The 115343-nt window shown below is 50.1% G+C and carries 72 protein-coding genes, 28 tRNA genes and 1 pseudogene (1 of these 101 running past the window's edge); 35 read left to right on the forward strand and 66 right to left on the reverse strand.

What is annotated here, in order from left to right; all coding sequences use genetic code 11:
• From AC2215_RS15155 to AC2215_RS15170, 4 genes are all read left to right on the forward strand, one after another.
• Positions 1–2154 (forward strand): CHAT domain-containing protein (locus AC2215_RS15155; protein WP_486810855.1); only part of this gene is annotated, 2154 nt, incomplete at its 5' end.
• 93 nt (positions 2155–2247) lie between these two features.
• A complete protein-coding gene (locus tag AC2215_RS15160) occupies positions 2248–2703 on the forward strand; it encodes a DUF3122 domain-containing protein (protein WP_486810856.1) in 456 nt (151 codons plus the stop codon).
• A 1032-nt stretch (positions 2704–3735) separates the two neighbouring features.
• Positions 3736–5919, forward strand: a complete 2184-nt coding sequence (locus tag AC2215_RS15165) for a hypothetical protein (RefSeq protein WP_486810857.1) — start codon at positions 3736–3738, stop codon at positions 5917–5919.
• A 555-nt stretch (positions 5920–6474) separates the two neighbouring features.
• A complete protein-coding gene (locus AC2215_RS15170) occupies positions 6475–8643 on the forward strand; it encodes a hypothetical protein (protein WP_486810858.1) in 2169 nt (722 codons plus the stop codon).
• Between the two features lie 172 nt (positions 8644–8815).
• Here the strand turns inward: AC2215_RS15170 and AC2215_RS15175 are convergent, their stop codons facing one another.
• A complete protein-coding gene (locus tag AC2215_RS15175) occupies positions 8816–10096 on the reverse strand; it encodes a calcium-binding protein (RefSeq protein WP_486810859.1) in 1281 nt (426 codons plus the stop codon).
• A 474-nt stretch (positions 10097–10570) separates the two neighbouring features.
• Positions 10571–11491, reverse strand: coding sequence for a tetratricopeptide repeat protein (locus tag AC2215_RS15180; protein WP_486810860.1), 921 nt, complete (start codon positions 11489–11491; stop codon positions 10571–10573).
• Between the two features lie 164 nt (positions 11492–11655).
• On the opposite strand from AC2215_RS15180, the gene AC2215_RS15185 reads away from it, so the two are divergent.
• Positions 11656–12303 carry a pentapeptide repeat-containing protein gene (locus tag AC2215_RS15185; RefSeq protein WP_486810861.1) on the forward strand — a complete coding sequence of 216 codons (648 nt, stop codon included), beginning with the start codon at positions 11656–11658 and terminating at the stop codon, positions 12301–12303.
• 191 nt (positions 12304–12494) lie between these two features.
• Here AC2215_RS15185 and AC2215_RS15190 read toward each other — a convergent pair whose 3' ends face one another.
• Together AC2215_RS15190 and AC2215_RS15195 are read right to left on the reverse strand one after the other, a co-directional pair.
• Positions 12495–13352 carry a DUF72 domain-containing protein gene (locus AC2215_RS15190; RefSeq protein ID WP_486810862.1) on the reverse strand — a complete coding sequence of 286 codons (858 nt, stop codon included), beginning with the start codon at positions 13350–13352 and terminating at the stop codon, positions 12495–12497.
• Positions 13336–14136 (reverse strand): tryptophan-rich sensory protein, encoded by an 801-nt coding sequence (locus AC2215_RS15195; protein ID WP_486810863.1) that lies wholly within the window; start codon positions 14134–14136, stop codon positions 13336–13338. Before AC2215_RS15195 ends, AC2215_RS15190 begins: the two co-directional genes overlap by 17 nt.
• A 554-nt stretch (positions 14137–14690) precedes the next feature.
• Between AC2215_RS15195 and rpsF the strand changes: the two genes are divergently transcribed.
• From rpsF to AC2215_RS15210, 3 genes are all read left to right on the forward strand, one after another.
• Entirely contained in the window at positions 14691–15032 is a 342-nt protein-coding gene (gene rpsF, locus AC2215_RS15200) for a 30S ribosomal protein S6 (RefSeq protein ID WP_486810864.1), read from the forward strand.
• A gap of 659 nt (positions 15033–15691) precedes the next feature.
• Complete coding sequence (locus AC2215_RS15205; protein ID WP_486810865.1) at positions 15692–17005, forward strand: type IV pilus twitching motility protein PilT; 1314 nt, start codon at positions 15692–15694, stop codon at positions 17003–17005.
• Between the two features lie 146 nt (positions 17006–17151).
• Positions 17152–17910 carry a circadian clock KaiB family protein gene (locus AC2215_RS15210; RefSeq protein WP_486810866.1) on the forward strand — a complete coding sequence of 253 codons (759 nt, stop codon included), beginning with the start codon at positions 17152–17154 and terminating at the stop codon, positions 17908–17910.
• 62 nt (positions 17911–17972) lie between these two features.
• Here the strand turns inward: AC2215_RS15210 and ribH are convergent, their stop codons facing one another.
• From ribH to AC2215_RS15225, 3 genes are all read right to left on the reverse strand, one after another.
• On the reverse strand, positions 17973–18569 hold the full coding sequence (gene ribH, locus AC2215_RS15215; RefSeq protein WP_486810867.1) for a 6,7-dimethyl-8-ribityllumazine synthase: 597 nt from the start codon (positions 18567–18569) through the stop codon (positions 17973–17975).
• A 391-nt stretch (positions 18570–18960) separates the two neighbouring features.
• Positions 18961–19152: a photosystem II reaction center protein PsbZ gene (gene psbZ / locus AC2215_RS15220; protein ID WP_486810868.1), complete on the reverse strand. Its 192-nt coding sequence runs from the start codon at positions 19150–19152 to the stop codon at positions 18961–18963.
• A gap of 208 nt (positions 19153–19360) precedes the next feature.
• Positions 19361–19594 (reverse strand): 2Fe-2S iron-sulfur cluster-binding protein, encoded by a 234-nt coding sequence (locus AC2215_RS15225; protein ID WP_486810869.1) that lies wholly within the window; start codon positions 19592–19594, stop codon positions 19361–19363.
• A 557-nt stretch (positions 19595–20151) separates the two neighbouring features.
• Between AC2215_RS15225 and mfd the strand changes: the two genes are divergently transcribed.
• A complete protein-coding gene (mfd, locus tag AC2215_RS15230; protein WP_486810931.1) occupies positions 20152–23610 on the forward strand; it encodes a transcription-repair coupling factor in 3459 nt (1152 codons plus the stop codon).
• Between the two features lie 664 nt (positions 23611–24274).
• On the opposite strand, the gene AC2215_RS15235 is transcribed toward mfd, so the two are convergent.
• Together AC2215_RS15235 and AC2215_RS15240 are read right to left on the reverse strand one after the other, a co-directional pair.
• Positions 24275–24700: an ankyrin repeat domain-containing protein gene (locus AC2215_RS15235; RefSeq protein ID WP_486810932.1), complete on the reverse strand. Its 426-nt coding sequence runs from the start codon at positions 24698–24700 to the stop codon at positions 24275–24277.
• A 72-nt stretch (positions 24701–24772) separates the two neighbouring features.
• Positions 24773–28090, reverse strand: a complete 3318-nt coding sequence (locus AC2215_RS15240) for a S41 family peptidase (protein WP_486810870.1) — start codon at positions 28088–28090, stop codon at positions 24773–24775.
• A gap of 6 nt (positions 28091–28096) precedes the next feature.
• On the opposite strand from AC2215_RS15240, the gene AC2215_RS15245 reads away from it, so the two are divergent.
• Positions 28097–28246 carry a hypothetical protein gene (locus tag AC2215_RS15245; protein WP_486810871.1) on the forward strand — a complete coding sequence of 50 codons (150 nt, stop codon included), beginning with the start codon at positions 28097–28099 and terminating at the stop codon, positions 28244–28246.
• Between the two features lie 23 nt (positions 28247–28269).
• Here AC2215_RS15245 and AC2215_RS15250 read toward each other — a convergent pair whose 3' ends face one another.
• From AC2215_RS15250 to AC2215_RS15260, 3 genes are all read right to left on the reverse strand, one after another.
• Positions 28270–30774 carry a two-partner secretion domain-containing protein gene (locus AC2215_RS15250; RefSeq protein ID WP_486810872.1) on the reverse strand — a complete coding sequence of 835 codons (2505 nt, stop codon included), beginning with the start codon at positions 30772–30774 and terminating at the stop codon, positions 28270–28272.
• Between the two features lie 108 nt (positions 30775–30882).
• The gene (locus AC2215_RS15255; RefSeq protein WP_486810873.1) at positions 30883–33381 is read right to left on the reverse strand and encodes a two-partner secretion domain-containing protein; all 2499 of its coding nucleotides are present in this window, start codon (positions 33379–33381) and stop codon (positions 30883–30885) included.
• A 135-nt stretch (positions 33382–33516) separates the two neighbouring features.
• A complete protein-coding gene (locus tag AC2215_RS15260) occupies positions 33517–36102 on the reverse strand; it encodes a two-partner secretion domain-containing protein (RefSeq protein WP_486810874.1) in 2586 nt (861 codons plus the stop codon).
• A 716-nt stretch (positions 36103–36818) separates the two neighbouring features.
• Between AC2215_RS15260 and AC2215_RS15265 the strand changes: the two genes are divergently transcribed.
• Together AC2215_RS15265 and AC2215_RS15270 are read left to right on the forward strand one after the other, a co-directional pair.
• On the forward strand, positions 36819–37712 hold the full coding sequence (locus AC2215_RS15265; protein ID WP_486810875.1) for a PhnD/SsuA/transferrin family substrate-binding protein: 894 nt from the start codon (positions 36819–36821) through the stop codon (positions 37710–37712).
• A gap of 201 nt (positions 37713–37913) precedes the next feature.
• A complete protein-coding gene (locus AC2215_RS15270; RefSeq protein WP_486810876.1) occupies positions 37914–39698 on the forward strand; it encodes a sensor histidine kinase in 1785 nt (594 codons plus the stop codon).
• 232 nt (positions 39699–39930) lie between these two features.
• Here AC2215_RS15270 and AC2215_RS15275 read toward each other — a convergent pair whose 3' ends face one another.
• The 5 genes and pseudogenes from AC2215_RS15275 to dnaK all read right to left on the reverse strand — a co-directional run bounded on the left by AC2215_RS15275 (position 39931) and on the right by dnaK (position 49806).
• Positions 39931–42516, reverse strand: coding sequence for a two-partner secretion domain-containing protein (locus AC2215_RS15275; protein ID WP_486810877.1), 2586 nt, complete (start codon positions 42514–42516; stop codon positions 39931–39933).
• A gap of 324 nt (positions 42517–42840) precedes the next feature.
• Positions 42841–43224: pseudogene (locus tag AC2215_RS15280) on the reverse strand (two-partner secretion domain-containing protein); the annotation flags it as partial.
• Between the two features lie 141 nt (positions 43225–43365).
• Positions 43366–45945 carry a two-partner secretion domain-containing protein gene (locus AC2215_RS15285; RefSeq protein WP_486810878.1) on the reverse strand — a complete coding sequence of 860 codons (2580 nt, stop codon included), beginning with the start codon at positions 45943–45945 and terminating at the stop codon, positions 43366–43368.
• 583 nt (positions 45946–46528) lie between these two features.
• Complete coding sequence (locus tag AC2215_RS15290) at positions 46529–47512, reverse strand: DnaJ C-terminal domain-containing protein (protein WP_486810879.1); 984 nt, start codon at positions 47510–47512, stop codon at positions 46529–46531.
• A gap of 308 nt (positions 47513–47820) precedes the next feature.
• Positions 47821–49806 carry a molecular chaperone DnaK gene (gene dnaK / locus AC2215_RS15295; protein WP_486810880.1) on the reverse strand — a complete coding sequence of 662 codons (1986 nt, stop codon included), beginning with the start codon at positions 49804–49806 and terminating at the stop codon, positions 47821–47823.
• Between the two features lie 1069 nt (positions 49807–50875).
• Between dnaK and AC2215_RS15300 the strand changes: the two genes are divergently transcribed.
• Together AC2215_RS15300 and AC2215_RS15305 are read left to right on the forward strand one after the other, a co-directional pair.
• Positions 50876–51910 (forward strand): GTPase domain-containing protein, encoded by a 1035-nt coding sequence (locus tag AC2215_RS15300; protein ID WP_486810881.1) that lies wholly within the window; start codon positions 50876–50878, stop codon positions 51908–51910.
• Positions 51911–52180: 270 nt separating this feature from the next.
• Positions 52181–53689, forward strand: a complete 1509-nt coding sequence (locus tag AC2215_RS15305) for a hypothetical protein (RefSeq protein WP_486810882.1) — start codon at positions 52181–52183, stop codon at positions 53687–53689.
• Between the two features lie 87 nt (positions 53690–53776).
• Here the strand turns inward: AC2215_RS15305 and AC2215_RS15310 are convergent, their stop codons facing one another.
• Positions 53777–54631, reverse strand: coding sequence for an HAD-IIB family hydrolase (locus tag AC2215_RS15310; protein ID WP_486810883.1), 855 nt, complete (start codon positions 54629–54631; stop codon positions 53777–53779).
• A gap of 651 nt (positions 54632–55282) precedes the next feature.
• Between AC2215_RS15310 and AC2215_RS15315 the strand changes: the two genes are divergently transcribed.
• The 7 genes from AC2215_RS15315 (at position 55283) to AC2215_RS15345 (ending at position 66056) form a co-directional block, all read left to right on the forward strand.
• A complete protein-coding gene (locus AC2215_RS15315; protein WP_486810884.1) occupies positions 55283–56455 on the forward strand; it encodes a LeuA family protein in 1173 nt (390 codons plus the stop codon).
• Between the two features lie 289 nt (positions 56456–56744).
• A complete protein-coding gene (locus tag AC2215_RS15320; protein ID WP_486810885.1) occupies positions 56745–58358 on the forward strand; it encodes an MFS transporter in 1614 nt (537 codons plus the stop codon).
• A 248-nt stretch (positions 58359–58606) separates the two neighbouring features.
• Positions 58607–60481: a threonine--tRNA ligase gene (thrS, locus tag AC2215_RS15325; RefSeq protein WP_486810886.1), complete on the forward strand. Its 1875-nt coding sequence runs from the start codon at positions 58607–58609 to the stop codon at positions 60479–60481.
• A gap of 522 nt (positions 60482–61003) precedes the next feature.
• Complete coding sequence (locus AC2215_RS15330; RefSeq protein ID WP_486810887.1) at positions 61004–61711, forward strand: hypothetical protein; 708 nt, start codon at positions 61004–61006, stop codon at positions 61709–61711.
• A 228-nt stretch (positions 61712–61939) separates the two neighbouring features.
• A complete protein-coding gene (locus tag AC2215_RS15335; protein ID WP_486810888.1) occupies positions 61940–62875 on the forward strand; it encodes a DUF1822 family protein in 936 nt (311 codons plus the stop codon).
• A 16-nt stretch (positions 62876–62891) separates the two neighbouring features.
• The gene (locus tag AC2215_RS15340; RefSeq protein WP_486810889.1) at positions 62892–64748 is read left to right on the forward strand and encodes a CHAT domain-containing tetratricopeptide repeat protein; all 1857 of its coding nucleotides are present in this window, start codon (positions 62892–62894) and stop codon (positions 64746–64748) included.
• A 216-nt stretch (positions 64749–64964) separates the two neighbouring features.
• A complete protein-coding gene (locus AC2215_RS15345; RefSeq protein ID WP_486810890.1) occupies positions 64965–66056 on the forward strand; it encodes a hypothetical protein in 1092 nt (363 codons plus the stop codon).
• Positions 66057–66075: 19 nt separating this feature from the next.
• Here the strand turns inward: AC2215_RS15345 and AC2215_RS15350 are convergent, their stop codons facing one another.
• The 7 genes from AC2215_RS15350 to AC2215_RS15380 all read right to left on the reverse strand — a co-directional run bounded on the left by AC2215_RS15350 (position 66076) and on the right by AC2215_RS15380 (position 82775).
• Positions 66076–69654 (reverse strand): two-partner secretion domain-containing protein, encoded by a 3579-nt coding sequence (locus AC2215_RS15350; protein WP_486810891.1) that lies wholly within the window; start codon positions 69652–69654, stop codon positions 66076–66078.
• Positions 69655–69956: 302 nt separating this feature from the next.
• The gene (locus AC2215_RS15355; protein WP_486810892.1) at positions 69957–70724 is read right to left on the reverse strand and encodes a hypothetical protein; all 768 of its coding nucleotides are present in this window, start codon (positions 70722–70724) and stop codon (positions 69957–69959) included.
• Positions 70725–70915: 191 nt separating this feature from the next.
• Positions 70916–72754 carry an FG-GAP-like repeat-containing protein gene (locus tag AC2215_RS15360; protein WP_486810893.1) on the reverse strand — a complete coding sequence of 613 codons (1839 nt, stop codon included), beginning with the start codon at positions 72752–72754 and terminating at the stop codon, positions 70916–70918.
• 273 nt (positions 72755–73027) lie between these two features.
• Positions 73028–74860 carry an FG-GAP-like repeat-containing protein gene (locus AC2215_RS15365; RefSeq protein WP_486810894.1) on the reverse strand — a complete coding sequence of 611 codons (1833 nt, stop codon included), beginning with the start codon at positions 74858–74860 and terminating at the stop codon, positions 73028–73030.
• A gap of 169 nt (positions 74861–75029) precedes the next feature.
• The gene (locus AC2215_RS15370) at positions 75030–75296 is read right to left on the reverse strand and encodes a hypothetical protein (RefSeq protein WP_486810895.1); all 267 of its coding nucleotides are present in this window, start codon (positions 75294–75296) and stop codon (positions 75030–75032) included.
• 140 nt (positions 75297–75436) lie between these two features.
• A complete protein-coding gene (locus tag AC2215_RS15375; RefSeq protein WP_486810896.1) occupies positions 75437–78949 on the reverse strand; it encodes a S8 family serine peptidase in 3513 nt (1170 codons plus the stop codon).
• Between the two features lie 445 nt (positions 78950–79394).
• Positions 79395–82775 carry a S8 family serine peptidase gene (locus tag AC2215_RS15380; RefSeq protein WP_486810897.1) on the reverse strand — a complete coding sequence of 1127 codons (3381 nt, stop codon included), beginning with the start codon at positions 82773–82775 and terminating at the stop codon, positions 79395–79397.
• A 500-nt stretch (positions 82776–83275) separates the two neighbouring features.
• Between AC2215_RS15380 and AC2215_RS15385 the strand changes: the two genes are divergently transcribed.
• The 6 genes from AC2215_RS15385 to AC2215_RS15410 all read left to right on the forward strand — a co-directional run bounded on the left by AC2215_RS15385 (position 83276) and on the right by AC2215_RS15410 (position 91236).
• Positions 83276–84586 carry a peptidylprolyl isomerase gene (locus AC2215_RS15385; RefSeq protein WP_486810898.1) on the forward strand — a complete coding sequence of 437 codons (1311 nt, stop codon included), beginning with the start codon at positions 83276–83278 and terminating at the stop codon, positions 84584–84586.
• A gap of 105 nt (positions 84587–84691) precedes the next feature.
• Positions 84692–84925 carry a hypothetical protein gene (locus tag AC2215_RS15390; RefSeq protein WP_486810899.1) on the forward strand — a complete coding sequence of 78 codons (234 nt, stop codon included), beginning with the start codon at positions 84692–84694 and terminating at the stop codon, positions 84923–84925.
• A 735-nt stretch (positions 84926–85660) separates the two neighbouring features.
• Positions 85661–88402 carry a hybrid sensor histidine kinase/response regulator gene (locus tag AC2215_RS15395; protein ID WP_486810900.1) on the forward strand — a complete coding sequence of 914 codons (2742 nt, stop codon included), beginning with the start codon at positions 85661–85663 and terminating at the stop codon, positions 88400–88402.
• A 183-nt stretch (positions 88403–88585) separates the two neighbouring features.
• Positions 88586–89767 (forward strand): chemotaxis-specific protein-glutamate methyltransferase CheB, encoded by a 1182-nt coding sequence (gene cheB, locus AC2215_RS15400; RefSeq protein WP_486810933.1) that lies wholly within the window; start codon positions 88586–88588, stop codon positions 89765–89767.
• Positions 89768–89803: 36 nt separating this feature from the next.
• The gene (locus AC2215_RS15405) at positions 89804–90532 is read left to right on the forward strand and encodes a Bax inhibitor-1/YccA family protein (RefSeq protein WP_486810901.1); all 729 of its coding nucleotides are present in this window, start codon (positions 89804–89806) and stop codon (positions 90530–90532) included.
• Positions 90533–90816: 284 nt separating this feature from the next.
• Complete coding sequence (locus AC2215_RS15410; RefSeq protein WP_486810902.1) at positions 90817–91236, forward strand: hypothetical protein; 420 nt, start codon at positions 90817–90819, stop codon at positions 91234–91236.
• A gap of 192 nt (positions 91237–91428) precedes the next feature.
• Here AC2215_RS15410 and aroB read toward each other — a convergent pair whose 3' ends face one another.
• Entirely contained in the window at positions 91429–92511 is a 1083-nt protein-coding gene (aroB, locus tag AC2215_RS15415) for a 3-dehydroquinate synthase (protein WP_486810903.1), read from the reverse strand.
• Between the two features lie 96 nt (positions 92512–92607).
• Here aroB and petL point away from each other — a divergent pair, with 96 nt between their 5' ends.
• A complete protein-coding gene (gene petL / locus AC2215_RS15420) occupies positions 92608–92703 on the forward strand; it encodes a cytochrome b6-f complex subunit PetL (protein WP_264319644.1) in 96 nt (31 codons plus the stop codon).
• A 282-nt stretch (positions 92704–92985) separates the two neighbouring features.
• Entirely contained in the window at positions 92986–93240 is a 255-nt protein-coding gene (locus AC2215_RS15425) for a hypothetical protein (RefSeq protein ID WP_486810904.1), read from the forward strand.
• Positions 93241–93831: 591 nt separating this feature from the next.
• Here AC2215_RS15425 and AC2215_RS15430 read toward each other — a convergent pair.
• The 4 genes from AC2215_RS15430 to AC2215_RS15445 all read right to left on the reverse strand — a co-directional run bounded on the left by AC2215_RS15430 (position 93832) and on the right by AC2215_RS15445 (position 96026).
• Positions 93832–94455 (reverse strand): CP12 domain-containing protein, encoded by a 624-nt coding sequence (locus AC2215_RS15430; protein ID WP_486810934.1) that lies wholly within the window; start codon positions 94453–94455, stop codon positions 93832–93834.
• A 69-nt stretch (positions 94456–94524) separates the two neighbouring features.
• On the reverse strand, positions 94525–94761 hold the full coding sequence (locus AC2215_RS15435) for a ferredoxin-thioredoxin reductase variable chain (protein WP_486810905.1): 237 nt from the start codon (positions 94759–94761) through the stop codon (positions 94525–94527).
• 313 nt (positions 94762–95074) lie between these two features.
• Positions 95075–95395 (reverse strand): thioredoxin family protein, encoded by a 321-nt coding sequence (locus AC2215_RS15440; RefSeq protein ID WP_486810906.1) that lies wholly within the window; start codon positions 95393–95395, stop codon positions 95075–95077.
• 64 nt (positions 95396–95459) lie between these two features.
• Positions 95460–96026, reverse strand: a complete 567-nt coding sequence (locus AC2215_RS15445; RefSeq protein WP_486810935.1) for an adenylate kinase — start codon at positions 96024–96026, stop codon at positions 95460–95462.
• 179 nt (positions 96027–96205) lie between these two features.
• Between AC2215_RS15445 and AC2215_RS15450 the strand changes: the two genes are divergently transcribed.
• Positions 96206–96559: a recombinase family protein gene (locus tag AC2215_RS15450; protein WP_486810907.1), complete on the forward strand. Its 354-nt coding sequence runs from the start codon at positions 96206–96208 to the stop codon at positions 96557–96559.
• 204 nt (positions 96560–96763) lie between these two features.
• Entirely contained in the window at positions 96764–97960 is a 1197-nt protein-coding gene (locus tag AC2215_RS15455) for a CBS domain-containing protein (RefSeq protein WP_486810908.1), read from the forward strand.
• A gap of 14 nt (positions 97961–97974) precedes the next feature.
• On the opposite strand, the gene AC2215_RS15460 is transcribed toward AC2215_RS15455, so the two are convergent.
• A tRNA-Lys gene (locus tag AC2215_RS15460) sits at positions 97975–98046 on the reverse strand.
• Positions 98047–98183: 137 nt separating this feature from the next.
• Between AC2215_RS15460 and AC2215_RS15465 the strand changes: the two genes are divergently transcribed.
• Complete coding sequence (locus AC2215_RS15465) at positions 98184–98315, forward strand: hypothetical protein (protein WP_486810909.1); 132 nt, start codon at positions 98184–98186, stop codon at positions 98313–98315.
• 364 nt (positions 98316–98679) lie between these two features.
• Here AC2215_RS15465 and AC2215_RS15470 read toward each other — a convergent pair.
• The 33 genes from AC2215_RS15470 to AC2215_RS15630 all read right to left on the reverse strand — a co-directional run bounded on the left by AC2215_RS15470 (position 98680) and on the right by AC2215_RS15630 (position 107327).
• Positions 98680–98752, reverse strand: a tRNA-Lys gene (locus tag AC2215_RS15470).
• 109 nt (positions 98753–98861) lie between these two features.
• Positions 98862–98944: transfer RNA gene (locus tag AC2215_RS15475), tRNA-Ser, on the reverse strand.
• A 223-nt stretch (positions 98945–99167) separates the two neighbouring features.
• A complete protein-coding gene (locus tag AC2215_RS15480) occupies positions 99168–99758 on the reverse strand; it encodes a hypothetical protein (protein ID WP_486810910.1) in 591 nt (196 codons plus the stop codon).
• A 49-nt stretch (positions 99759–99807) separates the two neighbouring features.
• Positions 99808–99881 (reverse strand) — tRNA-Ala (locus AC2215_RS15485).
• Positions 99882–99902: 21 nt separating this feature from the next.
• Positions 99903–100349, reverse strand: a complete 447-nt coding sequence (gene ybiA, locus AC2215_RS15490) for a riboflavin biosynthesis intermediates N-glycosidase (protein ID WP_486810911.1) — start codon at positions 100347–100349, stop codon at positions 99903–99905.
• A gap of 41 nt (positions 100350–100390) precedes the next feature.
• Positions 100391–101479 (reverse strand): ribosome small subunit-dependent GTPase A, encoded by a 1089-nt coding sequence (rsgA, locus tag AC2215_RS15495; RefSeq protein WP_486810912.1) that lies wholly within the window; start codon positions 101477–101479, stop codon positions 100391–100393.
• 466 nt (positions 101480–101945) lie between these two features.
• A tRNA-Arg gene (locus tag AC2215_RS15500) sits at positions 101946–102040 on the reverse strand.
• A 5-nt stretch (positions 102041–102045) separates the two neighbouring features.
• Positions 102046–102118, reverse strand: a tRNA-Val gene (locus AC2215_RS15505).
• A gap of 133 nt (positions 102119–102251) precedes the next feature.
• Positions 102252–102322 (reverse strand) — tRNA-Gly (locus tag AC2215_RS15510).
• A gap of 338 nt (positions 102323–102660) precedes the next feature.
• The gene (locus AC2215_RS15515; RefSeq protein WP_486810913.1) at positions 102661–103290 is read right to left on the reverse strand and encodes a hypothetical protein; all 630 of its coding nucleotides are present in this window, start codon (positions 103288–103290) and stop codon (positions 102661–102663) included.
• Between the two features lie 31 nt (positions 103291–103321).
• Positions 103322–103393, reverse strand: a tRNA-Thr gene (locus AC2215_RS15520).
• Between the two features lie 110 nt (positions 103394–103503).
• Positions 103504–103575 (reverse strand) — tRNA-Thr (locus tag AC2215_RS15525).
• Positions 103576–103668: 93 nt separating this feature from the next.
• Entirely contained in the window at positions 103669–103947 is a 279-nt protein-coding gene (locus AC2215_RS15530) for an HNH endonuclease (RefSeq protein WP_486810914.1), read from the reverse strand.
• A gap of 105 nt (positions 103948–104052) precedes the next feature.
• Positions 104053–104129: transfer RNA gene (locus AC2215_RS15535), tRNA-Met, on the reverse strand.
• A 1-nt stretch (position 104130) separates the two neighbouring features.
• Positions 104131–104204 (reverse strand) — tRNA-Leu (locus tag AC2215_RS15540).
• A gap of 5 nt (positions 104205–104209) precedes the next feature.
• Positions 104210–104282: transfer RNA gene (locus tag AC2215_RS15545), tRNA-Pro, on the reverse strand.
• A 39-nt stretch (positions 104283–104321) separates the two neighbouring features.
• Positions 104322–105110: a hypothetical protein gene (locus AC2215_RS15550; RefSeq protein WP_486810915.1), complete on the reverse strand. Its 789-nt coding sequence runs from the start codon at positions 105108–105110 to the stop codon at positions 104322–104324.
• 177 nt (positions 105111–105287) lie between these two features.
• Positions 105288–105361 (reverse strand) — tRNA-Leu (locus AC2215_RS15555).
• 4 nt (positions 105362–105365) lie between these two features.
• A tRNA-Pro gene (locus AC2215_RS15560) sits at positions 105366–105438 on the reverse strand.
• Between the two features lie 4 nt (positions 105439–105442).
• Positions 105443–105516 (reverse strand) — tRNA-Leu (locus AC2215_RS15565).
• A gap of 4 nt (positions 105517–105520) precedes the next feature.
• Positions 105521–105594: transfer RNA gene (locus AC2215_RS15570), tRNA-Gln, on the reverse strand.
• Between the two features lies 1 nt (position 105595).
• Positions 105596–105670 (reverse strand) — tRNA-Gln (locus AC2215_RS15575).
• Between the two features lie 5 nt (positions 105671–105675).
• A tRNA-Asn gene (locus AC2215_RS15580) sits at positions 105676–105750 on the reverse strand.
• 7 nt (positions 105751–105757) lie between these two features.
• Positions 105758–105832, reverse strand: a tRNA-Phe gene (locus AC2215_RS15585).
• 5 nt (positions 105833–105837) lie between these two features.
• Positions 105838–105925: transfer RNA gene (locus AC2215_RS15590), tRNA-Ser, on the reverse strand.
• A gap of 5 nt (positions 105926–105930) precedes the next feature.
• Positions 105931–106005 (reverse strand) — tRNA-Arg (locus AC2215_RS15595).
• Positions 106006–106084: 79 nt separating this feature from the next.
• A tRNA-Ser gene (locus AC2215_RS15600) sits at positions 106085–106170 on the reverse strand.
• A 4-nt stretch (positions 106171–106174) separates the two neighbouring features.
• A tRNA-Tyr gene (locus AC2215_RS15605) sits at positions 106175–106257 on the reverse strand.
• Positions 106258–106319: 62 nt separating this feature from the next.
• Positions 106320–106394 (reverse strand) — tRNA-Glu (locus AC2215_RS15610).
• Positions 106395–106516: 122 nt separating this feature from the next.
• Positions 106517–106587: transfer RNA gene (locus tag AC2215_RS15615), tRNA-Trp, on the reverse strand.
• 6 nt (positions 106588–106593) lie between these two features.
• A tRNA-Ile gene (locus AC2215_RS15620) sits at positions 106594–106668 on the reverse strand.
• Between the two features lie 5 nt (positions 106669–106673).
• Positions 106674–106746: transfer RNA gene (locus tag AC2215_RS15625), tRNA-Cys, on the reverse strand.
• A 482-nt stretch (positions 106747–107228) separates the two neighbouring features.
• Positions 107229–107327: transfer RNA gene (locus tag AC2215_RS15630), tRNA-Asp, on the reverse strand.
• A gap of 817 nt (positions 107328–108144) precedes the next feature.
• On the opposite strand from AC2215_RS15630, the gene mnmG reads away from it, so the two are divergent.
• From mnmG to AC2215_RS15645, 3 genes are all read left to right on the forward strand, one after another.
• Complete coding sequence (mnmG, locus tag AC2215_RS15635; protein ID WP_486810916.1) at positions 108145–110055, forward strand: tRNA uridine-5-carboxymethylaminomethyl(34) synthesis enzyme MnmG; 1911 nt, start codon at positions 108145–108147, stop codon at positions 110053–110055.
• A gap of 431 nt (positions 110056–110486) precedes the next feature.
• Entirely contained in the window at positions 110487–112304 is a 1818-nt protein-coding gene (locus AC2215_RS15640; RefSeq protein ID WP_486810917.1) for an aspartate kinase, read from the forward strand.
• A 178-nt stretch (positions 112305–112482) separates the two neighbouring features.
• On the forward strand, positions 112483–113634 hold the full coding sequence (locus AC2215_RS15645; protein ID WP_486810918.1) for an endonuclease/exonuclease/phosphatase family protein: 1152 nt from the start codon (positions 112483–112485) through the stop codon (positions 113632–113634).
• 493 nt (positions 113635–114127) lie between these two features.
• Here the strand turns inward: AC2215_RS15645 and AC2215_RS15650 are convergent, their stop codons facing one another.
• Together AC2215_RS15650 and AC2215_RS15655 are read right to left on the reverse strand one after the other, a co-directional pair.
• Complete coding sequence (locus tag AC2215_RS15650; RefSeq protein WP_486810919.1) at positions 114128–114991, reverse strand: leucine-rich repeat domain-containing protein; 864 nt, start codon at positions 114989–114991, stop codon at positions 114128–114130.
• Between the two features lie 172 nt (positions 114992–115163).
• Positions 115164–115343: the final stretch of a response regulator gene (locus AC2215_RS15655; protein ID WP_486810920.1), read on the reverse strand. 1122 nt of this gene lie beyond the right edge of the window; the window shows 180 of its 1302 coding nt (coding positions 1123–1302); its start codon lies beyond the right edge, outside the window — the gene reads right to left on this strand; it ends in the stop codon at positions 115164–115166.

The raw sequence follows: 115343 nt of genomic DNA on the forward strand, positions 1-115343 counted from the left end.
GTTGCGATCTCGCTGAATAATTTGGGTAATGCTTATCGTAACCGAGGGGAATACGAGAGGGCGATCGAGTTTCACCAACAATCTTTAGCCATTAAACGGGAAATCGGCGATTTGGCGGGAGTTGCAGGGTCTCTCAATAATTTGGCGAATGTTTACTTCTCCCTCGGGCAATACGAAAGGGCGATCGAGTTTCACCAACAATCTTTAGCCATCCAACGGGAAATCGGTGATGTGGTGGGGGAAGCTCAATCTCTCATTAATTTGGCGAATGTTTACTTCTCCCTAGGACAATACGAGAAAGCGATTGAGGTTTACCAACAATCTTTAGCCATCCAACAGACAATTGGCGATCGGTTGGGTCAAGCTAAAATTCTCGGTAATTTGGCGAATGTTTACTTCTCCCTCGGGCAATACGAGAAAGCGATCGAGGTTTACCAACAATCTTTAACCATCCAACGGGACATAGGCAATGTAGTCGGTGAAGCCGTATCTCTCAACGGTTTAGGGATTGCTTACCGTAACCTAGGGGAATACGAAAGGGCGATCGAGTTTCACCAACAATCTTTAGCCATTAAACGGGAAATCGGCGATGTGGCGGGAATTGCCAACTCTCTTTTGAATTTAGGCAATACTTATCTAAACATTGGGGAGTACGAAAGGGCGATCGAGTTTCACCAACAATCTTTAGCTATCCAACAGGAAATCGGCAATGTGGCGGGAATTGCCAATTCTCTCAATAATCTCGCTTGGGCCTTCATGCAAACCCAAAACTTTGCTGCTGCCGAAGAAAACCTCTTCGCTACCATTGAACTCTGGGAAACCCTCCGTGCCGATTTAACGAACGATGAGGATAAGGTCTCCATTTTCGATACTCAAATTAATTCCTATCGTTCTCTGCAACGTGTCCTCATCGCCCAAAACAAAACCGAAATGGCTCTCGAAATTTCCGAACGGGGACGCGCCAGAGCATTTGTCGAACTGATGGCACAACGCTTGCAGGTCAACTCGGCCGAAGCATTCGTTCCCCCTGCACCACCCACCCTTGCCGATATCCAGCAAGTTGCCCGCACTCAAAACGCGACCCTGGTTGAATATTCGATTGTTTCTCTGCGAGATCTTTCAAAGACGCTTTACATTTGGGTGGTTCAACCCAATGGAGACATCGCCTTTCGCCAAGTCAACTTGGACGGCCTCAACATCTCTCTAGCGGAACTCGTAACTGAGTCTCGCCATGCCCTCGGCGTTCGCGATGCTGCCATCGTTGTTGAATATTTATCCCCAGAAGAAATTGCTGCCCGCCAAGCCAATCGCTTGCAACAACTCCACCAACTTCTCATCGAACCCATCGCCGACCTACTTCCGACGAACCCGGAAGCGCCGGTTATCTTCATCCCTCACCGCGAACTGTTCCTGGTTCCCTTCCCCGCTCTCCAGGATGCCAACGGCACTTACCTCATCGACAAACATACACCTCTGACTGCCCCGGCAATTCAGGTGTTGGAACTAACTCAAAGAAGGGGAAATGGTGAAACTCTTAGAGGGGAAGAAATATTAGTGGTCGGGAATCCAGAAATGCCGTCTCTATCGCTCATTCCCGGAGAACCGGTAGTACCACTCTCCAGTCTGCCCGGTGCCGAACGAGAAGCCACGATCGTTGCCGAACTCCTGGAGACTGAAGCCCTCATCGGTTCTGCAGCAACGGAGACGACCGTTCGAGAACGAATGGATACCGCTTCCATCATCCATCTGGCGACCCACGGTATTCTGGACGAATTTCGCGGCATCGGCAGTAGCATCACCCTCACACCGGATGGAGAAGCTGATGGTTTTCTGACGGCAGAGGAAATCTTGGAAATGAATCTGGATGCCGAACTCGTGGTGCTGAGTGCCTGCGATACCGGCAGGGGAAAACTGACTGGGGATGGAGTGGTGGGGTTATCCCGCTCCCTGGTGACGGCTGGGGTTAAGAGTGTTGTCGTCTCCCTCTGGCAAGTTCCCGATGTCCCAACAGCGGATCTGATGGCACAGTTTTACAAGAATTTACAACAAGGGCTTGACAAGGGGCAGGCACTACGGACTGCGATGTTATCGATTCGTGCCACTCATCCCGAACCCCGAAATTGGGCAGCGTTTACTTTAATGGGAAATCGATGAAAGGTGAAGAATGAAACAACAATGAAACAACGAAGTAGATATTTGTGGTTATACCAAGTTTTCGGATATGTTTTCCTGTCACTTATTCTATTTGTGAGTTTCAATCCCCCAGCAGCGATCGCCGAAATTAGAATGTCCGAACATATCCCCGGACAGCTTCTGATTCAGTCGCGGCACAATTTACGGGATGATGGGGGCAATTACTGGAATGCCATCCTCTTTAAGCAGATCCAAGCAGATAGTAGCGATCGAGTGATTTTGCGGTTGGTGGGTTTTCCAGGAGTGACAGAGTTCGAGCGATCGCAGCCTCTGGAAATTACCGCAAGTCGAGGTCAGTTCTGGGTGGCAAAAGATTTATTTTCCGATACCCCACCGGCTGCCAATGTCGCTCAGTACGATATGAAAGAGATTTTGCCGCAATTGCCTAAATTTGGCAAGGTTCGCTTAGATTTTCAGTTGAGTGGCGATCGCCGGATTGAGATAGAAGTGCCTAAATCGATCGTTCTGGAATGGAAAACCGTGATTGCCGATCGCGATTCGAGATGGTGAAGTGGGCGATCGGTTTTTTTTAGAAAAATTTTTGAACCCAAAATAATTGAAAACTGCGAGATTTTAGCGCTCGCAGTTGTTATTGATTATGCAAAAGTTAGCATTTTTTTACACTTAAAGATAGGTCTATCCCGGAAAAAGAATATAGAGCAATAATTTTCGCCATTTTACCGGATAATATTATCGAGCGAAAATAATGAATAAATCGATTGAGTATTCTCAATAAAATAAATACGATTTTTCTTGATTTTAATGAAACAAATTTAGCGTAAATCGAGTCATTAAATATATCAATCGAAATCAATCTGCGGTGGATCTAAATTGTCATTGTCAGGATTGAGGCAGAGGACGAGGATTCAAAAACCTCAATTCATCGATGGGGGTGCTAGCCATTGAGCCGTGTCAAGTATCCACTCTCTAAATCCTGACGTTCACCATCGCTCGTTTCAACTCTTAAACCCACGATAACTTCGCGATCTCCTGGTGAATCCCAATTTTTTGCTCGATCGAGAAGCCGAACGACCGAATCGATCGTAAGCATTCAGCTTCAATCGATTTCGATCCCCCCTAGCCCCCCTTCCACAAGGGAGGAATTGGAAAAGACTTTGACAAACAAACAGCGCCAGCTTCCTTTGGCTTCCCCCTTCTTAAGTGGAGGAACTGCCGTGGACGGGAGGGGTATCTCTCGAGGTAGCTGAATCCTTACAATCTATCTTAAATCGATTGGTTGTAGATACTCGATCTTGAGTGATTTTGCATCCAAATCATAAGTCGTCAGGTCTCAGTTAACAGTCATCAACTTCAAACTCAGATCTAGCTTGCAAAGTTGACATATTTCAAGCTCACTACCCCGATATTTTAGCTTGCTTGCGAGAGTAAAAAGCTAATATCTAATCGCGAAAATCTGAATCCTTAATTCAAATGAATGCTTTTTCTCTCCTCGTGCTAAAGCATCTAAATTCTTGAACTTCAACTCCTCCTCTCCTGACATCCCTTTCGATCGATTCATCCCCGAACCACAACGAACTAACCATGAATACCAATCTCCTAGATCTCGACTACTATCGCCGGGTCAATCCCGACTTGGCGAACTTCTCCGACGAGCAAGCCACCGAACACTTCTTCAACTTTGGCCTTCGCGAAGGACGAGATTTTTCCCCAGTTGTCGATCTCGATCTCTATCGGGCAGCAAACCCCGATTTAGCGGCGGTCGGCTTCACCGAAAATCGTCAATTCTTCGACCATCTTACGAATTTTGGCATAGCAGAAGGTCGGCTATTTTCCCATAGTTTCAATGCCGAATTTTACCGCGCATCTCATACCGATTTGATTGCCGTTGGTTTTAATAACGAGCAACTCTTCGACCATTTCCTACAATTCGGCATCAATGAAGGGCGGGTCGCCTCCAATACCTTCGATATCGGCTTTTATCTCAACTCCCATCCCGATTTAATCGCCGCTGGATTCAACAATCGCCAAGGCTTAGACCACTTCAGTCAGTTTGGCATCAACGAAGGACGCATCACCTCTACCCAGTTCGATGTGGGAACGTATCTGGGCATTCATCCCGACCTCATTCAGGCGGGACTGACGAATCCCCAAGCCTTCAATCACTATCAAGTCTTCGGCATCAACGAACGCCGCATCGCCGCGCCGTTGTTGTCCGTTCCCGCAAATGCTGGCAATGTGGATCTCGAGGTCATTGGCGGCAACCGTCGCTTTAGTAATTTTGTATCCCAGGGTGGGGACACCTACCAATTCACCCTGTTTCGTCCCAGTTTGGTGAGTGCGGGAATTTCTACGACGACCAATTTAGATATCAGCCTCTCATTATTTGCCGATTTGAATGGCAATGGTTTCCAGGATGGCAACGAACCGAGCACGACCGATACAGGATTATCTCCCAATATCTCTAGCGTTTTACCCGCAGGAACCTATGGCTTAAGCGTACCTCAAGCTTTAAGTTCTGTTGAGGTGATACCTGGAATCCTTCGCCCTCTCATTCTTCCCTTCGAGTACGATGGCAACCTACTGGCAAGTCCCGTCGCAGCGATACCGGCGGACAATGCTGGAAATTCGATCGCCACTGCCCGCGATTTAGGGACGCTCACCACCCCGCAAACCTTCAACGATTCCCTTGGACTGCTTGATGACACCGATATCTATCGCTTTACCCTCGATGCACCGACGAACGTAGAAGCCTTAGTGGATGGCACCAATACCGAGGTCACCGTCGAAATTGTCCGAGATTTCAATAACAACGGCGAAATCGACGCCCTTCAGACTGGAGGCTTCACGGAAATTATCGAAGCCTCCACCTCAACGAGCGACCTGGGAGTGGTTCTCGATGCTGGAACTTACTTCCTGCGCCTGCAAAACGAGCGTTCCGACACCGACTATACCCTCACCCTCGCCCCCCAAGCATCGCGGCTGTTTCCAGACCGCGCGGGCAATACCCTACCGTCTGCTTTTGATGTGGGGGTGTTGAACGAAGTGCGATCGTTTGTCGATACGGTGGGCATATCCGATAGCACCGATTACTATCAGTTCGAGATTGCCACACCCACTAATATCGGCATTACCTTCGATGCCCTCGCCGGAAGCCCAGCACTGACCCTCGGTCGGGATTTCGATGGCGGTTCGAGTGAGAGTCTCGTTCTCGAAACTCGCGATATCTTGCAAAGTCAGGGCCCCTTGACCGCCCCCCAGCAAACGGCGTGGAGTCTGCATTTAACCCCCGGCACTTACTTTGCCCGCGTCTCGGATGAATTTACAGAGTCTTCTGTCTACGATCTCGAAATCTCTCCAACTCCCCCACCAGGATTACCCGCAGACGCAGCCGGGAATAATCTTCAGACTGCCCGAAATGTGGATGTTTTGACCGGAATAGAAACATTTAGCGACAGTGTCGGACCAGCTGACGAACGGGATATTTATCGCTTCGTTCTCAATAGTCCCGCCACGGTAGATTTCTTACTCGATCCCACCCGCAATAGTACGGCTGTGGCACTGCAGGTGTTCAACGATCTCAACAATAACGGCATCATAGACGGTTTGAGTGGGGGAGAATTTTTCCAGGGTGCGTTTGTGAATCCGCTAACTCAGCAAGCGCAAGACTCGATTTTCCTGCAACCGGGTGTCTATTTTGCCGGAGTCGTTCCTCTGGGGGGGAATGTAGATACGATCGATTACGATTTGACTTTATCGGTCGTTTGATGAATTGACAAATGAGTTGTGGGTTGGGTTTGGCGACGGATTTCCCAACCCCTGGCTCGATCGATTTCTCGGGGTTTGTCGGATAGTCGGGGTATCGGGGTAGCGCACCTGTGCCTACCGCTGGAGTCGGGACGAAAAATTGAGTGGTGGTGACGACCTCGATGTCTTCTGCATTGCGATCGCCCATTTCCCCAAACTGGATATCTGCATTCTGCATAAATTGGCGACATCGAACCTATAGGTTCAATATTTCACTCCAGTGGGTTCGGTTGGGTTGCGCGACAGGTTTTCCAAGCGAATTGAGCAAGATTTATAAATCAATTCAATATATTTTAAAGCCGAAGATAAATGCTTCTAGAGTTTTTAAATTTAAAAAAAATTATTTTTTTGACGCTCACCAAAAATATCAATATTTAAGGTTCGATTTATTTTTTCAAGCTCAATAAGAAATAAGCGAAACAAATTCTCCTGAATCTAGTCAATCAATATACCAGGCAGTATCGATCGGCGGTGGCTCTACTATTTCTAAACCTAACTGACGATCCCTAACCCAAGATGACTGTCAATCTCCTCGACCTCGATTACTATCGCCAGGTTAATCCCGACTTGGCAAACTTTAACGACGAACAAGCCACCCAGCATTTCTTCGATTTCGGACTTCGCGAAGGACGGGATTTCTCCCCAGTTGTCGATCTCGATTTGTACAAAGCGGCAAATCCCGATTTAGCTGCCGTTGGCTTCACCGAAAATCGTCAATTTTTTGACCATCTTGCTAATTTTGGAGTCGCTGAAGGTCGGCTATTTTCCCATAGCTTTCATGCCGACTTTTACCGAGCATCTCATACCGATTTAGCGGCTGTTGGCTTTAATAACGAGCAACTGTTCGAGCATTTTTGGCAATTCGGTATCGATGAAGGACGGGTTGCCTCGAATCTGTTTGACATCGGCTTTTATCTCGATCGACATCCCGATTTAATCGCAGCTGGATTGACCAATCGCCAAGCTTTAACTCACTTCAAGCAGTTCGGTATTCACGAAGGACGTACGACATCAACCCAGTTCGATGTCAGCACTTATCTAAACCTCCATCGAGATCTCATCCAAGCGGGACTGATGAGTTCCCAAGCTTTCGACCACTATCAAGTCTTCGGCATCCACGAACGCCGCATCGCCGCCCCATTCTTACCCCCTCTGAGCGATCCGGGAGAGCGATTCTCGATCGCCAACAGTTTGGACTTGGGGGCGATCGCCGGGAACCGTCGCTTTGGCTATGTCCTAGACAGAAATAATTTCAGCGATCTCTATCAATTCACGCTTTTTCGCCCCAGTGCGGTGAGTATCGATGTCCGACAAATACAGCCAGGTGTCATTCCCTACGTCCAAGGGGAGTTATATCTCGATCGTAATAGTAACGGTCGACTCGACTTCGACGAACGCTTGGATTTAGCGAGATTTAACCAATCCATTTCCGGTTTTTTGTCTCCTGGAACCTACTGGATTGCTGCGGGTTTTGGTCCGGAAGGAGAAGAGATTTTCCCGCAGCCAACGCCGTACAATGGCGATTTACTCGTCAGTCCCATTGATGCCATACCCATTGATGGAGTCGGCAACTCGGCATCGACGGCTCGCGATTTGGGTGCGCTAACCACCGTGCAAACCGCCAACGATGCGATCGGACTGGTCGATCTGACGGATGTTTTCCGCTTTACCCTCGACGAACCCACCAATATCGAAGCTATACTCGACGGTAACAGTGGCAACGTCATTGTCGAAATTGCCCGAGATCTCAATAACAACGGCGAAATCGAGCGGGGTCGGTTCTCCCGGGATTACACGGAGATTCTCGAAACCGGTAACAACGAACTCGGAATCGCCCTCGATGCGGGAACCTATTTCCTGCAACTGCGACGCGATCGCGCCGATACGGACTACACCCTCACCCTCTCGCCACAACCATTGAGGCTGCCTCCCGACACTGCGGGGAATATCTTACCGATGGCGTTCGATTTGGGGGAATTGGATACGGGGCGATCGGTTAGCGATACGGTGAGTGAGGCAGATCGAACCGACTTCTATCAATTTGAGATCGAGACCCCCACCAACGTCGGTATCGTCCTCGATCGCCTCACGGGAAACTCCGCCCTGGCTATCGGTCGCGATCGCAACAGTGACGGCGAACTCGAATTCGTGCAAGGGGTAAACCCCACCCTCGGCTCGATCGCCCCCGAACAAACCGCATGGAGTCTGTATTTAACCCCCGATACCTACTTCCTACGAGTCTCAGCGAATCCTCGCAATTTCTCGCTGTCGCAATACAACCTGGACATCACCCCAACTCCCCCACCGGGATTACCCCCAGATGCGGTTGGGAACACTCCCGATGCTGCCCGAAATTTAGATGTACTGACGGGTATGGTGAGTGTGAGCGATAGCTTCGGCAAGGCCGATCGCATCGATTATTATCGTTTCGTTCTCGATCGCCCTTCAACGGTGGATTTTCTGCTCGAAGTTGCTGAAAGTATTCCCAGCCAAAATATCGGAGTCTCGATCTTTGCCGATGCGGATAATAATGGCACCCGGGATATCGGAGGATTTTCCCAAACGATTCCCTTTGACGATCGAACCGCCGAAGCATCGTTTTTACTCGATCCGGGGGTTTATTTTACTCAAGTCATTAATGGGGATAAAAACGTCAATTACGATCTGAGTTTATCGGCCACCTAAGAGTGGCAGTATCGTGCGTGCGCATCAAAATATTTTTTTCCCTTCGAGACCGTCACGCTCGTAATCATCTTTACCGCGTCACCGTATCCGTCAAATGCTGCGAACTAAAACCTATTCCCTCACAGATGTCGCGGTTGCGCTCTATTTATTGGTCTCAAAGTTGAATGGGGTTTTATGCGAAGTAAAAATCCGACCCACTCAAATCGTTAACGCTAATTCCCTCAAAGAGAACTTCACCGCCGTAATTCGAGAAAAATCGCGTTCCTTGAGACGTGTTCGCGAACCGCTCGTCTGCTACGGCATCGTTAAACCAAGTTTGCGGGTTCAAGCCACTCCAACCGCGAAATTCGATCGTATCGACCCCCGGCTCGAAATCGGTAATGACATCGACTTCGCCGGTTAGTAAGCTGCGATCGCGAACGAAGACAAAGGTATCGGAACCGTCTCCCCCAGTCATCTCGTCGCTCCCGCGACCTCCGGTCAGGGTATCGTCGTCCTCTCCACCGACGATTTCATCGTTTCCCCGATTCCCTAATAGCTCGTCGTTGCCGTGAGCGCCGTGAATCTTATCGTTTCCCGAACCACCAACGGCGCGATCGTCTCCTCGACCAGTTTCGAGGATGTCGTCACCCCCGTATCCAAACACGCGATCGTTGCCCAAACTGGCGTAAATTTTGTTGCTGCTATTATTTCCATGAAGGCGATCGTTCCGAATCGAACCGTAGGTCACCCCCGATCCCAAACCATCGATGAGGGCATCTTCCACGACCTTGACCGTACTGGCTTCGACTTGAATCAAAGCCAAGCGCGTATCTCGGTTAAACCGACGTTCGTACCGACCGGCAACGAGGGTCGACACCGAATCGGTGCCGTTGTTCCCATCCACATCTCGATCGATTTGGCGTTCGGTGACGGTAAAGTTACCGGTCGAACCCATGCGGACGCGACCCACTTTTTGGGAAGAAATCAAACGACCCGAAACGGCAGAATAATCGAGAATTTTGGGGTTGGCTTCATCGGTGACATCCATCAGCAGGAAAGACGCACCGGATCTGGCGCGGGAATATTCGGCGTCGGGATCTTCGATTTCTTTAGCATCGATGGATAAATCGGCGATCGCATCGAAGGAAAAGGTTTCGTTTGCCCCCACCTCAAACGCGGCTCTCACTTTGGCCTCACTTTCGGCCGTGCCGTCAAAACTCCCCGATTCAGCTTCAACGACGAGTCCGGTCTCCGAAAACAGGGCGGTAAAAGCATCATCCGCGGAAAAGGTGGATTGCGCTTCAGCAATCGCTTCGGCGATGCCGGCTTCGAGAACGATGTCGCCATTGTCGTCGAGGAGTTCTAAAGAGGGCGAATGGCTATAATTTTCCGTCACCAATCCACCTTGAGCAAAGGCAAAGTTATCGTTGGTCACCGAACCCGAGGGCGGTAAAAAGAGAGTCTCTTGCATTGTCTGTTTACCGAGTTTATATAGTTTAAAGGAGTTTGAAGCTAAATATATTCGGGTAATATACAGCAATTTTTATAAATTAGTCTTGCCATTATGGCAGGTATTTTAGTTTTATTTCTTAACCCGCTTCGAGATGTGATGCTCGATTTTTTGGCTGTAAAATTTTGTAAAAATGACCGCATTTCAGGAACTTTTTTGTAAAGACAGAAGCGTATGAGCCTTTTAAATGAAAAGACTCTAGACGTTTGTTAATTTATTTTCGTTATGCTTCTGTATCAGCCTAGAAAAACCTCAAAACTCATCTAGATTATGAAGAAAAAATCAAGTTGGTGTAAAGAAAATATATGGATAACTCTCTATTTTCTATTTCCGACAACTTTCTGATATACTACCTCCAATCTTGCGAAAATTCGATCGCCGATCGGTAAAAATGGGTAATCTTCCCATTTTTTGGCTGAATTGGCGAGCATCAATTTACTCTTGCAATCGCTCGATCTGATTCTGGGCGTGTCGTGCGGCTGGTGAATTGCCTTGCTGCTGGTACAACTCGGCTGCGACTTGAAAATCCGCCATTGCCCCGGCAATATCCCCAAGTTGGTTGTTGCGAACGGCCCCGCGATTGAAGTAGGCATTGGCGTAGTTGGCATCGATGTCAATGGCGGCGCTGAAGTTGGCGATCGCTTTTTGGTAGTTACCCAGTTGGGCGTGGAGGATACCGCGATTGTAGTAAGCTTCGGTATAATCGGGGTCGATCCCAATGGCTTGGGAATAGGCTTCGATCGCCCCAGCCACATCGCCGAACCCCGCCCGAGCCATCCCCAAACTCAGATAAGCCGGCGCAAAATAGGTATCGAGTTGAATGGCGCGATTTAAATCGGCGATCGCCCCTTGCCAATCCTCCAACTCTCCTCTGAGTTTGCCGCGATGGTAGTAGGCGAGGGTATATTCCACATCCAGTTCCAAGGCACGATCGAAATCTGCCATTATCCCAGCGATATCGTTCCTCCAACCATTCGATCGCCATTTCGCTATCCCCCGACGAAAATAAGCCTCGGCATTGCGATCGTCGAGGGTAATGGTGGCAGTATAGTCTTCGATGGCACCGGCAAAGTCCCCTAGTTGAGATCGCAAAAAGCCGCGATACAGGTAAGCTGCGGCGTAGTCTCGATCGAGGCGCACCGCTTGAGTCAAATCCGCGATTGCCCCCTCAATATCGCCGTTGTTGTAACGCTGAGTGCCTCGGATATAGTAGCTAGCCGGATCGGTGAGTTCGGGATTGGTGAGTTCTAGGTTAGCGGGTTTGGTGATTTGGGCCGTCGTGGGTAGCACCTGAACGACATTCCACCCGGAAATTGCCAGTATTAACACCCCCATTGGAATCGATCGCGGCCACATAAATTCTCACTCCCTGACGATGAGATTCGGTGAAACGCTCTCATCCTACTACGAGTGTCGGGCGATGAGTGTCGAGGTATAAGTGTCATGGCGATTAGGCAGCGATCGCGAATCTTGGGAGAAGATAGAAATAGCCCGATCGTGCAACGAGTAAGGAGAGGTTAATGAAGCGCACCCTAGCAACCTTAAGCGCACTGTTATTACTGGGATGGACGACAAGCGTTCGCGCAGACAATCCCGACGATTCTCGCAAACTCTTAGAAACTCGTCGCTGTTGCGGCTGTAACTTGCGCAGTGTGGATTGGACTGGCGCGAACCTCAGCGGTGTCGATCTGAAAAATTCCGATCTGTTCGGGGCAATTTTAACCGAAGCAGACTTAAGCCAGACGAACCTCGAAGGGGTAGACTTGCGCTACGCCAAGCTAGAGCAAACGAATTTACTCAGGGCTAATCTGCATAAAGCCGATCTGTCACTGACAAACTTAACGAATGCAAATTTGAGCCAGGTAGATTTGAGCGAGGCGACGTTAGAAATAGCCAAAATGAGAGGAGTCAACTTGAGCGGCGCAAACCTCGAAGAAACCGATCTGCGAAATGTCCGCTTGCAAGATGCGGATCTAACCGGGGCGAATCTTCAAAATGCCGATCTTCGAGATGCGGATTTAAGTGGGACGGACTTGCGAGGCGCGGATTTAACCGGAGCAAATTTGTGGGGAACGAACCTAGATGGAGTGAATTTAACGGAGGTAGATTTGTGCGGGGCGATTATGCCCGATGCCACTCGGATTCAAGCCACTTGTCCTGAATTGTAGTCATCTCTAGCACAGGGTTAAGGGGGAAAGGGGACAGGGACAAAAAAGGTACGACTGAACCCTAGAAATCGAGCTAATTTTGAATTTCCACGACATGTCCGCAAACGGGAATAGCCAGCCCGAAGTACTCATAGCGCGACCTCATTGTAGCTTCTCATACACGCTCGGGTTTTCTAAAAACCGCCCACCCCTCAAAACAAACTCAGTTGCAACGGGGGCTGTTCGACGCGATCCCAAGGCAGGGGAGGAAGGCTAATTCCTCTGGCTTCGAGTAAGTGCCAGAAGTCTCGCGCCGTACTTGGAGAGCGCTCTTCCAGGGGACAGTGAACGAAGAAATACACCCGCGTGCCTTGCTGCAACCATTCCTCCAATCGGCTGACCCATTCTCGCAAAAATCGCTCGTTCTGCGATGGTTCCGGGTGGCTGATGAAGCGGATGAGGGTAAAATCGGCGGTGACGATCGGCTGTACCGGTAAGTCCGGTTTGCGCCGGTTGGAGTTGGCTTGGGGGTCGTCATCGCCACTGTAAATCGGGCGAGTGTCGAGGATAACGCGCCCAACTCCTAACCCTTCAAGGATGGCGTTGAGTTGACGGGCGTACGGTTCGAGGAACCAGTCGGGATGTCGCACTTCCAGGGCGAAGGGCACATTTTCCGGCAAGGCTTCGAGAAAGGCTTCTAAATCCGCGAGATATTCCGGTCCGTAGGTGGGAGGTAACTGCGCGAACACCGGTCCGAGTTTATCCCCCAACCCTTCCATATGCTCTAAAAATCGCAACGAGTCCTCAATAGCGGGTTGCAACAAACCGCGATGGGTACACTCGCGCGGTAACTTCAAGCAAAATTCAAAGTCATCAGGAGTTTCGAGGTGCCAGCGCCGCACCGTTTGCCAGTCCGGGATGGCATAAAAGGTCGTGTTTCCTTCCACCGTGGTGAAGCGATGACTGTAGAGATTTAAAAAATCGTTCGTTCGACTGCCCGTTGGATAAAAGTCTCCCAGCCAACCGCGATAGGCCCAAACAGCACAGCCGAGTTTAAAGCGAACGTCCATAATTTTTCCATCCTTTTTGAGTGCGAAACACCCTGAATCCCACCCAGATCGATAATCCGATCGCGCTGCCGATGGCGGCAATGGCGATCGTCGGAATCTCAGTATGGCGAATGGCGATCGCCACCAACGCCCAAACCACCACCCCCGGAAACGCCAAATCTCGCCGTCGCCACACCACGATCGCGCCCAAAAACCCTGCAACGACAACCATCCCAGCCGTCCAGATTTCCGGTGGGATACCCCATCCAGACCAGCTCGTAGCGTACAGGGCGATCGCGACATTGACGATCGTCGCCACGCTAATCCAAGCCAAATAAATGCTAGTGGGAATGTGAACGAGCCATTTGAATTTGAGGGGAACGAGCTTTTTCCCGACTCCCAATGTCCGATATGCCGCAATTAAAGGTAGCAAGATGACGACCATTGCCCCGAGGGAGAGTCCGAAAAAGCGCCATTGAAATAGAAAGACCCAGAGAATCTGAGCCATACTACTGACGACTAAAAGATAGCCCAGCTTCCGAAAATCGCGGTGGGTTCGTTGAGATTTCTGAAGCTGGTAAATGCCTAATCCGATTAACCCCAAGTAAATGAGACCCCAAATGGCAAATGCGTAATTGGCTGGAGTCACGAGTACGCCACCGAGGAGAGTATTTGAAATTTCTCCAATGGTGAGACCGCCAATCGGATTGAGATTTGACCAGATATTAATAAAGAAGGCGGCTAAGATAGAAGCGAGTGTCGAAACTTGTCTGGCAAAATCTCGATCGAAGCGGCGTTTCATCATGTTTATCGAGTCGATCGTCGAACGGACTTCTCTGTATTTTAGATAAATTTTTCCAAGTTATCTCAAGGATTGGCAATTTTTGGGAAATTTCTGGCAAAATCTTCCAAATTGAATTTCGTTTTTTGTGGCAATTCAATCTACCAATGGAGTGCAGAATTTGAGGATTTTATCTTGAACTCTAGATGTAGTGTCGTTTGGAGAGACTCTTCGATCGGGTAAAAAGCTGTTGGTTGTGACGAAGGTGCAGCGATCTCTGTGAGGTTTTCCCCTCTGTAAACCGCGAGTCCACTCCATCGAACGGTCGATGCTCTCGAAAAAAGCGATCTGGCAATTCTCGCACCTTGTGAGGTACACCCAAATTCCATTTCCGATTCCCCGTTCCCCATTCCCTCAATCGAGAAACTCTGTACCTCATCAGTGTGAGAACCGCTAGAAAAAAGAGAATCTCCCTGGCATCGAGCTATCTGGTAGAATGAATAGTCCTTGCTTCAAGCGCCATCCAAACCTCTAAGCTCGCTCTGAAGCCAAATCGTCCACAAGGAAAAAATCTCCTCATGGGAAAACCAAAAGCTACTGTTTACGAAACGATGTACATCCTGCGTCCCGATCTTGGGGAAGAACGCACGGAACAAACCATCGAAAAATATCGCACCCTCCTCACCGATCTCGGTGCTGAAAAACTCGAGATTCAGCATCGTGGAAAGCGCCGCCTTGCTTATGAAATTAACAAGCATCGGGATGGCGTTTACATCCAAATGAATTACACCGGTCCCGGTACTTGCATTGCGGCGATGGAACGCTCGATGAAAATGAGCGAGGAAGTGATTCGCTATCTTACCCTTCTCCAGCCAGTTCCTGAGGAAGCCACCGAAACCGAAGAGTCCGCCGAAGAGTAAATCCATCGCGGTAAACTCGAAGCCATTTTTTTCAATTTCAAGGTCAACATCGCGATCGTATTTTACTTTTGGGGTAATGCGATCGCCATCTAAGTCACGAACGTCTGCATCGCTTTTTGAGTCGTTCGTGGCTCTTTTTTTGTGCCAGTCCTCTTGAGAGAAAAAGGGAAAGGATGTGGGGGGTCAGAATCTCGTGAAAACTGACTCATTGTCAATTGTCCATTGTCCATTGCCCCATACTTACGTAATCTCCGATACTGTTATCGTGTCGATCGGAGTTACATTAGTTTTGTAGAACCACAACCGCAAATCTTGTCGGTATTCGCAAGGTTCCAGGTTGGAATAGAATTGGTTAGGTCAATCGCAAGAGGAGCGAATTTTCTCCTCATCTTTCGAGGAGTATATCGAAGTCTATCTCGAAAAACGAGCCGATCGAGCTACAACTGCGTGTTGGCCAAGTTGGCGAATCATGCGACAACGTCTTTTTTGACAATTCTTTGAGTTGCTTTGGGTGACTTAACCCAAGCCCAGAACCGAGCTCGGTTAAATCTGGACTTTGAACGGTCACTGGCAACCAAGAATACGGCTATTGCTTCCGACTCGATCGCGCCCGTCAAACCATGCAAGCGCGACCACTGCTTTGCTCAGGAACATATATTATGACACAATCGCGTCCACCGATTCCCCCGCCACCGTCGGGTCGTCCCATGCCTCCCCGTCCTCCGGCCCCTCCGATGCCCGGACGACCTCCCGCACCACCGCCAGTGGCCGGACGACCTCCCGCACCGCCGCCTTCTGCTCCTCCAGCGGCCCCACCCCCAGCGGCTCCACCCCCAGCGGCTCCACCCCCAGCAGCAGCTGCGCCAAAAGCCGCCGCAACTCCCAGGCGAGGCGCGGGTCCGAGTCCGGGACACCCAACGTTGACGGAAATCGTCCGATATGCCGACAAAGAAGGAATTTCCGACGTTCACGTTGGTGTCGGGGAAGCCCCGCGCATGCGACAGCGCGGTGATATCGAAATCACGGACTGGCCTGTAACCGACTTAGATACCTTCATGAGTTGGTTGCGGGAAATCATGACCGATGATGAGATTCGTCAATTCCAAGAAAATCTCGATTTTGACGGTGCCGCAGATTTAGGCTTCGTTCGCATCCGGATTAACGTTTTCGATTCTACGAACGGTCCGGCGATGGTGTTGCGACTGATCGGGTGCGAAATTTTAACTTTAGAACAGCTCAAACTCCCGGAAGTCTTTAAGAATATCAGCCTCGATCACCACAAGGGTCTAATTTTGGTCACGGGACCGACGGGTTCGGGTAAATCAACGACCATGGCAGCGATGATCGATTATATCAATCGAAATAAGGCGCACCATATTATTACGATTGAAGACCCGGTCGAATTCGTTCATAAGAGTAAAAAGTCGCTCATCAAACACCGGGAAGTCGGTCGGAACACCCTGAAGTTTTTTAACGCTCTCAAGGCGGCCCTACGGGAAGATCCCGATTTGATTCTGGTGGGGGAAATTCGGGATAAAGAAACCATGAATATTGCTCTGAAGGCTGCCTCCACCGGTCACTTAGTGATGGGAACCCTGCACACCAACAGTGCGGTCAAAACCATCGAGCGGGTCATGGGGATGTTCCCCCCTGCCGAGCAACCGGCTTTCCGGGTGGCACTATCGGAATCGTTGGTCGCTATTGTCGCTCAAGGTTTGTGTAAAACCACCGATGGCAAACGAGCGGCTTTCCACGATATTCTCATTGCAACGGATGCGATTAAAGAATACGTCATTCAAGGGCAAATGGAAGAAATCACCCAAGTGATGCTGCGATCGGAATTCGATGGGATGACGACAATGAATAAGGCTTTGTTGGGACTCTATCAAGAAGGTCGCATCACGGAAGAAACGGCTCTCGATAAATCGCCGACCCCGAACGAAATGGCTCAGTTCCTACGCGGTCGCTTGTAAGCGCGAACATCGGAGTTGACGATCGTACCGGCGAGCAATAAAACCATAGAAGTCAGAAGTTAGAACTTCTAACACAATAGAGATGAGTTCTCATTGATTTCTTATTGATTTTTGTTCTCTCCTACTGCGATCGCTCTTTGCCACCCATGAATTCAGATCGTACTCCTCTCCCCCAGTTATTTAAGGGCATTGCTCTGTTTACCCCTGGGGGAGATTTGTTCTATTGCATCGATCCCAACAAACAAAATCGATGGCATTTACACTTATGTGCAGCGGTTCAAGAACGCTTGGGTTTGTCGGAACCTCCTCACTTTTTGCTGCCTTGCTACGGTGCGACGCTCGATCGATGGCTCGACCCCCAAACTCAGCAAGTCAAGGTGTTTGCCGAAGCCTATCCCCCTGCATTGCGATATCGTCCGTTGCTCAATGCGGTATTCGGGACCGATGACGAGATTTGGCAAGTCAGTACTGACACCTCTAAATTATGCGATCCCCTCGTCGTCTCTACCTATCGAACGGCCTGTCCCCAACTCTGGGAAAATCACGATCTGGTGGTACGGGTGCAATCGACACAGCCGGCTCGGGGAATGTTTCCAGAACCCGAACCCACAGATGACTTGGCTCTGGATGTAAGCGGATACGTCCTGCACTTATTTATCAGCGGCCGCAGCTTAGCGGTGGAACAAACCCTGTTAAATTTACACCAACTTTTAGATCGACATTTGGGTCAACCCTATACCCTAAAAGTGATCGATATCTTGAAGCATCCAGAACAAGCCGAAGCCGAGCGGGTTTCGGCTACACCGACATTGATTCGCGTCTGGCCTCACCCTATACGACGCATTGTCGGGGATTTGGATAGCGAGAGTAAACTGTTGAGTCTGCTCAACTCTCTCAAATCGTAAACGATCGCCGTTGATGACGATCCTTCGACTTTCGCACATAGATGTCTAATGGGAAAAGAGCCTCAAGTCGATGAGGTTTCCGACTCCACGAAAACTCCCGAGGCTTCGCCGTAAGTAGAAGCCGGTAAACTTTGGGACGGCTTATCCGAGGGAATCTCGCCATAGCCATCGGAGTTGGAAATCTGTTTGACTTCTTGCATCAAACTCGCCATCTCCAGAGCATTCATGGCGTAACTCCAGCCGAGATTACTCTTAATTCCAGCACGTTCTAAGGCTTGCTGCATCGTATCGGTGGTGACGATGCCGAAAATCACGGGCACTCCCGTCTGAAACCCAGCAGCAGCAACGCCTTTTGCTGCCTCGCCGGCAACGTAATCGAAGTGTGGCGTTTGTCCGCGAATCACCGCCCCCAAGCAAATAATGGCATCGTAGCGATTGCTTCGGGCGAGTTGGTTCGCCACCATGGACACTTCAAAACATCCAGGTACCCATACATAGTCGACCTGAGTGCCGTTGGGATCGACATCGACGCCGTGGCGTTTCAAACAATCTTGACATCCCGCCAAGAGTTTGCCGGTCACTAAGTCATTGAAGCGGGCAATGACGATCGCAAATCGAAATCGAGCGTTAGTGGCAAATGTGCCTTCAAAAACAGTCATGAGCGAGGGGAGGTTTGACTCCAAGTCAGGGGAATATTGGGAATCGAGAAGTTATTGAAAAGTCCTCAGAAAGACGTCGTCGGTGCTTTCACTACGTCAAAAGACCCGATTGCGTAGGGTCGAGCGTCTTTTGACGATGGAGCGCTTGCATGCGATCGTTACTCACCTCGATCGTAAGAATAACTCGATTCGTTTTTGGTGGAGTAACTTTTGGTTGAAGGTTCCGACGGAAAAAGCAGGTAAGTCTAAGACGAAGAGTGCCGTCGCGAACGAACTTCAAGATAAGGAATTGCCCGCGCGGTTCGACCGTGGGGCAAACATCGGGTGCAAGGGCGAATTTTGGGTTGTCAAATTTCGAGAGAGCGACCCGAGTTCTTGAGGGCAACCTTGCCTAAACAACCAGGTAATTTAAGATTCCCACCAGCAGGACGAGCACGATCCAAGCACCAGAACCGACGTAAAGCAGGGGCTTAGACTGGTCCCAGTTTTGGGGAGAAGCGTAGGCGACGGGAACGCCAACCACCATGATGAAGGACAATACGACTAAACCGGTAAGTGCAAATTGAAATAAGATTGTCAGCATTTCTCGAATTGAGTTTTAATACGGTTTCGACTCACTTCCATGGATACGATCGCCATCGCACGTGAATGTTGGAAGTATCGATCTATTCTACGTCAAATCGCGTCCCGCTCGGAGAATCTGCCTCGAATTCTTGGTGAAGGGATGGGGAATGGGGAATGGGAAATGCGCGCATTTTCTCCCCCTTTGTCCCCTTGTCCCCCCGCCTACCCTACCAGGTCGGATCGATATAAAGATTCACCGTTATCGTCTCTCGTCCGGCTGGAACGGCGGAAATACAGGCGCAAATGGCTTCTCCGTCATCGAGTTCGACTTCGCAGGCGTGACACGAACCCATCAAACATCCTGTCGGAATTGAAACACCCGCCCGCCGGGCAACTTCGAGTAGGGGTTCTCCCGCTTGGGCTTCAACGGTGACATCATCGGGTAAAAATTGAATTTTCACGATCGAGTTTGTGAATATTAGATGTTAAGTGTTAGATTTTATCTCTGTATTCAGGACGGTAATGACAACTGAATGACAAATTTCAACTCGCGATGTCCTCACACTTCTCAATCTCGCAATGAATGGGGCGAACGGATTTGGGTTGCGCGAATGGGTGTTATCGATCGCATTTTTTCACTCGTTCGCGAGCGTCTTGCTCTATACCTTTCACTTTAGATGGAATTAAGGGCATCGACAACGGCAACCCACTCCTCGAATCACGCCTCGGTGCAACTTAAAGGATTTAAAACCTGACAAAGCTTAGGAAAAGGGGAAATGCCTTCTATCCCCTCTTCGTCATCACGTGACTTGACATAAAGTTGCACGTGGCGTGAATAATAAAATCGAATCATAAAAGAGCAGCCTTTGCTCCAAGAGCCGATCGCTATTTCAGAATCGGCATGGTTTGTGCCTGTTGGCGATCGATACGCTACCTCAAAGATTTCGTCTATCCGATCGCCTCTGTTCCGTTTGCCCCCTGCAAATTCCCCGCTTCCGCATTCTCCCCAGACTCGAGTATGTCTTTCTCCTCCATCGTTCGCACTATTGCCCGCTCGCCCTTGACTGGCGAACTCCACAGTAAGCTCGATCGAAACCGCTATCTCCAGCTTGAAGGGGTGCCTCGATTGCCCAAGGGGTTAGTCGCCTCGGCACTCGCCCAGAAACAGCAGCATCACTTGTGTGCGATCGCCGCAACCCTTGAAGAAGCGGGACGTTGGGCGGCGCAACTCGAAGCCATGGGATGGCAAACGGTTCATTTCTACCCCACCAGCGAGGCTTCCCCCTACGAACCCTATACCTCCGATGAGATGACTTGGGGGCAAATGCAGGTGTTGGCGGATTTAGTCAATCGATCGAGTGAGGGCGAACATCGCCCCGTTGCTATTATCACCACCCAGCGAGCCTTGCAACCCCACCTCCCGCCGCCGGAGGTCTTTCGAGCGTCTTGTTTCGAGTTGAAAGCGGGGATTTCCCTAGACTCGAAAGCTGTCGATCTCCGCTTAGCCGAGTTGGGATACGATCGGGTAGCGTTGGTGGAAATGGAGGGACAGTGGAGTCGTCGCGGGGATATCGTCGATGTTTTCCCCGTCTCCTCGGAGTTTCCGGTTCGCTTGGAATGGTTTGGGGACGAGTTGGAGAAAATTCGGGAGTTCGATCCCACCACTCAGCGTTCGTTAGATAAAATTTCCCAGTTAGTTCTGACACCGACGCAATTTACAGCGATCGTGAAGGGGGTGTTGGGAGATGACATCGAAGAGTGGTTGCCCTCCGATGCTGAAGAGACTCACCCCATCTCTCCGATTGCCCTGTTGGGAGTGGCTTTTGACAAACCCGCCTCTATTCTCGATTATTTGCTCGAAAATACCCTAGTCGCGATCGACGAACCTCTCCAATGTCGCGCCCACAGCGATCGATGGATCGAACATGTCGAGGAACAGTGGCAGGAGTTGCAAACCCCCATTGAAGTGCCCAAACTCCATCGCCCCTTAGACGAATCCCTCACGGGGATTGAATTCCAACGTCTGGATTTGTCCGAGTTATCCGTAGCCGATGGCGGGGCGTTCGATCTCGCCAGCCGTCAGGTTCCCACCTTGCCCCATCAGTTTGCCAAAATTGCCGAGATTTTGCGGGCGGAACGCGATCGGGGCTTTACGGTATTCCTTGCCTCCGCCCAACCCAGTCGCGCCGTTGCCCTACTGCAAGAACACGACTGCCCCGCCCAGTACGTTCCCAACTCCCGCGACTATCAAGCCATCGATCGCAACCAACTGCACCATACCCCCGTCGCCCTCAAGTACTCCGGTTTGGCGGAGATGGAAGGATTTGTGTTACCGACGCTGCGGATGGTTTTGGTGAGCGATCGCGAATTTTTCGGGCAGCACACCCTCGCCACCCCCACCTACGTCCGCAAGCGCCGCCGCGCCGTTTCCAAACAGGTCGATCCCAACAAACTGCAACCGGGGGATTACGTGGTTCACAAAAGCCACGGTGTGGGGCAGTTCATCAAGTTAGAAAGCTTTAGCGTCAACAACAAAACCCGCGAGTATTTAGTCCTTAAATATACCGATGGTACGTTGCGGGTGGCGGCCGATCAACTGGGCTCTCTATCTCGATTTCGCCGCACGGGGGAAGGCAAACCCCAACTCAACAAACTTTCGGGAAAAGCTTGGGAAAATACCAAGAAGAAGGTTCAAAAATCTATCAAAAAGTTGGCCTTCGATTTGCTCGAACTCTATGCCAAACGCGCCCAGCAAACGGGATTTGCCTTTGGTACCGACCAGCCCTGGCAGCAGGAACTCGAAGATTCGTTTCCCTATCAAGCCACCCCCGATCAACTTAAAGCCACTCAAGATGTAAAGCGGGATATGGAGAGCGATCGTCCCATGGATCGGCTGGTGTGCGGGGATGTGGGATTTGGTAAAACCGAGGTGGCCGTACGGGCGATTTTCAAAGCGGTGACGGCGGGCAAACAAGTGGCGATGCTCGCACCGACGACGATTTTAACCCAACAGCACTATCACACCCTCAAGGAACGCTTTGCACCCTATCCAATTCAAGTGGGATTGTTGAATCGATTTCGGACGGGACGGGAAAAGAAGGATATTTTGCAGCGTTTGGAAACCGGGGAACTCGATGTGATTGTCGGCACCCACCAACTGCTGGGAAAAAGCGTCAAAATTGCCAATTTAGGGTTGCTCGTTATCGATGAAGAACAGCGATTTGGGGTGAATCAGAAGGAGAAAATTAAAACCCTGAAAACGCAAATTGATGTCCTCACCCTCACGGCAACGCCGATTCCTCGGACATTGTATATGTCGCTTTCGGGCATTCGAGAAATGAGTTTGATTGCTACCCCGCCTCCTTCCCGTCGCCCGATTAAAACCCATCTATCTGCCCAGGACTGGGAAACCATTCGCAGTGCCGTTTCCCAAGAACTCAATCGCGGCGGACAGGTGTTTTACGTGGTGCCCCGGATTGAGGGGATTGAAGAAACTTCGGCGAAAATCCGAGAAATGGTTCCCAGCGCCCGACTTGCCGTCGCCCACGGACAGATGGATGCGGCGGAATTAGAATCGATTATGCTCGCGTTTAGTTCCGGGGAAGCGGACGTTTTGGTGTGTACCACCATCATCGAATCGGGATTGGATATTCCCCGCGTGAACACGATTCTGATCGAAGATGCCCAAAAATTCGGCCTCTCCCAACTCTACCAACTCCGGGGGCGCGTCGGACGGGCGGGCATTCAAGCCCATGCCTGGTTATTTTATCCCCGCCAAAAGAGCCTGTCGGAGGTAGCCCAGAAGCGGCTGCGGGCGTTGCAGGAGTTCAGCCAACTGGGTTCGGGTTATCAACTCGCAGTCCGGGATATGGAAATTCGCGGCGTGGGGAACCTCCTGGGGGCGCAACAATCGGGGCAGATGAACGCCATCGGTTTCGATTTGTATATGGAAATGTTGGAGGAGGCGATTCGAGATATTCAGGGTCAAGAAATTCCCAAAGTGGACGATACTCAAATCGATTTAAGTTTGACGGCTTATATTCCCACGGATTACATTCTCGATCTCGACCAGAAGATGGCGGCTTACCGGGCAGTTGCGACGGCGCGTTCTCGGGAAGAATTGACGCAAATTGCCGCGGATTGGTGCGATCGCTACGGAACAATTCCCACGGGGGCGAATCAACTGTTACGGGTGATGGAACTCAAGCAAGTGGCAAAGAAACTGGCATTTTCGCGCATCAAACCGGAGGGAAAACAGCACGTTATCTTGGAAACGCCAATGGAAGAACCGGCGTGGAATTTACTCAAACCCCATTTACCGAAACATTTGCAATCTCGCTTCGTATATACGCCGAGTAAAGTGACGGTACGGGGATTGGGGGTTCTTGCCCCGGAGAAGCAGTTGGAGAGTCTAATTGAGTGGTTAGGTTGTATCGCTCGCGAACATTACCGTCAAGATGCAGAAGAAACGGCTTAGGCTCCCAGGGGTGTTTCGAGAGTATTGGGAAAAAATAGGGTGACTTGAAAGTGAGGAGTGGGTTTATTTTGCCAGACTCATAACCGGGGCAAACGATAACGTTTTGGGAGCGGGATCTCGATCTAAGTTGGGCATTTCTTGGTAGCAATGACAACAGAACCAATACACCTTATGCGCTCGAATATGACGAAGAAGAGTATCCGAACAGCACGGGCACTTTGGGCTTAACATGATGATTGAAATTTTGATGTTTTTTTATGTTATAGTTTAACTATATCAGAATATTGATAAATACTTATCAAACTTGACCTTTCTTAAAGATAGGCTTAAAAAGAGCAATCGCTCGATGCTTTAAGTTTTCTTCTGAGTAAAAGTTAAAAGTAATTCCTATCTTGCAAATTTTCTTGTGATTCGAGCGCATTTTGGAAAAGAGTTATAGCGTTACGCAAGTCCGTTAGGACATTCAGAAAAATTGCTCAACACCCCGAGGGGAATACAGAGATAGTCGTGTCAAACGCGCATTTGCGTAGTGCTATACCTCGCAATTTTTAGGAAAATAAACATTATAGTCATTCCGAGAGGGCGAGTTTTGAAGTAGGGGTCAACGGCTGTTGACCCCTAGGGTACTTTCCTAAAGTAACGAAGAGAAGAAGTACGATGAGAGCTATAGCAACTGCGATAACCGAGCAGAGTTTAGTAAGAATTCTAGCTTTCTCAAATGTTTCTCCGTGGCAAGTTGTAATGCCGTATTGCCTAATCGATCTTGATGCTCGATTTTTATCCCAGCAGAAATCAAAATTTTAGTAGTTTTGCAGAGTTGCTCGTATAAGGTCATATTTTTCGGTCTGAAATCGAAGCAGTTTTCATCAAAATAGTGAGGAAAGTGACTGATGGCAATCATGAGAGAATTTGCACCCTGAAAATCGCAAGAGTTAACATTGACACTCCCATTAATTAATGCTTCAACTGCTCGATATTGCGCGCCCGAAGCTCCTCTCATTAACGGCGTCCAACCATAACCGTATAACTCATCTCGAATCTCGCAATTGGCTCCTGCTTGAAGTAAAATCTCGATTGTTTTCCATACAATCCAGAAAAGCGAATTTTAATTTGTCTCACTTGATTCTTGAATTCGATCGCATCTTAATTTTTCACGATCGCCCTATTCCGGCAGCGTCAACCGAGGCCGATCGCCAAAATTCGGTAACTGCACCGGATTTGCCGTCAACTTCGCTAGAATTTGCTCGATCGCCACATCTAATTGTCGATCGTTGCCGCGAACCCAGTCCTGGGGCGCCATTTCCACCTCAATATCCGGGTCGGTACCATAGTTTTCCACCCCCCAACCCACATCGGTAAACCAGAACGAAAACTCCGGCTGCGTCACCACCGTTCCATCCACCATCGGATGGCGCGGCCAAATGCCAATCACTCCCCCCCAGGTGCGCTTGCCAATTAGGGTTCCCAGCTTCATCAACTTAAAGCAATGGCTGAAAATATCCCCATCGGAACCCGCATATTCGTTCGTCACGGCGACCATCGGTCCCATCGGTGCGTCATCGGGGTACGATCGCGGTTTGCCCCACCGAGGAACGTCATATCCCAATCGCTGCCGCGCCAATTTTTCCAAAATCAACTGGGAGACGTGGCCGCCGCCATTGAAGCGCACGTCGACAATTAACCCTTCCTTGGACACCTCGGCAAAATAATAGCGGTGAAACTCCGCATACCCGTGAGGGCCCATATCTGGAACGTGGACGTATCCCACCCGTCCTCCGGTGGCATCGGCAACGTACTGGCGATTGCGTTCCACCCATTCCCGATATCGGAGGGGAGTTTCGCCGGTGAGGGTTTTCACCGTCACGGTGCGCTTTTCCTCAGCATCCGTTCCGGCGAAGGTGAGGGTGACTTCACAGTCCGATTGGTGGACGAGTAGCGCTTGCGGGGGTAGATTCGCCTCTAAAGGCTGTCCGCCTACCGCTAATAAACGATCGCCCGGTTGGATGTTCAACCCGATGCCGTTGAGGGGAGAATCCATGCCATCCTGCCAGGAATCCCCGCGAACGATGCGATCGATTCGGTAGGCATTCGCATCGCCATCGTAGGAAAAATCCGCCCCCAGGAAGCCCAGGTAGTAGTTCGGCGGCCAGCGGTAGTCGCCCCCCATTTCGTAGGCGTGAGAGGTTCCCAGTTCGCCGTGCATCTCCCAAATCAAGTCGGAAAATTCCGATCGCGTCGAAACCCGATCGAGCAACGGGAGATAGCGATTTTTCACCTTCTCCCAATCCACCCCGGACATATCTTCCGTCCAGAAATGTTCTTTCTGCAATCGCCAGATTTCCCCAAACATCTGCCGCCATTCCCGAGGGGGAATTACCGCCACTCGCACGCGGTACAAGTCCAGCCAACCGCTTTGACGACCGGATTTTTTCTCCCCGGAATCGGAACCGGCCCCTTTTAGAGAACGCACCCGCAACCGGTATCGCGAGCGATAAATCAGGGTTTCGTTATCGCGGGCAACTTTAAAACTACTGATATCTGAGGCGATCGTTTCCTGCTTTTGTTCGTCAAAATCGTACTGTTCGATCGTCACTTTCCCTGCCGAATCGGAGTTAGCCCCCAGGTGACTCAAGCTGCCTTGAATGGGAACGGAACTGAAGAGGACTTTGCCCGGGATTCCCCAAATTTGCCGGTAGCGCCCTTCTGGAACGGGAAACCCGACGATGCGATGTTCGATGCCATCGAAGTTAATCTCGATCGGTTTGGGTTCGTCGCCGTCTTTGGATTTTTTCTCCGGGGCTTCACTGTCACTAGATTGGGATGCTTCCGATTTCTCTTCCTCCGATGGGGATTCTTGGGATTTCTCTTCCTCGGACTTCTCTATTTCGTCTGCGTCTTTCTTCTTCTTGGCGAGGGGTTTGGGGGCGAGAACGAAGGGATTGGGGGTCTCTTTTTGCAAAGAAATCAGGAACGGACGCATTCCCCCCGGAAATCCCAAATCGAAGTAAATACTGTCGTAAACCGGGTTAAATTCGCGCCAAGAGAGGAAATAGATAAATTTGCCATCCGGGTCGAAAGAGGGACGAATATCGCGAAATCTGGGGGGCGTCAGAGCACGAACTTCCCCGGTTTCCACCCGGACGATTTTAATCGAGGAGGTTTGCTGGTTTTGGGCGCAACTGTAGGCGATCCAGCGTCCGTCGGGAGACCAACAGAAGCCGCCAAGGCGATCGTCGTCGCTGCGATCGAGAACTCGGCTCTCGCGGGTTTCCAAATCCACTAAAATCAGTTCGTGGCGGTGGTTGGAGAGGGCGACGCAATCGGCAGTGGGAGAGACTTCCAGTTCAAGAGTACGGCCGAGATCTAAGCCTTCGAGACGATCGGGGGGTGTCTCGCCATCGCTGTGGTGAATTTCCAGGGCTTCGATGCCGCCGCGATCGGTAATCGTGACGAAGCGATCGCCGCTTTTGAGCCAGCGGGTGAGGCGGTAACGGATTTCCTCGGGTTGACCGATTTGGATCGCCGCCCCTTCCCAGTTACTGAAATAGAAGCTTTGTCCTCGGGTGGTAATTAGGGTGGAATGGCCTTCGGGGTGGATGTCGTAGTCTTCGAGGAAGTCGTCGGCATCGACAAACTTGCGCTGGCGTTGCACTTGGGGCGATCGAAACTCGATCTCAATTTGCGAGTTCGTCCCGGATTCCCCATCGAAATAGAATAAATCGCCCCCCATTTGATAGACGATGCGGCGACCGTCGGTGGTGGCGTTGCGAACGTAATAGTCTCGGGAATGGGTGTGTTGTTGCAAATCTTCTCCGGCGGGGGTGCAGGAGTAGAGATTGCCGATGCCTTGGTAATCGCAGATGAAGTAAATCCGATCGCCCACCCACATCGGCGAGGCGAAATTCCCCGGTAAATCGATAAGCTTGCGAAACTCTCCCGTCCCGTCGGCATCGATCCAGATCGCCCCAGCCGTACCGCCCCGATACCGCTTCCACCGGGCGATATCCAGGGTATTGCGCCCGAGAACTACGCCGCCGTTTTCCCCAAAGGAGATATTATGGGCGAGTCCCACCGGCAAACGTTCGGGCAATCCCCCATCTCCAGAGACGGTGTAGATATTGAAGATGTCGCGAAAGGGTTGGGCAGCATTACTCGCGACCAGAATCGATTCCGAATCTCGACTCCAGCCAGCCACCATCGTCCTTGCCCCCAAATAGGTCAGCCGCCGGGCCGCCCCCCCAACCGCCGGCATCCAGTAGACTTCCATGTTGCCTTCTTCGTGGCCGACAAAAGCCAATTGCGTCCCGTCGGGAGAAAGGAACGGGCGAGACACCGCCCCTAAATTGGCACTGAGTCGGCGAGGGATGCCCCCTTCGAGGGGAACGCTCCATAAATCGTCCTCACAGACAAAAACGACTCGATCGCCACTAATGGTGGGTTCGCGATAGTAACCGAGTTGAGGGGAAATCGTAGTTGGCATGGAGATTTGCTGTTTGATAGCAGCCGTCAGTGCCGCAATAAAAAACCCGTCGGCAATGGGGGAAGTTGGAAAAAAGGGCGATCGCCGATCGTTTCCTCATCTGCTTTCTTCGTCCGCACCTCGTGGGCTGCAGCGACAGGTTTGACCCCAAATTGACCGAGTTGGCGTACACTAGCTTATCATTTCTCTTCTGGGAGAGCGGGGTGGGAGGTGACCTGGGTTGTTGTATTGCATTCTGGGTGGGGTTGCCAGGATGAATGGGATGGACTCGGGGATGCGGCAACTAACTCAATGTGCCCGAGATCGTTCCATCTCCATCCCGTGGCTTCGACTAACGGTGCAGTAGGTATGGAAGATGTTTCGGATTCACCTTCTGTTGGATTTGGGGTTAAATGGCTTTGGATTTCCCCCAAACGGGTATCCCGCCACACCGTTCGTCCGAGGAAGTTTTGGGTGGGGTCTTCGGGAAGTCCTCCGCTTCCAGTAAAAGTGAACCGACTGCGAGTGGCGATCTCGCAACTATTTTGAATTTGGGTATTGGGATTGAGGGTGTCGCCATCTAATGCCACCAACCCCGATGCCGGATTGACGATCGGGTTGTTAATGACAACCGTACCATCGAGACCGAACTGGGAACTCGCGGTAATCCCGCTATTGGGGGAGACAAACAAACCGCTCGTGGTAATATCGATGTTTCCTCCTGCTCCAGCAAAGGCATTGGCATTAATGCGGCTGTTTTCGAGGAGAGCGATGGTCTTGGCATCGATAGCAATGTTGCCGCCGTTCCCCGTACGACTTGCTTCTGTATCGATCTGACTGCTGTCGAGCAATTGTAAGCCTTCTACTCGTACGAAAATATTACCGCCCTGACCTGAGAACGTCGTCGCGGTAATACCACTTGCTCGTTTGAGGACAAGCTCTTGTGCATTGATGGTGATATTTCCGGCATCCCCCAGACCTTCGTTGCGAACGCTAATTTGTCCTTCTCCAGAAAGCACAATTAAGGGGGTATTAATTTCGATCGTACCAGAGCTTCCCGTGGGAATCGGGGAAAGTCCAAACACTTGCTGAGCACTGAAGTCGGGAGCCAGGGTGCTCGATCGAATTTGACTCGGAGTCACGGTTCCCGGTACGTTACTGACTGTCACGGATTCGGTGGCATTAATAACGATACTGCTCGCATTTCCAGCGGCAATACTTGAGGTGGAGACAACAGCACCATCTCGAATCGATAGGATGCGAGTGTTGAAAATGGTGGGTTGGGCATTACCAGCTCCTGTTGCGATCGAACCAATATTGCCTTGTGCGGCAGAAGAATTATTGGGGTTGTCAGCGATTTCGATGGTGTCAGCGTCGATCTCCACCAGGCCGGTGGAACCTTGCCCTGAAGTTAACGAAGCAATAGAACCATCATTAAGCGATAGATTTCGGGTGGAAACCCGCAGGTTTCCAGCGGGTGCTGAGGAGGCAGACTGGGTTCCAATTCGGCTCATGGCAAAGTTGTTCGTTGGCAGCAAGCGACGAATTTGTAAGCGATCGCTGGCTTCAACCAGAATATGACCTCCCGCACCTCCGGCAAAGCTGCCACTGAGAATCTGACCGCCTCGATCGAGAATAACTTGTGGAGTACTCACCAGAATATCGCTACCGGCACCCAAATTCAGCGTTTCGCTCACCAATCCGCTAGCGAGGTTGGGATCGTGAAGTTCTGGGTTGCTATTGTCTAGACTCAAGAATTCTGAGGCAAAAACTTCAATGTTGCCGGCTGGCTGAGTTCCCACATTTTGTATCCATAACAGCGAACTATCGTTGAAGCTCACTCGATTGCCACGAACTCGAATTGACCCGGCGAGAAAGCCACCAGCATTGACCAGAGACCTTTGAGACAGAGAAATTTGACCGAAGCGAGCGGTATCAGCGTAGTTTAAAGCGATCTGTTGGGAGGCCACTTCGAGACTGACGGTGGTATCGCTCGTGCTTCCCAACTCAATATTTCCCCCGGCTGCGGTTAACACACCCCCTAAAAGCTCGATATTGCCTCCCACGAATGCGAGAGTTCGATCGCCTCCCACCTCTAATCCGGAAACCGACTCGCTGATTGAGGTCGGGGTAAGTCCCGGAATGGCAGTGGTTGCTTGATGTCCGGCTCCTCGGACTTGAATGCGACCCGGATGAGTCCCCATTTGCAAGCCGATAGGTACGCTGACAGTCAACAAAGGTGCGGTAGAGGGGTTTGTTGCGCTAAATTCCATACCATCGGCAAATTCAATGCTGCGTGCCGTTGTCCCCAAAAATGAACCCCCAATCTCCAATCTGGCATTAGGTCCAAATTGGATGCCGTTGGGATTCATCACAAACAAGTTCGCCGTCCCATTAGCACGAATCAACCCATCGATATCGGAAAGATTCCCTCCAGTGACGCGGGTAATGATATTGTCGATACTCAGGGCATTGTTGAAAAAGGCTTCGCTTCCCGTAGAGATGGAAAAGTCTTGAAAGCTGTGAAACAGATTCATCCCCGCTTGGGTTCCCCCTTCAATGGTGAGGACGTTGCCATTGGGAAGAACCACTGAATTGTTGGGTAAGGTGGCATCGGGGGTAATCTGCCCATTGGCAGGAGTTGCGATTGACAAAGCACAAATGGCAGCAGATAGTAGCCAAGAAGAGGAGTTGGCGGTCTTCATGAAGACTCCGAAAGTTGAATTGAGTTGACTCCGGTTAGGGATTGGGAGGGCGATCGAGCCTCACACCCAAAATAAAGCTCGATCTTTCAATTGTCTGCCAAATCCCATTCATCGAACAGAAGACTCGAGACCATCGGATTCTTGAGAAAGCGAATCGCATTCTGGGTGAGGCTTCCAGGGGGATTGGGATGGGTTGCCCGATGCGACGATTAACTCAACTTGTCCGCGATCGTTTCTTTTCCATCCCGTGGCTTCTACCAATGGCGCAGTGGGTGCAGAAGATACTTCGGGTTCGGCTTCCGTGGGAGTGGGAGTGAGATGACTTTGGATTTCTCCCAAACGAGTATCCCGCCACACCGTTGGCGATTGTATGGGTTGAGCGGGGTCTTCTGGTAGTCCGCCACTCCCCATGAGAACGAAGCGATTCCCCACTGCTGCCGCGCAGCTATCGCTGACTTGGGTATCGGGATCGAGGGTGTCGCCATCCAATGCCACCAATCCCGAAGCCGGATCGACAATGGGGTTATTCACCGCGACCGTACCATCCAAACCAAACTGAGAACTGGCGGTAATCCGGCTATCGGGAGACACGAACAAACCGCTGGTGGTAATTTGGATATTGCCTCCGCTTCCTTCAAAGGCATTGGCAGTGATGGTGCTATTTTCGAGTAGGGCGATGGTATCGGAGTCGATCGAGATGCTGCCTCCGTTCCCCGTCCCCGCAGCCGTGGCAGAAATCAGGCTATCGCCACGCATCAGCAGGCGTTCTCCCACGTTCAAGTCCAGATTGCCTCCATTTCCCGAAGCCGTCGATGCTGCGATCGCGCCCTCATTCTCTAGAACCAGCGAGTTGGCATTAACCTGCACGTCTCCGGCTCGACCCGGACCGTCATTTTTGACAGAAACCAAAGCCCCATCCGTAATCTGTAACGACGGCGTGTTAATCGTGAGAGAACCGGCATCTCCACTGGGAATCGGTGGAAAACCAAATGCGACTTGCGTGGCCCGATCGATGCGTTCGGCAGTTGAGGTAATGCGACTGGGAGCGATCGACCCGGCGGCTCGACCTGTAACCTCTATCGATTCCGAAGCCTGAATCGTCACGCTCCCTGCCGAACCCGTAAAAACGGTATTAGAGCCGAGTAAAGCACCGTCTCGAACAACGAGTCTGGACGTATTGATGAAGATAAGACTGGCATTTCCAGAACCAATAACTCCCCCATTGAGAGTACTCGGTATTAAGGTAATCGGGTTGTTGCCCGCGATTTCGATCTGGTCTTGGGCATCGACGCGGAGTGTACCCACCTGTCCGGAACCTAAGCCGAGCGTGGTAATCGAACCAGAACTCCGGATGCCGATCGTGCCAGCGGAGACGGTCATATTACCACCGTTACCCGAGCTCGATGAGGTCGTCGCGATCGAAGACGTAATCGTCGGATTTCCGGGGGCAGCACCATCGATCTCGATCGCGCCATCAACCGTCACGCTCACATTTCCCCCACGGCCTTCCGTAAAGGTTGAACTCCAGATTCGTCCTCCATCTCGTAGGGAAAGTTGGGCGGCGGAGATCGTAATATCCCCCGTCTGACCCCTCCCCAAGTTTTCGATTTGGATCGGATTCCCCAAACTCCTATCCGGGTTATTGCCCGTCAGATTCAGCGACTCCGTTGCCCGGACGGTTATCCCCCCAGAGGGTTGGACGCCCAGGTTTTGGATTACGGCTGCCGAGCCTTCCGTGAAGTGAATATTCCTCCCTTGTACCTGGATCGATCCCTCGCTGCCGCTCGCGTCCAAGAGGGATTGTTGCGCCAGATGAATATCGTTGAATTGCTGCACTGCGGAGTAATCGCCCAACCAACCCAACTCTGTGGGGTCGATCGCCACTCGACCCTGACTGACACTCCCCACTTCTAAGTGTCCTCCTCCGGAGGCGGCAACAATGCCGCCGGAGAAGTTGACCTCATTGCCCAACAAGGCTAAGGTATTGCCTGCCCTCACTTGCAAACCGATGGGATTGTTGCTGCGATCGAGCGGGATAAAGGCACTACCCATGAGGCGATGGCCGTTTCCGCCCACGGTTATTGCACTGGAATTTGACCCAAACTGCAAACCGATGGGAACGCTAATGGTCAATAAGGCCGGTGTCGCGGGGTCTGTGGCGCTAAATTCCGTCCCATCGGCAAAGTGAATCCTTTCCGCCGTCGTTCCGAAAAACGACCCGCCAATATCGAGTCGGGCATTTTCTCCAAATACGATGCCGTTGGGATTGATTAGAAACAAATTCGCCGTACCATTGGCGCGAATCAACCCATCGATATCGGAAATGTTGCCTCCGGTGATGCGGGTGATGATGTTATCGATAGTCAGGGCATTGTTGAAAAAAGCTTCGTTTCCCGTGGGGATGGAAAAGTCTTGGAAACTGTGAAAGAGATTCATTCCCGCTTCCGTTCCCCCTTCAATGGTGATGACGTTGCCATTGGGAAGAACCACTGAGTTATTGGGCAGGGTTGTATCGGGAGTAATCTGTGATGAGGCGGGTGTGGCGATCGATCCAAACGTGAGAACGGCAGCAGATAGTAGCCAAGAGTGAGAGTTAGCTTGCTTCATGAATGCTCCTGATGTGAGTAAACGGGGTTAGGAATTAAGGGGGTTAGAGTTGAGCAACTTGAAAATCGATACTAGCCCACTGAAGTCAAGAGGAGGAGAAGAGCGCATTTCACACCCAAAAAAACAGGTGATATTTCAATTATCTTCCAAATTTATCCCTCGACGAGAGGACTCGAGACTCGCGGATTCTTGGGAAACGGAGTCGCATTCTGGGTGCGGTTGCCAGGATGAATGGGATGGATTGCCCGATGCCACGATTAACTCGATTTGACCGCGACTGTTCGTTCTCCATCCCGTGGCTTCGACTAACGGCACAGGAGGGGTAGCGGATTCTTCGAGTAATACTTCTGTGGGATTGGGGGTTAAATTGCTTTGGATTTCGTCCAAACGAGTATCTCGCCATACCGTTCGTCCCCGAAAGAAGTCGGTGGGGTTTTCCGGAAGTCCCCCACTCCCCGCGATAACGAAGCGATTCCCCACTGCGGCCGCACAACTGTTTCGCACTTGGGTATCGCGATCGAGGGTGTCCCCGTCCAATGCTACAAACCCAGAAGCGCGATCGTCGATCGGGTTGTTAACGGTGACGATCCCATCGACTCCAAATTGGGAACTGGCGGTAATGGAGCTATCGGGGGCAACGAACAGTCCTCGGGTCGTAATTTGGATATTGCCTCCGGCTCCTTCAAAGGCGTTGGCATTAATGCTGCTATTTTCCAAAAGGGCGATCGTCTCGGTTTCGAAGGTAATGTTGCCGCCGTTCCCGAAGCTGCCGGCTTCTGCGGAAACCATGCTCCCATCGCGCAGTTGTACATCGGCTACCATCAAGGAGATATTCCCCCCTTCCCCCGATTGAGTGGAGGCGGTGATGCCACTGCGACGATCGAGTTGGATGGAATCTGCTTCCAGCCTCACAGTTCCAGCATTACCAGTACCATCGTTTCTGACAGTTACAGCAGCGCCTTCCGCGATCCTCAACCGGGGAGTCCGAACGGTCACATTACCAGAATCTCCACTGGGGATAGCAGGTAACCCTAGAAACTGCTGTAAAGAGTCATCGACAATATTGGCACTGGAGATAATCAAACTGGGATTGACCGCACCAGGAACTGTACCGGTGACCTCGATCGAATCTGAGGCATTGACTGTGACACTACCCGCACTTCCAGATGCCAGAGTCCCAGAATCCACCCGAGCGCCGTCTCGAATCCTTAAACGATCCGTATTGACCGTTAGGCTACCGGCATTCCCCGCGCCCACCGTTGATGCGCTCAAGGCACTGGGGGTAAACCGATCGAAATTAAAACCGCTCAGATCGATAGAGCGAGCATCGATCTCGACCTTACCCCCCTGCCCGAGTCCAAAGGTGACTGCCGAGATATTGCCGCCGTCAACGGCCATTAAATGTTGGGTCGATACGGAAATGTTCCCGCCATTGCCACTCCCAGAGGTGGTGGAGTTAATCGTTTGACCTCGAATTATTAATTGCCCGCTGGAGATATTGATATTTCCAGCAGTTCCCGAACGGAAACCGATGGTTTCAATATTACTCTGATTGCTCGGATCGATGGGCGATACTTCGCTCAAAACTAAGGACTCAGGTGCGTGAATGGTGATATCTCCTCCTCGTCCGGGAGTATAGGTTTTCGTCGTGATGCCTGCCCCCTGAGCAGCCCGAACTTGGGGAGCGGAAACGAAAATATTGGCGGTATTCCCCGCACCCACGGTTTCAGTTAAAATCAAGCTGCCTATATCGCCCGTGGCATTCGTTCCGACGATCTCGATCGATTCAGAGGCGATGACACTGAGGGTTCCGCCAGATGCCAATCCTTGGTTCTGAATCACGAATCTCGAACCATCGCGCAGGGTAATATTGTTTCCTTGGACTTGAATCGAACCACTCCCCTCACCACTGGCATCGACCAAGGAGAGGGAACGTAAGTCAATGGGGCCAAAGTTATTCACCTCTTGATAGCTCAAACTCCAACCTGTGGTGGTGGTATTAAGACCGACGATCCCTTCGCGGGGACTCCCCAATTCAACTCGTCCGGAATTAGCAGTCACGATCGCGCCATCTAAAGTGATATCACCACCGACTAAGGCTAGAGTATTTTCGGGATTGACTCGCAAGCCATCGAGACTGGTAACGATAAAGGGAGATTCTGTTGCAATCGTATAGCCTGTGCCTTGTAGGGCGATCGCTCCGGGAGCAACCCCCATTTGTAACCCGATGGGAACGTTAACCTTCAGTAAGGAGGGTGTGTTCGCTTCTACAGCCGAGTAAAAACTCCCATCTTCAAACAGCAAACTCTCGGCCGTACTCCCGAGAAACGAACCACCAATCTCTAAACTGGCATTGGGTCCAAATTGGATGCCGTTAGGATTAATCAGAAATAGGTTCGCCGTCCCATTGGCACGAAGGGTGCCATTGATGTCGGAAAGATTGCCTCCAGTGACGCGGGTGATAATGTTGTCGATGGTGAGGGCGTTGTTGAAGAAGGCTTCGCTCCCCGTGGGGATGGAAAATTCCTCGAAGCTGTGAAAAAGATTCATTCCCGCTTCCGTTCCCCCTTCAATGGTGAGGATGTTGCCGTTGGGCAGAACTACTGAATTATTCGGCAGAGTCTCATCGGGCGTAATCTGCGCGCTTATGGGTGTGGCGATCGATCCCAATGCACTAACGGCAGCAGAGATTAGCCAAAAGGGAGAGTTGGCCCAGTTCATGAATACTCCTAAGTGGAATTGAGTTAACGGGGTTAGGGATTTGGAGCGTTTGGGAAAGCGAACTGAGTACGGGATCTTCTCGCGCCGGAGTCAAGGAGAAGTCGCGATCGCCTTTACACCCAAACGAGTATCCCGCCAGGGAGATCGAGTCTCACACCCAAAAAAACTCGATATTTCAATTGTCTGCCAAATCCAACTCATCGTGAATGAAACCGATGGATAATACACGCAATTGAGGTTGAGGTGACTTGGATCGTAGATCGCGTCTTGTGCTGAGGATATACTGAATATCAGTGGAGATGTAACGGAGATTCAACTCTCAACCCGACTTAATTTCTCCACTATTCTGTTGGCTGTGTTGGCATTATGTTTGCATAGCAATGATGCGATCGCTTAAACCCAGAATCCTGAAGATACTCGCATCTTATTGGCACGAGTGTCTACAGTTTCTTGGGTCATATATTGTTGCTTCAGTTTTGACATGTTGGCTAATTTAACATGTCAGCTAAATGAAAAAGCGATCGCAGTACCGGATGCAAGTCAGAAGGAGTCGACTCCAGGTAAGCGTTCATACGCCCCCACCGATCGACAAAAAACTAGGGGTTTAACTCTTTAGTCAGGGTGAGAGTCAATAATTACGATTCCAGAGTCTCAGCGATCTCATTTCTCTCATACTGCTCGCTATCCACTCCTTATTGAAAACTTCGTCAATAAATATGAAGCGACGTCATTTCTTCTGGTATTCTCTGCTATTTTTATCGAGCTGTGCCACGACACAAATCCAAAGCGAAGGCACCTCCTCAGGTTTAGCAAATAATTGGCCAACAAAGTTGAGTTTGGCGATAACTGATGTCCAAGGAATCGAAAATTTACAACGCGATTTTGGAGAGTTTCGAGAAGTCTTAGAGAAAGTCTTAGAAACAAAGATTGAGTTTTTTCCAGTCGAAAATCATATCGCGGCTGCCCCAGCTTTGCTTTCCAATCAGATCGATTTAGCACTAGCCGGACCATCGGAATATGTCATTCTCCAAGCCAGAGCTAAGGTCATTCCTATTATCGCTCTGGAGCGACCCAGCTACTATACCGTAATCCGCGTCCGGGCTGACAGTGGAATTGAATCTCTAGCACAGTTGAAAGGTAAAACCATTGGGATGCGAACGGAAGGTGCAACCGCCTCTCATCTGGGTTCCACAAAACTTCTAATCGATGCTGGATTAGATCCTAAATCGGACTTTAAAACGCTCATGGTTCAAGATCGTGGTTTGCAAGCCTTAAAAAATGGAGAGATTGATGCTTGGGGAGATTCTAAGTCCCGCCATCAAAAGTTTTTCAAGGAGACCGGCTGGTCTGAACGTGAGTTTCCCATCGTTGCCCAAGGCTCTCCTTTACCGAATGATGTATTTGTGGCGAAGTTCAATCTCGAACCGGCGATTTTGGATGAAATTCGATCGCGAATGTTGCAAAACAAAGATGAGTTAGTCGCGGCGATTTTGGCTTCACCCTCTAATTTTAAATACCAAGAATCTGAATTCCTAGGTGCTAAAGATTCAGATTATGACATGATTCGCCAAGTTTATAAAGCGATCGGACAAGATAAAGCCATTCAATAAAATTTTTGAATTCAGCATTAGCTAAGATTTCTGTAATGTAATATGTAATAAGATTTTGACTATAGCTACTCTGTATTAAAATTTTTTGTATAACTATTTATATATAATTAATCGAGCTAAAGTTGAAGTAATTGCATTTTTTTAAATTTAAAATAACTCTAAAAAGGGTAAATCAACAAAAATAAAGAAGGTATATTTTTCGTGAAACCCCAACGACTTTTTTCAAAATGGGGAATAGACTTAAAAATTGGCAGTATCTCCCAAAAGATAGGCTACGGCTATTCTTTAGCAATTGGTGTGGCTGTCTTGGGAACAAGCATTGGACTAATCATTGGCGATCGCTACCAAGATAAAGCTCAAAAACAACTAAATTTTGCCGAGACTCAGAAACATATTTTACATCAATTAGATAATTCTATCTTAAAACTTCGCTCTCATCCTCAACAGCTATTTTCTGTAATCGATGATTCGATCTGGTTTCAGTATAAAGTTAGCAAATTCAAGATTGACTTAAATCAGATTGAAGAAATTTTATTAAAGCTAAAACATTTTGAATATAAACACAAAAAAAATTTAGATATTGATATTCTAGAAATTAATGAATTAGTGACGAACTATAATCAGATACTCGATCGATATGCTCTGTTTATTGAATCAATCTGGCAAAACATTGAGCCTCTACAATTAACACCCGATCGAATACCAAAAGCACAGCAACAGATTCTAGTCGCGATCGCTGGAGACGAGGCAATTGAAATTCGGGATCGGTTCGAGAAACTCTCAGAAGACTTAACTCGCACGATTCAGACTGCCGAACAACAACAAGCGCAAGCTAACCAACAACTGAGTCAAGCTCATGCGCTACGGCAGCAGATAATTCTGACGAGTATGGTTTTTTCTGTAACAATCGCCACGCTGTTAGCAATTTGGACGAGTCGAGCGATCGCAAATCCGATCGTCACAGTCACCAACGTGGCTCGGGAAGTCACTCAAGAATCTAACTTTAACCTGCAAGCACAGGTGACCACTCATGACGAAGTTGGCGTGTTAGCAACTTCCCTGAACCAGCTCATTCAATGGACAGGGAAGTATACTTGCGAACTAGAAGATGCTCGGCAACTATTAGAGCAGCGGGTCGAAGAACGAACTCAAGAACTACAAGCGACACTCCAAGACCTTAAACAAACCCAAACACAACTCATTCAAACTGAAAAAATGTCGGGTTTGGGTCAGATGGTAGCTGGTGTTGCCCATGAAATTAATAATCCCGTGAACTTTATTTATGGCAACCTAAGTCATTTAAATGAATACACTCAAGACATATTAGAATTATTAAATTTATATCAAAAAGAGTATCCAATAAAAACACATGAGATAGAAGAATTGACGGCGGACATCGATCTCGAATTCCTCCAAGAAGATTTAGTCAAAGTACTCTCGTCTATGAAATTTGGAACAGACCGAATCAAGGCGATTGTCTTGTCCTTGAGGAATTTTTCTCGATTAGATGAAGCTGAAATGAAAAAATCAGATCTCCATGAAGGATTGGATAATACTCTCGTAATTCTCAATCATCGTCTTAAGCTCGGTATTAAAATCATTAAAGAATATGGAAGTCTTCCCTTAGTAGACTGTTATCCCGCTCAGCTCAATCAAGTTTTTATGAATATTCTGAGCAATGCCATTGATGCTCTACTCGAAAGAACGAATGCAACCCACCAGATTATCATTCAAACGAAGACGATCGCATCTCACCAAGTTCAGGTCAAAATTAGAGACAATGGAATTGGCATCCCGCCGGACATTCAACGTAAGTTATTCGACCCTTTTTTTACAACCAAGCCCGTGGGCAAAGGAACGGGCTTGGGTTTATCCATTAGTTATCAGATTATCGTTGAAAAACATAAAGGAAAGATAGACGTTTCCTCAGAACTTGGACGAGGAACCGAATTTACGATCGAGATTCCCATTGAGCAAACCCACTAATATTAAGTGCGGATAATTCATTACAATTAAGCGACTCTTCCTCTCACGCCAAAATTCTATCCCTTGTGCGATCTCAAGTGCGGATAATTCGTTATAGTTAAGCCCGATCTTCTGAAACTTCTGGAAATTCTCTCCCCCAGCGATTGCCTGCTCACCTCACGAGGAATTATAAGTGTTTAACCGAACTTGATATAACTTAGAAGACTGACTGCCCGATGGGATTCTGTGTCGATTACAATCGCCCGTTGTGAGGGGACGAATCACATTCTAGATGAGGTTGCCAGGGAGATTGGGATAGGTTGCCCGATGCGACGATTAACTCAATTTGACCGCGACTATTTGTTCTCCATCCCGTGGCTTCCACTAAGGGGGTCGGGGGTGTAGTCGATGCCTCGGGTGTGGTTTGTGCAGGATTGGGAGTCAGGTTGCTTTGGATTTCCCCCAAACGAGTATCCCGCCACACCGTTCGTCCGAGGAAGTTTTGGGTGGGGTCTTCGGGAAGTCCGCCACTGCCAGTGATAGCAAACCGACTACGGACCGCAATCTCGCAGCTATCTTGAATCTGGGTGTTGGGATTGAGAGTATCTCCATCCAATGCAACCAGTCCCGAAGCCGGATCGATGATGGGGTTGTTAATACTGACGCTTCCATCTACACCCAGCTCAGAACTGGCAGTAATCCGGCTATTGGGGGTAACGAAAAGCCCGAGGGTGGTAATTTGGATGTTGCCTCCGGCCCCTTCAAAAGCATTCGCTGTAATGCTGCTATTTTCGAGCAGAGCGATCGTGTCAGTGTCGAGAGTCACGTTACCCCCACTTCCGGTTCCTCCAGCTTCCGTGGAGATGAAGCTACCGTTGCCCAATTGCAAATCGGGGACTTGTAACTCGATGTTGCCCCCCTCGCCCGATTGAGTCGAAGCATTAATTTGTCCCCCGTTGCGAGCGTTCAAGGTTTGGGTTTCTAAGACGATATCGCCTCCTCCCCCATCCCTAGCAAAAGCCGTCAAACTACCTCGATCTTCGAGGAGGACGGAATCGGCCTGAATCTCTAAGCTACCGGCATTTCCACTGGTTCCATCATTGCGCACCGAAACCGTTGCACCATTGAGGACGCGCAAAGCGGGAGTATTAATGCGCAAATTTCCCGACTCTCCCGTAGGGACTGGGGGTAATCCAAAAGCTTGACGGATGGTCGGATCGGTCAGCTCGCTCGATGCAGAGATTTGGCTGGGAAGCATGACAGTATCTGTGGGAAATTGACCGTTAACTTCGACAAATTCCGAGGCATTAATGGCGATATCCCCAGCTGCACCGCTGGCGAGAGTTGAGGAGGAAATCCCAGCACCATTGGCGATCGTTACTCTTGCTGTATCGATGGTTAAACGTCCGGCATCACCCGAACCAATGGCAAATACACCGAGATTTGATGCGGTGAATGTCAATGGATTGAGTCCGAGTAATTCCACAGACTCCGTTGCCCGAATCGTCACATCTCCTCCGGCCCCCATTCCAACACTCACGGATGAAATACCACTTCCATCTGAAAAACGCAGTTGCCCGGTCGAAATCGATACATTTCCAGCATCACCAGTCATCCCAACGGTTGCTGTAGCGATAAAGCTACTGAAGGTCGGATTACCCGGAGCAAAACCACTCAGCTCGATCCGCTCTCGAGCGATAACATCGATGTTACCTCCAGCAGCGGAACTAAACGTCCTCGCTCCGACGACTGCACCATCGCCGAGGGTTAACTGTTGAGTGTCAATGGCAATATTTGCACTGTTGCCATTACCCAAGGTCTCACTGCGGATGTCACTAATCGCAACTCCTCCGAGGCTGCTTCCCGCGATCTCCAGTGCCTCAGTGGCATTCACTTGAATCCTACCGCCGCTGAGGGTCCCCAGATTTTGAATTAAAAGCGTCGAAGCATCGAGCAGTTCGACTCGCGAGCCTTGCAGTCGAATCCGACCGCTACCGGTGCCACTGGCATCGACGAGCGATCGCTCCTTCAGCTCGATATTGCCAAAATTCGTAATCCCTTCATACCCGAAGTGCCAACCGCTGGCTGTGGGGTTGAGATTCACTCCGACGTTGCGATTGCCTCCAACGGCTCCTAGTTCGATCCGACCGCTTGGGGCAGTTAATACACCACGATCGAGAAAAATATTTCCCCCCACCAAACCAAGCGTTTGTCCCGAAGCCACTTCCAGTCCTCGAGTGCTGTTAGTGCGATCGAAGGGAATCGTACGGTCTTGAGGATACGTTTGGTTGTGTCCGTTGCCCCTGACGGTAATATCTCCTGGAGTGCTCCCCATTTGCAACCCCACTGGAACGTTCATGGTTAATAATGGCGTTGCATTGGCTGGGTTGGCCCTAAACTCAATGCCATCATTAAAAATAATGCTCTGGGCAGTCGTGGCAAACAACGACCCGCCAATCTCTAAAGATGCATTTTCGCCAAATATAATTCCCGAGGGATTCATCAAGAATAAATTAGCCGCACCATTGGCACGAAGAGTTCCATCGATTTCAGAAATGTTTCCCCCGGTCACGCGGCTAAAAATGCTAGTGATATTGGTGGCATTATTAAAAAAGGCTTCACCTCCCGTGGGAATTGAGAAGTCTTGAAAGCTGTGGAAGAGGTTTGTGCCAGCTTCAGTCCCCCCCTCGATTGTTAAGACATTACCGTTGGGAAGGACAATTGAATTGTTCGGCAGGGTTGCATCGGGGGTAATCTGTGCCCAGGCGGGTGCGGCGATCGATCCCAAAGCCACAACGGCAGCAGATACTAACCAAGAACGAGGGTTGGCGGGGTTCATGAATGCTCCTGAGTGAAATTGAGTTAACGGGGTGTGGAATCGGGTGGGTGGCGGCTGGCGAACAGATGATGTTCTCGCATCGGAGTTAAGGGGAAGTCGCGATCGCCCTTACCCCCACATAGAAACTCGATATTTCAATTATCTTCCCCATTCAACTCATCCTTCCCAAGACTCGAGACGAGCGGATTCTTGGAAGACCCGATCGCATTCTGGATGAGGTTGCCAGGGAGATCGATCTGGGTTGCTCGATGCCACGATTAACTCGATTTGACCGCGACTATTCCTTCTCCATGCCGTGGCTTCCACTAACGGTGCAGTGGCCCTAATATCCAGTCGTGCGTTCGGTCCGAATTCGATACCGTTGGGGTTAATCAGAAATAGGTTAGCGGTTCCGTTTGCACGAATCAACCCATCGATGTCGGAGAGATTATCTCCAGTGACGCGGGTGATGATGTTTTCGAGACTCAGAGCATTGTTGAAAAAAGCTTCGCTTCCCGTGGGAATGGAAAAGTCTTGAAAGCTGTGGAAGAGGTTTGTGCCAGCTTCAGTCCCCCCCTCGATTGTGAAGACGTTACCGTTGAGAAGGACAATTGAATTGTTCGGCAAAGTTGCATCGGGGGTAATCTGCGTCCAGGCGGGTGGGGCGATCGAGCCAAATGCAAACGTGGCAGCAGAAATTAGCCAAGGGGGAGATTTGGCTGGGTTCATGAATATTCCTGAGTTGAATTGAGTGGACTCCGGTTAGGAACGATCGGGGCGATCTTCTCGCATTGGAATCACAGGGACGGTGCATCGCCCTTACACCCAACAAACAGCTTTCAATATTTCAATTGTCTTCCAAATGGTGCCTCATCGTACAGAGGACTCGATCGGACTAGATGTTTGAGAAACGGAGTCGCACTCTAGATGAGGTTGCCAGGGAGATCGATCTGGGTTGCCCGATGCGACGATTAGCTCGATTTGACCGCGATCGTTGGTTCTCCATCCGGTTGCTTCTACCAACGGCACAGGGGGTGGTGCGGATTCCTCCGGTTCGGCTGCCGTTGGACTGGGAGTCAGGCGGCTTTGGATTTCTCCCAAACGAGTATCTCGCCATACCGTCCGCGATTGTATAGGTTGGGTGGGGTCTTCGGGAAGTCCGCCATTGCCAGTGATAGCAAACCGACTGCGGGTGGCGATCTCACAGCGATTGCTGACTTGGGTATTGGGGTTGAGGGTGTCGCCATCCAAAGCAACGAGTCCCGACGCTGCATCTACATCGGGAGTTTGGATTTGTACGATACCGCTAAATTCTGCTCCCAATGCTGAGGTGGCGGTAATATCGCTCTCGGGGGTGGGTGCATCTCGGAACTGAGTGCCGAAGATGCCATCGGCCGCAATATTCACCTGTCCGCCAAAGCTTTGTTCGGCGTTGGCACTGATATCGCTGTTTTCCAATGCCACCAGAGTTTCGGTATTGAGATTGATATTCCCTCCGATGGCATCTCCCGTAGCATTGGTGGTGATGTTACTGCCCCGACGCAGGCGCAAATCGGCGATATTGAGGGTAATGTTTCCTTGGGTTCCTGCTTGCAAGTCGGCGTTGAGGCTCGCGTTGGTATCGAGGAAGATGGAGTTGGCATCCACGTTCAGGTTCCCCGCACTGCCGAAACCCGAATTGCTGACGCTAATTTCTCCCCCATTACGCATAGTGAGAGTATCGGCATCAATATCGATCGTCCCGGCAGCAAAATCCGTTTCCGAAAAAGCAGCAATTCGGCTCGGAAATCGACCATCTTCAGAAATACCACTGACATCAATTTCATTCACTTGCAAAGTTATATCTCCAGCATTACCATCTCCTAGGGCAAAAGCAGTAACCTGTCCTCCATCAAAAATCCGCAAACGTTCTGCATTAACGGTGAGATTACCTCCATTTCCCGTTGCACCGACATCCACACCCACTGTTAAACCGCTAATTGAACTATTGAGATCGACTAAAGCATCACTCACCTCTATTTCTGTAGCCCGAACTGTTATATTTCCCCCATCTCCAGCGCCTAAAGTTGAAGCCGTAATTGTTCCACCGTCAGCAATCTGCAAGATTCCAGTTTCAATGAGTAAATTTCCCCCATTACCCGTACTTCCGGGTTGAGGATTAACAAAGACACCACTAAAGCCGATCTCTTCCGATCCATCAGAAGGTCTAGAACCCATAATTTCCACTGTTTGTGCTGTAATTGTTACATTGCTACCATTTCCAAAATTAGCAACGGCGGCACCAAATTGTCCCCCATCTAAAACTCGGAAATTATCCACATCAAAACTGACATTACCTGCATCTCCTTCGCCAATCGTACTCGCAGAAATAAAGGCAAATCCTGACAGCGTAAAATCTGGCGTTTCTACAATTAGATCGTTACCTCTAGCACTACCAAAGGTTCGTGTTGATAGTTGACTAAAAGAAGGACGATTTGTGCGAAAATCATTATTATCAATGGCTTCCCTGATATAACTCACTTCTACCAATTCTGTCGCACGAATTCTTAAAATCCCCCCGGATTCATTACCAGAGGTATTCGCCAAAATTCCCGAACCTTGCGTAACACTGACTCGCCTTGCTTGAATCTCAATATTTCCACCGCTATTCCCACTAGTATCGAGAAAAGCGCTGTCGGTTAAATTAATGTCTTGAAATGCACTGACCTCTTGGTAGTTTAACGTCCAACCCGATTCAATCGGTACGATATTAACTGAACTATTAGCAGCAACGCTTCCGAGTTCAATGCGACCCGCAGACGCCGTTAAACTTCCCCCAGGAAAGTCTAAATTTCCTCCCACGAAGGCAATGGTTTGTCCGGCTTCGACTTGTAACCCGACGATCGATTCAGCAACTGGATCGCTGACTTGGGATCGAGTCACAATGGGTTGGGCTGTCGAACCAAATTGCAAGCCGATGGGAACGTTAATGCTCAGTAATGATGTCGTACTGGTATCGGTGGCACTGAATTCTGCGTTATTGTCAAACACCACACTCTCTGCGGTGCTTCCCAAAAACGAACCACCAATGTCTAAACTGGCGTTGGGTCCGAATTGAATGCCGTGAGGGTTAATTAAAAACAGGTTCGCCGTCCCATTGGCGCGAATTAATCCGTCGATATCGGAAAAGTTGCCTCCAGTGATGCGGGTAATGATATTGTCGATGGTGAGAGCATTATTGAAGAAAGCTTCTCCTCCCGTGGGGATAGAAAAGTCTTGAAAACTGTGGAAAAGATTGGTTCCGGCGATCGTTCCTCCTTCAATGATCAGGATGTTGCCGTTGGGAAGAACCACTGAATTATTGGGTAGGGTGGCATCGGGAGTAATCTGCGCATCAGCAGGTGCGGTGACGATTGCTAAAGCACAAACGGCAGCAGAAACTAGCCCATGGGAAGAGTTAGCTGGTTTCATAAATGCTTCTGAGTTAATGTGAGTTGATGGGGTTAGAAATTGGGAGAGTTTCGATTGGCGAACTCAGCGTGGGATCTTCTCGCGCCCGAGGTCAAGGGGATATTGCCATCGAGGCGATACCCAACCAAAAACTCGAGATTTTATCGATATTTAAATTATCTTCCACATCGCACCTCATCCTACATGAGACTCGATCCGAGCAGATGTTTGAGAAACGGAGTCGGATTCTATAGCCGTTGCCACTTCAGTTATTGGAGTTTAGACAAATTTAATCGCTCAAACGCTCAAACCCTTATCCCGAAACGATTTGAGCGTTGAACGAGTGAGGGAACGATCGAAAAACTAAAACGCTGACCCCGTCAGGCTTGTCGCCGGTTCGATCGAGATTTTGTCTAAACTCGAGTCAGTTAGGACACTTTGATAATTAACCCGTGGTCTTTCTCCCCCTGCTCCCCCCACTCCCACCGCGATTGCCTGCTCATCCTCACGATGTCCTAATTGGTCTGGCGGTTGCTATAGATGGGCGTTAAGCAATTGGCCTTTGACCAAAACCTTGCGACGAACGCCGTTTGCACAAACAAGCTCACCGGGGCAAATTCTGACGGGGATTGAAGGTTTCGATGCGGCGCAATTGCTCGTAAAGTTCCCGTTCTCGATCGCTCAAGTTCTGAGGTAAGGCGATTTGCACCTCCACGAACTGGTCGCCGCGATCGCCCCGAGGGGTCGGATATCCTTTCCCCGACAGCCGCAATCGCTGACCGGATTTGAGACCTTGGGGTAGCGTCATTTTCACCAACCCGTCGAGGGTTGGCACTTCCACCCGACCGCCGAGTACTCCCTCGCTGGGAGTCAGGGGCAACTGGCAAAAGATATCGGTTCCTTCCACTTTGAAAAACCGGTGGGGGGGAACGGTAATTTTGAGATAGAGATCGCCGCCGTTGGTTCCTCTGCCTTTCAGGCGCAACCGCTGACCGTCGACGATACCACCGGGCATATTCACTTCGATCGAGCGTCCGTCTTCGAGGCGAATGCGTTCTGGTCCCCCTCGATAGGCTTTTTCCAATGGTAGGGTCAAACGGGCTTCGATATCACGCGGGGTATTGTTCGCCGAAACTGTATAGGCGGTTTTCGTCGTTTTGGGGCGAAACGCACCGGGGGAGTCGATGCGCGAACCCGGAGGCGGTGGGGGACTATTGCGGGTGGGGGTTGCCCCTCGGTTGAGCAAATCGTCGAGGAAACTCTCGAAGGTGGGGTATCGATCGAAATCTCGTCCGGTGGCGGGGCTTTGACGGGGAACGTTCGTCCGGTTGCGCTTGCTGGGGGTGCGTCCGGCTTTCTTTTGCTGCCAAAATTGGCTGAAGCGATCGTACTCTTGCCGGCGACTGGGATCGGAGAGAATTTCGTAGGCTTCGCCGATGTCTTTAAATTTATCCTCGGCGGCTTTATCTCCCGGATTTAGGTCGGGATGGTATTTTCGCGCCAATCGGCGATAGGCTTGTTTGATTTCATTTCCCGTTGCGGTGGGGGCAATCCCCAACAGTTGGTAGTAATCCCGAACATTCTGCATGGTAATTCCGTTCGACCCGTCAAGGGCAAATTGCTTGCAACACCCGCGCGCTTGTCGATTTTGCCACGATCTCGTCGATCGGCGCAAAACCACAAATGCAACAGAGGCGATCTCGCCTGGGGTTGGGACGATCGATTTTGGCCGCGATCGCTCCCATCAAGCGATCGCCATTTCCTTTTTTACGCCACCTGCAACTTTGAGCCCAACGACCGGGTGACGGAGGAGACCCATTTCCTCTTTCCCCTTCTCCCTTTCCCTTTTACCCCGCTTTGTCAGGTGTTGGAACATTAAGTTGCACATCGCGTTTTTTAGAACCAATCATCGTCATCATCATCCCATTTTTCATCATACGCATTGGTGCGCGGCATCCGCGACGTACCCCCCCGAGGTCGACGCTGTTCGAGACCGTAGTTGGGATCGTCGTCCCCAGTAAAGGTGCGGCGAATCGCCCCGAACAAATCGTCGTCGTCTTCTTCCATCGCGTATTCGGTCACTTCGCGACTGAGTTCGTAGAGGGCATCTTGGAGGTTGGAACTGGTAATGTCGATGCCGCGATCGTCGTTGCGGGCGAGGCTATCGCGCAAATCGAGAATCAACGAATCGATGCGGCGGCGAGTGCCTTGGGCAAACTGCAAGCCAAAATCGAGAGCCACCGTCCGCAGTTCCCGTTCTGCACGGGCAGCGAGGGCTTCGGCACGGTTGCGTTGGTCGACTTTTTCTCGACGCAGGCGATCGACATCGGCAAATTCCTCTGCTTGGCGGATGGCTTCTTCGACTTCCCGTTCGCTGAGGGTAGATGCCCCTTGAATGGTAATACTTTGCTCCCGTCCGGTGGCTTTATCCAGGGCACTCACTTGTAAAATTCCGTTGGCATCCACGTCGAAGGAAACTTGCACTTGGGGAATCCCCCTCGGGGCCGGCGGAATGCCCGTCAGCCGAAAACGACCGAGGGATTTATTATCGTTGGCCATTTGCCGTTCCCCCTGGAGAACGTGAACTTCCACCTGGCTTTGATTGTTTTGAGAAGTGGAGAAAATATCCGATCGCCGCACGGGAATCGTGGTGTTGCGGGGAATTAGGGGTTTCATCACCCCGCCTATGGTTTCCAATCCCACCGACAGGGGGGTGACGTCGAGTAAGAGGACATCTTGAATGTTGCCGGCTAAAATCCCCGCTTGAATCGCCGCCCCCACGGCCACCACTTCGTCGGGGTTGACGTTTTGGTTGGGTTCGCGATCGATAATACTGCGAACGATCCGCTGGACTAAGGGAATCCGGGTGGAACCGCCCACCAGCACCACTTCATCGATTTGACGGGGGTTGAGTTCGGCATCAACGAGGGCTTGCTTCACCGGCAGGCGCAGGCGGCGCACCAGGTCTTGACACATGGCTTCAAAATCCCCTCGCGTGAGGCGAGTTTCGATGTGTTTGGGACCTTCTTCCGTGGCGGTGATGAAGGGGAGGTTGATATCGGTCACTCCCACGCCGCTGAGTTCGATTTTCGCTTTTTCCGCCGCTTCCGTGAGGCGTTGCAAGGCTTGGCGATCGCGCCGCAAGTCGATCCCTTCCGCTTCGAGGAATCCTTCGGCCAGCCAATCGACAATTTTGCGATCGAAATCGTTGCCCCCCAGTTGGGAATCGCCACTGGTCGATCGCACTTCAAACACGCCGTCCCCGACATCGAGGACCGATACGTCAAAGGTTCCCCCCCCCAAGTCGAAAACCAAAATCGTCTGCGCCTCCCGCCGTTCTAACCCGTAAGCCAGGGAAGCCGCTGTCGGTTCGTTGAGAATCCGCTTGACTTCCAACCCGGCAATCCGCCCCGCATCTCGGGTAGCCTGTCGCTGGGAATCGTTGAAATAGGCGGGTACGGTAATTACGGCCCCGGTCACCGGTTCTCCCAGGTAGCGGCTGGCTTCGTCGGCCAGTTTGCGCAGAATCATCGCCGAGACCTCTTCCGGGGCGAAATCGCGCTTGAGTCGGGGACACTTGATGCGGATATTGCCCGATTCGTCTTTGCGGATGGTGTAGGGAACCCGTTTCGAGGTGGGGTTGAGTTCGCCGTACTTGCGACCGATAAATCGCTTGACGCCGTAGAACGTATTTTGAGGATTGAGAACCCCCTGTCGCCGCGCCATCTGACCCACTAAGCGTTCGCTATCTTTACTAAAGCCGACAACGGAGGGGGTCGTTCTCATCCCTTCTGCATTGGCGATCGCGATGGGTTTACCACCTTCCATGACAGCGACCACAGAGTTGGTTGTCCCCAGGTCAATGCCGACTACCTTTCCCATAATTCCTTCTGCTTTCTCCTCGTGGATCGGGCCGCCCTCAGATTCGATCGGACGACTTCACTAATTGTATTAACTTATATTTGGCGCCGATTTTGAAGTGCCGAATACCGATCGCCACTTTTTGAGCAAGGGAAGCTTCGCAGGCTTGAGGAGCTTTTGGAGGTTTCGCAAGCACAGGAGGTACGGGAAGAATTGACAATAGATAGTGAGATGGTGGGAGCATCTTGCTTGAGTGTTCCTCAATCTCCCTTGTCTCCTAGAGTTTAGACTAAACAATGCGATCGCCAATCCACCCTTGCTCACCGGATATGATTGTTCATCGATCGTCGGCGAGCAACTTGAATCGGATTTTCCGCGAAGATGACCAATATTGATTTTGCCCACCCTACGCCTCAAGATTCAAATCAGGATCGATCGGTTATCGAGATTTGATCCGATCGTCGAGTATTACCGGGAATGATACGACAGGAGATTGTGAATATATTCGATGAGAGCGATTAATTTTTTGTGTAAAGCCTAACACTTTAATGCAAGAAACAATTTGATTTTCATTAGCTACACAAAAGTTAAATTCGGATTTTGCCGAATATATTGTCAAAATTAAGATAGTAAAGATTCAGGTTTAATGTCAGATAAAGATTAGGTCACAATGGGTAAGATCGCGTTAAAAAAATATTTGATTCAGTTGAAGAAGATACTGCTAAACCCGCCCTTAAAGAATTTTTCCTTGAAACCGATAGCTGAATGCTTACCTAAAATTTTGATTTAAAGAGCTATAGATTTAAAGCCGATAGATGACAGATTATTTCAGAGAAATCGGGATTTATTTCAACGAAATAAATCCGCGTTGAAACCCTCTTTAATTTATTTAATGCTCAAAAACCTAATAAAGTGTGATACCTTATCAAACAAGATTGCTAATATGACACTTCAGGGCATTGCAAAATACAAAAATATTGGGCACAGTATCTACCCTATCGAGAAATTGAATTAAGTTTCAATTGAGAACTATTCTGTTTTACACATCATTCATAGCAGAAAAACGGTAGAACAAACGAATATGACTAGTATGACTCCAGAAATTGTAGCTGCTATTGTTGGCGCAGCTGCTGGTAGTTTATTTTCATGGATATCAACCAAGAATGACTTAGGAAACAAAAATGAATTACTTAAGGCACAAGTTCGAGACTCGAATGAAATAATCAATCAACTAAATTCAGAACTTTCCTCAGAGAAACAACAAGTACAGGCGCTATCAGACTTTAAAAGTAAATACGAAGATTTTCGAGATAAATACAAAAATGTAAAACGAAAACTACAAAAATCAAGAGTTGTAAGAACCTATTCTCAGCCTGTGATTATTGTCGGTCCACGAGCAGTCGGAAAAACATCTCTATTAAATCAATGGCATGCTCCCTGGAATCACGCAAGACTGAACTCGACTTTCTCCCATAAAGTCAGCACAGTACCAATTTACGATTTTGATCGTGATAATACCGAACCTCATTTTGCCGATCCAGATATTCGTACTGATGTTCGCATTCATCTTCAATTAAAAGTACATGATTTTCCTGGAGAACTGACAGCACAAGAGAGTGTCATTGAGCAAGCACGTCAGGAAACTTTAGAGCTTCGCCAAACAACAAATAAAAGTCTGGGTATCGTTTTAATCTGTATGTTTGATGCTACAGATGTTGTCACAGGCTTATCATCTTCAGCTAATGAGTACTACAATGGAGAATTATTTGCTAAGCTGAGAGACTTAGTTGCAGAGACAAGTATAAAAATTGATAGACTCATTCTAATCTTCAATAAATTCGATCTTATTAAGCCAGACTTTGCTCGAGACGATCGAACTTTTTTGAAAAAAGTTCTTAATGTTTACAAACCCATAATACAAAGATTAAGAGGAGTTTGTAACTCGGAAAAAATTTGTGAAGTCATTACTATCCTAGAGCAAGACGGGATCAGAGCTAACAATCGCGGTGGATCTATTGTTTTAGGTGAATGTGCTAGAAAATTTGTTGAGGTAATGGCAGGTCAGGAAGCAGCTAAAAAAGTTGTAACAGAAGATGCTTATACAATGGGTGAAGAACTATTTTAAAATGCAAAGTCTTGAGTTTTTTATTGTAAATTTATTGAAAAAACTACAACTATAATAGTATCAGTATTTATGGATTAAGTATTAGCTAGCCTCTCCCAACACTATGGTCTTAAATTTATATTGTTTAACAAACATCCGGTGGTCGGTTACGGGACTCATTCAAAAGTCTGGGTTTTTCCGACCAATTATTTCCACGCCTAATCCACCCTACTAAATATAAGTTTGCTCGGTGATACTCTTGGGGGTAGTAAATGAACTGTGTAGAGACAAATGAAACATATACTTAGACTTAACGTTTTTGGCAAAGGATATACTCTCATTTCTGGTGAACCACCTACATATAAAGAGTATTCCCTTGGCCTCGAATCTGACGGTATCTCTAACAACTATTTATCTGCCGAAAGCAGAATTGATAATATGTTAGAAACTCATCTATCGAGATGGAAATTTTGTGTCGTTAATTTAGATCTGAATGAGTTACCTGTTGTTGCATATGGTTGTTTATTAGCGATTGAAGATGAGTATAATCGCACTGGCGTCAGTTTTATCCATGCTATAGAAAGTGAAAATCCCGTACAAATAGATGAGATTGCAATTTGTATAATAAAGTCACTATCTAATCAAAATATTTTAAAAATTAATCAAGTCTTACGAGGACTCGCACAAGGAAATCAAACACTAGATGAGACATTTAAGTTTTTAACTGCTAATTTCAAAAAAATAAGTTCACAAAAAAATAGCTTTTTAACTCAGTCAGGGGAACCGATTAAAGAAATAACACATGATTGTGGTGGTTCCTCCGCAGTTGCTTGGCTAGGTATGACTAGATCGCATTTAAACTATCCTCCACCTTGGGAAATTTACGATCTATATTCAAGTCAGACAGGCTTTTTTTCCACTGTCTCTTCACTCACTATGGTATCAACAAGTTTTTTCCTTTCTCAATATCTAGATGAACAGATTCCCAAACTCAGATCTATGATTGGAGCGAATGGTGCTAAGACTGTCGAAAGTCAAAGAATAATACCATCTTCTACCTCTTTAAAAGAGATAAATAAAAATGCTATAAGCTCAAATGATGAATCGATAAATTCACAGAAAATAGATACAAAAAAAATAGTAACAAACAAAATAAATAAACATATTTTATTTAACAATTTACACATGCCAAAAAATACATTTAACTGGAATAAAAATTCTAAAATACTTTGTTTTATTTTAGCAGTATTTTTATTGACTGCTTTAATCATTTTATTTCAGGGTTCGATTTATCAATATTTTTTTTATTTAAATAAAATTAAAATAACGCCCAAGCCCATTATCGGAAGAGTTGATTTTACACAAACCCCTAATTCTGCTGTGAACTTACTTTTACAGAATGAACAATTTCAGGTCAAACATAATACACGTGGTATGACCTTGGGAGATGGTATTGATGAAGTGACAATCTGGAATTTTGACCTATCATCAGTTAACACAGTAGATCGATTAGCCCATGCAACTCTAACCTTAGATCTAACTCCTAAACATCGAGGAGTTACAACTGATTCATTAAAAATAGAAAATCTGCCTGATATTACTCCCAATGAGATGAGAAATCTCCCGATTGGAGAGACTAGCACTATTACAATTCAGCTCGAAGACTACTACGATCCTAAAGAGATCGTCAATGCAATTAATCATGTGATTAACAACCGTGGTGGGGTTCTTGTTATGCACTATCAGGATGATGCGGTAATTTCCAGAGCTGAGTTGGTTTTGCAGATTCTCGCCAAGTAAGCAAACATCTAAACTCCAGTTGTCTCCTCATCCCTGCGTCACCACGTCCTCCCCCTTCCCTTATTTTCACCTTTCCAAATTCCGAATTCAAAATTCCGAATTCAAAATCGCCTCCACCGCCATCCCCCAGCCTTGGCAACCCACCGCCGGGGCAACCTGCCATCCCCGGTTCGCTAAACCGGGATGGGGGCCGTTTTTGCCGGGAATAATGGCGGGAATATCCACCACTTCCAGCATCGGGTGATCGTTGGGAGAGTTACCCAAACCGATGGTGAGAATCTCTGCTTCCGGAACGACTTGCCGATACTGTTCCACCAACCAACGTACGGCTTTTCCTTTCCCCGCAGCCGCCCCGATGAGGTGGGAAAAGCGATCGCCCACGGTGATGTGAAAACCCAGTTTTTCCCCCTCGCTGGCGATGGTTTCCGGGGGAATGGTTTTCGGGGTGACAAAGGGTTCGGTAAATTCCCGCGTTTGCGCCAACTTCACTTCTTCCGAGGGCAATCCCGTCAGTTGTTGCACCTCTTCAACGCTTAAATCTCCAAATCCCCGTAAGGTTTCCCCTAAAGCTGCTGCCAGTTGAGTGAGGGTTTCGCGGGCTTGAGGGTAGGTGCAACCCAGACGCATCAGGTGGTAGTCTCCCCATTCTTCGCATTCAGACACATCGAAGCGGCGATCGCCTTTGGGGAGAAAGATGCCACTGCCATTTTCAACGATAAAGGGTTCGGTAAGACCGATTTGCTGGTTCAGGCTTTCGACTTCCCGACGAGTTTTGCTGGTGACGGGAATGACCGGAATTTGCTGAGATTGCAGCTGATGAATGACGGGGAGGGCACTGTCGTAGCGGTAATCGTCGGGATTGAGGAGGGTTCCGTCTAAGTCGGTGAAGATGAGGATGTGGGGGTTGGGTGAGTTTTTGGATGGGTTTTTGGATGGGTTCATGGGCGATTGATGGGGAACAACCATCACTCAGGGTACTACGGTCCCTGTCATATCTATTGGGAGACTCTTGAAGGTGGGTTTTTGGGGGGCTTCGGAGGCTTTGTGGGCTTGGGGGGCTTGGGGAGCTTCGGGGGCTTCGGGGGTAGAGGAAATTGACAGTAGATAGTCGGAGCATCTTGCTCCCATTTCTCCCTCACCGCGTCACCGTCTCACCGCGTCCTCTTTCTTCCTCACCGTGTCACCGTCTCACCGCGTCCTCTTTCTTCCTCACCGCGTCCCCACGTCTCCGTTTCCCATTTCTTCTTCACCGCGTCACCGTCTCACCGCGTCCCCGCGTCACCGTCTCACCGTGTCACTGCGTCCTCTTTCTTCCTCACCGCGTCTCCCTCCGCTCCTATTCCCGAAGAACGATCAACTCCGAAAATAGAGCGATCGACAACAGATTGGTGCTTGAAATCGGGAGATAGACTTATGAAATTGCCACAATTACAGACCCTAAAAATCCTTAAGATTTGCTTTATAAATGGGGACATTGTTGAGGGCATACGGGAGATTTGAGGTCGTCGAGACTTTTAGTATTTTCGAGCGACTGTCGTTCCATGAAAATGATGATAATTTAGAATCGCTGTCGCTCGATCGCGGACTAAAAACATGATTCAAATTCTCGATTCAACATTGCGGGAAGGAGAGCAAACTCCCGGAGTTTATTTTTCTCCCGAAACGAGATTAGCGATCGCCCAAATTTTAGATCGAATTGGTGTGGATATTATCGAGGTTGGAAATCCCGCTGTCAATCCCGAAATTGCCACCTCTGTTACTCAAATTTCTCGAGCGCGACTGAAGGCTAAAATTGGTGCCCATTCCTTGTGTCGCATTCGGGACGTACAAAAAGCGATCGATTGCGAAGTTGACTTTTTAGGGGTGTTTTTTAGCGTTTCCAAGCAACGATTAGAACGGGACTACAATCTCCATCTCGAAGCAGCGATCGAGAAAATTGTTGAAGCGATTGCCTATGCAAGATCGCACAATCCCAATTTATTAATTCGATATACCCCAGAAGACACCGTTCGCTCGTCGATGGCGGATGTAATTGCCGCCGCAACAGCCGCAGTGGAAGCTGGGGCAAATATTATTAGTATTGCCGATACCACGGGGTACGCAACACCATTTCATCCCGATCGCAGTTATGCTTATTACGTGCGTGCCTTAAAAGAAGGATTGGCTGCTCGTCACCTATCACCACAAATTGAGGTACATTGTCATAACGATCGAGGATTAGCGTTAGCCAATGCCCTCGACGCCTATCGTGCGGGCGTTGATATCATTGACGTAACCGTAATGGGGCTTGGAGAGCGTTCGGGGATTGTCGATCTTTCCGAACTTCTCATTAACTTACTTGAAACGATCGAGCCAGAATTAAAATGGCAGCTTAATTATATCAAAAACTTATACGATTTGGTTAGTCAATATTCTTCGATTTCGATTCCGCCCCATCGCCCGATTGTCGGCAAAAATGCATTTACCCACTATGCCGGGGTTCACGTCAATGCAATTGCTAAAGATGAAGCGCTCTATCAAAGTTTAAATCCAGCAATTTTAGGGATGAAAAGTCAGTTTGCCCTGGGGATGCAATCGGGACAGGCGGCTCTGAAAATGGCACTAGAGCAAATCGGAAAAGAGGCACTGACCGACGATCTATATTTAGTGACGAAGATGCTCCAAGAAATTAAAGAAATTTCTAAGCGAGGAACGCCAATCGATATCGAGCGCGAACTTCCTCAAATTGTAGATCGATGTTTGTTGAGTCAAACGATCGCTCAATAGACATCTGGAGGAAAAGGGGAAGAGGGAAAGGGGAAAGGGATAGAAAACATGAATTCGGTATCAAAATTGATTTAATTTTTTATTTCTGGAGATGTCTAAGAGACATTTGGAGGAAAAGATTGCTCTGGCCAAAATATGTCGGGATGTTTCGCTGCGCGGATCGTGCATAATGTCTGCCAGACGATCTCGCTTGATTCTGCGATAAAAATTAATATTTTTTTTATAAAAAGTTATAATTATTCACGACAACTTCAAATTGTCACAAGACGAGACGTTAAGTCATCAAGACATGATAGTTCGAGCCAAAACTCAGGAAGCGCCATCGAGTTCGATCGAAGAACAACCCAAAGCCGCAAAATGGTGGGCGATGTTGGGAATTAGTGTGGGTGTCTTCCTGTTTGCCCTCGACGTCTACATCGTCAATCTCGCCTTGCCCATCATGGTGGAATCTCTCCACACCGACTTTGCCACCATTCAGTGGGTGATTTTAAGTTATCTATTGGCGATCGCCGTTTTCGTTCTCAGTGCCGCCAAACTCGGCGATCGATTCAGCAAAAAACGCCTGTACGTCATCGGACTACTGGTGTTTACCCTCGGTTCGTTGCTGTGCGCTCTTGCTCCCACCGTTGAATGGGCGATCGCCTGTCGCTTCCTCCAAGGACTCGGTGCGGCCTTTCTTTCGGGATTGGGAACGGCAATGCTCGTAGAAATCTTTCCCCCTCAACAACGCGGATTAGCCTTAGGGATTCGATCGGGGGTATTCGGACTCGGAATTACGATCGGTCCCACGGTGGGTGGGTTACTCGTCGCCCTCGGTGGCTGGCCCTTGATTTTTTGGATTAACGTCCCCATCGGTATCATTGGCAGTATCGCGGTGGCTCGTCTGGTTCCGCCATGTGCGCCGGGTTGCGTTTCCCAACGGTTCGATATTTTGGGAACTCTAATACTCACCGTCGCGTTGACTGGTTTTAGCCTCGGAACCACCCAAATTCAAATGCAAGGGTTTGACTCTCCCGTCGCCCTTGGCTTGCTGGGTTGCTCTGCCATCGGCTTTATCGGTTTTTTAATCGTGCAAACTCGCATCCCCGAACCGATGGTGGACTTGAAGTTATTTCGCTCGATCGAGTTCAGTATGGGATTAATGCTGCGATTTGTCGGTAACTTCGTCATGGCTGGGGCGATATTTATCTTACCCTTCTTTCTAGAATTGGTGCAGCACTACAGCGCCGATCGTACCGGGTTGTGGTTGGCGGTTCCTCCCGCGATTATCGTCTTAACTGCTCCCGTGGCGGGGTGGCTGGCCGATCGCATCGGCACCCGAATCGTCACCGCTACCGGTCTACTCTCGATCGCCCTCGGATGTTTCGTCATGGGAACGTTCGATGTCGAATTCACCCTAACGCGATATCTCGCGGGAGTCGTACCTTACGCCCTCGGTGTCGGACTCTTCCAATCTCCCAACAATAGCGCCATTATGGGAGCTGCACCGAAAGACCGTTTGGGTCTGGCTTCGGGATTGTTATCGCTGTCGCGAATTTTGGGGCAAACCGCCGGAGTTCCCCTCGCTGGGGCTTTATTCTCCTTCATCACCCTTGCCAATAGCCCATTGGCCAGCCATCTCGAGGTCACCCGCGCACCGGTTGAAGCCTTGGTTTTGGGCATGCAGGCGGCGTTTCAAGCCCTAGCAGCTCTATCGATAGTTGCAACCCTGGGGGCGGCTATTCTTTGGTGGCTGCACGAACCTTTCTCCAAGTTTTGGAACCCCAAAAAAATGTTGGAACGTCAGCTAGAAGAGTTAGCACGATCGGGGAATTTAGAGGAGAAAACGCCGCCATTACTAGAGTTCGAGCCTGTGCAAAATTTGTCCGACTCTCAGCGAACGCCAGGTGGGAAAGCCCGGTAATAGACTTAGGCGCGAAAATGAAAATTGATGGCAATTTTCGCGCTTGAACCATCAATTCGTACCCCCGTTCCCTGTTCCCCGTTCCCTCCGACCCTCTTTTCCTCGAGAGGTCTAACTTCGGTTTGCATGGGAAACAGTTCCGGCTGTAGGTGAAAGTTGAGAAACCTTACCCGTTGCGAAAGTACTCAATTCTTTATCCCATTGCTGTGATAAATTGAGAACAATAATCATTCTTATTTTGGCTTTTCATGGTCAGTCAAGTCTCCCGTTCGCAGTCCGCAACCAGCCCATTAGCCGGTAATTCAGAGCAACTAATGCGGCTTCGCCATACCTGTGCCCATGTATTAGCCATGGCGGTACAAACCCTGTTCCCAGAGACTAAAGTCACCATTGGTCCCTGCACAGATACGGGGTTTTACTACGACTTCGACCGGGCTGACCCGTTTACGCCCGAGGATCTGAAGCGCATCGAAGCCGAAATGCGGCGCATCATTCGGGCGAATCTACCGATCGTGCGCGAAATAGTGGAACGGGATGATATCCGCGTTGAGATCGAGCAACTGAACGAACCCTATAAGCTAGAGATTCTCGATAGCATTCCCGCCGATGAGCCAATTACCCGCTACTACATTGGTTTCCCTGACCCACTGCCAGCCAATGCAGAACCGTCCCTGTTCAACCTGCCATCGATCGAGGTCCCGGATTCTGATACTGCAACTCCCTGCTGGTGGGACTTGTGCGCAGGTCCCCACCTGAGCCGCACCGGTGACCTGCACCCCAAAGCCTTTGTTCTAGAAAGTGTGGCCGGAGCCTACTGGCGGGGCGACGAAACTCAACCGCAGCTCCAGCGCATTTACGGCACTGCCTGGGAAACTCCAGAACAACTAAAGGCTTATCTGACGCAGAAAGAGGAAGCCAAACGCCGCGACCATCGCAAATTGGGACAGGCATTAAATCTGTTTAGTATTCAAGAGGCTGCTGGGGGCGGACTGGTATTCTGGCATCCTAAAGGAGCCCGCATGCGCCTGTCGATCGAAGACTACTGGCGTCAGGCCCACTTAAAGGGTGGATATGAGCTGCTCTATACCCCCCATATTGCCAATCGAGACCTCTGGCAGACCTCAGGGCACCTCGACTTTTACCAGGAGAACATGTTTGAGCAGATGGCTGTGGAAGTGCAACAGTATCAGCTCAAACCCATGAACTGTCCCTTCCACGTGCTGACTTATCAGCATCAGCTCCATTCTTACCGGGAGTTGCCGATTCGCTGGGCCGAACTGGGTACGGTGTATCGCTACGAGCGATCTGGGGTGCTCCATGGGCTAATGCGCGTACGCGGCTTTACTCAGGATGATGCTCACATTTTCTGTTTGCCAGAGCAGGTGACAGAGGAGATTTTAGGGGTACTGAACCTGACAGAACAGATTCTGTCGGACTTTGGCTTTACCGACTATGAGGTGAATCTTTCCACTCGTCCGGCCAAGTCTGTGGGCAGCGACGACATTTGGGAACTGGCAACTTCGGCTTTGCAAAAAGCACTCGATCTCAAAGGGTGGGCCTACGTAATTGATGAGGGGGGTGGTGCCTTCTACGGTCCAAAAATCGATATTAAGATTCAGGATGCCATCGGTCGGCTGTGGCAGTGCTCGACCCTGCAGGTAGACTTTAACCTGCCGGAGCGATTCGATCTGCACTACGTCGCGGTGGATGGCTCCCGGCAGCGTCCGATTATGATTCACCGGGCAATTTTTGGCTCTCTGGAGCGATTCTTCGGCATCTTGGTGGAAAACTATGCAGGGGATTTCCCTCTGTGGCTGGCTCCGGTGCAGGTGCGACTGCTGCCGGTAAGTGATGCTCAGCGAGACTACGCCGAGCGGGTGGCTCAGACGTTGCAACAACAAGGTTTGCGAGTGGAGGTGGATGCCAGCGGCGAGCGTCTGGGTAAGCAAATTCGCACCGCAGAATTGGAGAAGATTCCGGTTGTTGCTGTCATCGGTCAGCGAGAAGTGGATTCTCAGACATTGAGTATTCGCACCCGTCAGAGTGGTGATTTGGGCTCGCTGACGGTGCCAGAAGTAGTCGAGAAATTACAAGAGGCGATCGCTCAGAAGAGTGCTTGCTAGCTCTCATCTTCTCTCCAGCTCCAGCAAGGTCTGCTTCCCTTAATCTTTCACCAATGGGTGTGGGGAATATAGCCGTCGCCAGAGCAATTAGGACACTCGTGAAGGAGAGTTCGGGGGCAACGGGTGCTTTGGGAGCAGGGGGGGAAGACTTCAGTCAGAGCGCACAATTGTCTGGTGTTGTCTGCGCTCTTTGTGGCGACTGCTATAGAAAAGCGTCATCGTTGATTCTGGTGAGTTAAAAATTGAGGTGTTCGAGAGAAAACTCAATCTCATGTAGGAGAATCATGCTTTCCCACCCATCCCCAATCGGGGAACTTCAGCTTGACTGGGGATGACTGCCAAAAGCTTAACGCGAATTCACGTTATATATAAAGAATTGTAAAAACTCGGCACCGATCGCAGAAAACCCCACACCGGCAACCCGAAGCTTTTATAGGAGGGTCAGTTCTCCCACTGTTATCGAGAATCCGTCGATGCTGGGTATTCCAGGGTTCGAGGGGTCCACTGCCACTACCATAGATTATGCCTGAGGAGTCCGCCGATTTAGATCGGCGATTAAAAGAATTAGCGATCGTTGCTCAAGAGCATCCACCGAAAAGTCGCCAACGACGGTTAGCATTAAATCAGCTTTGTGCGGAACTTTTAAAACCGGGTCGTTTGGTCGTTCCCGCCGTGCCATCTGAGTTCGATCGTCGGGAAATTCATCAAGAAGCCCTGAGTTTGACGCTATTAGAAATTTGTCAAAAAATTGACAGTTATAATCCTAAAAAAGAGGTGCGTCAATGGTGTAACTTTTTACTCAAAAAACGCCAAGCCGATGCCATGGCCAAATATCGCAAGCAAGGATTGACATCCGTGCCAAAAAATGGATCTACATCGAGGAATGCTTCTTCAGATTCGCCTCGAGATCGAGGGGGAAAAGGAAGCTTTTTAGGGGTGAGCGCGCCGGAGGATTTAGAAAATATTCTCAGTTCTGAAGAAACGCGATCGAACTCGAGGGAACTTCGGCAATTTATCGAAGAAGATCCCGATGGGATCTTCAGTCGAGAACACGTTCGCGATCGACCCGATGCGAATTTAAAATTTTTGGCGATCGCTCATATTTGGGAAGATCGAACTTGGTCGGAAATTTCTGAAGAGTTACAACTTTCAATTCAAACAATTTATGGTTTCTTTAACAAAAAAATGCCAGATTTTTATCCATTATTTCGGGATTATTTAAGAAAATAAAAGTTATCGAAACCTATTCTATAAATTCTCAGTCTTATGAGGTAAAACCAAATTCTATTTCTGATTTCCCCCGACCCAATTTCCGATTTTCTAAAAACAGAAGTTCTGTACTTCATGAGGCGCGAGAAGGGCGATAGATACATTCAAGATTAAACCCGAGCCAAACGATTCCGACCCTCCAATTCAGACCGATCTCATCCGTACTCAAGATCTATAATGCTTTTAACCATGACTCGCTCAATTCCTTTTACGGTTCCTCTGACTGGAGAGGATATTCAAACTGCTCGCAAATGGGGAAGCACTCAATTTCATCCCCATCGCGCTCAGGAAGTCTATGCCAACGTTCTGGCTTCTGGGGCAGTTCGATTTTACCTCAAATGTATGGAAATTCAAACCGAAGAGTTGAAGAATTTCGATGGTTCTACAGCTGCTTTTGAGAATTTTTCAACCCTTGAAATTTCCGGCATCGGTCAACTCGAATGCTGTCCGATTTTACCCGGCGATCGCACCGTGCGAATTCCCGCCGAAACCTGGGGCGATCGCCTCGGTTACATGGCCGTTCGGTTGGACGAATCTTTCGCCAATGCCGAACTTGTCGGATTTATAAAAAAGGCAACCCGAGAAATGGTATCTCTCGATTCGCTAGAATCCCTAGATAATTTTTTAAACTATATTTGCGATTTAGAAGACGCGATCGACTCTCAAAAAAATCGCGATCCCATTAAACTCTTTCAATGGTGGAACGACGCATTTGAAGCTGGTTGGGAAACCCTCGAATCGCTATTTCCAAAGACTCAGCTAGCGTGGCGGTATCGCGGTGTGCCGACGCCAACCTCCGATCGCTCGATAACCCGTGCCAAAATCCTAAATTTAAACATCCAATATCCCATCGCTTTAGCCATCGAAATGGTGCCGATGGAAGACTTGGACATGGCAAACTCAGAAGTTGAAATTTGGGTCAAACTCTACCCCCTAGAAACCGATACCCATCTGCCGGAAAATCTGCGACTCTCAGTCCTTGATGAAGCCAACATTGAAGTCATTCAAGCTGAAGCCCGAACTACGGAAAACATTCAGGTGAAGTTTATTGCCGAATCCGGAGAACGCTTTGGGGTTCGAGTTGCGTTTAATGAGGCGATCGTGACAGAATCCTTTCTAGTTTGAAGGGAAAGCGATCGCCATGGCAAAGCTTGTGGTTCTGAAACTCAGCGGCACTTTAGAATCGGGCTTTGAGGTGGGGTTGGAACTCGGCGAAGACGGTCAAGTGCCGGATTTAAAACTTCACGGTCAATTACCCGCCAACCCCCAACTTGCCGAGCGATCGTGCCAGCATTGGGACGAAACCTATCGCGATTTGGGCAAAACCTATCGCATCAAGCAGCCGGAAGTCTTTTACGGGGGTCATGTCAACCGGCGAATTGAAGAATGCAAGCAGTCGGCAAAACAACTCGAAACTGACTTCAATCGATGGCTGAAATCCCCATCGTTTCAGCGGATTCGAGAAGAATGGCGGGGTTTCGTGAGTCGCCCCGAAGAAGTGCGGGTGTTGGTGCAAACTCAAGATCCCATGGTGGAAAAGCTGCCGTGGCACGAATGGGATTTATTGAAACGAGACTACGAGAAAGGGGAAATCGGGCTGGGATATTGGGAGTATCGGCGGCGAGAGAGGCGATCGTCCGGTGCCAGAGAGAAAGTGAGAGTGCTGGCCATTTTCGGTAGCAGCGAGGGAATCGACCTTCAAACCGATCGCCAACTACTCGCACAACTGGGCGATCGCGCCGAAATTGACATTTTCATCGAACCCCAACGGCAGCAAATTAACGATCGACTCTGGGAACAGCACTGGGATATTATTTTCTTCGCCGGACATAGCGAAACCCAGGGTAACGAAGGGCGACTGTATCTCAATGCCAACGATAGCTTGACGCTGGGGGAACTGTGGTACGGCTTGCGAACGGCGACCAACAACGGCTTGCAACTGGCCATTTTCAATTCCTGCGACGGTTTGGGACTGGCGCGATCGCTCGATGATATCCTCATCCCCCAGGTTATCGTCATGCGCGAGAGAGTGCCCGATCCGGTGGCACAAGCATTTTTGCGATACTTTCTGCGGGCGTTTGCCAGTGGGAAATCGTTGTATCTGTCGGTGCGGGAAGCACGGGAACAGTTACAGGGGTTGGAGAAAGAGTTTCCCTGTGCCACGTGGTTGCCGGTGATTTACCAAAATCCGGCTCAAGTGCCGTTAACCTGGGAAGAATATCTCCGATCTCCGGTAGCCGATCTCCGGGCATCTCCCCGACGGTTCGGCACCGTCGGGAAAACAGCTGCCATTGCGGCTGTATGTGGGTTGGGGGCGATCGCCTATCCCGCTGCCATCCACCCCGTCGGCGTGCGTCTCAATCGATTGGGGGCGGAAAATATCGTGGCCCAGCGATTCGATCGGGCGCGATTCTATTTTGAACTGTCCCTGCGGTTGGGGGCAAACAAACCGAGAGTACTCAATAACCTCGGCTATCTCTACCAGCGAATGGGAGAGTTCGATCTCGCTCGAGAGAAGTTCCACCAATCCAAACTGCTCGGCGATCCGTGGGGGTGTAACAATGAAGCCTTTCTCGACATTTTAGAGGGAGACTACCAACGAGCAGACCAGTTGTTGCGCGGCTGTTTGGGACCAATGCAGCAAACCCAAAGCGAGCTGGGAGAGTATCTGGTTCGCAAAAACCTGGGCTGGGCGTTGCTGATGAAGCCGGGAACCTGGAAACTGGGAGACTATCGCGAAGCCGAGGAACACTTAGCAACGGCGATCGCGATCGAACCCGAAGGCGGAACGGCCAATTGCCTGTTGGCGCAAGTCTTGGAAAAACTCGATCGACCCGAAGCTGCCCTCGAGGAGTGGCAATCGTGCTGGCAATTCGTTCCCGATAATGTCGTTCCGGAGTCGGAGTGGAAAAAGATGGCTCGGCAACGGTTGGAGCAGGCTTCGGGGGCTTCGGGGGCTTCGGGGGCTTCGGGAGCAGGGGAGGCGGTGGGAGAGTGAATGGACAATGGACAATTGACAATTGACAATGGGCGAGTCGCGACGCTCTTCCTTGTCACCGCGTCCCCCCATCACCCCACACCCCACACCCCATTCCTCAACAAATGAATCTTTTCTGAAAATTATGAGTGCGATCTGAGGAAAATTGAGTTGGTAAAACGTCGGGACTTCGGTAGTTTATGGGAGAACGTTATCCTGTCTACTGCGAGATCGACGATGCAATACTCACAAATGCCCTTTGCGATCGCCACTTTGCTACTTTCAAGTGCGTTGGCATTCGACCCTCAACATCGAGATTGGCATACCCTGCCAGCCATGGCCGCACCGACGGAAGAATGCCGATTGTACGGACAAATCGAAGTACTAGAAGGGGGGGGATCGATCGTATTGTCCGATCGCTCAGAACGTCCCCTCGCACCGGGAAGTGAGCTATGCTCAGGCGATCGAGTCAAACTGGTGGCTTCTTCGAGGGCGATCGCGGTTTGCGCTGCCGATGGGATGGCGCGCAGTTTACCCGTGGGAATTCCCGCCTCTGTCACTTCCATCTGTCCGGCAGTGGAAGAGTGCGATTCCAACAATACCAACCCCGGCTGCGGTCGCAATCCCGATATTTTCGATACCAATGCCCTCCAAATTCTCAGCCCCCGCGATACGGCACTGCTGACGGCTCAACCCACGATTCGCTGGGAAGAGGTTCCCGGTGCGAGTGGATATACAGTCACGCTAGAGCAAGGAGAGGTGATTTGGGGACCGATGGAAGTTGCCGGGACGGAAATCGTCTATTCTGGGGACGCACCTTTGGATGCGGGACCGAGTTACAAACTGACGGTGATGGCCGATAACGGTTCCACGGCGACGACTCGGTTTAATCTCCTCAGCGAAACCGATCGCGCAGACACACTCCAGATACTGGCGATGCAACCCACCGATGCCATGGCAGAGGTTCCGCCCCAGGTTTACGTGTACCTGGAAAAAGGCTTGTGGGCGGAGGCGATCGAGTTTTTGGAAGGGGCGATCGCATCGGGGAATCGATCGGGTGCGATCTACCTTCAGTTGGGGGAATTGTACAGCACCATCGAATTGCTCGGGCGGGCGGAAGAGGCCTATTTAGCGGCGATCGATTTGACCGCCGTGGAAGGTCGCCAAAAAGGAGAAGCCTTGACCCGCGTGCGGCTGGCGCACGTGTATCGGAGAATGGGTCGAACGGAGGAGGCGATATCGCAATTGAGCGAGGCGAAAATCCTCTACGAACGGGTGCAAGATGGAGATCGGGTTCTGGAAGTGGAAGAGTTGTTAGAAGACTTTTAACCCGCTGCCGATCCTGAAGCTATCCATCGGCATCCCGTTCTGGGAGTTGGCATTCGATCGGTACTCGTCCCGATTGATGGGGGGTTGTCGTGATGGGATTCGCCGTCAGCACCACCTGACCGATTTCGTTGACGTACCACCCTTGGGCTTCTACGAGGCGATCGCTTTTCGGCATGGTTGCCTCTGGAGTTGCCACTGTGGTGGGGGTTTCCGGGATTTCAGTCAGGCTCCAATCTTGCCAGACGGTGGTAGGACTGGCGGGGTCGCTGGGTTGGGGTGGAATCCCTCCCCGTCCGGTGAAGATAAATTCACTCCCCCGTCGTTGGGAGCAAAAATCTTTCCCGATCGTCGGAGGTTTGGGGGTGTCCGGCAGGCTGACGAGACCGGAGGTGGGATCGACTTCTGCATTCACTTGTACCGAACCGTCTTGCAACCGATTTGCCCCCGTTGCGGTAATATCGCTCTCGGGGGTATCGTCTACTCCTTCCCGAAATTCCGTTCCGAAAATGCTTTGGGCGGTAATACTGATATCGCCTCCTTGTCCTTCTAAAGCATTCGCAGTGATATCGCTATTATTGAGGGCGGCGATCCCACCGGAGTTAATGGTGATGTTGCCGCCGCGACGGTTTCCAGATGCTTCGGTGATAATCTCGCTGTTGTTTTCGAGGATGAATACCTGGGAACTGAGGGTGATATTGCCTTCACCACCATCTGTGTCAGCGTTGATGGAGGATTCATCGAGACGAATGAGATCGGCATCGACCTCGATCGCTCCGGCATCACTATTACTCGTCTGGCTAGATGCTACAATCTCGGCACCACCGCTCAGAGACAGGCGATCGGTTCTCAGATCGATACCCCGTGCGTCTCCCCCGGCATTGGGCAATGCACTCGTCGAGATCGAACTGCCACCATCCAACGTAATGGAATCGCCCGCTCGAATCGTTACGGATGCGGCATCTCCTCGCGAGTTAGTGGTGGCACGAATCTGGGCACCATCAGTGAGGACGAGTTGGGGAGTGGTAATCTCGACTTCTCGAGCGTTACCGATCGCATCAGGAAGTAATTCCGTTGAAATCAAACTGCCATCGAGGGTCACGGAATTTCTGGCTCGAATCGTCACTCGCCCTGCATCTCCTCGTCCATCAGTTTGGGTCACTAAACTCGTACCCTCTCCTAAAAAGAAGTCTCCCGTTTCGATCTCGATCTCGCCTCCCCGACCCCCTCCTTCGTCGCGTACAGCAGTGGAAAAACTCGACGAACTTATTACGGTCACTGAGTCTGCCACCCGAACCGAGATATTACCCGCATCGCCTTGTCCGTTGGTTTCAGCCAATACACTTGTATCTTTCAGAGAAAGGGTTCGAGCTGTAATCGAAATATCGCCGCCTTCTCCGATTCCTTCTGCGATTCCTCTTGATTGGACAAAACTACCGATGCTGGCATTGTCCAAGGAAACGGAGTCCGTTGCCTGAATTGAAATATTGCCAGCATTCCCTTCTCCTTGAGTAAAAGTGGCGATTCCTCCCGAACTATTAGAGAAAAATAAAGACCCAGTGGTAATCTCAATACCTTGTGAGTTCCCGATCGCTTCAGGTCCGATGATGCTAGAGACGATCGTATTTTCCGAGACGATCTCGGTTGCCTGGATGGTAATCTTACCAGCATCGCCTCGTCCGAGAGTAGAAGTTCCCAAGACTGCATTATCCGAGACGATCTCGGTTGCTCGAATCGCGATCGGACCGGCATTCCCTTCTCCAGAGGTAGCAGTTCCCAAAGAAGCATTTCTGAGAATCAGAGATTCTGTGGTGATGTCGATTCCTTGGGAGTTACCCACTGCATCTGAGTCTACACCAGTAGAGATTGCAGATCGATCGACCCCATCTAAAGAGCTATCTAAAACAACGGTCTCCGCAGCTCGAATCTCGATCTTCCCTGCATTCCCTTGTCCGAGCGTATCGCTTTCCAAGCGGCTGCCATCATAGATGAATAGAGAACCGGTCACAATTTCAATTCCCCCCGAGCTCCCCACTCCCGTTTGAAACACTTGATTTTGGACTCCACTCCCACTATCGAAGGTCACAGTTTCGGCACGAATCGAGACTTTCCCCGCATCTCCCCGTGCTAAAGTTCTAGAACCCAAAAATGCTCCATTGGAGAGAGATACGGAGTTCGCCGAAATTTCCACATCACCGGCATTCCCTATCCCCCCAAGATCGACTGAACTTTGAATCGCACTAAAAAACGTGCTGCCATCGGGATTTGCGGTAAATCCATCCACAGAAACGGTATCGGCACGAACTTTGATGTTTCCGGCATTACCCTCTCCTTCCGTAAAAGAAGTCAATCCCGCGAGACTTGTAATATTCAGGGAACCCGTCGCAACATCGATGTCACCGGCATTGCCAACCCCGTCTGAAAAGACAGCACTTTGAAAAAAACTGTCCGTTTCTAAGCGCGTATCGGTGGCAAGAACCGTTATCGCACCGCCATTTCCCAGTCCATCGGTAAAATTTATAATACCGCTGCTGCCTGTAGCAGACAACGACTGAGTCGCGACGTTAATATCACCGGCATTGCCCGTTGAATCCGCAGACAGCACGCCATTAAAAATCCGACTGGCTTCACTCAGGGCGATGCTCTGGGTTGCATCGATCGAAATATCCCCCGCCTGGGCATCCGGCGCACCCATCCCCGATTCAATCCCCGCAAGCATCACACTGCCGCCGGACATCTGGAAATTCCCAGCACGAACGGCAATCTCCCCCCCACCACCAGCCCGAACGTTGACTCTCGCTTCGTTATCTAACAAGACATCCGCCCGTTCCACCCCCTCGGGAAAACTCAAACTCCCATCGGCATTTACCCCAACGGTTCCCACACCGGCTAAGCCGCCCAACTCGACTCGTCCCCCGCGCGGCTGCAGGTTGCCGCCATCGAGAGTAACATTGCCCCCCACCAACGCCAGGGTTTCTCCCGATGGCACGGACAACCCCCGAACTTCCCCCGCATCGTTCGTCGCCACGGACTGATTAACAATTCCCCCCGGATTCGCTCCAAACTGCAAGCCGATGGGAACGTTAACGGTCAGTAATGGCGGCGCGTCGGGATTGGTAGCACTAAACTCGTAGCCGTCGGGAAACAGAATCCCCCCAGCGGTACTCGCAAAGAACGAACCCCCCACATCCAACCGTGCATCGGGACCGAATACGATGCCGCTGGGATTGACTAAAAACAGGTTGGCATCGCCGAGCACCCCTAAGGTGCCGAAAATCTCAGAGGGGTTACCGCCAGTGACGCGGGTGAGGATATTTTCCACGGCGGCGGGATTGTCAAAAAACGCCCCCCGTCCGGCATCGATATTAAATTCTTGAAAGCTGTGGAAGAGGTTGCTCCCGCGAATTGCACCGCCATCGATGCGATCGCTCAACGCATCCAACGGCGTGACGATCGAACTTTCTCCTCCCAAAGTATTATCGGGGATTAGCTGAGCGATCGCCGGATTCTTCTGCGTTCCCTGGCAAATTGCGATCGCCACAATTGGCATCAGCCATGGGAAAATCTGGCTCGAACTTCGATCGCACCTTGGAGTTGTCATAAAATTGAGAGTCTTTCGATTGTCAAAATGGTTAGGGGACTGAATACTGGGAAATTAAGGACTTTCGGATGAGACGATGGCGAATGACTTTGACGTTACCAGAAAAAATGCCAATTTAGATGTCAATTCCACGGCAATTTAGGGTTTTTCGCAATTTGGTCTGGGGAACGAATCGATCGAATCGCGGGTTTGCTGAGTATCTAAATCCGGATCGGGGTCAACTGCCGTATAGCCTACGGCATGGCTGCGCTAAGACCCCGACAATGCCACTCGGTCTTAAATTCGCCTTTGGATTAGACCCATCAAATTTCCCGATCTTGAGCTGGCAACGCATCATTCTTAATCCATTTCTTACCCAAATTTCCGTTGGGACAATACGAGCCGACATCTGAACCCGGCGTAAACTTTGAAAACCGAAACTTGGCCGCGTCAGAGGAAAACCGCTCCGTCATTTCGTAAATATACTGCGAGCCAAACATCTCTTCTTCTCCATACCATTCGTTACCGACGGCAAATCGAAGTTTGTAAGCTCCGTAAGGGAGGGGAATTTCAACCATTTCCCCCGCACGAACAAATGCTGTGGCGATAATTGTATTCGAGTCCCAGTCCACCACTTGGAGGAAACGGTGCTGCTCGACGGACCAGACACTTTCGCTCCCCGAACAAGTTTTGGGTAATGACGACTCGTCATCGGCGACGGGCGCTCTTAGGAATACGCGAAGTTGGGCAACCTCCCACTCGTCAAAAAACTCTGCTGCTTGCAAGACTCCAGTGGGGGGGAGTTCTACGGGTTCGGGCGGCACGGGTTCGGGCGGCACGGGTTCGAGCTGCTTGAACGCACTGTAGTGCTCTACGATCGAATTAACGGTTTCTGAGGATGAATTGACACTAGTCACGTCGGCATTGCCTTGACGAACCCAAGACGAATAAACCCAGGCGATGCCCACACAAAACGCGATCCACAGCGGTATTCCCAACTCGTGTCCGAGCTTGAATCCTCCATGGTTTTTCTCTCGACGCGCGCGTCGCTTCACTTCTTTTTTGAAATGGGTTTCCGGTTTTTTAGACACGATCGTTTCCGGGCAAGTGCTTGAAGTGTATTCTGATGGATGCGATGGGATTCGATCGACATGGCGATCGAGCCTCTACAAACATTTCTGCCCGTTTGCTATCTCTTTTCTGCAAATGCTGGAAAATCGTTACATGGATTTACATTTTCGAGCGCAGAATGCCAATCCATGCATCACTCAAACCAGCCCCCTCAAACAACTGCAATGTCCGCCATCGAGATCGTCGGTGCGCCACTCAACGCGGCGATCGTAAATGGCGTGGCTTCTCCCGTGCCGTCGGGGTCGAAGCGTAAAATCCCCGTGCCGATGTTGTAGAGAAAGCGATCGTCTCCATCGAGGGCCACGCTGCCGAGGGCAAATTGCTCGGGGGCAACTGCACCGGGAGTCAGGCCGAATTCTCTGCCTTCGAGGACGATGCGATCGACGCCGGGTTGGAAATCGGTAATCGTATCCCCCTCGGTACCCGGTCGGCTGAAGACGAAATCATCGGCTCCTGCTCCCCCAGTCAGGGTATCCCCTTCCGAGACAAAAGCTTGGTTGAGGTAGACGGTGATGCTGTCGTTATCGAAACTGGGGGTAACGAGATCCTGATAGCGAATGCCATCTAAATCGGCAATCGCAACTCCTACGGGTGTATTTCCGACTCGGAAGCTTTCTGGGGAGGCAAACGAGCCGTCGCCATTGTTGCGGAGAATGGAAATCGTGCTGCCCCGGGTTTCTCCACTACGGGTGATGAAAACAGCATGGCTCAAGGTCAAGTCTAGGTCTCCATCTCCATCCAAGTCGGTGGGTGTGGAAATACTGGGAAATTCATTGGTCGCCAGGGTAACGGTCTGTCCGAAGGTTCCGTCACCGTTGTTGTAGAGAACAGAAACCGTCGCCTCATCAAAGTTGCTATTGGCCAAGTCTACATCCCCATCTCCATCGAAGTCACCGGACACAACTCCAATAGGCTCTTGACCGACAACCAAGTTTTCTGGTGCGGCAAATGTTCCATTGCCGTTATTGCGAAGTACCGAGAGGGTATTATCCCCTCGGTTGGCACTCACCAAGTCCAAATCTCCATCGCCATCCAGATCTGCGGAAGTAACACCAACAACCCCATCGCCCACGGTCAGATCTTCTGGTGTGCCAAAGGTCCCATCGCCATTGTTGCGCAGGACTGAGATGGTGTTGCCAAAATAAATCGCCGTATCCAGGTCAATCCCAACGGTATTGGTAATGACCAGATCGAGATCGAGATCGCCATCGAGATCTGCCACCTCGCTGATGAAAGAACGCTCGCCGGCGATAAAGTTCTCTGGTGGGGCAAAGTTTCCCACCCCATCATTACGCAGCACAGACACCGTATTATCTGTTTCATTGACGGTGACTAAATCGAAATCCCCATCTCGATCGAAATCCCCAGATGCGACAGAGGGCCCAACTCCCGTGGTGACGCTTTCCGGGGCGGCAAATGTTCCATCCCCGTTATTGCGCAAGATCGAGACGGTATTGCCACTATCGGGATTGAGAAAGCTCGGATCGGCTCCAGGATTGGCAACGACCACATCTAAGTCTCCATCGCCGTCGATATCCACGGTCACAATACCAATCGGTGCATCGTTAGCGGAGTAGTCGGTGCGATCGAAATCCGTAACGCTATCGGCAACACCCAAATCTCCATGGATGACATCATCCCCATCGCCACCGCGCAGAATATCTGTTTGCTTGCCGCCAAAGAGGGTATCGTTTCCCTGCCCCCCTTCGAGTGTGTCATTTCCCCGATTTCCGAAGAGTAGATCGTCTCCGAGGTTTCCAAAGAGCAGATCTGCACCATCACGATCGTTTTCCACCGGCACGCCTACTGCACCGATGAGGGTATCGTTTCCATCGCCCCCAAACAGTTCGTCGCTTCCGGCATCCCCAAACAGTTCGTCATCTCCGCCATTGCCTAAGAGGCGATCGTCTCCGGCGAGGGCAACGATTAAATCGCTCTCGAGGGAACCTTCTAGTAGATCGTTGTTTGAGGTGCCGCTAATGGTTGCCATATGTAACGCTCCCGAGTTGGATAACAGTTGAATCTTGAGAATGGGTCAGATGGAAATCGAGTCTCTAGAAGGATTTATGCGAGGTCTCTGTCTCCTTTGTGAAATTCCTGAAAAATCGTTACGTGGATTGACTTCTTCGAGGGCAAATGCAAATCCATGTATCGCTCACAGGATTGACGCAAAGCGTCTACTTGTCGGATCTGTTGCCGCACGAAGCGCACCATAGCCACTAGATTGAGTATGTATGCGTCGTCCTAACTCAAACCAGCCCCCTCAAACGATCGCAATGTCCGCCATCGAGATCGTCGGTGCGCCACTCAATGCGGCGATCGTAAATGGGGTGGCTTCTCCCGTGCCGTCGGGGTCGAAGAGTAAAATCCCCGTGCCGATGTTGTAGAGAAAGCGATCGTCGCTATCCATGGGAACGCTGCCGAGGGCAAATTGCTCGGGGGTAACCGCACCGGGAGTCAGGCCGAATTCTCTGCCTTCGAGGACGATGCGATCGACACCGGGTTGGAAATCGGTAATCGTATCCCCCTCCGTACCCGGTCGGCTGAAGACGAAATCATCGGACCCCGCCCCCCCTGTGAGGGTATCCCCTTCGGAAACAAAGGCTTGGTTGAGATACACGGTGATGCTGTCGTTATCGAAACTGGGGGCAACGATATCCTGGTAGCGAATGCCATCCAAATCGGCAATCGCGACTCCTGCGGGCGTATTTCCCACTCGGAAGCTTTCTGGGGAGGCAAACGAGCCGTCGCCATTGTTGCGGAGAATAGAAATCGTGGTGCCTTCGGTGTCTCCACTACCGAGAAAAAACACAGAATGGCTCAAGGTCAAATCCAGGTCTCCGTCTCCATCCAAGTCGGTGGGTGTGGAAATACCGGGAAATTCATCGGTGGCGAGGGTGACGGTCTGTCCGAAGGTGCCATCACCGTTGTTGTAGAGGATGGAAATTGTTGCCTCATCAAAGTTATTGTTGGCTAAATCTACATCCCCATCCCCGTCAAAGTCACCGGCAACAACTCCGGTCGGCTCTTGACCCACAACCAAGTTTTCTGGTGCGGCAAATGTTCCATTGCCATTATTGCGAAGTACCGAAAGGGTATTATCCCCTCGGTTGGCACTCACTAAGTCCAAATCTCCATCCCCATCCAGGTCGGCGGAGGTGACACCACGAACCCCATCGCCCACGGTCAAATCTTCTGGCGTGCCAAAAGTACCATCGCCATTGTTGCGCAGGACTGAGATGGTGTTGCCAAATGTAATTGCTGTCAAGAAGCTAATCCCAACGGTATTGGTGATGACCAGATCGAGATCGCCATCGCCGTCTAGGTCGGCAGGTTCGTTGACGAAGGAGCGATCGCCAGCAATAAAGTTCTCCGGTGGGGAAAAGTTTCCCACCCCATCGTTGCGCAGTAGAGAGACCGTATTATCTGTTTCATTGACGGTGACGAGATCGAAATCCCCATCGCGATCGAAATCCCCTGCCTCCACGGAGGGTCCCACTCCCGTGGTCAGGCTTTCGGGGGCGGCAAAGCTGCCATCCCCGTTATTGCGCAGGATCGAGATGGTATTGCCACTCTTGAAACTACTCGACCCTCGTCCGGGATTGGCAACGACCACATCTTGGTCTCCATCGCCGTCGATATCGACAGTCACAATACCAATCGGTGCATCGTTAGCGGAGTAGTCGGTGCGATCGAAATCCGTAACGCTATCGGCTACAGCCAAATCTCCGTGGATGACATCATCTCCATCGCCACCGCGCAGAATATCCGTTTGCTTGCCGCCAAAGAGGGTATCGTTTCCCTGCCCTCCTTCGAGGGTGTCATTTCCCCGATTTCCGAAGAGTAGATCGTCTCCCTGGTTGCCGAAGAGCAGATCTGCGCCATCGCGATCGTTTTCCACCGGTACGCCTACCGCACCGATGAGAGTATCGTTTCCATCGCCCCCAAACAGTTCGTCGCTTCCGGCATCCCCAAACAGTTCGTCATCTCCGCCATTGCCCAAGAGGCGATCGTCTCCGGCGAGGGCAACGATTAAATCGCTCTCGAGGGAACCTTCTAGTAGATCGTTGTTTGAGGTGCCGCTAATGGTTGCCATATGTAACGCTCCGGAGTTGGATAACAGTGAGAAAACAGAATGTGTCAGATGGCGATCGAGCCACTACAAACATTTCTGCCCGTTTGCTATCTCTTTTCTGCAAATGCTGGCAAATTGTTACATAGATTTACATTTTCGATCCCAGAATGCCAATCCATCTCTGCCGGATTCAGCGACTTCCGGTCATCACCGAGTGCGATGGCGGTTCGATACATTGACTGCCACCTCGATTGCGACCTCGCTCTCCACCGTCCATCCAGACGAAACCCAAGTAGATCGCTGCTGCGAATATTGCCATCCATCGATCGCGATTGTGTCCCACCCCAAACTCCGTGTTGCTGCTGTCGTTTTTGCGATATCCGAAACCGAAATTACCGAGAATATCGATAATTTGGGCGGGCAATCGACAATGCGATCGCCCAAGATTAAGAGCCACTCGATCGAACCGTTACAGGTAACTCGGTTTTTTCACCCCAAAATTCTGCAAGCAGCCAAATTTTTTACACAACGTTACGCGAGGTCGATAGAGGGGGTGGAGAGGCTGTGAATGTTTCTCGATCTCGACCCCATAGCGAATCAATCCACAAAAATTAATCCAACAGGATGGTCGAGACTGTCATTGTATGCAAAGAGATCGATGAACTCTCCGGTTACTCCGTCATAGCGCAAGATTTCGTCCGTATTAGAGCTACTAACGTAGAGGTTACCATCGGGTCCAAAGGTAACATCCCTGGCAAAATCTAGACCGCCAGAACCATCGGGAACGAAGACATCAATGAAGTCTCCTGTCTGACCGTCGAAGCGCAACACACGATTGAAAAGTTCAGTGACATAGAGGTTGCCGTCAGGTCCAAAGGTAAAGCCATCTGGTGAGTAGAAACCATCATCCGAGGCAAAGACATCGATAAAGTCTCCCGTCTGACCGTCATAGCGAAGAATTTTACCGAAGAAACCATCACTAACATAGAGGTTACCATCAGGGCCAAAGGTCACGGCTTCCGGGGAATCCAACCCACCCTCTGAGGCAAAGACATCGATGAAATCTCCCGTCTGACCGTCGTAGCGCAACACTTTATCGGTCTCAGAGCTATTAACGTAGAGGTTACCATCGGGGCCAAAGGTTAAGTCTCGAGGTCCATCTAATGCACCCTCCGAGGCAAAAATATCGATAAAGTCTCCGGTCGCTCCGTTATAACGGAGCACTTCATCTGTACTAAAACTAGCGATGTAGAGATGACCATCGGGGCCAACGGTCAAGTCGTACGAAGCGACGAGTCCTCCACTTCCATCGGGAACGAAGATTTCAATGAAGTCTCCCGTTGTGGCATCGAAGCGCGAAATACTACTGTTTGCCAGATTGCTGACAAAGAAGCCTTCAGTTGTATCGACATCCCCCCCATCATCGGGCGGTTCAACCACGGGTGGTTCCATATCATCCCCATCATCTGGCGGGTTAACCACTGGCGGTTCCATATCATCCCCATCATCTGGTGGCTCAACCACTGCCGGTTCCTCAATATCCACCTCCGCAAAATCGCGGCCGAAACCATCGAACGTGCCGTTGGCTTCTACGAAATCGTACTCGCTGCCAATCCCGTTGAACCCCGAAGCACCGCCATTGGCAAAATGATAGGGAGTGTAGCTTTCGCCGCTCGAATCGACATCGAAGTATTGGGTAACGTACACCTCACCGGCTTCGGCACTGCCATCGTTCGCCACGCTGACATCGGTAATCTCGTAGTAGCCGTTGAAACCCGCTTCGTTATTAATGGGTGGATAGATTTCGTACCGCGTGCCGACTGAAAGCTCCTCCGGCGCGCCGTAGACGTAGCCCGTATAGTAGTCGTTGTCTGTCGTGAAGCCGTCGTAGAAGTAGGTAAATTCATAGCGAACGAGATCCGACGGGTCCGGTTCTGGGGTGGGTGGTTCTTCGCTATCGAGGGCGACAATTCCTTCGGCTAATGCCAAAACATCCACCCGCGAGTAGTCCGCGCCGGTATTGGCAACGTTATCAAATTCATCGTCACCATCGTTAATCGTTACCCCTGTAGATTGAAGCAGATTGCGGAATTCATCTAGGGTGAGGCGACGACCCAATTCTCGTTCCGCCAACTGTTGCGCGAGAACGGCAACCCCGGCGATATGGGGGGAAGCTTGGCTGGTACCCGCCTGGGTAAGCGTGCTGCCATCGGGACCGGCTCCGGTAATATAGGCACCGGGAGCGAAGATATCCGTCAGTTCGGGGTGGCGTTGGGAGAAACTGGTAATGCGATCGGCATCCGTTGAAATATCGATCGCGCCGTCGCCCCAGAAAGCAGGACCATTATTGCCATCCCAAACCGCACCCACGGCTAGAACGTTGGGATCGGCAGCCGGATAGGCAACACCCGGTCCGTACTGATAAAAACTATTTCCCGCAGCGGCCACAACCATAATCTCGTCTTCGACTAATGCGGCGATTTCGTCACTGTAGCCGGGATTATTCAGAGAAACAGCCTCGTCGAAATTGCCAGACCCAAGGGACATATTGACGCTGACAATATTGTAGGTGTCTGCATTTTCGGCGACCCACTGTAAGGCCTGTTCGATATCCGCAGCTCGGGCCCCATTACTACCATCCGGGAAAACCTTGAGATGGATAATGTCCGCACCGGGCGCGATGCCGGGATAGGAACTATCTTCGGACGCGACGATACTGGAAACGTTAGAACCATGTCCGTTGCGATCGCTTGCATCGGCATCCCCATCGGCGAAATCGTAACTATAAACGATGCGATCGCCGAAGAAAGGATGATCGAGGTCGATTCCCGTATCGAGAATCACCGTGGCATAACCGCTACCGTCAATATCGCTAAATCGAGGATCGGTGCGGAACGCCTCGGTATCTGAGCTATCTGAAGGGGTCAGGTTGATTAAGGGCGTCGATTCTTCGGTAAAGAGCTGAAATTCATCCTGGGAACCGGTCGTGGTAATCCCACTCAAACGCGGCGCAACCGATAGATTCAGGCTGTAGTCCGTCGTCACCACATCCGATTGTTGCACCCGAATGTAATACGTCCCCGCATCTAGGGGAGCAGAAATGGCATTGCTGCTCGATCCGGTATCTTGAGAGGAACCGATAACGGTTTGGTTACTGTCGAGCAGCTCGAGTTGAGCGTTACCCGTGAAGATATCCAAGTCTAAAGAAAAACTATTCTCGGCACCCACGCTGAAGAAGTAGTAGTCCTCGGTATCGCTACTGCTGACCCGATCGCTGTAAACTAGCGTCGTCGAACTGACTTCCAAACGATAGGCATCTTCAGGAGTATTCCCCGGATCGACGCTGACCTCTCGTTCCTCGGTTTCAAATTGGGGAATGTCGCGATCGATTTCAACAACTGAGGTCTCTCCATCCACCTCCTCGGGAGCATCCGTTACCGGCTCGGCAGGTGGTTCGACTGGCGGTTCTATCGGCGGTTCTACCGGCTCTTGGGGCATTTGCGGCGCAATTTGATGCAACCGAATCAGGGTCATCTCATCGTTGCCAAATTCCGTTCCCCCGGAATGGTCAAATCCTCGTAAAACCGCGATCGACTCTCCCGTGGCTCGATCTCGTACGATCGTATCGTTCTCCCCGGTGCCCGTGACAATTTCGATATCGCCAAATGTCAAGCCATCGGTGAGTTCCAGCCAATCTTCCCCGCCACTGTAGTCTAAAATCAAATCTGCATTTGCCAGGTTCGTCTCTCCCGACCCGAGAAGAAATCGATCGTCTCCCTCTCCACCAATTAGCGTATCGTTTCCTAACTCTCCCGATAGCAAATCGTTGCCGATATTTCCAAAAAGTATATCGTTGTCTCTGCCGCCAAATAGATAATCGCTATCTTTGCCCCCGTAAAGAACGTCAGCGCCGATGTTGCCATATAAACTATCGCTTCCTGTATTTCCAAATAACCAATCGTCTTCACCATAGCCAACTGCGCGATCGCTCCCGTCGTAGCCCAATAAACCTTCATTTTGCAAGCCACCCAACAGCTCGTCGTCGTTTGGGGTTCCTGGCAGTAATACCAGCTCGTTCTCGGGAAAATTTAGGGTCAAAAACTCATTCACGATCGATATAATTCCTTGGAACTTAAGTAATAATTAATAAGTAATAAGTTTGAACTCAGAAATTAAGCATTCAACGGTCAGTATTCAGATCGATTGCACGGAGAAAAGAAATTATTTTAAACGGATTAAACTGCCGCAGACTCGTCATTCGATCGAACAAGAAAAACTCCAATCGAATGAATGGTAATCGTGGTTTATTGAAGAGCTAAATTCTGAGTACTGAATGCTGAATACATAAACCGATTACTTATTACTTGAAAACAACTTCCCTGAAACCTTAGTTCGAGCAAATATTGTTGATGCAATACAGGCGCGATCGAACTTCTACCCTTACATCGGTCTGGGAACCCCCCAATTTCTGCGAATCGGCGGAATCGTTACATTACTTTACGAAAAAGTTCGATCGAGAGACAATCGATGCCCCTCGATCGCGATCGACCTCGTCTTAGTTGACAAAAGCTAATCCCACTGGGCGATCGAGACGATCGTCCGATGCAAAGCTATCAATGAATTCTCCCGTCACTCCGTCATAACGCAAAAGTTCGTCCGTTCCACTACTGACGTAGAGATTGCCATCGAGACCAAAGGTGACATCACCCGGCTCGTTCAGACCGCCAGAACCGGCGGCAACAAATTCATCAATAAATTCTCCGGTCACGCCGTCATAGCGCAATACTTCATGGCTAAACAAACTACTGACGTAGAGGTGGTCATCGGGGCCAAATGTAATTCCATCTCCATAGTTCAACCCACCACCGGAGGCAAAGACATCCATGAAGTTGCCAGAGCGACCGTCGTAGCGGAGAATTTGGTTGGTCAAACCGCTACTGACGTAGAGGTTGCCATCAGGTCCGAAGGCTAAGCCATCGGGTACGCTCAAGCCACCACCGGAAGCAAAAGTATCGATAAAGCTTCCGGTATCGCCATCGTAGCGCAGCACGCGATCGTTATCTCGGCTGCTGACGTAGAGATTGCCATCGGGACCGAAGGCTAAGTAGTCCGGTTCGTCGAGTCCTCCACTTCCGGTGGGAACGAAAACATCGATAAAGTTTCCAGTTTCCCCGTCATAACGCAGTACTTGGTGGTTGACAACGCTACTGACGTAAAGATTCTCATCGGGACCGATGGTCAATCCTAACGGGCCATCAAGTCCTCCACTTCCCGTAGGAACGAAGACATCGATAAAGTTACCCGTCTCGGCATTGAATTGTAAAATGCGATCGTTCTTCAGGCTGCCGACAAATAAGCTTTCTGTCGTATCTACAAAATCGAGGTCTGCTTCGGCAAAATCGAGACCGAAATCATCAAACATTCCGTTTGCCGTGATGAAGTCGTACTCGGTGCCGAGACCGTTGATGCCCGAAGCATAGCCGTTTTGGAAGTAAAAAGGCGTATAGCTTTCGCCGCTAGAGTCGACATCGAAGTATTCGTTGACGAATACTTCACCGACTCGACCGCTGTCGTTGGTAACCGTCGCATCGGTAATGTAGTAGTAGCCATCGAAACCGGTTTCGTTATTGACATCGGGTTGAACCACATCGTAGAGGGTTCCCACCTCTAACTCGCCCGCTTCTCCGTAAACGTAACCCGTGTAGTAGTCGTTCTCGGTTGTAAAGCCATCGTAGTAGTAAGTAAAGTCGTAGCGGACTAAGTTAGACGGCTCGGGTTCCGGAGCGGGAGGCGGGTTGAGAGCGACAATGGCTTCGGCTAACCCTAGGACATCGACGCGCTTGTAGTCCGCCCCGGTATTGACAACGTTATCGTCCTCATCGTCACCGTCGTTAATCGTTACCCCTGTGGACTGGAGGAGATTGCGGAATTCCTCAGAGGTCAGGCGGCGACCCAGTTCTTGCTGGGCAAGCTGTTGGGCGAGAACGGCAACCCCGGAAATATGCGCGGTGGCAAAGCTGGTTCCAGCCTGTTCGGTGGTGCCTCCGCCAGGACTCGCACCGGTAATATAGGCTCCGGGTGCGAAGATATCAGTGAGTTCGGGGTGACGTTGGGAGAAACTGACAATGCGATCGGCATCCGTTGAAAAATCGATCGCACCGTCTTCCCAGATTTCCACGCCATTACGGCTATCCCAAACCGCACCCACCGCGATAACGTTGGGATCGGCACCCGGATAGGCAATACCGGGATCGGTTTGATACTGATAGAAATTACTTCCAGCGGCTGCCACGACGATCGTATCCTGCGCCACGATCTGTTCGATTTCGTCGCTGATACCAACGGATTCGGGAGAGATAGCTTGATTGAAATTACCAGCTCCCAAGGATAGGTTGACGCTGGCAATATTGTAAGTGTCTGTATTCTCGACCACCCACTGCAATGCTTGTTCGACATTGCCCCAGGTTCCAGTACCATCATCGGATAACACCTTGAGATGGATAATGTCCGTACCGGGAGCGATACCCGGATAGGTGGTATCCTCGGAAGCCACAATACTCGAGACGAGGGTTCCATGTCCGTTGCGATCGAGGGCGACGGCATCGTTATCGGCAAAATCGTAGCTATAAACCACTCGATCGCCGAAGAAAGAATGATTGGTGTCAATACCGCTGTCGATAATTACCGTGGCATAGCCGCTACCGTCAATGTTGCCGAACCGAGGATCGCTGCGGAACGCTTCCATGTCCTCATCATCGGAAGGGGTCAAGTTAATGAGCGGCCCCGACTCTTCGGTAAATAGCTCGAACTCTTCCTCGGAACCGGTGGTGGTAATCCCACTCGTACGGGGAGTCACCGAGAGATTGATACTGTAGTCTGTGGTGACCACATCCGACCATTCCACCCGAATGTAATAGGTTCCCGCCTCGAGGGGGGCCGAGATGGAATTGCCGATCGATCCGGGGTCTTGGGAGGAGCCGATAACGTTTTGATTAACATCGAGCAGCTCGATTTGAGCGTTGCCGGTGAAAATATCCAAGTCTAGAGAAAGACTATTGGCAGCTCCCAAACTGAAGACGTAGTAGTCCTCGGTATCGGTACTGCTGACCCGATCGCTGTAAACCAGGGTATTGGAACCCACTTCCAAGGGATAAGCATCTTCAGGAGTATTCCCCGGATCGACGGTCACTTCTCGTTCGTCAGTCTCCGTCTGAGACATATCCCCCTCTAGCTCGATGACCGGGGTTTCTTCATCGACTTCTTCGGGGGCTTCCATGACTGGATCGACCGGTGGTTCTTCGATCGGCTCTTCGGGCATTTCCGGCACAATTTCATGCAACCGGATGAGCGTCATCTCGTCGTTACCAAATTCCGTTCCTCCAGAATGGTCGAACCCTCGTAAAACCGCGATCGACTCTCCCGTCGCCCGATTGCGCACGATCGTGTCACTGTCATCATCCCCCGCACCGGAGACAATTTCGACATCGGCAAACGTCAAGCCATCGGTGAGTTCCAGCCAATCTTCACCGCCACTGTAGTCTAAAATCAGATCGGCATTCGCCGGGTCTGCATCGCCACTGCCGATAACAAATCGATCGTATCCTCCACCGCCCCACAGTGTATCGCTACCTTCTTCTCCTAAAAGAATATCGTTACCATTATCTCCGGAAAGGATATCGTTATCTAATCCACCAAATATAAAATCGTTATCTTTTCCGCCTTGAAGGACGTCAGCCCCTTCATTTCCATATAAGCTATCGTTACCTTCGTTCCCAAATACCCAATCGTCTCCACCATAGCCAAGGGCTAAATCGTTCCCGCCATAGCCCAATAACCCTTCATTTTGCACGCTGCCGAATAATTCATCATCGTTGGGAGTTCCCGGCAGCAAAACCAGATTGTTAGCGGGAAAATTTAGGGTCAACAACTCATCCATGATTCATCCTTCCTCTAATTCGGTACGAACTCCCTGAAACTCGCTCGATCGCGCCAACACCAATACGAAAACCACAAAACGCGCGATCGAACTTCTACCCTTACATCGGTCTGGCTATCCCCCAATTTCTGCGAATCGGCAAAATCGTTACATAACTTCATACTTGCCAGAAAAAAAGCGATCGTCTATCCCTTCCCTGCCTCTTCTGCCTCCTCTGCCTCCAAGGAGGGCAAAGCATTTGGTTTTGTGAGGTTTCGTTTGACCCATCCTTCATCGCCCAAATGCTTGTGCCCCTAAAGCCCTCCCCAATATCCGGGATCGCCAAAGTCGATCGTGGATAATTAAGAGGAACGAGGGATGTCCTCTCTCCAGCGCCTTCGCATTTGGGGTCAAAATCGGTCGATCTACTCAAAAACCGCAAACGATCGCCACTAGAGAGTCCATCTGCATCCCTCGCTCTCGAATCGAACGCTCTGCTAGCAATATTTAGGTCTACAAACATGGAAGATTTTGCTCAACTGCCAGGTTTAGCCACCGTCGTCATGGTGGTTGACGGTTCCCCCATCACGATTCAACTCGATGGTACGAACGCACCGATTACAGCCGGCAACTTTGTCGATCTCGTCGAGCGTCGGTTCTATGACGGCATTTCCTTTCACCGCGTCGTCGATGATTTTGTCGTTCAAGGCGGCGACCCCCAAAGCCTCGATCCCAACTTTAGCGGTCAATTGGGGACGGGGGGTTTTATCGATCCGGCGACCGGAGAAGAGCGCACGATTCCGCTTGAAATCAAACCCCAAGGGTCGGATACACCGCTCATTAACCAGACCTTCAGCGACCCCGCACCAGTTCTCTCGAATACCCGCGCGACTATCGCCATGGCCCGAGCGACCGCGCTCGATTCGGCGTCTTCTCAGTTTTATTTCAACTTAGTAGACAATTTCAGTTTAGACGGTCGATTTGCGGTATTCGGTAACGTCACCAGCGATTTTAGCGTCATCGAACAGATTGAAATTGGCGATCGCATTGAAGCTGCTCGAGTTACCGACGGTATTATCCCCAGTCGGGTTTCGCAAATTGTCACCGACCAAACGCTGCTCAATAGCTATATCAACCAGTTAAATGCCGATAGCCTTCCCCTCTCATTCAGTGTGGGTTCCGACGGGGACGATACGGTACAACTCACCCCAGAACTGAACGCCCAAAATCCCGTGGGAACGGTTCTCTTGGGTGGAAACGATACGGCACTGGGATCGGAGTCGAGTGACATCTTTTACGCCAACGAAGGCAACGATTCCTTGCAAGGAGCTGGAGGAGACGATCGCCTCTGGGCCCTCGATGGTGACGATGTGGTGACCGGCGGTGTTGGTAATGACATTGCCAACGGAAATGTCGGCAATGACAACCTCGATGGGGGAGCGGGGGATGACTTTCTCCGAGGTGGCAAAAATAACGACACTCTGACCGGGGGTGAAGGAAACGATTTCCTGATCGGCGATTTTGGTTCGGATGTCTTAATTGGGGGAACCGGAGCGGATACGTTTATCCTACGAACGGAAACCGAATTGGGTCAGCAAGATGCCGAAGTGGTCGATCGCATTGTCGATTTTAACGCAGCGGAGGGCGATCGGATTATTGTAGCTGGAGATATCGATTTCTCGACGGTACAATTTGTCGCTCTCGATGCCGATACTCTGATTCAAGTCACTGGAGGTGATATCTTAGGTCGCGTTCAGAATACCACCCCCGATGTGGTACAGGGCGCAACCCTTGCCGTGGGCAGTGGAGATCTCGGACTAGGCATCGGCTAATCTGGTGCGTACGTAGATATTCACAACTTCTTCACAGTCGATCGTTAGGATGCTAAGTAAGCAGCCGGGTGGTGCTGATGACATATGAAAGGTGTGGAGAAGACAATGATGAGATTTGTCCGCGAAAGTATTGAGATGACTTGCGTATCCTCTGTATCGATCGTTGGGTTGTGCGTCAGTGTTGGACTGACCGGACTGACGGGTCTCAATACAGATAGTCATATGGGTGCATCCTCGGTTTCTGGCGAGCAGCAGTGGTTGCTCGTCGAAGCCGAACGCGATGAGGGGGAGCCTCGCCGCCCTGGAGATGGAATTAACCGTTATGGCATTAACGGTTAGTACCCAGTGGCATTGAGAACTCCCCCGATGTGACTCAGACTGAGGGTTTAGGCTATTTCTCCGTATGAGTCAACAGAGTTGGTTTTGTTTTTAAAGAGATTATAAACGGACAAGAGAAAAAATGCCAACGATTGCGACTGGATGAAATCGGCGTACGATTTTCCGTGTAAAGCTGCCATGGAGAGAGTTGAAATCTCCAGTTTGCTTTAAACGATAAATTGCACGAAATAATTGCTTGCACAAAAACAAAAAACCACGCTCGATAGAGCTTTGAAGAAGCTCTCATTACCTAAATGTTTTGCAATTTTAGATCGCTTTTAACCAGGGAACTTCGATCTAAAATTGCAAACTTCTTTATTTCATTGGAGTTTAGACAAGTTTAAACAATCGAAAGGTCAAATCCCGATCTTGACTAGATTTGAGAGTTGTCTGGAGGAGAAGGGAATGCAATCCCCAAAAATCTCACCCGATCGGGGTTTTTGCCTTCGTTATCGAAGTTTTGTCTAAACGCCAGTCATTGGAGCATTGAGGGAGACGGAAGGCTTTCTCGTTCTCCAGACTCTCATAATAGAGATGGATCGGATCGAGTGCAGGTCAAGACCGATCGTTTTGGGCATCGGAGGGAGTCACCGGAGAGAAACGATCCCGTTCGCCAACAGGAACGATCGCCGATCGCCCGAACTCGATCGAAGACCCAGCAAAGCGCTCAAGGTTAATGGCAGGAACTGAGGAATTATGACGATCGAGGATCGAGAACTTCGGACGACCTTTCGAGATTCAAGCCAAGAGCATTTACAAAAACTCAACGATGGGTTGTTTTACCTGGAAACCCATGCAGACGATCTCGATCGCATCAAAGCCCTCGTGCGAGAGATTCATACCCTCAAAAGTGAAGCGGCGATGTTGGAACTCAAAGACATCGCCACGTTATCCCATCAAATCGAACATATCTTAGGAACCCTCGCCTCGGGCAAACGGACCGTTTCCGAGCAAGTCATCGAGCAGCTGGGAATGGGGTTAGATGCCATCGGCAAACTCGTTCGCGAAGCCGTATCCGGGGAACCCTCCGGCGTGAAAGCATTTTACATCCTCGCCACGTTGATGGGAGCCGGCAAACCCGAGCCACCCACAGCGCCCGAGCCTCAGCCCCCAGAGCCGATCGCTTCCGCCGAACGCAAGCCGTCTCCAGTCCCCTCTTCCAGCCCTCCCCCTGCAAGCAAAGGTCGCTTGTACATCGACGATGACGAACTGCGCCACACGTTCAAAATCGCTTGTGAAGAGCACCTGCAAAAATTAGAAAACGGCGTGTTGCACCTGGAAACTCGACCCGACGATCGCGACAAGATGGAAGAGCTGTTGCGGGAAATCCACAGTATCAAAGGAGATGCCGGGATGCTGGGGGTTCACGATATCGTCCCCCTCGCTCACACCTGGGAACAGCAGTTGATTCCCGTCAAAGAAGGAAAGCAAGTCTTTTGCGCTCAATTGAGCGAGCGTCTCTATCAAGGATTAGATGCGATCGGCAAACTGACCCGCGAAGCCGTGACGGGGGAAGTTGCCGGGGTAGATATTGCCCAAGTGCTGACCCGATTAACAGGGGATACCTCCGATTCAAATAACGGCCAGACCGAGGCTTCCCAGGGTAATCCAACCAGTCCAGACGAAGAAGACGTTGCGAGTAACGGTCGCACCTCAACATCCCAATATTCATCCACCCAGACCGGTCTCTACCGCATCGATACCATTCGAGTCGCCACCTCGAACTTAGATGCGTTGATGAATCAAACCGGAGAACTCACCGTCACGAAAATCCGAATCGCCCATCGGCTGTCTCAAATCGAAGCCATTGCCAATTTATGGGAAGAGTTGAATCGAGATGCATTTGCCAATCGTCTGGCACTCGAAGCCTTGGAGCGCGGCGAACTCAACGGTTCTCTTAATGCCATTCAGTCTTGGTCTCAACGAACCCAAACCCGACTCGATCGCCTCGGTCTGCTCGTGGGGGACCTCAAACAGCAAGCCAGTGAGGACACCGCTCGCCTCGAAGGGATTTCGAGCGAACTCGAAGAGGGGGTGCGGACCCTGCGGCTGTTGCCCCTATCCACGATTTTTAACCTGTTTCCTCGGATGGTGCGAGATTTAGCCAAACGACAGGGCAAAGAGGTAGAGTTTGCCCTGTCCGGAGGAGAAACCCAAGCCGACAAACGGATTCTCGAAGACATCAAAGACCCCCTGTTGCACATCTTGCGCAATGCCATCGACCACGGCATCGAAACCCCCGAAGAACGAGAAAAGCTCGGCAAATCCCCCAAAGCGCGATTGGGATTGCGAGGTCGTCAAAGCGGGAACAATATCATCATCGAAATCATGGATGATGGGCGCGGCTTGGATTTAGAAAAAATCAAAAAAACGGCGATCGAACGGAAACTGTACCGAGAAGAAGACCTCGCCGCGATGACACCGGAGCAAATTCAAGAGCTGATTTTCATGCCCGGATTTTCCACCCGTAGCTTCGTCACCGAAATTTCCGGTCGGGGGGTGGGTTTGGATGTGGTGCGCGCCAACGTCGAGCGCCTCAAAGGTTCGGTGAGTATCCAATCGGTTCCCAACCAAGGCTCCATCGTCCGCATGGAGTTGGGAACGACGCTGGCAACCGCCCATGTTTTATTGGTTGCCGTCAATGGTGTTACCTATGCCTTACCCATCGAGTTCGTACAAGCGGCTCGATCGATTTCTCGGGAGGAAGTTTTTTCGATCGAGGGTCGAGATACGATTTTGATGGGAAATCAGCCGATATCGATCGTCCAATTGGCTCATTTATTAGAGCTAGAACAAAACCCCACCCTTCCCACTTTGACTCGACGGCAACCTTGTATCGTTCTCAAAGTCGGACAAGACTATTTAGGGTTACTCGTCGATGCCCTGCTCGACGAACAAGATGCCATTCTCAAACCCCAAAGTCGATTGCTCAAACGAGTGCGCAACGTCGCCGGAGCCACAATTTTGGGAACGGGGGAAGTGTGTATGGTGCTCGAGCCCCAAGATTTACTCGCTTCGGTGCAGGTGGCATCTGGAACGGCCCTTCCCAAACCCAACCTCGATCGAGAAGCGCGCCAGCAGTCGATTTTGCTCGTAGAAGATTCGATCGCCACGCGCACCCAAGAAAAACGAATTTTAGAAGGAGCCGGTTACGAAGTAGTGGCGGCCGTCGATGGGTTGGATGGATTGAAAAAGTTACCCACCCGCGAATTCGATGCCGTGGTATCGGATATCCAAATGCCCAATTTAGATGGTTTGGCACTCACGAGTCGGATTCGATCGCAGCCGGAATATAGCGAACTGCCGATTATTCTGGTGACCTCCCTCGCCACCGACGAAGATCGCCGTAAAGGGGCCGAAGTTGGAGCCAATGCGTACATTACCAAAAGCAGCCTCAACCAAGACGTCCTCTTAGAAACCCTCAAGCGTTTGGTTTAACATCAGTGTTGGACAAGACAGTTTTGGATGAGAGTGGGGAACGGGGAACGGGGAAGTTATAGCAACCGCGCCTAGCAATTAGGACATCGTGAGGGTGAGCTGGCAATCGCGGTGGGAGCAGGGGGAGCAGCGATCGAGCAAAATAGAATAGACACCAACCCCTTGCAATCTGCCAAGAGCACCATGGCCATTCGCGTTTTACTGGTTGAAGACTCTCCGGTTTTCCTCATCGTTCTCAAACGGATGCTAGAGTCCAGCGAGGATTTAGAGGTCGTGGGAACGGCGCGCACGGGAAAAGAAGCATTAACCTTGATTCCCCAGGTGCAACCTCAAGTCATCTGTACGGATTTGCATATGCCCGAGATGGATGGTTTGGAATTGACCAAAGAAGTGATGGCCAAATATCCCCGCCCGATTTTAGTGCTGAGCGCGTCCGTGCAAGCTGAAAATACGCAAAACGTCTTTCAAGTGCTCGCGGCTGGGGCTGTTGATGTGTTGCCTAAGCCGATGGCTGGGGTGAGTGCAGATCTCGAAGCCCTCAAACGAGAAGTCATTGCCAAGATTAAAGTACTCGCTGGGGTGACGGTGTTTACCTTGCACCGCCACCGTCGAGAACCATCAATATTCGGGTCAACGAGCGAGGGTTCATCGAAAAACAGCATCGGTCATGTCGCGCCGACCCCTGCTTCTGCCAAGCCTCAAACCCCTGGCTCCTCCGTTGGCGATGGTTTGCACGTGGGTGGCTATAAAATGGTGGGCATCGGGTCTTCTACCGGAGGACCTCAAGCCTTGCAATCCATTCTGAAGGCGTTACCCACGAATTTTCCCGTGCCGGTGGTGTGCGTCCAACATATCAGCGCGGGTTTCTTGCTCGGATTGGTTCAATGGCTCGATGGGGAGTGCGCGCTGCCGGTTCAAATTGCTCAGTTGGGGGAAATCCCTCAACCCGGTACGGTTTATTTTCCCCCAGAAGATCGTCATTTAGAATTCGATTGCTTCGGAAGATTTACCGACTCCATGGCACCGCCGCGAGCGGGTCATCGTCCCTCCATTTCCGTTACCTTTGAGTCCTTAGCACAGTGCTATACTTATCAATCTATCGGCATTCTGCTGACGGGAATGGGTCGAGATGGGGCAAGCGGCATGCAAAAAATAGATCGAGCCGGTGGAGTGACGATCGCCCAGGATGAAGCGAGCAGCGTGGTCTTTGGAATGCCCAAAGAGGCGATCGCCCTCGGTGCGGCTCAACATATTTTACCCGTCAGCGCGATCGCGCCCCTACTGACAGAACGATTGTTGGCCCACCAGCTTGCTCTCGATCCCATCGCCGAGTTGTCCCGAATGCGACACAATAAAAACAGATAGCGATTTCATATTCGATGAACTCGGGATAATCAAACGATGAGTAATACCAGTAATTTTCGCGAAGCCATGCGGCAGGCGAACGGTCAACCGTTAGTCGGCCCCAACGTGATTGCCAATGCCTTGCCCTATGTCGGAGGTGGGTTAGTTCTGACAGCTGTCGGGACATACGGCGGCTTGCAGGTTCTGCAAAACAATCCGGCGATCTTCATGCCCACCTTCTGGGGGGCGTTGATTGTCGAGTTAATCTTATTTTTCGTCGCCCGTGGTGTCGCCGAGAAGGGAAATAACAGCATCGCACTGCCCTTGCTGGCGACCTACAGCCTACTGTCGGGCTATACCCTGACGGGGCTAGTTGCCCTCGCCCTTTCCACGCCCGGAGTCGGAATTACCGGCATCGGAGTTTCCGCCCTCGGTTGCGGCGTGACCTTCATTGCCGCCCGTCAAATTGGTTCTAACCTGTCGGAAGAAGACGGGATGGCACTGACAAAAACGGTGCAGTTGGGTGTCATTGCCCTATTGGTGGTTCTCGTCGCCCAAGCACTGTTTGCCTTGTTTGGTGTTTTTACGCCAACTTGGTTGGAAATCGGGATTTCCGGTCTCGGCGTATTTCTGTTTGCCGGTGTGGCGGTGGTGGATTTCTACATCCTGCCTCGTTCTTACCGCGACGACCAATATCTACCGGCCGCACTTTCGATGTACTTAACGTACATCAACTTGTTTGTTTTCATCCTGCGGCTATTAATTGCCTTGAATAGCCGCGATTAAATTTGCCGCGAACGGCTAGTGCAACCTTTGTGAGGTTTTAAATTTACTCAATTTACGCAAACGGTAAATTAAAGACTTCAGATATTAAGTGGCACTAAAGCGCGATCGAATATCGCGTCAATGAGGAGAGGGGTACGCACGCCCCTCTTTTTTGATGTCGATCGCGTTCGAAGGAGTGGCAACAGCGATAAAACGACAAGATCGAGAGAATTCTGGTGTATTCTGAGAGCGTCGAAACGACAATCGAATCACACATATCGAGTCATATATCTATTCGTTAAATCATGGAATTGGGGCAACCGGAATACGAATTTAACAGCAGCCAAAACCAGCTTCTTGCCGATCTCGCCGTAAAAATGCGCTTTGTGGGGATACTTTCGATCGCTTTGGGGGGACTGTCGATGTTCTGCGGGGCGATCGCGAGCTTGATGACACTCTCGGGGGCGATCGACGGTTTGGGTTTTAGCTTCAGCCTCTTGATTCAAGGCACTCTGGCACTGTTGGTGGGTTTCTGGACTCGCAAAGCCTCCGGTGCCTTCAAGCTGATTGTCGATACCGAAGGTCGCGATATCGAAAATTTAACCATCGCCCTGGGGGAATTACGAAAACTTTACACCCTCCAGTATGGGCTGATTCTCATCGTTTTTATCTTATTTGCAGGGGTGATTCTCTCGGCACTCCTGCTTTCTTTGAGGGGGGGGTGAGAGAGAGCAGGGGGAGTTGGGGGAGACAAGGGGACAAGGGGACAAGGGGACAAGGGGACAAGGGAGATGAATTTTCCCTACACCCTACACCTTTCACCAATGCCCTACACCCCATACCCCATTCCCCATGACTGAAAATTTGTCACGATACCGGCGCGAACTGCTATAACCGAACTCGATATTCGTCTGGTTTTACGCCAAAATGCGCCGAATGACCTCACCACTGACCCGATCGCTAACCATTGCCGTACCGATTTGCGTGGGGAGGACGAAGCGGACGATTCCACCTTTGACTTTCTTATCGCTTTGCAAGGCCGTGAGGATATCATCCACGGCTAAATTCGGGGGAACCTGGGTCGGCAATTGGGTTTTTTCAATGAGTGCCAACTGACGGCGATCGCATTGTGCATTCCACAGTCCCAACTCAATAGCGATTCGGCTGGCCGCAACCATCCCGATGGCAACCGCTTCCCCGTGCACGAAGGTGGTATAGTCTGTGAGGCTTTCCACAGCGTGACCGATGGTGTGACCGTAGTTGAGAATCGCCCGCAACCCCGCTTCCTTTTCGTCCTGACTGACGACATCGGCTTTGGCTTGGCACGATCGCCCTAAAATCTCTTCTAAGAGTGCAGTCTCCAAATATTCGAGGCGATCGAGGCGAGGGGCATTTTCCAACTGCTCGAACAACCGATCGTCCCAAATAATCCCATATTTAATGACCTCAGCCATGCCTGCCCGAAATTCCCGTTCCGGAAGAGTTTGCAGCACTTCCGGGTCGATGAGAACCAGGCGAGGTTGATAAAACGCACCGATGAGGTTTTTCCCCTGGGGATGGTTGACTCCAGTTTTACCGCCGATGGAGGCATCCACCATTGCCAGCAAAGAAGTGGGAACTTGCACGAAATTTAGTCCCCGCAGCCAAGTTGCCGCCGCAAATCCGGTCATGTCTCCAACCACCCCACCGCCCAGGGCAACCATCGTCGAGGAACGTTCCAGGCGAAACCCGAGGGCGGTATCGTAAATCTTTTGAATGGATTCGAGGGTTTTATATTGTTCCCCTGCCGGTATGAGGTGGTGGGCAACCTCATATCCTGCAGCTTCTAATGCAGCGATCGTTCGTTGTCCGTAATGTCCGAAAATTTCTGGGTTGGACACCACGAGTACTTTTTGACCTAATTTCAACGGCCCCATCAACTCTCCGAGCCGATCCAATTTTCCCGCAGCAATCTCGATTTGGTAAGACTGCTGGGGTAACTTCACCTCGATCGCAGACATTTAGACACTTTACCCCACGCAAACGTATTTGTGGGATGTATTTTAGCGCATGGCGTGTTTCAATAGTTTATATCGATCGAAAATGGAGAATAGTTAATGTCCGGCGCACTTGTTTATGTTTTAATGCTCGGTGGTGCATTTGCTACGGCTGTCATTTTAATGTTCGGCTTGCGAGCAGTTAAACTCATTTAATTAAACTGACGCTAACAATCTAACCATAAAATATGTTAAACGCGATCGCTGTATAGGGTCGCGTTTTTGATGGCATCGATCGAAGGAACTTTAACGAAAAATACGTAGAATTACCGAGGCTAAGAATCCCAGCCAAAAATTAACGTGGAGATAGGTGCATCTTTGCCATCCTTTTTCAACAGTATGAATCCCACAAATTCTTGTCGCTATCCACTCGCAAGTTTCGAGCAACTTGTCTGTGAAATCATTAAGATTAACAAAGCTTGGAAAGTTGCCTGTGAAATGGGAGACTCCAATTCTCAAATGGCCACTTCAATTAAGAATATCAAAACCCGCTGGCAAGTTCGACTTTTGCGACTCTATGCACCCGAACGGGTTTATCTCCAACTCGATGCCGCAGCACAATCAGAAGAAGAACTATACGGATTATTACTGCGCGAACCCATTGATGGCTATGCCAATGCCACTCATCTTCCCGTTCGAGTGGCTCGCTCTCGGTTATCGGCTGAAGAAATTGTCAAGTTTAGTGAAATTTAGGTTCTGTTGACATTTCATACTCGAAGCCTTTACCCGTAGTGTTTACGAAGCATTGCGCTCGTACAGATGAAATTCAGTCATCACATGGGGTTGAACGCCAAATGTCAACACAGCCTAGTGTTTGAATTGTTTTTGATAAATTGATAAGTGTGGAATCGGGTTGTCTCAATAGGCTAAATTAACGTCAGTTCGGGATAAGCTGAAACCCTCATTATTTCGTTGACTGAAAACCTGATTCTCACGAGAGAATACCCTCAAAAGTGGTCTGAACCCGAACTCACGTTAAATTAAAGACCTCTCGATCGTGTGTATGTCGATGGATTTCTGAAATCATCTCAATGTCGTAAAATATTGACTCAATTTCCCCTCATCCGATGACAATTTTTAAGATAGCTTGAAAAGAGCGATTCCCGACTGAAGAATTGGGAATTCGATCGAATCGACTCATCATTGTTAAGAATCTAACAAACATCTGTAGGGGTCAACGGTCGTTAACCCCTACAATACTATTGACCCTGACAATGCTGAAATTAGAGTCTCAATCCGTTTGCCGGTCGCTGACCATTGAACCCGATCGGACTTAATTGCTAATTAATTATCATCAATGCGGCATTCCGGCGCATCGGGATTTTCCTCGCAGTAGGACTTCAGTGAATTTGACTCGCTTGCTTTTTTATCGGCGCGCTGGTGTGCGGCTGCTGCTTGCAGTTCTTCGACGATATCCCAAGCCGCAGCACACTCTTTAGAAGTCGCGCCTTTTTCAGCACAAATCGTCCGTGCGTCATCTCGGGCCGCTTCGATTTCGTCTTCAATAAAGAGTCGTTTCGGCTTTTCGATGAAGTCGCCTTTTTTCAGGATATCGCTGACGGAGATGATACCGAGTAGTTTCTCTTTAATCACCGGGGCGCGACGGAGGCGAGTATTGGCAAATAACCGCGCGACGTATTCGACCCCCAGTTCGGGATTAACCACGATACAGGGCTTGGTCATAATTTCGTAAACCCGCGTTTTCTTGGGGTCGTGTCCGTAGGCAGCAACCTTATAAACGATATCAGTTTCTGTCACCATACCGTAGGGATCGTTTTCATTACGCGGTTCGACAATCAGCGCCCGCAAACCCTTGTCTTTCATTAACCCAACAGCAGCTGCAACAGTAGCAGACCCCTCAATGGTTACGACCTCTCGGGTCATAATATCTTCTGCTTTTAGCACGATAAGACCTCTTTATCCAGTAGATTTACAACTTTAATATTTCTGTCGTTGCACTTCTATTTTAATTCAAATTCAATTCAAAACTTCGATTTCGTTGGGACTCAGGTGAGCTTGAAATCGACGCTCGAACTTGACTTTAACTGGAAAATTCGGACTAATCGATCGACCTTTCCAATCGACCATAATTTCGACGGCTTCTCCTTCTAAACCCTGCAAGCTAAAGGGTTGGTTGCGATGTTGCGGGTGGTGATAGACCACAATATTTTCTTTAACTCGAATGCGATCGCCGACGTTCATCGTTACTTTCATCTTTTGATACACAACTTAATTAAGGGATTCAGTTTATGGAAAATCTGAATCCCTCATCAATCCCCTCAAAACCAACTTAACCGTCGCTCGAACAAGTGACCATCAAGTAATCACAGGCAGAACACTCCGTTCGAGTTATCCGATATTCGGCACGGTCTGAGTTCATCACCTTGGTATTCAGAACGTGAAGTCGCTTCGCAAAACTGCCACAATTTGGGCATGGCACTGCTTGAGCTGTATGCATAAAAATCTCTGCTTTTCTCTCGTCAAAATTTTCGAGTTCTAAATCGATCGTTCGAGCAACAGATCGGATTTAAAGGTATTTTTCGACCGCACGAGCAAACCGATCGTAAGGGGCAAGACCCACAATATTTTCCACGAGCTTGCCATCTTGAAAAATAAGTACGGCAGGAATACTGCGCAACTGCACTTTTTTAACGAACGCTTTGTTTTCTTCCACATCAAGAGTGACGACCTGGAGGCGATCGCCATACTCTTGGGAAAGTCGATCGACGAGCGGTCCAATTACCTTGCACGGGCCGCACCAAGACGCAGAACACTCGACAACAACTAGACCTCGAGCGCTCAGAATTTTATCAATATCGATCGGTCGAGATGCAACAGCTTGACTCATAAAAATTGACCCAGAATTAAACCCAGAATTTAAAAATTATCGGCACACGGCAAACGAAGTCAATTTAGACTCCAACGGCAGCTTTTAGCGCTTCATTCAGGGAGATCGTTACCTCTTCAACGGAGCGATTGCCGTCAATTTGAGCCAAACATCCCTGCTGGTGATAAAAATCGATGAGCGGCGTAGTTTGCTCCCGATACACTTGCAAACGGCGGCGAATGGTTTCTTCGTTATCGTCTTTGCGTCCCCGTGCCAGCATCCGTTCCACGAGAGCTTCAGTTTCTACGTCGAAATAGACCGCTCGATCGCAAGGTTGTTCTAGCCGTTCGAGTAGTGCGTTGAGAGAATCCCCTTGCACGAGATTCCGGGGGAAGCCATCGAGAATCCAACCCATGCCAGCATCAGGTTGACCCAAACGCTCTTCAATCAGGGCAATGACGAGGGTGTCGGGAACCAGTTCTCCTGCATCCATAAAGGATTTGGCTTTCACACCGAGAGGGGTTCGATCGGCAACGGCTTGACGCAAAATATCCCCGGTGGAAATGTGAGGAATTTGCCAAGTTTGGGCGAGGTTAGCTGCTTGAGTTCCTTTACCTGCACCAGGTGCGCCAAGAAAAATGAGTCGCATCATCATGTTGAGATTGAATTGGTATTTCAATGAAGTTGACAGGCTCAACCTAGGAGCCAAATGTATTAAAAGCGTGAAATAAATTAGGGAATTGTCACGATCGCCCCGACGCAATCTGAGCTACCATGCTTCTACGAGTCGCGGAATCTTTGAGCGAATTGTTTCTGCAATTTTTAAGAGCCATGACAGCGAAAAAAGCGGTTGGTCAGACAGTTTGGAATCGGTTAGAACGCGGGCGGCAAGCTAAAGCTGCCCAGGGCGGTTATGCGGGCTACGGTTCTCCGGCTTTCGGTCAGCAAGCTTTGAATGGCGAGTTGGTAGCAAATCCCCTCGAACAGGAAATTATCGAGTTAATTCGCCGTCACCATAAATCTGGTAAGTCCCTGCAACAGGTTGCCGATTGGCTCAACCAGCACGGCTACAAAACCAAGCGAGGTCAGCAATGGCAGCGAATTTCTGTTAAGCGAGTTCTCGATCGACTCTATGGAAAGAATCCGCAACAATCCCCAGCGTTAAACGATCGCAAACTCAAGTGACTTTGATTCGAGCCGCACTCAGCAGCAATTTCCTCCCTGACGTTTCCCCATTTAAGGTTTTTGTAAGATGTGTTTCATCCTACACCATTAGAGCAACAAAATCTATACGTATTATTTGTTTTGATTATCTCAACTGTTACATCCCTGTTTGAGGTCGACGATCGAGTGTCTCAGAAGTTCTGTGAGGGTTGATGGGCAGTGGTTATGCAATTCGACGATTCGACTGTGGGAACGCCATCTTTGGAGGATGCCATCGATCGTCATCCGTTAATCGTATCGCCGGAAACGCCTTTGCTCGATGCGATCGCCCTGATGAATCAAACGCGGGCGAATGGGGGTTCGGAGGTTAACTCAACTGCTAACTCGACGGTGGATGGGGTGACCGGTTCCGACCCCAACACCATACCGTTAACTGGAGCGAGATCGAGCTGCGTACTGGCACTTGCGGGCGATAAAGCAATCGGCATTTTTACCGAACGAGATATCGTCCGCCTGACTGCGGATGGAGTCGATTTTGCCGGAGTCGGCGTCGCGCGCATCATGGTCCATCCGGTGATTACCTTCAAATACAGCGAATTTAAAGATATTTTTGCGGTGTTGTTTTTATTTCGCCGGTATCGAATGCGCCATCTGGTCATCGTAGACGATCGCGATCGACTTGTGGGAGTCGTTTCCTCCGAAAGTATCCGTCGGGTGTTACGTCCGGCGAATCTGTTGAAAATGCGTCGGGTGTCGGAAGTGATGACAACACCCGTCATTCAAGCGGCGTTGAGTACGTCGGTGCTGGGTGTAGCCCAGTTGATGGCCCAACATCGCGTTAGTTGCGTGGCGATTATCGAGGCCGATGGGGAACCCTTTGCGTTACCCGTCGGTATTGTCACCGAACGAGATATCGTCCAATTTCAGGCTTTGGGATTGAACTTAGACGATACAACCGCAGAAGCGGTGATGAGTTCTCCGTTATTTTTGCTGAGTCCGGAAGATTCCCTGTGGACGGCACATCGAGAGATGCAAAAACGTCGCGTTCGGCGGTTGGTGGTGTCGTGGAATTGGGGTGGCGGTTTGGGTATCGTGACGCAAACGAGTTTGCTGCGAATTTTCGATCCCATGGAGATGTATGGGGTGGTGGAAACCTTGCAGCGCACCGTGGATGAATTGGAAGAAAAACACGATTCTTCAGAGGATGGGTTGACACGACAAAATTCCCCAGAATCGCCCTTAGAGCAGAATACTGTCGATATATCTGCTGAGGATATCAAGGTTCATCTGGGGAATTTGCGCGCTTGTCTGGAACGCTTGGCGGATCGATCGAATCTTTCCTCATCCCAACAAGATGCGATCGTTACTCGGGCGTTAGGGGAGTTGTCACAACTCGAAAAGTTCGCCACTGGAAAGTCGTAGCTGGATTCAAAAAAAGGGTGGTATGGGAGTCGAACCCATCTAAGGCAGATTAAAAGTCTGCTGCACGGCCGCTATGCCAACCACCCAGAATTAGAGAGAAAGGGGAGATGGGGGAGGAACGGGAGATGGGGGAGAATTGAGGGAATGTAGCCCCCGAAGCCTCCGAAGCCTCCGAAGCCTCCAAAGCTCAATATCACAGATATTCTTAGCTATAGCGATATAAATGGAGAGGACGGGACTCGAACCCGCATCAACCAACGGCAACTTTCAGGAAAATGCGCTTCCTTACTACCCACAGGCAGATAAAACTGACTACCTGAAAGCAGATGGGAACTTCCCCCATCTCGGACATTGAATTCCTTTCAGTGCTTCTGCAACCCGTTGCCCGTTCTTCGTTTCGGGGAACGTCGCGATGCAACTTTTTACCCTACTCCGTCAAACCCGGTTGTCCTTGTGGGAGCCGGTTTCCAACTTTTCTCCGGTGCCATTCCAATTAGGCGACCTCCCCATGTTTTTATTGTAGCCAGTCCGCCAGGAAGGTACTGCCCCTTCTATCCCCGCGTTATCAGCACGGTGCCTCGCTTTTTAGCCTCTGGCGGATGAGAGGAAGATGGAGGAATCGTGGGCGTAGCCTGCGCCTTCGCGCATACACCTACGACATCGCTGCCGTACCCTGGTTTTCAAGACCAGTTGCCGTCCCGTCGGCGGCATCTTCCAAAAGGGGATGACAGGAATCAAACCTGCAACGAATCGGTTAAGAGCCGACTGCTCTATCAATTGAGCTACATCCCCAAGGGTTTTATTGCAGACAAGAATCTGAGGATACGGGTGAAGGTGAGCAGGGGGAGAAACGGGAGCGGGGGAAGCTGGGGGAGAGTGAAGCTCGTGCCAACTCTCGAAGCGGAAGCTGGAGGAATCGAACCCCTACGCACTGGTCGTACTCCTGTTTTCGAGACAAGTTGCTCACCTTGAGCAGCAGCTTCCAAAATGATGGCAAATGGCGATCGTACAAGCAGTTTTCTCCCCCTGCTCCCCATGCTCCCCATGCCCCCCTGCCCATCCAAAAAGGGGTGTCTGACGGGAGTTGCACCCGCTAATGACTAGCTTCACTCCGCTAGCGTCTCCACGGCTTCGACTTCAGACACCATGAGGGAAGGGATATAGGACGCAATGCACCCCGAAAGATCGTCAGGAATTACGAGACACTTCAGCGTTTCTCGAATGAATGAGGTTCGGAACTCGCAAGGTTAGAGAAATATTCGAGATTTCGATCGACCCAATTTGCAAATCCCAAATTATCATTTTCGGGGGTAACGATCTGCGTGCGACTTTGAGCAGCAACTCGACCGTCGGAGAAAATCTGAACCCCAGCGTTAGTCCCATCAAGTTTCACTTTTGCTCGATAGGTAATTTTGGGTGTTTCTCCAATTTTTTCCAAACTGCGATACAAATTGTGTAATAACTCAATGCTCGGCCATTTTTGCAGTTGAGCCGATTTTGCCATTGTTTTTTGACAGTACAGCTCGGAAAGATCGGTACCCGTCGCATCGTCAACTTTACCCAATGCCATGCCAAAAGAGCGCACTCCTCGAAGTTTGGCGGGTTTAATTTTTGTGCCATCTTTGAGGATCGAACCAGCTAAAGCAACGGCTACCCGATCGCCCACTTCATAAATATTTTCCAGGTTAGCAATAGTTTGTACCTCATCGTAACCGGAGGCTTTCATCGAATAAACCCGCAAACTCTCTGCATTGGGATGTGCTTCAGCATGGGTCACATCCATGACGATTACAGGCATGGTTCACCTCCTTACTTGCTTGAAAAACGAACGTCCAGAAAAGGACAAGTGGAGCCAAGGAGAATCGAACTCCTAACCTCCTGCTTGCAAGGCAGGCGCTACTACCAATTGAGCTATGGCCCCAAAATTATCATTTCGATCGAACTATGACTGACGTAAAATTCCTCGTACGACCATTAAAATTTGTCCGAGTTTGTTTTGACCAGTTCCATATTTTCCACATCCCCAGTAATAATCCCCTGGTGCATTTTCGACGATTTCCTCATCTCCTGTTGCCAAGAGAATCTCGCGAATATCGGTATGGGTTTGAAATTTACACAACACCGCGCGTTGCATGATTTCGTCTTTCACATCTTCCCAATCTTGCCGCAAGGTATGTTCGCGGCTGCGTCCCATTTTCGCCGCATCTTTCGGAGTTTTGACCTCACGGATTTTGTCAAACCAAGGGCGATCGGTCGTAGCAAATTTTTGAGCTTGGAAATAATGCTCGCTAGTCGGCCACCACTGACCATCTAACTCGAAACCGTGTCGAGAAAAGTTGGAGAAACAACCGTAAGGTTTTTCGCGAGTGCTATAAAAATAAATAGTCATTGCTTTACTCCAAAACTCACCTGCGCGTCTTCCACAGTCTGCTAATACTTTTTCTTGTGTTTTTTGACGGACTTAATCATCTTCCCGAACGCGCGGTCTTTCTGGCGCTTTTCGTAGTAGGACATCTCATTATATGCCGCCTCCCGTTGCATAGCGGCGTAGTTCTCGTAGCGTTTCTCGGAAAGTACGCCTTGTTCGATCGCAGCGCGGATAGCGCAGCCTTTTTCGTTAGTATGCGAACAATTTTTGAACTTGCACTCGCGCTCGAGTTCGGCAATTTCGGAAAATGTTTTTTCGATTCCAGCCTCAATGAAGAGGTTGCCCAATTCACGCATTCCAGGGGTATCAATGACCAGTGCGCCGGAGGACAATCGAATTAATTGGCGATGCGTCGTGGTATGCTTCCCTTTACTATCTTTCTCCCGCACGGGCTGCGTGTCAATCCGATCGTGCCCCAAAAGTCGATTGAGCAGTGTTGATTTACCAACACCTGACGAACCAACAAGACAGTAGGTTTTGCGCGGGCGCATTAGCGCTTGTATTTTTTCCAACTGCACGCCGGTTTCGTTACTAAATGCGATCGCATCAAGCCCAACGACCAAGTCGCTAATACTTTCGAGTTTCTCTTCAACCTCCTCGCGCGCCAAAAGATCGCATTTACTAAACAGTACAACAGGTACAATGTCGCTCTCGCGAATCATCACCAAATATCGTTCGAGGCGACGCGGATTGAAGTTTTCGTCGAGAGACTGAAGAACGAATGCAACATCGATATTTGCACCAATTAACTGATAATCGATGTTTTTTCCAACACTCTTGCGCCTCAAAAGACTTTTTCTTGGAATGAGTTGATGAACGATCGCATGAGTATCATCATCAAAAAACTCTGCTCGAACCCAATCCCCCACAGTTGGCAGGTCAATTGCAGACTCAACTTGATAGTGAAACCTACCAGTCAACTGGGCAAATACATCGGTCCGACCATTTGAAATTACAAAGCTATCTTTATGCACGGCGACAACACGTGCCAATGGAAGCTCTGAAGCGGATCCGAGTGGGGGCACAGACAATTCGTCGAAGCCGAGTTCCCAAATTCCATTTGATTTGCTGTGGGCTATATTATTCATCATGACTGCCGTTATTTGGTACTAAAGCCTCGATTTATTGCCGAACCAAGAACGCCGACTTTTTTCATCGCCGCCAGCTTCTCTTCAAAAACCTGGCGGAATGTCTAAATTGTCTGTCTCAAATAACAGGCGATCGCATCTTGAAAAATCGCGTGCGAGTTCCCAGAGCATTGTGCTTTCTCAGTTACTAGGGGGACTCCGCTGGTGAGTTATTACACACTCTTTAAAGGATAGCGACTTCTACGCTCACCTCCCAGGTTTTTCGCACTCCCCGTTCTCACGCACCTACTGCATGGCAGTAGTACCATTCCTCTCATACTTAGTATGTAGGCTCTTAGAGGTTAGGTCACGCTAAATGCGATCGCCATTTTGAGATTTGAGTTCCAATGTTTGGTGTTGGAATTTGAACTTTGATGTTTAATATGCAACAAAGAAGATAATCACCTCCTTTTAAATTCATAAAGTTTAACGGGAGTGGTAGGAATTGTAGGCGAAGCCTTCTCGAAGAGTACCTACACAAATCGGTTTAGAAGACCGATGCCCAATCCATGAGGCGACACTCCCAAAAGTAGTCCCGGCAGGAATCAAACCTGCGACATCTTGTTTGTAAGACAAGCGCTCTATCAACTGAGCTACAGGACCAGATATAGCGGTTTTCATGAAGGTTGAACTCAACCCACTGAAGCGGGGTAGGCACAGGGGCACTACCCCTACAGGTTCTCTGATTTTTCCAACCCATTATGCTCGGGGTGAATTTTTTTGAAAACCGCTATCAAGCGGATAACGAGGCTCGAACTCGTACCTAGAGTTTGGAAGACTCAGATGCTGCCGTTACACCATATCCGCAAGATGTGAATTTTGAGAGAGTTTTGAGATGATTTTAAAATGCTGACCGCTCAGCCAGGAGGAAACTTCAAGGTTTTGTGGAACCTGCAACCCTTACCCTGGATTTTATCGAGGATTAAACTTTGGCGTTTGACGGTTGATGTTCTAACGTTTGTGGTTTGAGTTTTAAGCGCTAAGCTTTGAGCTTTGAGCTTTAAGAAATAGGGATGATGGAGTGGATTGCGAATTCCACACCTCACGATGGGTAAATCGTGCGCTCTAACGCAGTTGAGCTATCCATCAATAACCACAAATTTAGAAGTTTTCGAGCGACCAGCACGTTAAATGCTTACTTCAAATTAGTCGGGAATTTCGACAGTCGTTCGGGCGTTGCTAATGGACAAAACGCGATCGACGGTTGAGTTAAAGTCTTCGACAAAGGTTTGCCGTCCCTCAATTTTTTCGGCAATATCGATCGGATCGAGGAGTTCCACGCCTTCCCGTGCCAGGAAGCTATCGGCAAGAGATTGATACTTCTCAGCAGAGGCGTTTTTACCTAACACTTCGATCGCCAGTTTGTCGAGTCGATCTTTAACCCGTACCTTGGCAATATCGTAGTCTTTCCGAGCGCGACTGTAAGCCGACTGCATCGTGTTGAGAACACCTTCGTAGTAGTCGATGAAGTTCTTCATTTCGATCGCCTCAGCCACCGTCATTTCCTCTCCGGCGATCGTCACCATCGTCGAAGCGTTGGACAAAACGACCGATCGCTTAATCGTACGCCGTCGGGCAATCAGCGCGTCTACCCGTTGCAGGGCCGCTCTGGCTTGGGAAGCGTGTTCCTGACGAGACTTATAACCCGTCGGCACTTTACCCACTTCTACCACGGCAATTAAAGCATTGTTATCGAGAGCCGCGCGGGCTGAATCGATGCGCTTTTCGAGCAGCGTCAGTTCCGCCAGCGCATCCGTGACTGTCATCGTTGTCATTCTTGACACCTCCTCAACCGAAATGAACTAAAGCAGATGGCGAGAATCGAACTCGCAAGAAGGCTTTACGAGAGCCTCATGTTTCCTGTTACATCACACCTGCGTCTAATAGCAGTCAGCCGTCAGCAGTCAGCCATCAGCTCGACGTTGCTGTTTATCGCTGGTTGCCTTTGTAAAGCGTGCGATTTGAATTGAAAACAATTAAAAATTCAGAGCAGAAGTTGGGACTCGAACCCAAATCGAGGGTTTACCATACCCTTGTGTTGCCGGTTACACCACAACTGCAAATTGTAGCCACCCAAGATCCAGACACCTTGCTGCTTTAATGATTCGCAAACGCGAGCAAGATGCTCGCACTGGTGCGATCGCGATCGATGGTTACCGTTGGCGTCGCACTCTCACCCTTTTGCCACTTTGCTGTTTGCCAATCCAACAGAGGAATTTCTGCATTTTGGGTTCGCTTTTGAGCTTTTCCAAGGTATTCAGATGATTTGCCAAGTGCTTGTTATCGAACAAAGCGTGAATTTGGCGATGGCACGCCGAGCAAATCTCGATGGTTGGACTGGGTTTAGCTTTTTTGCGTTTGGTGGCTTGTCGGGGAATCAGGTGATGCAGCGTTAATTGCTCCATTTCCCGATCGCAGAGTTTGCATTCCATGATTGGCAAAGATCGACATCAATACCTCTATTTTCGATCGAACATCGTTTTGAAACCTCTATCGAATGGAACCTTTAGAAATGCGATCGCACTTTCAGTACGATTTGGGAGCAGGGGCAAGAATTGAACTTGCTGATTTTCAGGGTATGAACCTGATGAGCCGCCTTTGCTCCATCCCTGCGATACCCCTGACTGGACTCGAACCAGCAACCCCTAGGTTCTTAGCCTAGTGCCTCTTCCGATTGGGCTACAGGGGTAAAAGTCTGAGTGGCAGGGATCGAACCTGCGACCTGAAGTTCCCGAAACTTCCGCGCTTCCAACTGCGCCACACCCAGGTATTTTGAGTTTAAAATTTACCTTGAAAAGAACGATCTTTAAATTTTTCCATGTTCTTTTTTGACCCAATACCCTCTAGGAGGTTTATCGATACCATAAGCTTTACACCATTTTTCAATTGCCTTATCACTAATGCCAAACTCTTGAGCGATTTGTCGAGTTGGTTTTGACCAAACTAGTTTTTCTAGTTCTTCCTTGGAGGGTCGGATAACTTTCCTAGATGCTAGCCTGTAGCATCTTCGAGAACAGTAAGTATTGCAATCCTGGCTAGCAAGCGATTTACCGCAGTACGAGCAGATTGTATGCTCAAGCTTGCAACTGTAACTCCCATCTCCATTATTGATTAAACTTCTACGTTCGAGTGGTATTTTGTGCCAACGATTTCGACTTTCTGCACTATCAAATACTAGCGTGCTGACAAAGCGGCTATTATTTTGATTGCCACTCACAGATGAGATCGCTTTTTTAGAATTTAATCTCTTCTTCAAGGATTTGTGAGCTTTACCTGCATGGTTATCGGTCAGAGCATGGCAGTTAGGACATAATAGCTGAAGATTTTTTAATCTATTATCATAGCGATCTCCGTTAATGTGATGAAGTTCCAAAGGAACATCGCCATTTAACCAAGTTGTTGTATGGCAGGACTCACATTCTGCAATTTTGATGCCATCTCTAATCAGCTTTAGCTTCAAGTGATGTGGATTGATAATTGACCCTTGATAAAGATAATCACTTGCAGGTTTTTGTTGACCTGTTTTATATCCGCGCCCACCTTGATTACCTTTGTAGATAATGTTCATTTTAGCGAGATACGCTTCTAAGGTCATTGGTCTACAGTCAAGTTGACTACAAATAAATGCCTTAGAACGGTGTTCGCTAATCCACTGCCTGATTTGGGCTTCTTTGCTTAAAATATCATGTCTTCTCATTCCTCCATTTAATACACATTTTATATGAATAATCAAGTGTATACTACTAAGTGAAGCAGTACAGACACTGATTAATACCCCTGACAGGAGTCGAACCTGCAAAACACTCGGTCTGAGCGAGCGACGGTTTCCAATTACGTCACAGGGGCAGAATCGGGACGGCAGGACTCGAACCTGCGACTCCTTGTCCCCAAAACAAGGCTTCTGGCCGCTGAATTACATCCCGTAAATACTCCTGACTGGACTCGAACCAGCAACACGCAAGGTTTAAGCTTGCTGCCTCTTCCGATTGGGCTACAGGAGCATAACTGGGAAGGAGGGAATCGAACCCCCAAACACCTGCTTCAAAGGCAAGCTGCTTTGCCTGTTTGCATACTTCCCATTGGATGCCGGGACAGGGATCGAACCTGTATCTCAGACTTCAGAGGACTGCGACTTGCCAATTCGTCCACCCGGCAATAAATGGCTGCCCCAGTAGGACTCGAACCTACAACCGCGCGGTTAACAGCCGCTCGCTCTACCATTGAGCTATGAGGCAACGTAAGCCCCCCAGGTCAGTATCGAACTGACGACCTCTGGTTTTTCAGACCAGCGCTCTCACCAAACTGAGCTACCGGGGGATAAGCGGAGAGAGAGGGATTTGAACCCCCGTCGGGTGTATTACCCGATCGATCGTTCCAAGATCGTGCCTTCGACCGCTCGGCCATCTCTCCAGCAACGAGAGCGGAGGGAGTCGAACCCCCAAGTCTTCAGGGTCGTAGCCTGAGATGTTATCCACTTACACCACGCTCTCATGGGGGACGAACTGGGTAAAATACTTCACGCGAGCAAGATGCTCGCATTAGCGGGTTACCGTTCGTTCGTCCGAAAGGCGGAGAGGACAGGATTTGAACCTGCAATGAGGGATTACCCCATGCTTCATTAGCAGTGAAGTGCCTTACCGTTCGGCCACCTCTCCAAAGCGGGTCGGATAGGATTCGCACCTACAACGTATAAAAACGACGGTTTTACAGACCGCTGCCCACCCTCATAGGCGAGCCGACCCAGGTTTTCTCGAATTCGGTCTAACTCTGCGAACTCGATGTTAGATACAATCGCTCGTATCGATAGTGCCGACGGGACTCGAACCCGCAATCACTTGCTTGAAAGACAAGGGGCTTAATCCAATTTGCCTACGGCACTAGGAAGTTAAAAATCAAAAATACAAAATCAAAAATGCATTTTGAAAAGTTGAACGGGATAGAAGAAACCGATCGCTTTTCGCAAAATTAAAAATGCAAGATTGCAATGGTAATTTTGCAAGGCGAGGGAACTAGGATTTGAACCTAGAACGTCAGTTTTGGAGACTGAAATGTTGCCGTTACACCATTCCCCCAGGTTGTGGTTACAGCGGCGGGAGTCGAACCCGCATCGACCAAGTTATGAGCTTGGTGCTTTACCTTTAAGCTACGCTGCAACGAAAGGTCAGGGTGGGAATCGAACCCACGATTTCGGTTTTGCAGACCAAAGCCTTCAACCACTTGGCTACCTGACCAGCTCAGTCGATCGTGGTATCAATTGATGACTCTCAACCGAGCGCTATCAACTATTCGCTGAAAATAGTCTCGACGGGATTTGTTCGCGAAGCGTCTCCGGTAGGAGTTACACGCAATCTTCTGCTTGAGGGGCAGACGGCTTAAACCCTTTGCCTACGAGACTATGGCGCTCAAAGTTCAAGGTTCGATTTTGAGGCTTCTAACGGGATTTTTGGGCTAAAAACCGCAAACTCGATACTTGCAAGAATAGGATTCTTTGAGTCGATCGAAACTTGAAGATCCCCCTAAATCCCCCTTAAAAAGGGGGACTTTTTTGATTACCTTTCTATCGAAAAGAGAAACTTTTTCTAATTCCCCCCTTCATAAGAGGGGCTAGGGGGGATCGAAGCCAGAACCTGACACTTTGAGCAATTTGCGAATTGTCATTCTTTTAAAAAAAGAAAATTAACAACAAAATGTTTGTCCGCATTCAACTGTCAAACGGGGCTGACGGGATTTGTTCGCGAAGCGTCTCCGTTAGGAGTTACACGCGACCTCTTGTTCGACAGACAAGCACTCTACACTACTGAGTTACAACCCCAGGAAGTTGACAGTCGATGTGCGGAATCTCGGACGGTTTGGCGGCATTCCTCGTGGGAGAAAAACCGAGGGGTCTAAACTCCGGAAGAGGAGAAAAAACCGCGCTTGTCCGAATATTTGTGACATGGTTTATTGCTATTCAATTTTCAAGGTTCGGTGCGCGTTGGAGCTTGCCGTTTTGGATTGACCGTTTGGCTGTTTCCCGCTCGCTTATTTATATACTACAAACATACTACATTTATGTCAAGGGGTTGGAAGAACTTTTTTTGAGAAAGTCCAATTTTGCTTGTAAATTAAGGGTTTTCGCAATTCTATCTCGGGTGTCGTGGTTGGCTTAAACAGACTAGTCAATCGATTTCTGTAGTACTTCAGCCGATCTATCCTCAGTCGCCTACCACAATAATTTGGTAAGGAGAGCGCTCCCGTACCAACCCGATCGAACTCGTGTTTCCCCGACAGTGCTTGTTTATGAACTGACAGAGCTGGGTGAATCCAGGGAAATTCAGCTGACTCGATGTTTCCATCGCTCTCCCTGGAGACCCGACCAAAACGTATTACATAAACTCGTACTACAAAAAATCGTAATACACGAGATCGATCTCGATCGTGGCAGATGGGGTAGAAGCGAACCCTTACTATCTCGTTCGACACCAACCAGCGATCGCATGAATTGCGAAAAAGCTAGACGTGAAAGGATCGGGGGGAGTGTCCGTTTCTCATTTTCAATCACCCATTCTCGACTTCTGCCGCCGTTTCCGTCCCTGCCTCCAAACCCCCAGAACCCGCTAAAATATAAGCCTAATCCAAGACACCAAACCATGACCGTTACATCCCCCGTAGAATTTCAAGATGAATTTGATGTCGTAGTGGTGGGGGCGGGACACGCTGGATGCGATGCTGCCCTGGCTGCGGCCCGTCTGGGCTGCCGAACTCTGCTGCTGACCCTGAATCTGGATAAAATTGCGTGGCAACCCTGCAATCCAGCCGTCGGCGCGCCAGCCAAGTCGCAACTGGTACACGAAGTCGATGCCTTGGGGGGCGAAATTGGCAAGATGGCCGATCGCACCTACCTGCAAAAACGGGTGCTGAACGCCTCGCGGGGACCTGCCGTGCGATCGCTGCGGGCACAGACGGATAAGCGGGAATACGCCGCCATCATGAAGCAAATCGTCGAGAACCAAGAAAACCTGTCCGTTCGCGAGGGGATGGTAACGGATTTGGTGTTGGGCAAGAATGAAGAAGTGGTCGGGGTACAAACCTACTTCGGCGTGGCGTTTGGATGCAAAGCTGTTATTTTAACCACTGGAACCTTCCTCGGCGGTACGATTTGGGTAGGCAACAAATCTATGCAAGCGGGACGGGCAGGGGAATTTGCCGCTATCGGACTGACGGAAACCCTGCAACGTCTGGGCTTTGAAACCGATCGCCTGAAAACCGGAACCCCGGCGCGAGTGGATAAGCGATCGGTCAATTTTAGCATTCTCGAACCCCAACCCCCGGACGAGGAAGTGCGCTGGTTCAGTTTCGATCCCGAAGCCTGGGTGGAACGGGAACAGATGAACTGCCACCTCACCCGCACGACGGCTGCCACCCACAAAATTATTCGCGACAACCTGCATTTATCTCCGGTATACGGCGGTTGGGTGGATGCCAAAGGCCCCCGCTACTGCCCCAGCATCGAAGATAAAATCGTTCGGTTTGCCGATAAGGAAAGCCACCAAATTTTCATCGAACCCGAAGGTCGGGATATTCCCGAACTCTACATTCAGGGGTTCTCCACGGGACTGCCGGAAAACCTGCAACTGCAAATGCTGCGCACTCTCCCCGGCTTGGAAAACTGCGTCATGTTGCGGCCGGCGTATGCGGTCGAATACGACTACTTGCCAGCCACTCAGTGTTACCCGACGCTGATGACGAAAAAAATTGAGGGGTTGTTCTGCGCGGGACAAATTAACGGGACGACGGGATACGAAGAAGCCGCTGCCCAGGGGTTTGTCGCCGGGGTGAACGCTGCCCGATTCGTCCGGGGGGAGGCAATGCTGGTGTTCCCCCGCGAACAGAGTTATATCGGCACGCTGATCGACGATTTGTGTACGAAGGAGTTGCGGGAACCCTACCGAATGCTGACGAGTCGATCGGAGTATCGCTTGGTACTGCGGTCTGATAATGCCGATCGCCGCTTAACGCCTCTGGGGCGGGAAATCGGCACGATCGACGATCGCCGCTGGCAGTTGTTCCAAACCAAACAAGCCAATATCGCCGCCGAGAAGGAACGGTTGCACTCGACGCGGATTAAGGAACGGGATGAAGTAGGGGTGCGCATTGCTACCGATACCCAGCAGAAAATCAAGGGGTCGATTACCCTAGCTGACTTGCTGCGCCGTCCCAAATTCCACTATGCCGATCTCGATGCTTACGGATTGGGCAATCCCGACATCGGATTTGCCGAACGGGAAGGGGCGGAAATCGATCTCAAATATTCCGGCTACCTGCAACGGCAGCAAAACCAGATCGATCGGGTTTCTCGGGAAGCCAATCGCCGACTACCGGAGGATTTGGACTATCACAGTATCACCACTCTCTCGAAGGAGTCGCGGGAAAAACTCAGCAAAATTCGACCCGCTACGATCGGACAGGCTTCGCGCATCGGGGGCGTGAACCCGGCGGATATGAATGCGTTGTTGATTTATCTGGAATTGCAGCATCGGCAAACCGTTGCATCCAAGTAATCGAACCTGCATTGAATTATCTGGATTTGAGTTTAGTCCATCACACCTTTTCGATCGCCCAAATCACCTGCGATCGCCGCGCAAGACAGACCGACGATCGCACCTTCCCCACCCGCTCATGAATAATGCAGGTTCAGACGGATTGCTTCCACTCCCGAACCCTGATGAGGCGATCGCTTCCACAACACTCACCAGTTCACTTATCTCCTCCGGACTCTTGATTTGTGCGCAAAATCCCAAATGGGTTTGATCTGAAAGCAAATACGTTGAAGAAATCCAGGAGCGATCGCGCCCAACTCTTGCAAACCGCAAAAACCGTCTCCACACAAGACTTTCCCACCTCGAGCGCCCAAAACGTCCAATTCAAAACATGACAAACTCCTCAGTTTAGTGTATTAGATAGGGGCAAACACGTTGAGGGGACAGATCCTATGGCACTAATCGTTCAGAAATTCGGCGGCACATCAGTGGGTTCGGTAGAACGCCTGCAAGCTGTTGCCGCGCGGGTGAGTCGAACGGCGCGATTCGGCAACTCCGTCGTGGTCGTCGTCTCTGCCATGGGCAAAACTACCGATGGTTTAGTCAAACTCGCCCAAGACATTTCCGCCAACCCCTGCCGACGGGAAATGGATATGCTTCTCTCCACCGGGGAACAGGTTTCCATCGCCCTATTGAGCATGGCCCTCCAAGAAGCGGGACAGCCCGCCATTTCCCTAACCGGGGCGCAAGTGGGCATTGTCACCGAAGCCCAGCACACCCGCGCCCGAATTTTAAGCATCCAAACCGATCGCCTCGATCGCCATCTCAAAGACGGTAAAGTCGTTGTCGTTGCCGGTTTCCAAGGCGTGACTCCTTCGGGGGAACTCGAAATCACCACCCTCGGGCGGGGCGGTTCCGATACCTCTGCCGTTGCCATCGCTGCCGCCCTGAAAGCCGATCGCTGCGAAATCTACACCGACGTTCCTGGCATTCTCACCACCGATCCCCGGCTAGTGCCCGAAGCCCAACTCATGGCGGATATTACCTGCGATGAAATGCTCGAACTCGCCAGCCTCGGGGCCAAAGTCCTCCATCCCCGCGCCGTCGAAATCGCCAAAAACTACGGCGTTCCCCTGGTGGTGAGATCGAGCTGGACCGAAGATCCCGGCACCCGAGTCACCTCACCCAACCCCATCCCCCGTCCCTTAGAAGGGCTGGAACTGACCCGTCCGGTCGATCGCATCGAACTCGATACGGACCAGGCTAAGGTAGCATTGCTGCGCGTTCCCGACTGTCCGGGAGTCGCCGCCACACTCTTCGGTGAAATTGGCGATCGCGATTTAGACGTCGACTTGATTATCCAGTCCATTCACGACGGCAATACCAACGACATCGCCTTCAGCGTCAGTCGTAATTCCGCCGCGCGAGCAGAATCCATTGCCGAAGCCATTGCCCCCACCCTCGGTCCCTCAGAGGAAGCCCGAGAATCTGCCGAAGTCCTCGTCGAGCGGCAAATTGCCAAAATCAGCGTCGTCGGTGCGGGTATGATCGGTCGTCCGGGGGTCGCCGCGCAAATGTTTGCTGCCCTCGGGAAAGCGGGCGTGAATATCGATATGATTTCCACCTCTGAAGTCAAGCTCAGTTGCGCCATCGATGCGGCGGATGGCGATCGCGCTGTTGCCGCCCTGTGCGACGTCTTTGAAGTCCGCAGTTCCCCCATCCCCACTCCAGGGGAAAGCTCATCCTCACTCACCGATTCCTCCCCTGCGGTACGGGGAGTCGCCCTCGATCCCAATCAAGCCCGTCTGGCCATCCGGCAAGTGCCCGATCGATCGGGAATGGCCGCCCGGTTCTTCCAAAAACTCGCCGAACACAACATCAGCGTCGATATGATTATCCAGTCCCAACGCTGCCGGATCGTCAACGAACAGCCCACCCGCGATATCGCCTTCACCGTTGCCCGCGTCGATGCCCAAACAGCTCGGGAAATCCTCACCCCTCTCGTGGCAGAAGTGGGGTGTCAAGAAGTGGCCATCGATACCGCGATCGCCAAAGTGAGCGTTGTGGGATCGGGAATGTTAGGTCAACCGGGTGTTGCCGCTAAGATGTTTGCCGCCCTTGCCGGGAATCAGATTAATATCCAAATGATTACGACTTCAGAGATTAAAATTAGCTGCGCGATCGCCGAATCTGATGGGGTCAAAGCCTTGCAAGCGGTTCACGAGGCGTTTGAATTATCTGGGACTCAGAAAGTGCAAGTTCCGGCTTGAGGGGGCTTGGGGGGCAATGGACAATTGACAATTGACAATTGACAATGGGTCAGTTGCGGCGCTCTTCCGGCTCTCCCTTGTCCATTTTGCATTTTGCGAAAAGTGAGCGGTGTCGGTTTCCGTCCCGTTCAACTTTTCAAGACGAATTTTTAATTCTCTCCCCCAACGCCCCATTCTCATGCCAACCCTTAAAAATGCGATCGCCCATCGGGCCCTCCTATTGGCTCGCATTCTACTCAATCTTGCTGCTGTTGGTGCGGGGTTGGCGACGTTTTGCGGTTTGTTCGGTCGTTTGTGGTGGGGGTTGGAACTGCTCGACCATCCACGGGGGCAATACTGCCTCATTTTACTGACAGTGATCGCCGCAAATGTAGCGACATCAACGAGGACACTCGTGAAGGTGGGCAGGGGGAGCATCGGAGGCAGGGGGAGCAGGGGGGGAAAGAATACCGGTGATTTCCACAACGATCCGAACGGATATCGCGACTGCGATCACCTCCGGCCAACTCGATGGGTCTGGGTGTTTCTCGTGCCGTTGGTGCTGAATTTCGCGTTAATTTTGCCTCTGTTTGTCCCCAGTTTCCCGACTTCTGCTCAGACAGAAAATACCTTGCGGGTGCTGCACCTCAACCTCGATCGCCACAACACTAACTTTGCGGGTGTTGCTAGGTATATCGAACAAACCGATGCCGACATCGTTTTCTTGCAAGAAGTCACCCCTACCTGGCGCAGGGAAATTGAATCGCAGGTTTCGCGATATGACGTTCGCCTTTCCCGTCCTCAAAACGATAGCCAAGGGGTTGCCCTGCTCGTTCCCGCTGAATCTTCGAGCAACATTGAGATCGTCACCGCCCAAATTATCTATCTTCCGGAGTATTCCACCCGACCCCTCATCGAAACCCAAATCCAATGGGGAAATGCTGAAACCACGCTGCTGAGCCTGCACGTGACTCGGCCGCGCAATCGGGGAACCTCCCAATTCCAGCAAGTCGAGTTTGCATCGACCGCCAGGTGGAGTCAACAGCAAGCCGCGAAAAATCGTCAGGCGATCGTTATCGGCGACTTCAACACGACCCCCTGGTCCGATCGATTTCGGCAACTGCTCGACGAAAGCGGGTTAGTTCGCGCCAACCCCGGTTGGGGCCCGAAAACAACCTGGCCAGCTTCGTTACCGCCACTGCTGAGGATTCCCATCGATTTGTGTTTGCAGAGTCGATCGCTGACTCGTCTATCCCACAACACCGGCCCTCACCTCGGTTCCGACCATCTGCCTCTTGAGGTGGAATTTGGCATGGAGAACGGGGAGTCGGAAGAAATATTCGATGTATAGCTAATTTTCGATCGATTTTATGATAAAAAAAGATTATCATAGCATATCTAAATATAAAATTTATTCGTTCGGTAATTGGTAAATACTAGAGAAAAAAAATAGCTTTTATAGATTTTTTTAGAGGTAATTCATACCGAATAACTTATTTATTTTGCTTGTTATCGCCACTAGTTTTTGCTATATTTTTCACTAATTTTTTTGCGGTTTTTTTTAATCGCTATAAATCATGATAAAAATATATGATTTACAGCTAAGCGCATGGCGGTTATGACAAGAAATTTGGGTTAAATTTTTAGAAATCTTGTAGGGGTCAACGGCCGTATAGCTCTCACGCATGGCTAGCGCTAAGACCCCTACGGTATTTCTATGCCCAATTAAATGTCCTAAGCACATAGCGCTTAGCTATAAAAACGGATATATGACCGATAAATCCGTGCCGGAACTGCTAAATCTCGTCCCACAAGAGATTGTAGTGAGCTAACATCGTCGTGTATTAGTCTGATGTACTCGAACTAAAAAAACTACAAATCGATTGGTTTTCCAAGGGACAAGTACGATCGAGACCTGCATCCAACTGAAGACTCGTTAAATTTTCCAAAGAAGATAAAGGCGAAAAATCACTAATTTGATTGCTGCTCAGGAAAAGCAAAGTCAAATCCGTCAAAGAAGATAGAGGTGAGACGTTACTAATTTGATTGCGGCTCAGCTCCAGCCATGTCAAATATGTTAAGGAAGACAGAGCCGAAACACTACTAATTTGATTTCCGCCCAGGTAAAGACGAGTTAATTTTGTGAGAGAAGACAAAGGAGAAATATCCCGAATTTGATTGTTATTCATATAGAGTTCGGTCAAATTATCCAAAGAAGCAAGAGAAGAAATATCGCGAATCTGATTATTATGTAGGGAAAGAAGCGTCAAATTCGTTAAACCTGAAAGGGGAGATACATCACTCACTTGATTATTTTCTAGAGAAAGCCATGTCAAATTGGGCAGAAAAGAGAGAGGAGATAGATCGCTCACCTGATTGAAGTTGAGATCGATCGCCGTCAAATTTTCCAGAAAAGATAGGGGGTAGAGATCGCTAATGCCCTCATCGATGAGGGCAATCCCAGTTAAATTACTTAACCGTTCTTCCGCAATCTGGCAATCCGAGGTGTTGGCTTTTTCGAGCAAAACTTCAAAAGTATGCCCAGTCTCTGGGGGGAAAAGGTCTCGAACCTCGCACCAATCCGCAAAACTGTCGCCATCCTCAGCCAAAACGGCACTTTGGTTTGTCAAGACGATCGACATCGAAATTAAACCGATCGCTTTTGCAATGGTGAGATTCAGACTCCAGAGTCTACCGCACGGTTTCATAGAGCTAGTTGCTTGTATGGAAAGATCGATATGGTTCTAACACATCGATCGATGCAAACAAATCGGATGAGTGCCAGTGCGGGTTTCGATCGTTTGCGTCAGATATTAACCCCACAAAGGGTTAGCCGAGCAATACGAATACCCGTGCCAATCCCGTGAGTGGAACCTCGGGTCAATCGCAACACAACGGCAGCGCGATCGTTACCATCGTCCCCTTCCCCTTGCCCTCACTTTGCATCGAAATCTCCCCTCCCATCAATTCCATAAAACTCTGAGCGAGGGTTAACCCCAATCCATTTCCCCCATGAATGCGAGTGCTGGAACTATCTTCCATCACAAAGGGTTGAAAAAG

It is taken from the genome of Zarconia sp. (assembly GCF_057467645.1).

Coding starts and splice junctions, on each gene's coding strand:
- AC2215_RS15165 (WP_486810857.1), top strand. CDS start 3,736: ATGAATACCAATCTCCTAGATCTCGACTACTATCGCCGGGTCAATCCC.
- AC2215_RS15170 (WP_486810858.1), top strand. CDS start 6,475: ATGACTGTCAATCTCCTCGACCTCGATTACTATCGCCAGGTTAATCCC.
- AC2215_RS15175 (WP_486810859.1), bottom strand. CDS start 10,096: ATGCAAGAGACTCTCTTTTTACCGCCCTCGGGTTCGGTGACCAACGAT.
- AC2215_RS15180 (WP_486810860.1), bottom strand. CDS start 11,491: ATGTGGCCGCGATCGATTCCAATGGGGGTGTTAATACTGGCAATTTCC.
- AC2215_RS15185 (WP_486810861.1), top strand. CDS start 11,656: ATGAAGCGCACCCTAGCAACCTTAAGCGCACTGTTATTACTGGGATGG.
- AC2215_RS15190 (WP_486810862.1), bottom strand. CDS start 13,352: ATGGACGTTCGCTTTAAACTCGGCTGTGCTGTTTGGGCCTATCGCGGT.
- AC2215_RS15195 (WP_486810863.1), bottom strand. CDS start 14,136: ATGATGAAACGCCGCTTCGATCGAGATTTTGCCAGACAAGTTTCGACA.
- rpsF (WP_486810864.1), top strand. CDS start 14,691: ATGGGAAAACCAAAAGCTACTGTTTACGAAACGATGTACATCCTGCGT.
- AC2215_RS15205 (WP_486810865.1), top strand. CDS start 15,692: ATGACACAATCGCGTCCACCGATTCCCCCGCCACCGTCGGGTCGTCCC.
- AC2215_RS15210 (WP_486810866.1), top strand. CDS start 17,152: ATGAATTCAGATCGTACTCCTCTCCCCCAGTTATTTAAGGGCATTGCT.
- ribH (WP_486810867.1), bottom strand. CDS start 18,569: ATGACTGTTTTTGAAGGCACATTTGCCACTAACGCTCGATTTCGATTT.
- psbZ (WP_486810868.1), bottom strand. CDS start 19,152: ATGCTGACAATCTTATTTCAATTTGCACTTACCGGTTTAGTCGTATTG.
- mfd (WP_486810931.1), top strand. CDS start 20,152: ATGTCTTTCTCCTCCATCGTTCGCACTATTGCCCGCTCGCCCTTGACT.
- AC2215_RS15240 (WP_486810870.1), bottom strand. CDS start 28,090: ATGCCAACTACGATTTCCCCTCAACTCGGTTACTATCGCGAACCCACC.
- AC2215_RS15250 (WP_486810872.1), bottom strand. CDS start 30,774: ATGAAGACCGCCAACTCCTCTTCTTGGCTACTATCTGCTGCCATTTGT.
- AC2215_RS15255 (WP_486810873.1), bottom strand. CDS start 33,381: ATGAAGCAAGCTAACTCTCACTCTTGGCTACTATCTGCTGCCGTTCTC.
- AC2215_RS15260 (WP_486810874.1), bottom strand. CDS start 36,102: ATGAACTGGGCCAACTCTCCCTTTTGGCTAATCTCTGCTGCCGTTAGT.
- AC2215_RS15265 (WP_486810875.1), top strand. CDS start 36,819: ATGAAGCGACGTCATTTCTTCTGGTATTCTCTGCTATTTTTATCGAGC.
- AC2215_RS15275 (WP_486810877.1), bottom strand. CDS start 42,516: ATGAACCCCGCCAACCCTCGTTCTTGGTTAGTATCTGCTGCCGTTGTG.
- AC2215_RS15285 (WP_486810878.1), bottom strand. CDS start 45,945: ATGAAACCAGCTAACTCTTCCCATGGGCTAGTTTCTGCTGCCGTTTGT.
- AC2215_RS15290 (WP_486810879.1), bottom strand. CDS start 47,512: ATGCAGAATGTTCGGGATTACTACCAACTGTTGGGGATTGCCCCCACC.
- dnaK (WP_486810880.1), bottom strand. CDS start 49,806: ATGGGAAAGGTAGTCGGCATTGACCTGGGGACAACCAACTCTGTGGTC.
- AC2215_RS15300 (WP_486810881.1), top strand. CDS start 50,876: ATGACTCCAGAAATTGTAGCTGCTATTGTTGGCGCAGCTGCTGGTAGT.
- AC2215_RS15305 (WP_486810882.1), top strand. CDS start 52,181: ATGAAACATATACTTAGACTTAACGTTTTTGGCAAAGGATATACTCTC.
- AC2215_RS15310 (WP_486810883.1), bottom strand. CDS start 54,631: ATGAACCCATCCAAAAACCCATCCAAAAACTCACCCAACCCCCACATC.
- AC2215_RS15315 (WP_486810884.1), top strand. CDS start 55,283: ATGATTCAAATTCTCGATTCAACATTGCGGGAAGGAGAGCAAACTCCC.
- AC2215_RS15320 (WP_486810885.1), top strand. CDS start 56,745: ATGATAGTTCGAGCCAAAACTCAGGAAGCGCCATCGAGTTCGATCGAA.
- thrS (WP_486810886.1), top strand. CDS start 58,607: ATGGTCAGTCAAGTCTCCCGTTCGCAGTCCGCAACCAGCCCATTAGCC.
- AC2215_RS15330 (WP_486810887.1), top strand. CDS start 61,004: ATGCCTGAGGAGTCCGCCGATTTAGATCGGCGATTAAAAGAATTAGCG.
- AC2215_RS15335 (WP_486810888.1), top strand. CDS start 61,940: ATGACTCGCTCAATTCCTTTTACGGTTCCTCTGACTGGAGAGGATATT.
- AC2215_RS15340 (WP_486810889.1), top strand. CDS start 62,892: ATGGCAAAGCTTGTGGTTCTGAAACTCAGCGGCACTTTAGAATCGGGC.
- AC2215_RS15345 (WP_486810890.1), top strand. CDS start 64,965: ATGCAATACTCACAAATGCCCTTTGCGATCGCCACTTTGCTACTTTCA.
- AC2215_RS15350 (WP_486810891.1), bottom strand. CDS start 69,654: ATGACAACTCCAAGGTGCGATCGAAGTTCGAGCCAGATTTTCCCATGG.
- AC2215_RS15360 (WP_486810893.1), bottom strand. CDS start 72,754: ATGGCAACCATTAGCGGCACCTCAAACAACGATCTACTAGAAGGTTCC.
- AC2215_RS15365 (WP_486810894.1), bottom strand. CDS start 74,860: ATGGCAACCATTAGCGGCACCTCAAACAACGATCTACTAGAAGGTTCC.
- AC2215_RS15380 (WP_486810897.1), bottom strand. CDS start 82,775: ATGGATGAGTTGTTGACCCTAAATTTTCCCGCTAACAATCTGGTTTTG.
- AC2215_RS15385 (WP_486810898.1), top strand. CDS start 83,276: ATGGAAGATTTTGCTCAACTGCCAGGTTTAGCCACCGTCGTCATGGTG.
- AC2215_RS15390 (WP_486810899.1), top strand. CDS start 84,692: ATGATGAGATTTGTCCGCGAAAGTATTGAGATGACTTGCGTATCCTCT.
- AC2215_RS15395 (WP_486810900.1), top strand. CDS start 85,661: ATGACGATCGAGGATCGAGAACTTCGGACGACCTTTCGAGATTCAAGC.
- cheB (WP_486810933.1), top strand. CDS start 88,586: ATGGCCATTCGCGTTTTACTGGTTGAAGACTCTCCGGTTTTCCTCATC.
- AC2215_RS15405 (WP_486810901.1), top strand. CDS start 89,804: ATGAGTAATACCAGTAATTTTCGCGAAGCCATGCGGCAGGCGAACGGT.
- AC2215_RS15410 (WP_486810902.1), top strand. CDS start 90,817: ATGGAATTGGGGCAACCGGAATACGAATTTAACAGCAGCCAAAACCAG.
- aroB (WP_486810903.1), bottom strand. CDS start 92,511: ATGTCTGCGATCGAGGTGAAGTTACCCCAGCAGTCTTACCAAATCGAG.
- petL (WP_264319644.1), top strand. CDS start 92,608: ATGTCCGGCGCACTTGTTTATGTTTTAATGCTCGGTGGTGCATTTGCT.
- AC2215_RS15425 (WP_486810904.1), top strand. CDS start 92,986: ATGGGAGACTCCAATTCTCAAATGGCCACTTCAATTAAGAATATCAAA.
- AC2215_RS15435 (WP_486810905.1), bottom strand. CDS start 94,761: ATGAAAGTAACGATGAACGTCGGCGATCGCATTCGAGTTAAAGAAAAT.
- AC2215_RS15440 (WP_486810906.1), bottom strand. CDS start 95,395: ATGAGTCAAGCTGTTGCATCTCGACCGATCGATATTGATAAAATTCTG.
- AC2215_RS15445 (WP_486810935.1), bottom strand. CDS start 96,026: ATGATGCGACTCATTTTTCTTGGCGCACCTGGTGCAGGTAAAGGAACT.
- AC2215_RS15450 (WP_486810907.1), top strand. CDS start 96,206: ATGACAGCGAAAAAAGCGGTTGGTCAGACAGTTTGGAATCGGTTAGAA.
- AC2215_RS15455 (WP_486810908.1), top strand. CDS start 96,764: ATGCAATTCGACGATTCGACTGTGGGAACGCCATCTTTGGAGGATGCC.
- AC2215_RS15465 (WP_486810909.1), top strand. CDS start 98,184: ATGGAGAGGACGGGACTCGAACCCGCATCAACCAACGGCAACTTTCAG.
- AC2215_RS15480 (WP_486810910.1), bottom strand. CDS start 99,758: ATGCCTGTAATCGTCATGGATGTGACCCATGCTGAAGCACATCCCAAT.
- ybiA (WP_486810911.1), bottom strand. CDS start 100,349: ATGACTATTTATTTTTATAGCACTCGCGAAAAACCTTACGGTTGTTTC.
- rsgA (WP_486810912.1), bottom strand. CDS start 101,479: ATGATGAATAATATAGCCCACAGCAAATCAAATGGAATTTGGGAACTC.
- AC2215_RS15515 (WP_486810913.1), bottom strand. CDS start 103,290: ATGACAACGATGACAGTCACGGATGCGCTGGCGGAACTGACGCTGCTC.
- AC2215_RS15530 (WP_486810914.1), bottom strand. CDS start 103,947: ATGGAATGCAAACTCTGCGATCGGGAAATGGAGCAATTAACGCTGCAT.
- AC2215_RS15550 (WP_486810915.1), bottom strand. CDS start 105,110: ATGACCTTAGAAGCGTATCTCGCTAAAATGAACATTATCTACAAAGGT.
- mnmG (WP_486810916.1), top strand. CDS start 108,145: ATGACCGTTACATCCCCCGTAGAATTTCAAGATGAATTTGATGTCGTA.
- AC2215_RS15640 (WP_486810917.1), top strand. CDS start 110,487: ATGGCACTAATCGTTCAGAAATTCGGCGGCACATCAGTGGGTTCGGTA.
- AC2215_RS15645 (WP_486810918.1), top strand. CDS start 112,483: ATGCCAACCCTTAAAAATGCGATCGCCCATCGGGCCCTCCTATTGGCT.
- AC2215_RS15650 (WP_486810919.1), bottom strand. CDS start 114,991: ATGAAACCGTGCGGTAGACTCTGGAGTCTGAATCTCACCATTGCAAAA.